Source organism: Streptomyces sp. NPDC052064, assembly GCF_055585925.1.
The window spans coordinates 223,519-336,438 of sequence record NZ_JBVJJE010000009.1 but is presented as its reverse complement, the minus strand read 5'-3'; the positions used below and the strand labels follow the sequence as shown (position 1 = coordinate 336,438).

At 70.9% G+C, this 112,920-nt stretch carries 98 protein-coding genes, 2 tRNA genes, 3 pseudogenes and 1 riboswitch (2 of these 104 cut by a window edge); of the genes and pseudogenes, 48 read left to right on the top strand and 55 right to left on the bottom strand.

From position 1 onward, the window contains the following. The 3 genes from ACZ6TU_RS25750 to ACZ6TU_RS25740 all read left to right on the top strand — a co-directional run. Positions 1–790, top strand: partial view of an SGNH/GDSL hydrolase family protein gene (locus ACZ6TU_RS25750; protein ID WP_467673378.1) — the 3' portion only. Its footprint begins 236 nt before the window's first position; the window shows 790 of its 1,026 coding nt (coding positions 237–1,026); its start codon lies off the left edge, out of view; it ends in the stop codon at positions 788–790. 143 nt (positions 791–933) lie between these two features. Continuing rightward, positions 934–2,151 carry an acetyl-CoA C-acetyltransferase gene (locus tag ACZ6TU_RS25745; RefSeq protein WP_469551303.1) on the top strand — a complete coding sequence of 406 codons (1,218 nt, stop codon included), beginning with the start codon at positions 934–936 and terminating at the stop codon, positions 2,149–2,151. Between the two features lie 273 nt (positions 2,152–2,424). Next, entirely contained in the window at positions 2,425–3,207 is a 783-nt protein-coding gene (locus ACZ6TU_RS25740) for a hypothetical protein (protein ID WP_467673374.1), read from the top strand. Positions 3,208–3,284: 77 nt separating this feature from the next. Here the strand turns inward: ACZ6TU_RS25740 and ACZ6TU_RS25735 are convergent, their stop codons facing one another. Continuing rightward, on the bottom strand, positions 3,285–3,596 hold the full coding sequence (locus tag ACZ6TU_RS25735) for a hypothetical protein (protein WP_467673372.1): 312 nt from the start codon (positions 3,594–3,596) through the stop codon (positions 3,285–3,287). A 101-nt stretch (positions 3,597–3,697) separates the two neighbouring features. On the opposite strand from ACZ6TU_RS25735, the gene ACZ6TU_RS25730 reads away from it, so the two are divergent. Beyond that, a complete protein-coding gene (locus ACZ6TU_RS25730) occupies positions 3,698–3,928 on the top strand; it encodes a DUF4287 domain-containing protein (RefSeq protein ID WP_333935510.1) in 231 nt (76 codons plus the stop codon). Positions 3,929–4,005: 77 nt separating this feature from the next. Here ACZ6TU_RS25730 and ACZ6TU_RS25725 read toward each other — a convergent pair whose 3' ends face one another. The 3 genes from ACZ6TU_RS25725 to ACZ6TU_RS25715 all read right to left on the bottom strand — a co-directional run bounded on the left by ACZ6TU_RS25725 (position 4,006) and on the right by ACZ6TU_RS25715 (position 6,550). Next, the gene (locus ACZ6TU_RS25725; protein ID WP_467673370.1) at positions 4,006–4,914 is read right to left on the bottom strand and encodes a Bax inhibitor-1/YccA family protein; all 909 of its coding nucleotides are present in this window, start codon (positions 4,912–4,914) and stop codon (positions 4,006–4,008) included. Positions 4,915–5,128: 214 nt separating this feature from the next. Then, positions 5,129–6,304 (bottom strand): 4-hydroxybenzoate 3-monooxygenase, encoded by a 1,176-nt coding sequence (locus ACZ6TU_RS25720; protein WP_467673368.1) that lies wholly within the window; start codon positions 6,302–6,304, stop codon positions 5,129–5,131. A gap of 162 nt (positions 6,305–6,466) precedes the next feature. Then, positions 6,467–6,550: transfer RNA gene (locus ACZ6TU_RS25715), tRNA-Leu, on the bottom strand. Between the two features lie 464 nt (positions 6,551–7,014). Here ACZ6TU_RS25715 and ACZ6TU_RS25710 point away from each other — a divergent pair. Both ACZ6TU_RS25710 and ACZ6TU_RS25705 read left to right on the top strand, forming a co-directional pair. Further along, on the top strand, positions 7,015–7,785 hold the full coding sequence (locus ACZ6TU_RS25710) for an ABC transporter ATP-binding protein (protein WP_467673366.1): 771 nt from the start codon (positions 7,015–7,017) through the stop codon (positions 7,783–7,785). A gap of 38 nt (positions 7,786–7,823) precedes the next feature. Further along, positions 7,824–10,352 carry an ABC transporter permease gene (locus ACZ6TU_RS25705; protein WP_469551296.1) on the top strand — a complete coding sequence of 843 codons (2,529 nt, stop codon included), beginning with the start codon at positions 7,824–7,826 and terminating at the stop codon, positions 10,350–10,352. Positions 10,353–10,411: 59 nt separating this feature from the next. Here ACZ6TU_RS25705 and ACZ6TU_RS25700 read toward each other — a convergent pair whose 3' ends face one another. Next, positions 10,412–11,704 carry a class I SAM-dependent methyltransferase gene (locus ACZ6TU_RS25700; protein ID WP_467673362.1) on the bottom strand — a complete coding sequence of 431 codons (1,293 nt, stop codon included), beginning with the start codon at positions 11,702–11,704 and terminating at the stop codon, positions 10,412–10,414. Between the two features lie 244 nt (positions 11,705–11,948). Continuing rightward, positions 11,949–13,337 (bottom strand): NAD(P)/FAD-dependent oxidoreductase, encoded by a 1,389-nt coding sequence (locus ACZ6TU_RS25695; protein WP_469551291.1) that lies wholly within the window; start codon positions 13,335–13,337, stop codon positions 11,949–11,951. Positions 13,338–13,867: 530 nt separating this feature from the next. Between ACZ6TU_RS25695 and ACZ6TU_RS25690 the strand changes: the two genes are divergently transcribed. Together ACZ6TU_RS25690 and ACZ6TU_RS25685 are read left to right on the top strand one after the other, a co-directional pair. Then, positions 13,868–14,140, top strand: a complete 273-nt coding sequence (locus tag ACZ6TU_RS25690; protein WP_055626882.1) for a type II toxin-antitoxin system Phd/YefM family antitoxin — start codon at positions 13,868–13,870, stop codon at positions 14,138–14,140. Next, a complete protein-coding gene (locus ACZ6TU_RS25685; RefSeq protein WP_467673358.1) occupies positions 14,137–14,406 on the top strand; it encodes a type II toxin-antitoxin system RelE family toxin in 270 nt (89 codons plus the stop codon). The genes ACZ6TU_RS25690 and ACZ6TU_RS25685 overlap by 4 nt, the downstream gene beginning before the upstream one ends. A gap of 118 nt (positions 14,407–14,524) precedes the next feature. Here ACZ6TU_RS25685 and ACZ6TU_RS25680 read toward each other — a convergent pair whose 3' ends face one another. From ACZ6TU_RS25680 to ACZ6TU_RS25650, 7 genes are all read right to left on the bottom strand, one after another. Further along, positions 14,525–15,475 carry a Ppx/GppA phosphatase family protein gene (locus tag ACZ6TU_RS25680; protein WP_467673356.1) on the bottom strand — a complete coding sequence of 317 codons (951 nt, stop codon included), beginning with the start codon at positions 15,473–15,475 and terminating at the stop codon, positions 14,525–14,527. Continuing rightward, entirely contained in the window at positions 15,472–16,002 is a 531-nt protein-coding gene (locus tag ACZ6TU_RS25675) for a DUF501 domain-containing protein (RefSeq protein ID WP_467673354.1), read from the bottom strand. The genes ACZ6TU_RS25680 and ACZ6TU_RS25675 overlap by 4 nt, the downstream gene beginning before the upstream one ends. Before the next feature lie 54 nt (positions 16,003–16,056). Then, on the bottom strand, positions 16,057–16,533 hold the full coding sequence (locus ACZ6TU_RS25670; RefSeq protein ID WP_356927656.1) for an FtsB family cell division protein: 477 nt from the start codon (positions 16,531–16,533) through the stop codon (positions 16,057–16,059). A gap of 100 nt (positions 16,534–16,633) precedes the next feature. Next, positions 16,634–17,914 (bottom strand): phosphopyruvate hydratase, encoded by a 1,281-nt coding sequence (eno, locus tag ACZ6TU_RS25665; protein WP_467673352.1) that lies wholly within the window; start codon positions 17,912–17,914, stop codon positions 16,634–16,636. Positions 17,915–18,170: 256 nt separating this feature from the next. Further along, entirely contained in the window at positions 18,171–18,851 is a 681-nt protein-coding gene (locus ACZ6TU_RS25660; protein ID WP_469551286.1) for a transglycosylase family protein, read from the bottom strand. Positions 18,852–18,855: 4 nt separating this feature from the next. Then, positions 18,856–19,035, bottom strand: a riboswitch (cyclic di-AMP (ydaO/yuaA leader). A 228-nt stretch (positions 19,036–19,263) separates the two neighbouring features. Next, the gene (locus tag ACZ6TU_RS25655; RefSeq protein WP_467673348.1) at positions 19,264–20,232 is read right to left on the bottom strand and encodes a transglycosylase family protein; all 969 of its coding nucleotides are present in this window, start codon (positions 20,230–20,232) and stop codon (positions 19,264–19,266) included. 187 nt (positions 20,233–20,419) lie between these two features. Next, positions 20,420–21,679 (bottom strand): cytochrome P450 family protein, encoded by a 1,260-nt coding sequence (locus tag ACZ6TU_RS25650; RefSeq protein ID WP_467673346.1) that lies wholly within the window; start codon positions 21,677–21,679, stop codon positions 20,420–20,422. A 91-nt stretch (positions 21,680–21,770) separates the two neighbouring features. Here ACZ6TU_RS25650 and ACZ6TU_RS25645 point away from each other — a divergent pair, with 91 nt between their 5' ends. Further along, positions 21,771–22,154, top strand: a complete 384-nt coding sequence (locus ACZ6TU_RS25645) for a hypothetical protein (RefSeq protein WP_467673344.1) — start codon at positions 21,771–21,773, stop codon at positions 22,152–22,154. Between the two features lie 16 nt (positions 22,155–22,170). On the opposite strand, the gene ACZ6TU_RS25640 is transcribed toward ACZ6TU_RS25645, so the two are convergent. The 5 genes and pseudogenes from ACZ6TU_RS25640 to ACZ6TU_RS25620 form a co-directional block, all read right to left on the bottom strand. Next, positions 22,171–23,211 carry a nucleoside triphosphate pyrophosphohydrolase gene (locus ACZ6TU_RS25640; protein WP_467673342.1) on the bottom strand — a complete coding sequence of 347 codons (1,041 nt, stop codon included), beginning with the start codon at positions 23,209–23,211 and terminating at the stop codon, positions 22,171–22,173. A gap of 67 nt (positions 23,212–23,278) precedes the next feature. Further along, complete coding sequence (locus ACZ6TU_RS25635) at positions 23,279–23,926, bottom strand: SurA N-terminal domain-containing protein (protein WP_467673340.1); 648 nt, start codon at positions 23,924–23,926, stop codon at positions 23,279–23,281. Positions 23,927–24,339: 413 nt separating this feature from the next. After that, positions 24,340–25,083, bottom strand: coding sequence for an N-acetyltransferase (locus ACZ6TU_RS25630; protein ID WP_467673338.1), 744 nt, complete (start codon positions 25,081–25,083; stop codon positions 24,340–24,342). Positions 25,084–25,123: 40 nt separating this feature from the next. Continuing rightward, positions 25,124–26,333: pseudogene (locus ACZ6TU_RS25625) on the bottom strand (MFS transporter). A gap of 29 nt (positions 26,334–26,362) precedes the next feature. Next, complete coding sequence (locus ACZ6TU_RS25620; protein ID WP_469551280.1) at positions 26,363–27,145, bottom strand: HNH endonuclease family protein; 783 nt, start codon at positions 27,143–27,145, stop codon at positions 26,363–26,365. Between the two features lie 164 nt (positions 27,146–27,309). On the opposite strand from ACZ6TU_RS25620, the gene ACZ6TU_RS25615 reads away from it, so the two are divergent. The 3 genes from ACZ6TU_RS25615 to ACZ6TU_RS25605 all read left to right on the top strand — a co-directional run bounded on the left by ACZ6TU_RS25615 (position 27,310) and on the right by ACZ6TU_RS25605 (position 28,767). Next, a complete protein-coding gene (locus ACZ6TU_RS25615) occupies positions 27,310–27,495 on the top strand; it encodes an antitoxin (RefSeq protein WP_467673334.1) in 186 nt (61 codons plus the stop codon). Between the two features lie 112 nt (positions 27,496–27,607). Further along, entirely contained in the window at positions 27,608–28,369 is a 762-nt protein-coding gene (locus ACZ6TU_RS25610) for an SDR family NAD(P)-dependent oxidoreductase (RefSeq protein ID WP_469551276.1), read from the top strand. A gap of 26 nt (positions 28,370–28,395) precedes the next feature. Then, positions 28,396–28,767, top strand: coding sequence for a MerR family transcriptional regulator (locus ACZ6TU_RS25605; RefSeq protein WP_467673539.1), 372 nt, complete (start codon positions 28,396–28,398; stop codon positions 28,765–28,767). A gap of 24 nt (positions 28,768–28,791) precedes the next feature. Here the strand turns inward: ACZ6TU_RS25605 and mfd are convergent, their stop codons facing one another. Further along, on the bottom strand, positions 28,792–32,349 hold the full coding sequence (mfd, locus tag ACZ6TU_RS25600; RefSeq protein WP_469551274.1) for a transcription-repair coupling factor: 3,558 nt from the start codon (positions 32,347–32,349) through the stop codon (positions 28,792–28,794). 273 nt (positions 32,350–32,622) lie between these two features. On the opposite strand from mfd, the gene ACZ6TU_RS25595 reads away from it, so the two are divergent. Further along, entirely contained in the window at positions 32,623–34,056 is a 1,434-nt protein-coding gene (locus ACZ6TU_RS25595) for a DUF2079 domain-containing protein (RefSeq protein ID WP_469551271.1), read from the top strand. A 110-nt stretch (positions 34,057–34,166) separates the two neighbouring features. Here ACZ6TU_RS25595 and ACZ6TU_RS25590 read toward each other — a convergent pair whose 3' ends face one another. Continuing rightward, entirely contained in the window at positions 34,167–36,746 is a 2,580-nt protein-coding gene (locus tag ACZ6TU_RS25590; RefSeq protein WP_467673326.1) for an ABC transporter permease, read from the bottom strand. Then, complete coding sequence (locus ACZ6TU_RS25585; RefSeq protein ID WP_356028569.1) at positions 36,743–37,531, bottom strand: ABC transporter ATP-binding protein; 789 nt, start codon at positions 37,529–37,531, stop codon at positions 36,743–36,745. The genes ACZ6TU_RS25590 and ACZ6TU_RS25585 overlap by 4 nt, the downstream gene beginning before the upstream one ends. 528 nt (positions 37,532–38,059) lie before the next feature. Here ACZ6TU_RS25585 and ACZ6TU_RS25580 point away from each other — a divergent pair. The 4 genes from ACZ6TU_RS25580 (at position 38,060) to ACZ6TU_RS25565 (ending at position 42,295) form a co-directional block, all read left to right on the top strand. Beyond that, a complete protein-coding gene (locus tag ACZ6TU_RS25580; RefSeq protein ID WP_467673324.1) occupies positions 38,060–39,553 on the top strand; it encodes an MFS transporter in 1,494 nt (497 codons plus the stop codon). A 20-nt stretch (positions 39,554–39,573) separates the two neighbouring features. Beyond that, positions 39,574–40,077 carry a GNAT family N-acetyltransferase gene (locus ACZ6TU_RS25575; RefSeq protein ID WP_467673322.1) on the top strand — a complete coding sequence of 168 codons (504 nt, stop codon included), beginning with the start codon at positions 39,574–39,576 and terminating at the stop codon, positions 40,075–40,077. Between the two features lie 161 nt (positions 40,078–40,238). After that, entirely contained in the window at positions 40,239–40,685 is a 447-nt protein-coding gene (locus tag ACZ6TU_RS25570) for a DUF485 domain-containing protein (protein ID WP_467673320.1), read from the top strand. 29 nt (positions 40,686–40,714) lie between these two features. Then, a complete protein-coding gene (locus ACZ6TU_RS25565; RefSeq protein WP_467673537.1) occupies positions 40,715–42,295 on the top strand; it encodes a sodium/solute symporter in 1,581 nt (526 codons plus the stop codon). A gap of 459 nt (positions 42,296–42,754) precedes the next feature. Here ACZ6TU_RS25565 and ACZ6TU_RS25560 read toward each other — a convergent pair whose 3' ends face one another. The 4 genes from ACZ6TU_RS25560 to ACZ6TU_RS25545 form a co-directional block, all read right to left on the bottom strand. Then, positions 42,755–43,642, bottom strand: a complete 888-nt coding sequence (locus tag ACZ6TU_RS25560; protein WP_467673318.1) for a DivIVA domain-containing protein — start codon at positions 43,640–43,642, stop codon at positions 42,755–42,757. Between the two features lie 144 nt (positions 43,643–43,786). Beyond that, positions 43,787–44,248, bottom strand: coding sequence for a carboxymuconolactone decarboxylase family protein (locus ACZ6TU_RS25555; RefSeq protein WP_467673316.1), 462 nt, complete (start codon positions 44,246–44,248; stop codon positions 43,787–43,789). Between the two features lie 150 nt (positions 44,249–44,398). Further along, complete coding sequence (locus ACZ6TU_RS25550) at positions 44,399–47,257, bottom strand: SUKH-4 family immunity protein (RefSeq protein WP_467673314.1); 2,859 nt, start codon at positions 47,255–47,257, stop codon at positions 44,399–44,401. A gap of 8 nt (positions 47,258–47,265) precedes the next feature. Then, positions 47,266–48,300 (bottom strand): SMI1/KNR4 family protein, encoded by a 1,035-nt coding sequence (locus ACZ6TU_RS25545; protein ID WP_467673312.1) that lies wholly within the window; start codon positions 48,298–48,300, stop codon positions 47,266–47,268. A 378-nt stretch (positions 48,301–48,678) separates the two neighbouring features. Between ACZ6TU_RS25545 and ACZ6TU_RS25540 the strand changes: the two genes are divergently transcribed. Beyond that, positions 48,679–49,254 (top strand): YwqJ-related putative deaminase, encoded by a 576-nt coding sequence (locus ACZ6TU_RS25540; RefSeq protein WP_467673310.1) that lies wholly within the window; start codon positions 48,679–48,681, stop codon positions 49,252–49,254. Between the two features lie 77 nt (positions 49,255–49,331). Further along, complete coding sequence (locus ACZ6TU_RS25535; RefSeq protein ID WP_359201317.1) at positions 49,332–49,826, top strand: SUKH-3 domain-containing protein; 495 nt, start codon at positions 49,332–49,334, stop codon at positions 49,824–49,826. Between the two features lie 39 nt (positions 49,827–49,865). Here the strand turns inward: ACZ6TU_RS25535 and ACZ6TU_RS25530 are convergent, their stop codons facing one another. Then, on the bottom strand, positions 49,866–51,164 hold the full coding sequence (locus ACZ6TU_RS25530; protein WP_467673307.1) for a sensor histidine kinase: 1,299 nt from the start codon (positions 51,162–51,164) through the stop codon (positions 49,866–49,868). A 167-nt stretch (positions 51,165–51,331) separates the two neighbouring features. Here ACZ6TU_RS25530 and ACZ6TU_RS25525 point away from each other — a divergent pair. From ACZ6TU_RS25525 to ACZ6TU_RS25490, 8 genes and pseudogenes are all read left to right on the top strand, one after another. After that, positions 51,332–52,188 (top strand): annotated as a pseudogene (locus ACZ6TU_RS25525) (hypothetical protein). Between the two features lie 14 nt (positions 52,189–52,202). After that, a tRNA-Gln gene (locus ACZ6TU_RS25520) sits at positions 52,203–52,278 on the top strand. Positions 52,279–52,410: 132 nt separating this feature from the next. Beyond that, on the top strand, positions 52,411–53,856 hold the full coding sequence (glmU, locus tag ACZ6TU_RS25515) for a bifunctional UDP-N-acetylglucosamine diphosphorylase/glucosamine-1-phosphate N-acetyltransferase GlmU (RefSeq protein WP_467673303.1): 1,446 nt from the start codon (positions 52,411–52,413) through the stop codon (positions 53,854–53,856). 134 nt (positions 53,857–53,990) lie between these two features. Then, a complete protein-coding gene (locus tag ACZ6TU_RS25510) occupies positions 53,991–54,971 on the top strand; it encodes a ribose-phosphate diphosphokinase (RefSeq protein ID WP_466102319.1) in 981 nt (326 codons plus the stop codon). A 209-nt stretch (positions 54,972–55,180) separates the two neighbouring features. After that, positions 55,181–55,774: a 50S ribosomal protein L25/general stress protein Ctc gene (locus tag ACZ6TU_RS25505; protein ID WP_467673301.1), complete on the top strand. Its 594-nt coding sequence runs from the start codon at positions 55,181–55,183 to the stop codon at positions 55,772–55,774. 69 nt (positions 55,775–55,843) lie between these two features. Then, positions 55,844–56,446, top strand: coding sequence for an aminoacyl-tRNA hydrolase (gene pth / locus ACZ6TU_RS25500; RefSeq protein ID WP_467673299.1), 603 nt, complete (start codon positions 55,844–55,846; stop codon positions 56,444–56,446). 42 nt (positions 56,447–56,488) lie between these two features. Further along, positions 56,489–56,992 carry a hypothetical protein gene (locus ACZ6TU_RS25495; RefSeq protein WP_467673535.1) on the top strand — a complete coding sequence of 168 codons (504 nt, stop codon included), beginning with the start codon at positions 56,489–56,491 and terminating at the stop codon, positions 56,990–56,992. A gap of 148 nt (positions 56,993–57,140) precedes the next feature. Beyond that, entirely contained in the window at positions 57,141–57,842 is a 702-nt protein-coding gene (locus ACZ6TU_RS25490; RefSeq protein ID WP_467673297.1) for an LPXTG cell wall anchor domain-containing protein, read from the top strand. A 64-nt stretch (positions 57,843–57,906) separates the two neighbouring features. On the opposite strand, the gene ppc is transcribed toward ACZ6TU_RS25490, so the two are convergent. Next, positions 57,907–60,639, bottom strand: coding sequence for a phosphoenolpyruvate carboxylase (gene ppc, locus ACZ6TU_RS25485; RefSeq protein WP_469551256.1), 2,733 nt, complete (start codon positions 60,637–60,639; stop codon positions 57,907–57,909). 293 nt (positions 60,640–60,932) lie between these two features. Here ppc and ACZ6TU_RS25480 point away from each other — a divergent pair, with 293 nt between their 5' ends. Beyond that, positions 60,933–61,949: an acyl-CoA desaturase gene (locus ACZ6TU_RS25480; protein ID WP_467673293.1), complete on the top strand. Its 1,017-nt coding sequence runs from the start codon at positions 60,933–60,935 to the stop codon at positions 61,947–61,949. After that, on the top strand, positions 61,946–62,623 hold the full coding sequence (locus ACZ6TU_RS25475) for a TetR/AcrR family transcriptional regulator (protein WP_184984587.1): 678 nt from the start codon (positions 61,946–61,948) through the stop codon (positions 62,621–62,623). The genes ACZ6TU_RS25480 and ACZ6TU_RS25475 overlap by 4 nt, the downstream gene beginning before the upstream one ends. A gap of 50 nt (positions 62,624–62,673) precedes the next feature. On the opposite strand, the gene ACZ6TU_RS25470 is transcribed toward ACZ6TU_RS25475, so the two are convergent. Further along, positions 62,674–63,492, bottom strand: a complete 819-nt coding sequence (locus tag ACZ6TU_RS25470) for a trans-aconitate 2-methyltransferase (RefSeq protein WP_467673291.1) — start codon at positions 63,490–63,492, stop codon at positions 62,674–62,676. A 149-nt stretch (positions 63,493–63,641) separates the two neighbouring features. Between ACZ6TU_RS25470 and tamR the strand changes: the two genes are divergently transcribed. Next, positions 63,642–64,139, top strand: coding sequence for a MarR family transcriptional regulator TamR (gene tamR, locus ACZ6TU_RS25465; protein ID WP_059416014.1), 498 nt, complete (start codon positions 63,642–63,644; stop codon positions 64,137–64,139). On the opposite strand, the gene ACZ6TU_RS25460 is transcribed toward tamR, so the two are convergent. Then, positions 64,098–64,865, bottom strand: a complete 768-nt coding sequence (locus ACZ6TU_RS25460) for a LuxR C-terminal-related transcriptional regulator (protein WP_467673289.1) — start codon at positions 64,863–64,865, stop codon at positions 64,098–64,100. The two genes, tamR and ACZ6TU_RS25460, sit on opposite strands and share 42 nt — an antisense overlap. Positions 64,866–65,170: 305 nt before the next feature. Between ACZ6TU_RS25460 and ACZ6TU_RS25455 the strand changes: the two genes are divergently transcribed. From ACZ6TU_RS25455 to ACZ6TU_RS25445, 3 genes are all read left to right on the top strand, one after another. Further along, entirely contained in the window at positions 65,171–65,629 is a 459-nt protein-coding gene (locus ACZ6TU_RS25455; RefSeq protein ID WP_467673287.1) for a GNAT family N-acetyltransferase, read from the top strand. An 82-nt stretch (positions 65,630–65,711) separates the two neighbouring features. Then, on the top strand, positions 65,712–66,368 hold the full coding sequence (locus ACZ6TU_RS25450) for a hypothetical protein (protein ID WP_467673285.1): 657 nt from the start codon (positions 65,712–65,714) through the stop codon (positions 66,366–66,368). Further along, entirely contained in the window at positions 66,356–67,378 is a 1,023-nt protein-coding gene (locus ACZ6TU_RS25445) for a hypothetical protein (RefSeq protein WP_467673283.1), read from the top strand. Before ACZ6TU_RS25450 ends, ACZ6TU_RS25445 begins: the two co-directional genes overlap by 13 nt. Positions 67,379–67,437: 59 nt before the next feature. Here the strand turns inward: ACZ6TU_RS25445 and galK are convergent, their stop codons facing one another. The 3 genes from galK to galT are packed head-to-tail and all read right to left on the bottom strand — an operon-like array spanning position 67,438 to position 70,662. Next, positions 67,438–68,613 (bottom strand): galactokinase, encoded by a 1,176-nt coding sequence (galK, locus tag ACZ6TU_RS25440; RefSeq protein ID WP_467673281.1) that lies wholly within the window; start codon positions 68,611–68,613, stop codon positions 67,438–67,440. Between the two features lie 28 nt (positions 68,614–68,641). Continuing rightward, entirely contained in the window at positions 68,642–69,604 is a 963-nt protein-coding gene (gene galE / locus ACZ6TU_RS25435) for a UDP-glucose 4-epimerase GalE (protein WP_467673279.1), read from the bottom strand. Then, positions 69,601–70,662, bottom strand: a complete 1,062-nt coding sequence (gene galT / locus ACZ6TU_RS25430; protein WP_469551244.1) for a galactose-1-phosphate uridylyltransferase — start codon at positions 70,660–70,662, stop codon at positions 69,601–69,603. Before galT ends, galE begins: the two co-directional genes overlap by 4 nt. A 164-nt stretch (positions 70,663–70,826) precedes the next feature. Between galT and ACZ6TU_RS25425 the strand changes: the two genes are divergently transcribed. Together ACZ6TU_RS25425 and ACZ6TU_RS25420 are read left to right on the top strand one after the other, a co-directional pair. Beyond that, positions 70,827–72,506, top strand: coding sequence for a sodium:solute symporter family protein (locus ACZ6TU_RS25425; protein ID WP_467673275.1), 1,680 nt, complete (start codon positions 70,827–70,829; stop codon positions 72,504–72,506). 18 nt (positions 72,507–72,524) lie between these two features. Continuing rightward, positions 72,525–72,842, top strand: coding sequence for a hypothetical protein (locus ACZ6TU_RS25420; protein WP_469551241.1), 318 nt, complete (start codon positions 72,525–72,527; stop codon positions 72,840–72,842). A 71-nt stretch (positions 72,843–72,913) separates the two neighbouring features. On the opposite strand, the gene ACZ6TU_RS25415 is transcribed toward ACZ6TU_RS25420, so the two are convergent. Both ACZ6TU_RS25415 and ACZ6TU_RS25410 read right to left on the bottom strand, forming a co-directional pair. After that, on the bottom strand, positions 72,914–73,312 hold the full coding sequence (locus ACZ6TU_RS25415) for a peptidase inhibitor family I36 protein (RefSeq protein WP_469551238.1): 399 nt from the start codon (positions 73,310–73,312) through the stop codon (positions 72,914–72,916). A 129-nt stretch (positions 73,313–73,441) separates the two neighbouring features. Then, positions 73,442–74,440, bottom strand: coding sequence for an ArsR/SmtB family transcription factor (locus tag ACZ6TU_RS25410; protein WP_469551236.1), 999 nt, complete (start codon positions 74,438–74,440; stop codon positions 73,442–73,444). A gap of 201 nt (positions 74,441–74,641) precedes the next feature. Between ACZ6TU_RS25410 and ACZ6TU_RS25405 the strand changes: the two genes are divergently transcribed. Continuing rightward, positions 74,642–76,279 carry a helix-turn-helix domain-containing protein gene (locus ACZ6TU_RS25405; RefSeq protein ID WP_469551232.1) on the top strand — a complete coding sequence of 546 codons (1,638 nt, stop codon included), beginning with the start codon at positions 74,642–74,644 and terminating at the stop codon, positions 76,277–76,279. 25 nt (positions 76,280–76,304) lie between these two features. On the opposite strand, the gene ACZ6TU_RS25400 is transcribed toward ACZ6TU_RS25405, so the two are convergent. The 11 genes from ACZ6TU_RS25400 to rsmI form a co-directional block, all read right to left on the bottom strand. Beyond that, entirely contained in the window at positions 76,305–77,021 is a 717-nt protein-coding gene (locus ACZ6TU_RS25400; protein WP_469551229.1) for a helix-turn-helix transcriptional regulator, read from the bottom strand. 239 nt (positions 77,022–77,260) lie between these two features. After that, the gene (locus ACZ6TU_RS25395) at positions 77,261–79,150 is read right to left on the bottom strand and encodes an outer membrane protein assembly factor BamB family protein (RefSeq protein WP_467673261.1); all 1,890 of its coding nucleotides are present in this window, start codon (positions 79,148–79,150) and stop codon (positions 77,261–77,263) included. Between the two features lie 64 nt (positions 79,151–79,214). Further along, positions 79,215–81,002 carry an outer membrane protein assembly factor BamB family protein gene (locus tag ACZ6TU_RS25390; RefSeq protein WP_467673259.1) on the bottom strand — a complete coding sequence of 596 codons (1,788 nt, stop codon included), beginning with the start codon at positions 81,000–81,002 and terminating at the stop codon, positions 79,215–79,217. A 192-nt stretch (positions 81,003–81,194) separates the two neighbouring features. Beyond that, positions 81,195–83,003, bottom strand: coding sequence for an ABC-F family ATP-binding cassette domain-containing protein (locus ACZ6TU_RS25385; RefSeq protein ID WP_467673257.1), 1,809 nt, complete (start codon positions 83,001–83,003; stop codon positions 81,195–81,197). A 70-nt stretch (positions 83,004–83,073) separates the two neighbouring features. Then, complete coding sequence (locus ACZ6TU_RS25380) at positions 83,074–84,315, bottom strand: hypothetical protein (RefSeq protein WP_467673255.1); 1,242 nt, start codon at positions 84,313–84,315, stop codon at positions 83,074–83,076. Positions 84,316–84,381: 66 nt separating this feature from the next. Continuing rightward, positions 84,382–85,281 (bottom strand): 4-(cytidine 5'-diphospho)-2-C-methyl-D-erythritol kinase, encoded by a 900-nt coding sequence (locus ACZ6TU_RS25375; RefSeq protein WP_467673253.1) that lies wholly within the window; start codon positions 85,279–85,281, stop codon positions 84,382–84,384. After that, complete coding sequence (gene rsmA / locus ACZ6TU_RS25370) at positions 85,278–86,165, bottom strand: 16S rRNA (adenine(1518)-N(6)/adenine(1519)-N(6))-dimethyltransferase RsmA (protein ID WP_467673251.1); 888 nt, start codon at positions 86,163–86,165, stop codon at positions 85,278–85,280. Before rsmA ends, ACZ6TU_RS25375 begins: the two co-directional genes overlap by 4 nt. 128 nt (positions 86,166–86,293) lie before the next feature. Next, positions 86,294–87,754, bottom strand: a complete 1,461-nt coding sequence (locus ACZ6TU_RS25365; protein ID WP_467673249.1) for a ubiquitin-like domain-containing protein — start codon at positions 87,752–87,754, stop codon at positions 86,294–86,296. Positions 87,755–87,884: 130 nt separating this feature from the next. Continuing rightward, complete coding sequence (locus ACZ6TU_RS25360) at positions 87,885–88,766, bottom strand: TatD family hydrolase (protein WP_469551222.1); 882 nt, start codon at positions 88,764–88,766, stop codon at positions 87,885–87,887. Between the two features lie 79 nt (positions 88,767–88,845). After that, on the bottom strand, positions 88,846–89,268 hold the full coding sequence (locus tag ACZ6TU_RS25355) for a hypothetical protein (RefSeq protein WP_467673245.1): 423 nt from the start codon (positions 89,266–89,268) through the stop codon (positions 88,846–88,848). A 324-nt stretch (positions 89,269–89,592) separates the two neighbouring features. Further along, on the bottom strand, positions 89,593–90,441 hold the full coding sequence (gene rsmI, locus ACZ6TU_RS25350) for a 16S rRNA (cytidine(1402)-2'-O)-methyltransferase (protein WP_467673243.1): 849 nt from the start codon (positions 90,439–90,441) through the stop codon (positions 89,593–89,595). 112 nt (positions 90,442–90,553) lie between these two features. Here rsmI and ACZ6TU_RS25345 point away from each other — a divergent pair, with 112 nt between their 5' ends. From ACZ6TU_RS25345 to ACZ6TU_RS25330, 4 genes are all read left to right on the top strand, one after another. After that, positions 90,554–92,299 carry a dolichyl-phosphate-mannose--protein mannosyltransferase gene (locus tag ACZ6TU_RS25345; RefSeq protein ID WP_467673241.1) on the top strand — a complete coding sequence of 582 codons (1,746 nt, stop codon included), beginning with the start codon at positions 90,554–90,556 and terminating at the stop codon, positions 92,297–92,299. Between the two features lie 46 nt (positions 92,300–92,345). Then, positions 92,346–93,191 carry an MBL fold metallo-hydrolase gene (locus ACZ6TU_RS25340; protein ID WP_467673239.1) on the top strand — a complete coding sequence of 282 codons (846 nt, stop codon included), beginning with the start codon at positions 92,346–92,348 and terminating at the stop codon, positions 93,189–93,191. A gap of 170 nt (positions 93,192–93,361) precedes the next feature. Beyond that, a complete protein-coding gene (locus ACZ6TU_RS25335; RefSeq protein WP_469551219.1) occupies positions 93,362–94,996 on the top strand; it encodes a penicillin-binding transpeptidase domain-containing protein in 1,635 nt (544 codons plus the stop codon). A gap of 96 nt (positions 94,997–95,092) precedes the next feature. After that, positions 95,093–96,766: a penicillin-binding transpeptidase domain-containing protein gene (locus tag ACZ6TU_RS25330; protein WP_467673235.1), complete on the top strand. Its 1,674-nt coding sequence runs from the start codon at positions 95,093–95,095 to the stop codon at positions 96,764–96,766. 8 nt (positions 96,767–96,774) lie between these two features. Here ACZ6TU_RS25330 and ACZ6TU_RS25325 read toward each other — a convergent pair whose 3' ends face one another. Next, positions 96,775–97,140, bottom strand: a complete 366-nt coding sequence (locus ACZ6TU_RS25325) for an SsgA family sporulation/cell division regulator (protein ID WP_467673233.1) — start codon at positions 97,138–97,140, stop codon at positions 96,775–96,777. A 169-nt stretch (positions 97,141–97,309) separates the two neighbouring features. On the opposite strand from ACZ6TU_RS25325, the gene ACZ6TU_RS25320 reads away from it, so the two are divergent. From ACZ6TU_RS25320 to ACZ6TU_RS25295, 6 genes are all read left to right on the top strand, one after another. After that, a complete protein-coding gene (locus tag ACZ6TU_RS25320) occupies positions 97,310–98,431 on the top strand; it encodes an energy-coupling factor ABC transporter permease (RefSeq protein WP_467673231.1) in 1,122 nt (373 codons plus the stop codon). Between the two features lies 1 nt (position 98,432). Then, a complete protein-coding gene (gene cbiQ / locus ACZ6TU_RS25315) occupies positions 98,433–99,194 on the top strand; it encodes a cobalt ECF transporter T component CbiQ (protein WP_467673229.1) in 762 nt (253 codons plus the stop codon). Further along, positions 99,182–99,958, top strand: coding sequence for an energy-coupling factor ABC transporter ATP-binding protein (locus ACZ6TU_RS25310; protein WP_467673227.1), 777 nt, complete (start codon positions 99,182–99,184; stop codon positions 99,956–99,958). Before cbiQ ends, ACZ6TU_RS25310 begins: the two co-directional genes overlap by 13 nt. Positions 99,959–99,969: 11 nt before the next feature. Then, positions 99,970–100,431, top strand: coding sequence for a MarR family winged helix-turn-helix transcriptional regulator (locus tag ACZ6TU_RS25305; protein WP_467673225.1), 462 nt, complete (start codon positions 99,970–99,972; stop codon positions 100,429–100,431). A gap of 112 nt (positions 100,432–100,543) precedes the next feature. Beyond that, a complete protein-coding gene (locus tag ACZ6TU_RS25300; protein ID WP_467673223.1) occupies positions 100,544–100,990 on the top strand; it encodes an organic hydroperoxide resistance protein in 447 nt (148 codons plus the stop codon). 43 nt (positions 100,991–101,033) lie between these two features. Next, complete coding sequence (locus ACZ6TU_RS25295; RefSeq protein WP_469551211.1) at positions 101,034–102,200, top strand: serine hydrolase domain-containing protein; 1,167 nt, start codon at positions 101,034–101,036, stop codon at positions 102,198–102,200. A gap of 22 nt (positions 102,201–102,222) precedes the next feature. On the opposite strand, the gene ACZ6TU_RS25290 is transcribed toward ACZ6TU_RS25295, so the two are convergent. From ACZ6TU_RS25290 to ACZ6TU_RS25280, 3 genes are all read right to left on the bottom strand, one after another. After that, the gene (locus ACZ6TU_RS25290; RefSeq protein ID WP_467673219.1) at positions 102,223–102,498 is read right to left on the bottom strand and encodes a DUF1876 domain-containing protein; all 276 of its coding nucleotides are present in this window, start codon (positions 102,496–102,498) and stop codon (positions 102,223–102,225) included. Positions 102,499–102,569: 71 nt separating this feature from the next. Further along, positions 102,570–103,415, bottom strand: coding sequence for an EamA family transporter (locus ACZ6TU_RS25285; RefSeq protein ID WP_469551208.1), 846 nt, complete (start codon positions 103,413–103,415; stop codon positions 102,570–102,572). Next, positions 103,412–103,966 carry a YbaK/EbsC family protein gene (locus tag ACZ6TU_RS25280; protein WP_467673215.1) on the bottom strand — a complete coding sequence of 185 codons (555 nt, stop codon included), beginning with the start codon at positions 103,964–103,966 and terminating at the stop codon, positions 103,412–103,414. The genes ACZ6TU_RS25285 and ACZ6TU_RS25280 overlap by 4 nt, the downstream gene beginning before the upstream one ends. A 50-nt stretch (positions 103,967–104,016) precedes the next feature. Between ACZ6TU_RS25280 and ACZ6TU_RS25275 the strand changes: the two are divergent. Continuing rightward, a pseudogene (locus tag ACZ6TU_RS25275) lies at positions 104,017–104,082 on the top strand (type II toxin-antitoxin system VapB family antitoxin); the annotation flags it as partial. A gap of 117 nt (positions 104,083–104,199) precedes the next feature. On the opposite strand, the gene ACZ6TU_RS25270 reads toward ACZ6TU_RS25275, so the two are convergent. Both ACZ6TU_RS25270 and ACZ6TU_RS25265 read right to left on the bottom strand, forming a co-directional pair. Then, positions 104,200–106,407, bottom strand: a complete 2,208-nt coding sequence (locus ACZ6TU_RS25270) for an MMPL family transporter (protein WP_469551205.1) — start codon at positions 106,405–106,407, stop codon at positions 104,200–104,202. Between the two features lie 96 nt (positions 106,408–106,503). After that, complete coding sequence (locus tag ACZ6TU_RS25265) at positions 106,504–107,103, bottom strand: TetR/AcrR family transcriptional regulator (protein ID WP_467673211.1); 600 nt, start codon at positions 107,101–107,103, stop codon at positions 106,504–106,506. 164 nt (positions 107,104–107,267) lie between these two features. Between ACZ6TU_RS25265 and ACZ6TU_RS25260 the strand changes: the two genes are divergently transcribed. After that, complete coding sequence (locus ACZ6TU_RS25260; protein WP_469551201.1) at positions 107,268–110,633, top strand: S41 family peptidase; 3,366 nt, start codon at positions 107,268–107,270, stop codon at positions 110,631–110,633. Between the two features lie 47 nt (positions 110,634–110,680). Here ACZ6TU_RS25260 and ACZ6TU_RS25255 read toward each other — a convergent pair whose 3' ends face one another. The 4 genes from ACZ6TU_RS25255 to ACZ6TU_RS25240 all read right to left on the bottom strand — a co-directional run. Then, on the bottom strand, positions 110,681–110,887 hold the full coding sequence (locus ACZ6TU_RS25255; RefSeq protein ID WP_467673207.1) for a hypothetical protein: 207 nt from the start codon (positions 110,885–110,887) through the stop codon (positions 110,681–110,683). Between the two features lie 76 nt (positions 110,888–110,963). Next, positions 110,964–111,848, bottom strand: a complete 885-nt coding sequence (locus tag ACZ6TU_RS25250; protein WP_469551198.1) for an SDR family oxidoreductase — start codon at positions 111,846–111,848, stop codon at positions 110,964–110,966. Next, positions 111,845–112,768, bottom strand: coding sequence for an alpha/beta fold hydrolase (locus tag ACZ6TU_RS25245; RefSeq protein WP_467673203.1), 924 nt, complete (start codon positions 112,766–112,768; stop codon positions 111,845–111,847). Before ACZ6TU_RS25245 ends, ACZ6TU_RS25250 begins: the two co-directional genes overlap by 4 nt. Next, a protein-coding gene (locus tag ACZ6TU_RS25240) for a flavin-containing monooxygenase (protein ID WP_469551193.1) crosses the window boundary here: on the bottom strand, positions 112,765–112,920 show its final stretch. 1,404 nt of this gene lie beyond the right edge of the window; 156 of the gene's 1,560 nt are visible here — the last part of the coding sequence; the start codon falls outside the window, past its right edge; its stop codon occupies positions 112,765–112,767. Before ACZ6TU_RS25240 ends, ACZ6TU_RS25245 begins: the two co-directional genes overlap by 4 nt.

Sequence of the window (112,920 nt, the reverse complement as noted above, 5' to 3'; positions counted from 1 at the left end):
CGACTCCACGGCCGCCGGCCAGGGTGTGCACCGGGCCGGGCAGACCCCGGGCGCGCTGCTGGCCTCGGGCCTCGCGGCACTGGCGGAACGCCCGGTGGAGCTGCGCACGGTGGCGACGCCCGGGGCCAGCTCGGACGACCTGGACCGCCAGGTGGCCCTGGTGCTGGCCGACCCCGATCCCGTGCCCGACATCTGCGTGATCATGATCGGCGCGAACGACGTCACCCACCGCATGCCCCCGACCCGCTCGGTCCGCCACCTGTCCTCGGCGGTCCGGCGGCTGCGCACGGCCGGTGCCGAGGTCGTGGTCGGCACCTGCCCCGACCTGGGCACCATCGAGCCGGTCCAGCAACCCTTGCGCTGGCTGGCCCGACGGGCCTCCCGCCAGCTGGCGGCCGCCCAGACGATCGGAGCCGTCGAACAGGGCGGCCGCACCGTGTCCCTGGGCGACCTGCTCGGCCCCGAGTTCGCCGCGAACCCTCGCGAGCTGTTCGGCCCGGACAACTACCACCCCTCCGCCGAGGGCTACGCGACGGCGGCGATGGCGGTCCTGCCGACCGTCTGCGCCTCCCTCGGCCTGTGGCCGGCCGAGGAGGAGCGCCCGGACGCCTCCCGCCGCGAGGGCTTCCTGCCGGTGGCCCGGGCGGCGGCGGAGGCCGCCTCGGAGGCGGGTACGGAGGTCACGGCCGCCATGCCCAGCGGCCCGAGGGGGCCGTGGGCGCTGCTGAAGCGCCGGAGGCGCCGGCGGGTACCCGAGCAGGAACCGGCTCCCGCCACACCGTCGAGCTGAGGAAAGTCCCCGGGAGTCCGGAAAAGCAAGCGCTTAGAAAACTGCGGCCAGGGTCACACCGCCACACCCGTGACCCAGGCCATACGTACGGGTAACTTCCCAGACAGCCCAGCCAGACCACCCGGTACGTCAATGGAGCCGTGATGCCCGAAGCCGTGATCGTCTCAGCCGCCCGCTCCCCCATCGGCCGCGCCGTCAAGGGCTCCCTCAAGGACCTCCGCCCGGACGACCTCACCGCCACGATCGTCCAGGCCGCCCTGGCCAAGGTCCCCGAGCTGGACCCGAAGGACATCGACGACCTGATGCTCGGCTGCGGCCTGCCCGGCGGCGAGCAGGGCCACAACCTCGGCCGCATCGTCGCCGTACAGATGGGAATGGACCACCTGCCGGGCTGCACCATCACCCGGTACTGCTCCTCCTCCCTCCAGACCTCCCGCATGGCCCTGCACGCCATCAAGGCGGGCGAGGGCGACGTCTTCATCTCGGCCGGCGTCGAGATGGTCTCGCGCTACGCCAACGGCAGCTCGGACATGCCCGGCACCCACAACCCGCTCTTCGCCGAGGCCGAGGCCCGCACCGTCGAGACCGCCCAGTCCGAGGGCTCCACCTGGCACGACCCGCGCGAGGACGGCCTGCTGCCCGACCCGTACATCGCGATGGGCCAGACCGCCGAGAACCTGGCCCGCGCCAAGGGTGTCACCCGCCAGGACATGGACGAGTTCGGCGTCCGCTCGCAGAACCTCGCCGAAGAGGCCATCAAGAACGGCTTCTGGGAGCGGGAGATCACCCCGGTCACCCTCCCCGACGGCACGGTCGTCTCCAAGGACGACGGTCCCCGCGCCGGCGTCACCCTGGAGGGCGTGCAGGGCCTGAAGCCGGTCTTCCGCCCCGACGGCATGGTCACGGCCGCCAACTGCTGCCCGCTGAACGACGGTGCCGCGGCCCTCGTGATCATGTCCGACACCAAGGCCCGCGAGCTCGGCCTCACCCCGCTCGCCCGCATCGTGTCGACCGGCGTCTCCGGCCTCTCGCCCGAGATCATGGGCCTCGGCCCGGTCGAGGCGAGCAACCAGGCCCTGAAGCGGGCCGGGCTGAACATCGACGACATCGACCTGGTCGAGATCAACGAGGCGTTCGCCGCCCAGGTGATCCCCTCCTACCGCGACCTGGGCATCCCGCTGGAGAAGCTGAACGTCAACGGCGGCGCCATCGCCGTCGGCCACCCCTTCGGCATGACCGGCGCCCGCATCACCACCACGCTCATCAACTCCCTCCAGTTCCACGACAAGCAGTTCGGCCTGGAGACGATGTGCGTCGGCGGCGGCCAGGGCATGGCCATGGTCATCGAGCGCCTCAGCTGAGCACCGCACCGTAGCCGCCATAGCACGCCCTGTGAGACCTCGGCCCAGAACCCCGGAAACCCCGGGGTTCTGGGCTGTTTTGTGATCCAATCTCCCCCAGGATGTGACCTATCTCCCTCTACGCGGAGAGAAGCCCAGGTCACAGCAGCCCCACCCCCTCCCCCGGCACCGAAGCCCTGTCCGTTTCGTGACACTACGCACTGACAGCTGGTTAGTCCGCCCTTCAAGCTGATGTAGGAAGTCGGGGGTCGACTTTGAACCGGGAGTACGTCAGTGAGCGCCATGCCGATCGCGTTGCTGGTCACCACGGCCGCCACGGGCGCCGTGGGCGTCGCCGTCCTGCGCACCGTCCTGCAGCTGCGCCGACAGGTCGCGGCCCTGCACACCGCGCTGGCCGAGAACCGCGCCGCCACCACCCGTGCACTGCTGCCCTCCGCCCGCACGCATGCCGACACCGACGAGATACGTGCCGCCGTGGCGGCGGCGCTCGCGGAGGAACGCGAGCGGGAGCTCGCCGAGGCGCGGGCGTTCTGGGCCGCCCAGGAGGCCCGTGACGTCTCCGACGCGCCGCCCCTGCTGGGTCTGCCCGACACCGACCTGTTCCTGCCCCGGCAGGCCGATTTCGCGGGTCTGGAGCCGGTGTCCGAATCCGGCGCGGACACCGAGGAGCCGGCCGCCGAGTCCCCGGAGCTGGCCGCGGCCCGCCGCCGTCACCCGTCCCACCCGGACTTCGTGCCGACGCAGTCGCCTGCGGTGAACGACCACGAGCGCACGGTCGCCACACTGGAGGAGCTGGCCGCCTCGCGCGTGGAACTGACGGACGTCCGCCCGGGCCCGCTGGGCACACTCGACGTCTACGTCTTCGCCGACGGCACGACCCTGTGCATGACCCCGGGCCACCGGGAGACGGCGGAGCACCTGGCCGCAGCTCTGCGCGCAGGCAAGACCCCGATCCTCCTGGGCGGCTCCGGCATCTCGGGCGCATACACCCTCACGTTCGAGTGCGGCGAGGAGAGCGTGTACATCTTGGCCGACAGGGTCATCGCGTCCCTCTGAGGGACGGGGCTGTATCAATATGCGGCTCCGCCGCGCGGGCGCGACCAGCCACGAACCACCTGCACCCGCGAACGGTGCTAAACCCCCGCCCGCTTCTGCGCCTCCTCGACCAACCGCACCGCTTCGTCGACGTCGGCATCACCGGGAAGCACAACCGCCAGATCATGCACGGCAACAGTGATCTGATCTGCGGCCGCAAACATCCCCGCATCCGGCATCACCCGGGGCTCCACACCAGGAGCCTCCAGCACCTGCGCCCTCCGGGCCAACTCCCGGGCCAGCCCGAGAGCCTCAGCGGCAGCGCCCCGCTGCAACCGGCTCTGGGGCGCAGCCCTCAAACGATCGGCGAAGTGATCCACCGCACGGGTCAGAGGCGTCGTATCAACCACGCCGCGAGCGTACGCGTCGCACCGGGACTGTTGCCAACGGGCGAACACTCAGGCACGGTGACCTGAAGGACCGGCTTACATCCCAGCGTCCGGAGGCGCCGATGTCCCAAGTCTTCTCCGAAGAGACCCACCGCAACATGCTCGCCCGCATCCCCCACTGCACCGGTCGTGAGATCTCCGACTGGTTGCGCACCGTCGACGAAGGCCCGGCACTCTTCCGTTTCGAGGAAAAGGTCAGCTGGCTCCGGCACGAACACAACCTCGCGTACGGCCACGCCAAGGCGATCATCCATGAGTACGACCTGAGGAGGGCCGCGCGCAAACTGCTCTGAGCGCGCAACACGACGAAGGGCCCCGGCCGGAGCCGGGGCCCTTCGCGCACGACTGATCAGTACTGGTCGTTGCAGTACTAGTCGTTGCTGTTGAGGATCGAGATGAGCCTCAGGAACTCCATGTAGATCCACACCAGCGTCAGCGTCAGGCCGAAGGCCGCGAGCCACGCCTCCTCGCGCGGGGCACCGTAGGCGACGCCGTCCTCGACCTGCTTGAAGTCCAGGGCGAGGAAGCAGGCGCCGAGGATGATGCCGATGACGCCGAAGACGACACCGAGGGCACCGCTGCGGAAGCCGAGGCCGTCACCGCCGCCGAACACCGCGAACAGCAGGTTCACCATCATCAGCATGATGAAGCCGAGCGCGGCCGCCATCACGAAGCCGTAGAAGCGGCGGTTGACGCGGATCCAGCCGGCCTTGTAGGCGATCAGCACACCGGCGAAGACCGCCATCGTGCCGATCACGGCCTGCATGGCCGCGCCGTCGGCGATGCGGTTGTCGACGATGTTGGACACGACGCCGAGGAAGACACCCTCGAACGCGGCGTACGTCAGGATCAGCGCGGGCGAGGCCTTGCGCTTGAAGGACTGGACGAACGCCAGGACCATGCCGATCAGCGCGGCGCCGATACCGATGCCGTAGCTACGGCTGATGTTGGCGTCGTCGACCGGCAGCAGGGCCCAGGAGAGCGCCGCGGTGAGGATGAGCACACCGAGCGTGCTCGCCGTGCGCAGGACGACGTCGTCGATGGTCATCCGGCCGGTGGTGGCCGGGGCCTGCGGCGGCGCGCCGTACTGCAGGTCCTGCTGGGCGTAAGGGTTCTGCGCGTACGGGTTCTGCGCGTAGGGGTTGCCCGTCGGCTGTGCGTACGGGTTGCCCTGGGTGGCGACAGCGGGACCCCCGGCCTGCGGCGCGGTGTTGAAGCCCGCGTAGCCGTTGTCGCGGCTGAACCCCCGTCGCGAGAAGACCGGGTTTCTGCTCCTCATTTCACTCCTCCATGGCCAACACTGCGTGGCCTTGGCTCAAGAGTAATAGGTAGGCAAAGGAATGACCCTAGTGCTTGGGAAGGATCTTTCCCTCGTCGTGCTGCGCAACACGCTACGCGGCTTCGTGATTCCCCTCATCGGAGGGGGTCATTCATGACCAAGCTGCGACACGTCCGGAACCGGTCGGAGATCACACGTTGACGCCGTCCTCACATCACCCGAACGGGTAGCCCGTGTACCCCTCGGCCAGATCGGTCTCGGCGGCGCGGGAGGAGGCGACGCGTTCCAGCCGGGCGAGCTGGAGCCGGTCCTCGAAGCCGGTCGCGCCGGGGGCGCGGTGCAGGAGGGTCGTCATGTCGTAGGAGAACCGCTCGGCCTGCCAGATCCGGCGCAGGCAGGTATCCGAGTAGGCGTCGAGCAGCTCCGGTGAGCCGGTCTCCTGCCGGTGGACCAGGGCCCGAGCGAACGTCACGACGTCGCCGACGGCGAGGTTCAACCCCTTCGCGCCGGTGGGCGGCACGATGTGGGCCGCGTCGCCGGCGAGGAAGAGGCGGCCGTGGCGCATGGGCTCGTGGACGTAGGAGCGCATGGGCGTGACCGACTTCTGGGTGATGGGGCCACGCTCGAGGCGCCAGTCGTCGGCGGTCTCGAAGCGGCGCTCCAGCTCGTCCCAGATCTCCTCGTCGCTCCACGCCTCGGTATCGGTGCCGTCGGGCACCTGGAGGTAGAGGCGGGAGACGGACGGGGAACGCATCGACAAGAGCGCGAAGCCGCGGTCGTGGCGGGCGTAGACGAGCTCGTCGTGCGAGGGCGGCACGTCGGCGAGGATGCCGAGCCAGCCGAAGGGGTACGTCCGTTCGAAGACCTGGGTGAGCCGGGCGGGGATCGCCTTGCGGGCGACGCCCCAGAAGCCGTCGCAGCCGACGACGTACTCGCACTCCAGGACGTCCTCGCGGCCCTCGTGCCGGAAGCGGACGCGCGGGGCGTCGGTGCCGGCGTCCTCCACGGCCAGCGCCTCCGCCTCGAACAGCAGCGGGCCGCCCTCGGCGAGTTGGAGGGCGATGAGGTCCTTGCAGACCTCGGTCTGGGCGTAGACCATCACCGACCGGCCGCCGGTGAGGGCGGGGAAGTCGACACGGTGGCGCCTGCGGTCGAAGCGCAGTTCGATGCCGTCGTGGCGCAGCCCCTCACGGTCCATGCGCTCCCCGGCCCCGGCCGCGCGCAGCACGTCCGCGGTGCCCTGCTCCAGGATCCCGGCGCGCTGCCGCCGCTCGACGTAGGCGCGGTCGCGGCTCTCCAGGACGACCGAGTCGATGCCGGCCTTGTGGAGCAGCCGGGCGAGGAGGAGGCCGGCGGGGCCGGCTCCGATGATGCCGACGGTGGTGCGCATCGGGCGACCCCTTCTCAAGGCGAGTTCTCGGAAGCTGCCGAAGCAGTTGTTCGCGTAGTGAAAAATGTTTCACTGCTTCGGGACGTGAGTTTCCGACGGCACGCGGCTGCTGTCAACGGGCATGCCGTGAACTCTTCAATGAACCATGCAGGAGTCGGAAGGTGCCCGGAGCCGGACTCGAACCGGCACGCCCGCGAAGGGGCAGCGAGGTTTAAGCTCGCCGTGTCTGCATTCCACCATCCGGGCAGGCCATGGGCTCCGCATCGAGGTTCCGAGACTATCGGGACGGGTCCCCCGAACAGCGGGAGGGCGGACCGATGTTGTCTTATTTTATTGACGTCTGAGGGTGCATCAGCACATGGAACGCGCCATCCGCACTTGCCAATAGCCTTGCGTGCGGCCGTCGGCGGTGCATGCGGAATGACGGAATTTCACCGTCTGAACAAGGGCACTCCACCTGTTCTCGACACCTGGCCCGCCCGGTCTCCCGACACGTGAACCACTCGGTCGCCCGACACAAGGACCACTCGGTCCCCGACACCCGGCCCCCTCAGGGGCGTTCGTCATCCCCAGGTATGACACCGCCCCTCGCGGTCAGACCGCAGTCGGCCCTCGGAACCGGAACAACGGGTGACTCCACGGCGGCGTGGGACCCGGACGATGGAACGAGTCCTTCCCAGAACACCGCCGTCCGACAGGAGTGCCATCCCGTGACCACCGCACCGCTCACCGACCGGGCCACCACCGTGGCCGCGCGCGCCACGGATCTGTCGAAGGTCTACGGACAGGGTGAGACCCAGGTGGTCGCCCTGGACCGGGTCTCCGTGGACTTCCGGCAGGCCGAGTTCACCGCGATCATGGGCCCCTCCGGCTCCGGCAAGTCGACCCTGATGCACTGCGTGGCCGGTCTCGACACCTTCTCCTCCGGGTCGGTGCGCATCGGCGACACCGAGCTCGGTTCCCTGAAGGACAAGCAGCTGACCAAGCTGCGCCGGGACAAGATCGGCTTCATATTCCAGGCGTTCAACCTGCTGCCGACCCTGACGGCCCTGGAGAACATCACCCTCCCGATGGACATCGCGGGCCGCAAACCGGACAAGCAGTGGCTTGACTCCGTCATCCGGATGGTGGGCCTGGCGGACCGGCTCGGCCACCGGCCCGCGCAGCTGTCGGGCGGTCAGCAGCAGCGCGTCGCCGTGGCGCGGGCGCTGGCCTCCAGGCCCGAGATCATCTTCGGTGACGAGCCCACCGGAAACCTCGACTCGCGCTCCGGCGCCGAGGTGCTGGGCTTCCTGCGCAACTCCGTGCGGGAGCTGGGCCAGACGGTGGTGATGGTGACGCACGACCCGGTGGCCGCGGCCTACGCGGACCGGGTGATCTTCCTCGCGGACGGCCGGATCGTCGACGAGATGTACCGGCCGACGGCCGAGACGGTCCTGGACCGCATGAAGGCGTTCGACGCCAAGGGCCGCACCAGCTGATCCCCCGTCAGGACCGACAGGACTGAGAAGAAGAACCCATGTTCCGTACCGCCTTGCGCAATGTGCTCGCGCACAAGGCCCGGCTCCTGATGACCGTCCTCGCCGTGATGCTCGGCGTGGCCTTCGTGTCGGGGACCCTGGTCTTCACCAACACCATCTCCGACGCCTTCCAGAAGAGTTCCGCCAAGGGCTTCGACCAGGTCGACGTCGCCATGACAGCGGACTACCAGGACGCCGAGGGCGACCAGGTCGGCAAGCTCCACGACCTGACCCAGACCACCCTCGACAAGAGCGAGCGGGTCCCCGGAGCCGCGTCCGCCATCGGGGTCGTGCAGGGATTCACCGCCATCGCCGACAAGGACGGCAAACTGATCGGCGAGGGTTTCCAGTCGCAGGGCGGCAACTACTGGGGCGCCAAGGACCCCCGCTACCCCCTGGTCAGCGGTCACGCCCCCAAGGGCCGGGGCGAGATCCTCATCGACTCCGAGACGGCCAAGCGCGCCGGCTACCAGGTCGGCGACACCGTCCGCATGTCGGTCGACGGGCCGGTCCTGACCCCGAAGATCACCGGCATCTTCACCACCGACGACGGCAACGTCGCGGCCGGCGGCAGCCTCACGCTGTTCGACACGGCGACCGCCCAGAAGCTGTTCGGCAAGGCGGGCGTGTACGACCAGATCGACGTCAAGGCGAAGCCGGGCGTCACGCAGGCCGCGCTGAAGGCGGAGCTGGACAAGGCGCTGCCCAAGGGCACCGTCGCGACCACCACGGGCAAGCAGCTCGCCGACGACCAGGCGGAGACGATCGCCCGGTCGATGAGCGGCATGCAGACGGCCCTGCTGGTCTTCGCCGGCATCGCCCTGTTCGTCGGCACGTTCATCATCGCCAACACCTTCACCATGCTGGTCGCCCAGCGCACCAAGGAGCTGGCGCTGATGCGGGCGGTCGGCGCCTCACGCCGGCAGGTGACGCGGTCGGTGCTCATCGAGGCGTTCGTGGTCGGCGCGGTCGCCGCCGTGACCGGGCTGGTCGCGGGCATCGGCATCGGGGCCGGACTGCGCTCCCTGATGGGGACGTTCGGCGGGTCCGTGCCCGACGGGCCGCTGGTCATCAAGCCCGCCACGATCGCCGCCGCGCTCGCGGTCGGCATCCTGGTGACCATGCTGGCGGCGTGGCTGCCGGGCCGCCGGGCCGCGAAGATCCCGCCGGTGGCGGCCATGAACAGCGTGCACGCCAAGGCCACGACCAAGTCGCTGGTGCTGCGCAACACGCTGGGCGCCCTGGTCTCGGCCGCGGGCATCGCGGTCGTCCTGGTGGCCTCGACGATGGACGGCTCGGACGGCCAGGTGCCCATGGGCTTCGGCGCGGTGCTGCTGATCATCGGCGTGTTCATCCTGACCCCGCTGCTGTCCCGCCCGCTGATCGCCGCCGCGGCGCCGGTGCTGCGCGTCTTCGGCATCTCCGGCAAGCTGGCCCGGCAGAACTCGGTGCGCAACCCGCGCCGTACGGCCGCCACCGCCTCCGCGCTGATGATCGGCCTGACCCTCATCACCGGCATGACCGTGACGGCGGGCAGCCTCCAGCAGGCCATCGAGAAGATGGCGTCGTCGTCGATCAAGGCGGACTACGTGGTGTCCATGGCGAACGGCAACGCGCTGTCGCCGGACGTCGAGAAGAAGCTGGAGCGGACCGACGGCGTCACCGCCACCAGCCCGATGCTCAACGCCGCCTCCCGGATCGACGGCCAGACCGAGTACCTGACCGGCGTCAACGGCGCCGCGATCGGCGAGCTGGCCGGCCCGAAGGTCGACACCGGTTCCTTCAAGGTCGGCGGCGCCCAGGTCGTCGTGGACAGCGAGACCGCCAAGTCGCACGGATGGAAGGCCGGTTCCGCCTTCACCGCCTCCTTCGAGGACGGCAAGAAGGAGCGGCTGACGGTCGCCGGGACCTACGAGAGCAACGACTTCCTGAGCGGCGTCCTGCTCGACCGGGCGACCCTCGCCCCGCACGAGTCGGACCCGTACAACATGAAGGTCATGGTGAAGACCGCCGCCGGCACGTCCGGCCCGACGCAGGACAAGCTGGAGAAGGCCCTCGGCACCAACCCGGCCGTCAAGGTCCAGGACAAGAAGGACATCTCCAACGAGATCGCGCGGATGTTCACGCTGATGCTGAACATGGTCTACGGCCTGCTCGCCATGGCGGTGATCGTGGCGGTCCTCGGTGTCGTCAACACCCTGGCCATGTCGGTCTTCGAGCGCTCCCAGGAGATCGGCATGCTGCGGGCGATCGGCCTGGACCGCAAGGGCATCAAGCGGATGGTCCGCCTGGAGTCCCTGGTGATCTCGCTGTTCGGCGCGGTGCTGGGCATCGGGCTGGGCGTGTTCTTCGGCTGGGCGGCCGGTGAGCTGCTGGCCACGAAGCTGGCGACCTACGAACTGGTCCTGCCCTGGGCGCGGATGGGCGTCTTCCTGCTGCTGGCCGCGACGGTGGGCGTCCTCGCCGCGCTGTGGCCGGCCCGGCGGGCGGCCCGGCTGAACATGCTGGAGGCCATCAAGGCGGAGTGACGCCGGACGGACGCACAAGGGCCCCCTTTTTCTGCCGGAAAGGGGGCCCTCCGTCGTTCTCAGTTCCAGGTACGGGAGCGCAGCGGCATGCCCGACTCCCCCGATTCGGGGGTGCGCACGGCCAGGACCTGGTTGACGCCGATGCGGTTGCGTTCGAAGGCGAGCGCGGAGGCGGCCATGTACAGGCGCCAGACGCGGGCCCGGCCGGGGCTGGTGAGCTGGACGGCACGCTGCCAGTCGGCCTCCAGGCGGGCGACCCACCGGCGCAGGGTGAGGGCGTAGTGCTCGCGGATCGACTCGACGTCGCGCACCTCGAACCCGGCGCGCTCCAGCATGGCGACGGTGGCGCCGACGGGCTGGAGCTCGCCGTCGGGGAAGACGTAGGAGTCGATGAACGCGTCGACGTTGTACGCCGTCTCGTCCCGCTGCGGGCGGCGGGCGATCTGGTGGTTGAGGAGCCGCCCGCCGGGCTTGAGCAGCCCGTGCAGGTCGGTGGCGTACTCCAGGTACCGCTCGGCGCCGACGTGTTCGGCCATGCCGATGGAGGAGATCGCGTCGTAGGGCCCGTCGCGGACGTCACGGTAGTCCTGCACCCGGATCTCCACCTTGTCGGTGAGGCCCTCGTCGGCGACGCGCTTGCGGGCATACGCGGCCTGCTCCTGGGAGAGCGTGACTCCGACGACGCTCACGCCGTGCTCCCGGGCGGCGTGGACGGCCATGGAGCCCCAGCCGCAGCCGACGTCGAGCAGCCGCTGACCGGGGGTCAGAGCGAGCTTGCGGCAGACCAGTTCGAGCTTGTCGCGCTGGGCCTGTTCGAGGGTGCTGCCGGGGCCGGGCCAGTAGGCGCAGGAGTACACCATGGACGGGCCGAGGACGATCTCGTAGAAGTCGTTGCCGACGTCGTAGTGGTGGCTGATGGCGCGTCTGTCGCTGCGCTTGGTGTGCAGGTGGCGGCGGGGGCTGCGGGTCTCCTCGCGGGGCGGGGCGGGCGGCAGCGGAGTCCCGGCGAGCTTGACGAGCCCGCGTACGGCGGTGCGGACCTCGGGGTCGCGCAGGGCCTGGGCGAGGGTGCGGGCGTCCTCGCCGCGCTCCCAGATATGACCGGCCAACAGGTCGAGGGTGGTGTAGAGGTCGCCGTCGATGTCGAGATCGCCCGCCACCCAGGCCCGGGCCAGACCGAGTTCGCCCGGCTTCCACAGCAGGCGGCGCAGGGCGCGGCGGTTGCGTACGACCAGGGTCGGCGCGCCCGGCGGGCCCGCCTGCGAACCGTCCCAGGCGCGGATGCGCACGGGTAGCGGTACTCCCAGCAACTGTGCGAAGAGGCCCTGGAGCCGCGGCGCGGCGTCTGCCATGGTGTACACCTCCGTGACGGGGAATCCCGGAATGTCCCGACACCACGTAAGCACCTGCGGGGCCTCGGCGCAGTCCCCGGCACGCGTCATGTCTGGGCAAAACCACCACTCCGAGGGAACCGCGGGAACGCCACAGGAACACCGCAGGAACGCCGAAGGACCTCCCGCACCACGGATGGCGGGAGGTCCTTCGGTGAAGGTCCTTCGTGCAGGTCCTTCGATCAGGACAAGGAGCAGCCGGAGGTCAGGAGGCCTTGGCCTTCTCCTCGGTCTTCTCCTTCGGCGCGGAGGCGACCGGGGCCGGCTTGGCGGCCTCGTAGAACTCCTCGCGCGGCGTCTCGATCGCGCCGAGGGAGACGACCTCGCGCTTGAGGAACATACCGAGCGTCCAGTCGGCGAAGACGCGGATCTTGCGGTTCCAGGTCGGCATCGCCAGGCCGTGGTAGCCACGGTGCATGTACCAGGCGAGACGGCCCTTGAGCTTGATCTTCATCTTGCCCATGACGATCATCGCGACGCCCTTGTGGAGGCCGAGACCGGCCACCGCGCCCTTGTTGGCGTGGGAGTAGTCCTTCTGCGGGAAGCCCCGCATGCCGGACAGGACGTTGTCGCCGAGAACCCGGGCCTGACGCAGCGCGTGCTGGGCGTTCGGCGGGCACCAGGCGTTCTCGTTGCCCGCCTTGCGGCCGACGAGGTCCGGGACCTGGGCGTTGTCGCCCGCGGCCCAGATGTAGTCGGTGCCCTTGGCCTGGAGCGTGGTCTCACAGTCGACGTGGCCGCGGGGCCCGAGGGGCAGGCCGTAACGGGAGAGGACCGGGTTCGGCTTGACGCCGGCGGTCCAGACGATCGTGCTGGAGTCGACCTCGAGGCCGTTCTTCAGCACCACGTGGCCGTCGACGCAGGAGTCCATGGAGGTGGACAGGTAGACCTCGACACCGCGGCCCTCGAGGTGCTCCTTGCCGTACTTGCCGAGCTTGGGACCGACCTCGGGGAGGATCTTGTCGGCGGCGTCGACCAGGATGAAGCGCATGTCCTCACGGGACACGTTCTTGTAGTACTTCGCCGCGTCGCGGGCCATGTCCTCGACCTCGCCGATGGTCTCCGCACCGGCGAAACCGCCACCCACGAAGACGAAGGTGAGCGCCTTGCGGCGGATCTCCTCGTCGGTGGTGGAGTCGGCCTTGTCGAGCTGCTCGAGGACGTGGTTGCGCAGGCCGATGGCCTCCTCGACGCCCTTCATGCCGATGCCCTGCTCGGCGAGGCCGGGGATCGGGAAGGTGCGGGAGACCGCGCCGAGCGCGACGACCAGGTAGTCGAAGGGCAGCTCGTACGCCTCGCCGACCAGCGGGGCGATGGTGGCGACCTTGCGGTCCTGGTCGATGGTGGTGACCCGACCGGTGAGGACCTCCGCCTTCGGCAGCACGCGTCGCAGCGGGACGACGACGTGGCGCGGGGAGATGTTGCCGGCGGCGGCTTCGGGGAGGAAGGGCTGGTAGGTCATGTACGACCGGGGGTCGACGACCGTGACGGTCGCCTCTCCGTAACGCATCTTCTTCAGAATGCGTCGAGCTGCGTACAGGCCTACGTACCCACCGCCTACTACGAGGATCCTGGGACGCTCCGTGGTGCTCATGCCATCGAGTATCCACCCGTCTCAGGGGGGTAGCTCGTGCGCCCCTTCACAAGCTCCGTCGGGGGGTGTGTTATCCTCCGCCGCTCCCGTGATCCATGTCATGGTGACAAGCGGGCTCCTTTGTGCACGGCGGGCCGTTGTCAATGCCGCGTGAGCTGCCTCTCTGGCCCGCGGACCCCCCTGTGAGACCCCCGTCGGACCCTCCTCCGGCCATCCGCCCGGGCACACCCATACCATGCTTCTGAACACGTTCAAAGGGTCATCAGGCCCTCAGAAGGGTCAACGTGCCCCTTCTCTTCGCCCTGGAGTGCCGAATTCCTTGTGAAGAACTTCACGAACTTTTCCGGGGGACTGCTTCCGGGGGGCTCGCACGAGTCCCCCGGACCCGCTCAAACGTGATCCATGCCTGCTCAGAAGCGGCCTAGGCGACCGACCATGCGATGCCGTCGAGGATTTCCCATGAGCGCGATTCCCGCACGCGGCGCCCTCCGCACCTGGCTCGTGTACACGGAAATGCGTACACTACTTTCATGACCGATAACACCGTGACTGTCAGGGAAGCACGCGCACACCTCGCGGAACACATCAACCGTGCCGAGGAAGGCACTCCGACCGTTATCACGCGCAACGGCGCCCCAGTCGCCGCGGTCGTGCCGATCACCGACTTCGAAGCACTGGAGGAGGCGGCCGACGTGATGCTGGCCCGGGAGGCGGAAGCAGTTCTGGCCGACGGCGGGCCCACCGTTTCAATGGCCGAGCTGCTGGCGGACCTGTTCAGCGAGCGCGGTGAAGGCGCCGCGTGAAGTACGCGTTCCGGTTCACCACAGCGGCACAGCGGCAGCTTCGGGCCATCAGCCGACTCGACGCCATGCGCATCCTGACCGCGTTGACCGCGCTCGGCGACGATCCGTACCGCGAGGATGCCGATGTCAAGAAGCTCACCGGCCCCTCGGGGCTCTACCGGCTCCGGGTCGGCAGCTACCGGGTCGCCTACCAGATCAACGACGGTGAACTTGTCATCCTCGTCGTCAAGGTGGGCGAGCGACGGGACGTCTACCGCAACTTGTAGCGCCCCGCCCCTCATCTCGCGTCGACACCGAAGACCAGCCGATGCGGTCGACGGCCGCCTCCTATCGCGGCTCCGCCGCCGTGTGGAAAGCGATGCCGTCGAGGATCGCGCACAAAGGTCACTCGGTGGAGGCGCAACTCCAAGCGATCCCGTCGAGGATGTCGTGCTCGCTGACCACGACCTCCTCCGCGCCGATCCGCTCCATGATCGACAGCAGCACGAGGGCCCCCGCCCCGATCACGTCGACCCGGCCCGGATGCATGGAGGGCACGGCCGCGCGCTCGGCGTGCGTGGAGCGCAGCAGCCAGTCGGTGATCTCGCGGACCCGGTCGTGGGAGACGCGGGAGTGGTGGATGGCGGCCGAGTCGTACTCGGGGAGCTCCAGGGCGATCGCCGACACGGTCGTCACGGAGCCGGCCAGGCCGACCAGCGTGCGGGCCTCGCGCAGCGGGACCGTCTCCTCGGCGAGGTCGAGGGCGGCCTCGATGTCCGCCCGCATCGCCGCGATCTGCTCCTCGGCCGGCGGGTCGGTCACGGCCCCGTCCCGGACCAGGTGCCGCTCGGTCATGCGGACACAGCCGATGTCCACCGAGCGTGCCGCGCGGACACGGTCGTCGCCGACGACGAACTCGGTCGAACCGCCGCCGATGTCCACCACGAGGTAGGGCCTCGGGAGGTGGTCGCGCCCGGCGAGCTCCTTGGTGGCGCCGGTGAAGGAGAACTCGGCCTCCTGGTCCCCGGAGATCACCTCGGGCTCGACGCCCAGGATGTCCAGCACGCCGCGCACGAACTCGTCCCGGTTCTCGGCGTCCCGTGAGGCGGAGGTCGCCACGAACCGCAGCCGCTCCGCCCCGTGCTCCTTGATGATCCCGGCGTACTCGCGGCAGGCCGCGAAGGTCCGCTGGAGTGCCTCGGGGGCGAGCCGACCGGTGCGGTCGACGCCCTGCCCGAGCCGCACGATCGTCATACGGCGGTCCAGGTCGACCAGTTCGCCGGTAGCGGGGTCGGCGTCGGCGACCAGCAGCCGGATGGAGTTCGTACCGCAGTCCACGGCGGCGACGCGGGTCACTGGGCATCCTCCTCGGCGGTCGTCACGCACGGGCCCTTGCGCCACCACTCCGGCAGCATCTCGATGGCCTCGTCCCCGAGCGGGTTCACCCCGGGCCCCGCGGCCAGCGAGTGCCCCACGAGCACGTGCAGGCACTTCACACGGTCCGGCATGCCACCCGCGCTCGGGAAGTTCTTCAGCTCCTCGATCTCGTCACGGCGCCTGATGTAGTCCTCGTGCGCCGCCCGGTACGCCGTCGCCAGCTCCGGGTCCGAGGCCAGCCGCTCGGTCATCTCCTTCATCACGCCGTTGGCCTCCAGCGTGCCGATCGCCGAGGCGGCGCGCGGGCACGTCAGGTAGTACAGCGTGGGGAACGGCGTCCCGTCCGGCAGCCGCGGGGCCGTCTCGACGACGTCGGGCTGCCCGCACGGGCACCGGTGCGCGATCGCGCGCAGGCCGCGCGGGGGCCGGCCGAGCTGCTGCTTGAAGGCCTCGACGTCCGCGTCGGTGGGCTCGGTGCGCGGGGTGGTCGGCGGGGGCGTTTCCATGACTGTGTTCAGGCTGTCTTTCTCTGGGTTCAGGTCACTGGCTGGGGTCCGGGTTCACTGGTCGGAGGCGTCGGCCTTGTCGACCCCGTCCCAGACGTTCGAGTACCAGGGGCGGTCGGCCGCCCCGAGGTCGGCGTGCGACTGCCGCGCCGCGTGCGGGTCGACGACGATGAACCCCGTCTCCCCCGGCATGACGTAGTGCAATCGCTTCCGGATCTGCTGCTCCGCGTACGCGTCGTCCTGCCAGCGCGCCTTCTGGTCGCGCAGCCGTTCGACGCGCTGCCGGGCCTGCTGCTGTTCGCGCTGGAGGTCGTCGATCTCTGCGCGCTGCGAGACGTACTCCCGCATCGGGTAGGCCAGGGCCACGATCAGCGAGCACATCACCAGGGCGAGCAGCGCGGCCCGGCCGGTCAGCCGGGAGCGGCGGGCCTGGCGCTTGGTCTGCGAGCGGTAGACCCGGGCCGCGGTCTGCTCGCCGAGCAGCCGGATCCTGGTCGCGGTGGAGAACCGGTCCCGGTCCTTCACGGCCATGTCTGTCCGCCTCCCGCTCCACCGTCATACGCGCGTACGTCCCCGGACACGGTACGGGACCGGGTACGGGGACGTACGTACGACGCTGCTTCTTACGGGGTCAGCCCTTGAAGCGCGGGAACGCGCTGCGGCCGGCGTACACCGCCGCATCGTCGAGGATCTCCTCGATGCGCAGCAGCTGGTTGTACTTGGCGACGCGCTCGGAGCGGGCCGGGGCGCCGGTCTTGATCTGGCCGCAGTTGGTGGCGACGGCCAGGTCGGCGATGGTGACGTCCTCGGTCTCGCCGGAGCGATGGGACATCATGCACTTGAAGCCGTTGCGCTGGGCCAGCTCGACGGCGTCCAGGGTCTCGGTGAGCGAACCGATCTGGTTGACCTTGACCAGCAGGGCGTTGGCCGCGCTCTCCTCGATGCCGCGGGCCAGACGCTCGGGGTTGGTGACGAACAGGTCGTCGCCGACGAGCTGGACCTTGTCACCGAGCTTGGCGGTGATGGTCTTCCAGCCCTCCCAGTCGTCCTCGAACAGCGGGTCCTCGAGGGAGACGAGCGGGTACGCGTCGACGAGCTCCGCGTAGTACTCGGTCATCTCGGCGGCCGAGCGCTCCTTGCCCTCGAAGGTGTAGACGCCGTCCTTGTAGAACTCGGACGCGGCGACGTCGAGCGCCAGGGCGATCTGCTCGCCGGGGGTGTAGCCGGCTTCCTTGACGGCCTCGAGGATGAGGTCGAGGGCCTCGCGGTTGGAGCCGAGGTTCGGGGCGAAGCCGCCCTCGTCGCCGAGGCCGGTGGCCAGGCCCTTGCTCTTCAGGACCTTCTTCAGCGTGTGGTAGACCTCGGCGCCCCAGCGCAGGGCCTCGGAGAAGGACTCCGCGCCGATCGGGGCGATCATGAACTCCTGGATGTCCACGTTGGAGTCGGCGTGCGAGCCGCCGTTCAGGATGTTCATCATCGGCACCGGCAGCAGGTGCGCGTTCGGGCCGCCCAGGTAGCGGAACAGCGGCAGGTCACTGGCCTCGGAGGCGGCGTGGGCGACGGCGAGGGAGACGCCGAGGATGGCGTTGGCGCCGAGGGAGCCCTTGTTGTCGGTGGCGTCCAGGTCGAACATCGCCTGGTCGATCAGGCGCTGCTCGGTGGCGTCGTAGCCGACCAGCTCCGGGCCGATCTGCTCGATGACCGCGAGGACGGCCTTCTCCACACCCTTGCCGAGGTAGCGGTTCGAGTCGCCGTCGCGCAGCTCGACGGCCTCGAAGGCGCCCGTGGAGGCGCCGGACGGGACGGCGGCACGACCGGTGCTGCCGTCGTCGAGGCCGACCTCGACCTCGACCGTGGGGTTGCCTCGGGAGTCCAGGATTTCCCGGGCTACGACGACGTCGATGGACGGCACGAGCATCTCCTTCTTGATGTGACGCGGATACGCGGGCCGCTCGGGCCCTGCGCGGTGCGGGCCGCGGTGGCTCGCGACATGAGCCTAACCGGCTCCGGCCGATCGGCCACCGGGTCGCCCACCCCATGGACAGAACCGAGAGTAAATTGTTTCCGAACGAAACAAAGACGGTTGTGGAAATGACCCCGCCCCGGTGCGTACGGGGGGGAACGCGCACCGGGGCGGGGAGCCCGTGGGGACGGGGGTGGGCCGCTGCTTACTTCAGGTGCAGCTGCTGGCCCGGGTAGATGAGGTTGGCGTCGGTGACGATGTCCTTGTTCAGCTCGAAGAGCTTCTCCCAGCCGCCCTCGACCTTGCGCTCGGTCGCGATCGAGCTGAGGGTGTCGCCCTTGACGACCTTGTACTCGCCGTCGCCCTTCTTGACCTTCTTGCCGGTCGGGGTGGTGACGGTCTTCTGGCTCTTCTGGGTCTGGGCCGGGCGCTCGTCGGAGCGGGAGGCCGGCTGCTGCTCGGTCTCGCGGGCCTCGGTGGAGCCGCCGCTCTGCGCGGAGCCGCCGCTGTAGCCGGCGCTCGACAGGCCCTTGCCGCAGACCGGCCAGGCACCCTTGCCCTGGCTCGCGAGGACCTTCTCGGCGATCTCGATCTGCTGCTCCTTGGTCGCCTGGTCGGCGGTGGAGGCGTACTTGGTGCCGCCGTAGCCGGACCAGGTGGAGGCGGAGAACTGCAGACCGCCGTAGTAGCCGTTACCGGTGTTGATGGACCAGTTGCCGCCGGACTCGCACTGGGCGACGGTGTCCCACTCGGAGGCGGTGGCGGCGGAGGCGTTGCCGGCCGCCATCAGCGGGGCGGCGACGGCGGCACCGGTGACACCGGCGATGGCGATGACCCGAGAGGCCTTGGACGGACGACGGTGCGTGCCCTTGCCGGAAAACAGCATGGATGGATCCCCTCACCGACGCCTGCGAGGTGAGCTGTCGGGTTCGGGCCGGTTGAGTTGCCCGGCCGCGTCCCTCACGGGACACGGCTTCACCCCAAGCCGGGACCTGCCGTCGAGTTGCCTCGACCGCTGGGCCCGGCGCTTACCTTGGGTCCCCCGCTCCTGCCTACGGCGCTTGACGCGACGACTGTTCCCGTGCGGCCGCTGGCAGGATTCGGCGTTGCGGCACCCGGGGCTCGCGGTGGCGAGCGGTCATGACCGTAGACACGCGATCGGCGGAATTTCAAAGACGATCAGGGCTTCTGAGATCTATCTCTCACCGGGCTTATACGGGACATTCGACGCGAACAGTGACGCGAATTCGCGCGGTTTCAGGGTGACTTCCGCCGCCGTTTCCGGACTGCCCCACCGGCTACCGCTCGTCCGCTTCGACCCTTACCGTGAGCTTCTGACCGGGGCGGATGAGGTTCGGGTCGGCGCCGACGGCCGCCTCGTTACCCACATAGAGCGCGCGCCATCCGCCGCTGAGGTCGAGGGAGTCGGCGATGGACCAGAGGCTGTCGCCGGAGCGGACGGTGTAGGAGCCGTCCGTCGCCTCACGTGAGGCTTCGTCGCCGCGCGAGGCGTGCCGCCCCGCGGACCCGGACGTACGGCCGTCCCCGGCCGCGGTGCCCTCGTCGGCGCCGGGACCGCGGTGGCGGCCGGAGCCGGTGTCGGTCAGAGCCGAAGAGTCGCCGCTCTGCTGCGAGTTGTCGGACTTGTCACTCTCGGGAGCGTCCGAGGGGGAGCTGTCGGGCTCCTGGTCCTGCGACCGGTCCCGCGTCGAGGAATCGGCAGAATCGGATGACTTGTCGGACTTGGTGTTTTCGTCCTCCGAGGTCGACGGCGCGTCAGGGGACGGCGACGTGGACGGAGAAGACGAAGAAGACGACTCGGGGGAGTCGAGCAGTCCGGGCGAGTCCGTGGGAGTGGACGAGTCGGACGAGTCGGATGTGCCCGAGTCCTTGTCCTGCTGGAGACCGGAGAGCAGCCCGCAGGTCCGCCACGCGCCGACCCCCTGGTCGGCGAGGATTCTCTCGGCCACGGCTATCTGCTGGGAACGGCTGGCCAGGTCGGCACTCGGGGCGTAGTCGAGGCCGCCGTGGTTCTCCCAGTCCTCCTGGGACAACTGGAGGCCGCCGAAGTATCCGTTGCCGCTGTTCTGGCTCCAGGCGCCGCCGGTCTCGCAGTCCGCGACCCGGTCCCAGGTCGTACCGTCGGCTGCGCTGGCGCCGGAGGCTCCGAGGAGCGGGATCGCGATGGCGGAGCCGGTCACTCCGGCAGCGACGAGGAGAGCCGGAGCCTGGCGGGGGCGACGGTGCCGACCGTTCCCGGAGAGCATACGGAGACCTTTCGCGAGACAGCAGAGACCGGCGCGGCGCAGGGTCCCCCCGGGCCGCGCTGATGATGGGTGAACGTATCGGCAGACGATCACTTGTCACAAGTTCATGCCGCGCAGATCACGTGAAGATCACAGCTCTGACGGCATGTCATGTTTGAGCGGGGTGCCCGGTTGGTAACGGCCGCTGTCATGCCGGCGTGAACTCCACCGGCAGGGTGCGCAGCCCGCGCATGATGAGGCCGCCGCGCCACCTCAGCTCGGCCGGATCCATCGCGAGCCGCAGGTCCGGGAGGCGGGTGAGGAGCGTGGCGAGCGCGGTCTGGCCCTCCAGGCGGGCGAGCGGGGCGCCGAGGCAGTAGTGGATGCCGTGGCCGTAACCGAGGTGCTGGTTGTCGCGGCGGCCGAGGTCGAGCACGTCCGGATCGGCGAACCGCTCCGGATCCCGGTCCGCGGCGGCCAGCACGACGAGGACCGGGTCGCCGGGCGCGATCCGCTGTCCGCCGATGGTGAGCGGTTGCGTGGCGAACCGCCAGGTGGCGAGTTCGACAGGGCCGTCGTAGCGCAGGAGCTCCTCGACGCCGGTCTCCAGGAGACCGGTCTCCCCGGCGGCGAGGGACGCCTGGAGTCGCGCGCGCTGCTCGGGGTGGGTGAGCAGGGCGTAGGTGCCGTTGCCGATGAGGTTCACGGTCGTTTCGAAGCCGGCGAACAGAAGGATGAAGGCCATGGCCGCGGCCTCGTTCTCGGTGAGGTGCTCACCGTGGTCGGAGGCGCGGATGAGACCGGAGATGAGGTCCTCGCCGGGGGCGGGCTCGGTGGGGAGCGCCTCCCGCTTGCGGTGGATGAGGTCGGCGAGGTAGCCGCGCATCTTCTTCACGGACCGCGCCACGCCGCCCCTGGGCCCGCCCTGGTGACGGATCATCATCCCCGCCCAGTCGCGGAAGTCGTCCTGGTCCTCGCGGGGGACGCCGAGCAGGTCGCAGATGGCGTAGATGGGGAGCGGGAAGGCGAACTCGTGGATGAGGTCGGCGGACCCCTGCTCCGCGAACCCGTCGATGAGCCCGTCCGTGAGCTCCTGCACCCGCGGCGCGAACTCGGCGACCCGGCGGGGCGTGAACGCCTTGGACACCAGCCGCCGCAGCCGGGTGTGGTCCGGCGGGTCGATGTTGAGCAGATGCGTCATCAGCTCGGCCTTGCGCTCACCGGGGATCCCGGTCTTGCCCTTGGCGTGCGCGGGTTCGTGGTGATGCGCCGGGTTCTTGGAGAGCCGGTGGTCGGCGAGCGTCTGCTTGGCGTCGGCGTACCGCGTGACCAGCCAGGCCTCCACACCGCTGGGCAGTTTCGTGCGGTGCACGGGGGCGTGCTCGCGGAGCCAGGCGTAGGCGGGGTAGGGGTCAGAGGCGAACTCCCACGAAAACAGTTCGGGCACCCCGGGCACTTCACGTTGCATGCCACGACCCTACGCAGCTCCCGGGGCAGCGCCGGCCGGCACTGTCAGAGGTCATCGCTACTCTCACCGCGTCGAGATCGAGGAGGACCGGGTGCTCGAAGGCGTGTTGATCGCGGAGAGCCTGCGGGTCGGGGCCGAGTTGGCCGGCGTCCCGCTGCGCGTCACGAAGATCGCCAGGGTGGAAGTGGAGGGTGCGGCGGCCGGGCAGCCGCAGTGGTGGACGCTCCTGGACTTCACCGGGGAGGAGGCCGATGCGGAGCGTCTGGCCGAGCGGCTGGCCGCGTGCCTGGCTCCGACCGGGGGCTGGTACGTCAACTACAACACCGCCGCTGAGGCGTTCGTGGTCTTCCCCGGCGAGGTCTTCCGCTATCCGCGCGGCCAGGATCCAGACGGGCGGGCGGAGGGCCGTCGGCGGGCACAGGAACACGCCCGTTCCATCGGGATCCCCGAAACGCAGCTGGACTGGCGGGACTGACCCGCCGGGCACCGCGTCACGGCCGTTGATCTCGGCCCTCGGCCTCCCTGATCGCGTCCCGGTACGCGCGGGCCGCCGCTCTCAGGGCCGCCTCCGGGTCGACGCCCTCCGACTCCGCGCGGACCGCCAGGGCCAGCAGGTCGTAGCCGACGCCCTCGACGGGCGGGAGCGGTGTGTCCAGGTTCGCCGTGCGGGCCCGGGACGCCAGCTTGGCGGCGAGGGCCAGGCCGGGCTGGCCGAGGGGGATGCCCTCGGTGATCGAGGTGCGCTGCTTCTCGACCGCCTTGGTGCGCAGCCAGTGCGCCTTGACCTCCTCGGGCGTGGTGGCCGTCTCGTCGCCGAAGACATGCGGGTGGCGGTGGATCAGCTTGGCGACGATGCCGGCGGCGACGTCGTCGATGGAGAAGGGAGCGTCCCCCTCTTCCGGGCCGCCTTCCTCGGCGATCCGGGCGTGGAAGACGACCTGGAGGAGGACGTCACCGAGCTCCTCGCGCAGTTCGTCGCGGTCGCCCTCCTCGATCGCCTCGACGAGTTCGTACGCCTCCTCGATGCCGTACTTGGCCAGGCCCTTGTGGGTCTGCTGGGACGACCACGGGCACTCGGCGCGGATGCGGTCCATGACCTGGACGAGATCGAGCAGGCGGGCGCCCGGCAGGTCGTAGGAGGCGGGGAGCAGCTCCAGCTCGGGCATGGCGAGGCGGCCGGTGCCGGCGAGGCGGGCCAGGCCGTCCGTCAGGGCCGGCTCGCCCTCGCCCGTCGCCACGACGACCACCGTGCGGCCGCCGGAGCAGGCGTCGACCAGCTCCTGGGCCGTCGGGGACGCCTCGTCGACGGCTATCCCCGCCTCACGCAGATACGGCAGCTGCGGGTGCGCGCCGTCCGCGCACAGCACCTGGTCGGCCGCGTGCAGTGCCTGCCAGGCGGGCCAGGACAGCAGGCCGGGGGCGACGCGGTGGCTGGTGGTGAGCAGGACGATGCGGCCGGGGGCGGCGGTGTCGGCCGTGCCGGGAGCGGCCTGCTCGGGTCGCGGGGTGGCTTCGGGACTGTTGGCGTTCACGATTCGAAGCTATCCCACGCCGCCGACAGCCCCCGAAGTTATCCACAGGCCTGTGGACGGGGTTCCCCTACATACTCTGCTGCGTCTGGACCGTCGACACGTCCCGCACCCACGGCGTCTTCGCGTCGGCGCGGCTGCTCTTCTGGACGTCCCAGGTGCCGTAGCGCGGGTTGAGGTCGACGTTCAGGTCCTTGGAGGCCTCGGACAGGGCCTTCCAGAACTCGGGACGGTTGGTGTCGGTGCCGAGCTTCTTGGCGAGCTTCTGGGCCTCCAGCTGGAGGCGGAGGTTCTCTTCGAGGCGCTGCGGCGGGATGCCGTACTGCTGGAGCCAGGTCGTCTCCAGCGCCTTGGCGCCGCCGGCCTGCTCCTCCAGGCCGGACCGCATCTCCTGGATCTCCCTGCGGGTGACGGTCACACCGGCGTCCTCGGCGGCGCGGTGCAGCACCCGGTCGAGGATCATGGTCTGCAGGGTGTCGCGGGTGAGCGTGCCGGTCCCGGCGATGGCCTGCTGGTACTGGGCGTCGTTCCGCACGGCCGCCCGCTGCGCCGCGCGTACCTCGCCGACCCGCTCCTCCAGCTGGGAGACGGTGATCCGCTGGCCACCCACCACGGCCGCCGCGCCGGGATGCGCTTCGTTGCCGCAGGCGGTGAGGAGGGGTGCCGCGGCGGCGATCGCGGCGGTGAGGACGAGCGCGGTGCGACGGCGGCGGTGCAAGGAGACCTCCCGAGGAGATTGTGCGACGGTGCACAAGGTCTTGCGGTGATCGATGGTAGGCAGTGGCCGGGCTCTGGCCAACCCATTCGACCAACGATTCACCGGGACTTCCTGCACCGCCGCGCGGACGGGCCGGAGCGGAGCCGCGTTCGGGGGGCGGTGTGGTTCCCCTGCCGGGGGTCACAAAATCCCGGGATCCCAAGATCCCAAGATCCCGGGGGCCGGGGGCCCAAGGTCCCGGGGTCCCTAGGTCCTAAGGTCCCGGGGTCCCGGGGTCCCGGGGTCCCGGGGCCAGAGAGCTGGGCGTCGAGCCTGCTCCCGAACTCGCCGCGTGGCAGGCCGGCCGCCCACGGGTCCTGAGGGAGCACACCGTGGGAGGCCCACCTGGCTCACAGGTGTGCCGCGGCAAGAGGTCACACGGCGTGCCGCATCCACACGTTGGGTTCGACGTACACCGCGTATCCGCGCTCGGGCTCGCAGCGCACCGGCACCAGGGCGCCGGGCACCTCGATGTCGCCCTGGGTGTCGAAGGGCAGCCCCGTCCACCGGCGCCAGTCCGCCAGTGAGGCGGCCACCGTCATGGACGCCGGTGCCACGGAGTCGATGGTGGCACCGGCCCGGGCGTGGACCCGCAGCCAGGGGTCCTGGGGCAGGCCGTCGGGGCGGACGCGGTGGGCGTACTCCTCGATGGGCGTGTGCGGTTCCAGGTGCTTGGCGTTGGGGCGGACCGGGGCGACGACCTCCCGGAAGCCGCGCGCCCGGGCGTTGTCGCGCATGGCCGAGAGCATCAACGCGGACAGGCCATGGCCCTGGGCGTGCGGGGCGACGGAGATCGAGATCGCGCTGACGGTGTCGGGGCGGACCCCGCGACGCAGGTCGGAGAACGCCCACACGAGGACCGTGTCCCAGCCGTTCGCGGGCAGTTGGCCACGGCCCCCGGCCTGGAGGGCGAAGGGCACACTGAAGCCGTTCGCGACGACCTCGCCCTGCTCGTCCTCGGCGAACAGGACGTACTCCGGGAGTTCGGCGGCGATCCGCGGGAAGTGCGCGGCACCGACGAGGTCCTGGATCGCGAACTCAGGCCAGCTGTCCGCCATCCCGACGACCCGCTCCAGCATGTCCGGGCGGTCGGCGAGGCTCGATATCTTCGGCTGCATACGGTCACGGTAGGCGTGAGGCCGCACGCCCGGAACCCAATTACGGCGTGGGGACCAGGCCCGCCGCTCGGGGCGACCTGGCTTGCCGTGCTGCGATGACCATGACGACGGTGGACAACAGGGCGATGCCGGCGCCGACGTAGAGCGGTGAGGTGTAGCCCAGGCCCGCGGTGATGGCCAGGCCTCCGAGCCAGGCGCCGAGGGCGTTGCCGACGTTGGACGCGGACACGTTGGCGCTGGCGGCCAGTGCCGCTCCGTGCGCGAAGTCGGTGACACGCGTGATCATCCCGGGCACGCCGGCGAACCCGGTGACCCCCATCACGAACACCAGGACGACCGAAGCGGTCGCGCTGCCGGCCAGCAGCCCGAACAGGGCCAGGGTGAGGGTGAGTCCGAGCAGGGCGAGGATCAGGGCACGGTCACGGTCGCGGTCGGCCGCGCGCCCGCCGGCCAGGTTCCCGACGACCAGTCCGACGCCATACACCATCAGCAGCCAGGCGACGTCCGCCGAGGCGAAACCGCTGACCTCGGTGAATGTGTAGGCGATGTAGCTGAACGCGCCGAACATCCCGCCGTAGCTGAGCGCGGTGGCCACCAGCGTCAGCCAGACCTGCCAGGACCGGAACGCCCGCAACTGCGCCCGCAGGCCACTGGGCGGCACCGGGTCCGGCTCGCCTGTACCTGTGGCCGGCGGTACCCGGCCCGCCCGCGCCGGCACCAGCGTGGCGATTCCCGCCAGTGCCAGTACGCCGATCGCGGTGACCGCCCAGAACGCCGCCCGCCAGCCCCAGCGCTCGCCGACCAGCGCGCCGAACGGCACGCCCAGTACGTTCGCGACCGTCAGCCCGGCGAACATGATCGCCACGGACTGGGACTTCTTCTCCGGCGCGACCAGACTGCGCGCGACCAGTGAGCCGATACCGAAGAACGAACCGTGGCACAGCGCCGCGACGATCCGCCCGAGCAGCATCACCGGGTAGTTCGGCGCGACGGCGGAGAGCAGGTTGCCGAGGACGAACAGCGCCACCAGGCCGACCAGGACCTGCTTGCGTGGCAGCCGTGCCGTCGCCGCGGTCAGCGCGATCGCTCCCACCGCGACACTCAGCGCGTACCCGGAGATCAGCCAGCCGGCGGCCGCCTCGGACACCGTGAAGCTCGACGCCACCTGGGGGCAGCAGCCCGGCGATGAGGAACTCGGTCAGACCGATGCCGAAGCCACCGAGCGCCAGCGCGACGAGCCCACCCGGCATCCCGCGCTCCCCGATCGGGCTCACGTCACTCAGCTTCGGCCTCCGCACTGCTCCAGCATCATCCGCTTGTCCGCCGCCGTGACGGGAAGCTCGTACTTCAGCGACACCTGGGCGAAGCGCACCGCATAGGCGCAGCGGATCCGCTTGTTCGGGGGCAGCCAGGACGCCGGACCGGAGTCACCCTTCGAGCCGTTGGTCGGCCCGTCCACCGGGACGAGGTTGAGCGGGTCGTTCGCGATGGCCTCCCGCTTGTCCTTCGTCCAGCGCGAGGCGCCCATCTGCCAGTCGTAGGACAGCGGCATGACGTGGTCTATCTGGACCTTCGTCGCACGGGACTTGGTCCACTCGATGACCTTCCCGGTGTACGGGTCGTGCAGCGTCAACGCCATGACGACGCAGTCCGAGCCCGACCGGAAGCGAAGGTCCTCCCCGTCGCGCTTGAGGAGGTCGTTGCGCGAGTCGCACCCGTTGCGGGCGAAGGGGACGTCGGCCGGCGCCGAGTCCATCCAGGCGTAGCCGAACTCGTCCCGTTCGTAGCCCGTCCTGGGGCCGCGCCCCTTCGTCTCCACCTTCCCGATCAGGGCACGGGCCCTCGCCTTGTCCTCGGTGGACGTGATCGCCGCCAGGCCCGGCTTCGTGCCGTCCGGGTTGGCCAGCGGGTTCACGGCCCGTCCGTCGCCGGCCGCCGGGACACCGGAAACCGAGGGGCCACCACCGTCCGCGGGCGGGGTCAGGCCTTCACAGCCGGCCACTGCCGAACCGGCGAACATCATCGCGACAGCCACTGCCGCCCCGCCCCTCAGACGCCTCACCGTGCGCCCCTCCCCTGCTCGCCTGTTCCGCCTCCGCACGGGCGGTGTGTGCCTGGTCCCACGGTAGCGAGGGAGAGGTCCAGACCACATCGGACCTAAACGGGCATTCCTCGCACGCCGCGCGTATCGTCGGTTCTGAGTCACCTCCGGAGGGAGTTTTCTGAATGGGCATCTTCGACAAGTTCAAGAGCCAGGCGCGGAACAAGGGCAAGCAAGGCTCCGACTCCGCGGAACAGAAGACCAACGAGAGGACCGGCGGCAAGTACGAGGACCAGATCGACGCCGGGCAGCAGCGGGTCGAGGGATCGCTCGGCATGGACCGCGACCGCGAACGGCCCGACCAGCAGTAGGCCTCCGCCCTCAGAGGCCGTCCGCGGAGAGACAGCTCCTGCGGACGGCTTCGCTCGGCCTTGACGCGTTCGCTTGACCTTGACACTGACGTCAGGGTCCGACGATCCCCGCATGGCATCCCCGTATTCGAAGGCCCCGCGAACCGTGCTCGTCACCGGCGCCGGTACCGGCATCGGCCGGGCCACCGCCCACGCGTTCGCCGACGCGGGCGCACGGGTCGTGGCGGTGGGCCGCCGCGAGGCGCCCCTCGCCGAGACCGCCGCTCACGACCCGGAGCGCATCAGCCCGCTGGTCGCCGACATCACGGCCACCGACGGCCCCGAGACCATCGTCCGTACGGCACTCGACCGGCACGGCCGCATCGACGTGCTCGTGAACAACGCGGGCATCGTCAACACCCAGTCCCTGCGCACGTACACACGTGCCGCCGTCGAGCCCCAGCTCGCGACGAACCTCCTCGCTCCCGTCCTGCTCGTGCAGGCCGCGCTCCCGGCTCTCGAGGAGAGCCGGGGCGTGATCGTGAACGTGACGACGTCCGTCGGTCAGCGCGGCTGGCCCGGCAACTCCCTGTACGCGGCCGGGAAGGCGGCCCTGGAGGTGCTCACGCGGAGCTGGGCGGTCGAGCTCGCCCCGCTGGGGATCCGGGTCGCCGCCGTGGCGCCGGGCGCGATCGACACACCGATCGGCGCACACTCGGGCCACACTCCCGAGCAGCAGGCCGCGATCCGCGCGTGGCAGCTCGAGCACACGCCGCTCGGCCGGGTCGGACGCCCCGAGGAGGTGGCGTGGGCGATCACGCAACTGGCCTCGCCGCAGGCCTCGTTCGTCACCGGCGTGGTCCTTCCGGTGGACGGCGGCGCGGTCGTCACATGAGACTGACGCGCATGGCGGAACCTCCCATGCGGATCGGCGAACTGGCCGAGGCGACCGGCACGACGCCGCGCGCCCTGCGCCACTACGAGCAGGCGGGGCTCATCACCTCCGAACGCGCCGCGAACGGCTATCGCCTGTACGGCGCCGGTACGGCCGTCCGCGTCCGCAACATCCGCCGTCTGCTGGACGTGGGCCTGACGCTCGACGACGTACGGGTGTTCCTGCCGTGCCTGGACGGCGACGTCACGGCCGGGCCCGCCTCCGAGGAAGCGCTCCGGGTCGCCGCCGGCCGTCTCGCGGTGCTGGACGCGCGCATCGCCGCGCAGGTCGCGGTCCGCGACCGGCTGGCGGCGGCACTGCGTCAGGCCACCGGGGCGCACGTACGACCGGTGGCCTGACTGGGAGTCGGCGAGCCCGGGCCGTCAGGAGCCCAGGACCGACGTCAGGAACTCCCCGACCCACGCCAGCAGATCCCGCCCGACCAGTGGCTTCCCGCCGACCTTCGCGGTCTTCGGGCGCGGCACCAGCACCTGGTGCACCGCCGGCTTGATGACCACACCGGGGTACAGCCGCTTGACCCGCAGCTCCTGCGACTCGCGCAACTCCACGGGGGCGAACCGGATGTTGGTGCCCTGGAGCACGATCTCGCCGACGCCGCACGCCCGCGCGAGCATCCGCAGACCGGACACGAGCAGCAGGTTCTCCACAGGTTCGGGCAGCTTGCCGTAGCGGTCGACGAGTTCCTCGCGTACGGCCTTGATGTCCTCCTCCGTGTTGGCGGAGGCGATGGCGCGGTACGCCTGGAGCCTGAGCCGCTCGCCCGGCGCGTAGTCGTGCGGGACGTGCGCGTCGACGGGCAGCTCGATCTTGACCTCGAGCGGCGGCTCCTCCTCGATCTCGCCGGTCTCCAGCTGCCGGCGGTAGTCGGCGACGGCCTCGCCGACCATCCGTACGTACAGGTCGAAGCCGACGCCCGCGATGTGGCCGGACTGCTCGCCGCCGAGCAGGTTGCCCGCGCCGCGGATCTCCAGGTCCTTCATCGCCACGTACATGCCGGCGCCCATCTCCGTGTGCTGGGCGATGGTCGCGAGCCGCTCGTGCGCCGTCTCGGTCAGCGGCTTCTCCGGCGGGTAGAGGAAATACGCGTACCCGCGCTCGCGGCCACGGCCCACCCGGCCGCGCAACTGGTGCAGCTGGGACAGGCCGAAGGTGTCGCCGCGCTCCACGATGAGGGTGTTCGCGTTGGAGATGTCGATGCCGGATTCGACGATGGTCGTGGACACCAGCACGTCGAACTTCTTCTCCCAGAAGTCGACGACGACCTGCTCCAGCGCCTGCTCGGACATCTGGCCGTGGGCGGTGGCGATGCGCGCCTCGGGGACGATCTCGCGCAGCCGGGCAGCGGCCCGGTCGATCGACTCGACGCGGTTGTGGATGTAGAAGACCTGGCCCTCGCGCAGCAGCTCGCGGCGGATGGCTGCGCCGATCTGCTTCTCCTCGTAGGGGCCGACGAAGGTCAGCACCGGGTGCCGTTCCTCCGGAGGCGTCGTGATCGTGGACATCTCGCGGATGCCGGTCACCGCCATCTCCAGCGTCCTGGGAATCGGGGTCGCGGACATGGTCAGCACGTCGACGTTGGCCCGGAGCTTCTTCAGCTGCTCCTTGTGCTCGACGCCGAAGCGCTGTTCCTCGTCGACGATGACCAGGCCCAGGTCCTTGAACTTGGTCTCCGACGAGAACAGGCGGTGGGTGCCGATGACGATGTCCACCGAGCCCTCGCGCAGGCCTTCCAGGACCGCCTTGGCCTCGGTGTCGGTCTGGAAGCGGGACAGCGCCTTCACGCTCACGGGGAACTGCGCGTACCGCTCGCTGAACGTCCCGAAGTGCTGCTGCACCAGCAGCGTCGTGGGCACCAGGACGGCCACCTGCTTGCCGTCCTGGACGGCCTTGAAGGCGGCCCGGACCGCGATCTCGGTCTTGCCGTAGCCGACGTCGCCGCAGATCAGCCGGTCCATCGGGACCGTCTTCTCCATGTCGTCCTTGACCTCGGCGATGGTGGTGAGCTGGTCGGGCGTCTCCGCGTAGGGGAAGGCGTCCTCCAGTTCGCGCTGCCAGGGGGTGTCCGTGCCGAAGGCGTGGCCGGGGGCCGCCATGCGGGCGCTGTAGAGCTTGATCAGGTCGGCCGCGATCTCCTTGACGGCCTTCTTCGCGCGGGCCTTCGTCTTCGTCCAGTCGGCGCCGCCGAGGCGGTGCAGGGTGGGGGCCTCGCCGCCGACGTACTTGGTGATCTGCTCCAGCTGGTCGGTGGGGATGTAGAGGCGGTCGCCGGGCTGGCCGCGCTTGGCGGGCGCGTACTCGACGACCAGGTACTCGCGGGTGGCGCCCTGCACGGTGCGCTGCACCATCTCGATGTAGCGGCCGACGCCGTGCTGCTCGTGGACGATGTAGTCGCCCGGCTCCAGGGTGAGCGGGTCGATGGTCTTGCGGCGGCGGGCCGGCATCCGGGCGCCGTCGCGGCCCGCTGCCCTCTGGCCCGTCAGGTCCGTCTCGGTCAGTACGGCGAGTCTGAGGACCGGATCGACGAAGCCGTGCTCGATCGAGCCGCACGCCACGTGCACGACCGACGGGGAGATCTCCGCGAGGTCGGCGTCGAGGCGGGCCGCGATGCCCTCGCCGCCCAGCACCTCGACCGTACGGGCCGCCGGGCCGTGCCCCTCGGTGACGAACACCGCGCGCCAGCCGTCGGCGAGCCAGCCCTTGGTGTCGGCGAGGGCCTTGGCGGTGTCCCCGCGGTAGGTCTCCGGGGCGTGCATGCCGAGCTTGAGCGTGTCCCCCGCCGCGTCAGCGGCATATGTCCCCGTGAGCTCCTCGTCGGCGGCGAACGGCGACACCGACCACCACATCATGTCCAGCTCGCGGGCCCGGTCCCGGACGTCCGCGATGGACCACAGGGAGGCCGCGCCGACGTCGATGGGTGCTTCTCCGCCGCCCGCGGTGGCCGCCCAGGAGGCCTGGAGGAACTCCTGCGACGTGGCCACCAGGTCCGACGCGCGCGTGCGGACCCGCTCCGGATCGCACACGACGGCCATGGCGCCCTTGGGCAGCACGTCGAGCAGCAGCTCCATGTCGTCGACCAGGACCGGCGCGAGGGACTCCATGCCCTCCACCGCGATGCCCTCGGCGATCTTGCCGAGCAGTTCGCCGAGCTCGGGGTGCTCCTCTGCCAGGGCACGCGCACGCGCGCGGACGTCCTCGGTGAGCAGCAGCTCGCGGCACGGCGGCGCCCACAGGCCGTGCTCGGCGACTTCGAGGGAGCGCTGGTCGGCGACCTTGAAGTAGCGGATCTCCTCGACGTCGTCGCCCCAGAACTCGATGCGCAGGGGGTGTTCCTCGGTGGGCGGGAACACGTCGAGGATGCCGCCGCGTACGGCGAACTCGCCGCGCTTCTCCACGAGCTCCACGCGCGCGTAGGCGGCGGCCGCGAGGGCGTCGACGATCTCGTTCAGGTCGGCGGTCTGTCCCGGCCTCAGGGCGACCGGCTCCAGGTCGCCGAGGCCCTTGACCTGCGGCTGGAGCACCGACCGCACGGGCGCGACGACGACGGAGACCGGGCCGGTCTCGGGGTCGTCGGAGCGGGGGTGGGCCAGACGGCGCAGCACGGCCAGGCGGCGGCCGACGGTGTCGCTGCGGGGGCTGAGCCGCTCGTGCGGGAGCGTCTCCCAGGACGGGTACTCCACGACCCTCTCCGGCGGGAGGAGGGAGCGCAGGGCCGCCGCCAGGTCCTCCGCCTCGCGGCCGGTCGCCGTCACCGCCAGCACCGGGCGGCCCGTGTCACGGGCCAGGGCGGCGACCGCGAAAGGGCGGGCCGCAGGGGGGCCGACCAGGTCGACGTGCATGCGGTTGCCGTCTGCGGCCGCGTTGATCGCTTCCGCGAGGGCGGCGTCCTTGCTTACGACGTCGAGCAGACCGTGCAGGCTCATTCGGGGCTTTTCCGTCCAGGGGTGGGCAACACGACGGGCCCGACGCGCGCCGCGGGCCGGGGGTCTCCAGCGTACGACGATGCGCGCCCGCGCGGCGGGGCTGTGGACAACGCCCGTTCTCCGCGAGACCGCCCGGCTGCCTGTCCCCGTCCGCAGCTGGACGAGAACGGAACCAGCCGCCCAATCTTCACAACTTCACCTCCACCCGTTGATTTCGCCACGGCATGATCGGTCCGGTCCCCCGAGCGGTACCCCCCACCCGTAAGGCCCGGCATGGCTGCCCCCACCCTCCAGGTCTCAGAGCCCCCCATACCGACGCCGGTCGCCCTGCCCCCCGGCGACCGGCACCCGGACCGCGGGCGGTGGGACCCCTGGGTCCTCGCCGCCGTCCTCTGCGCCGCCTACGCGGCCGTCTCCGTCGGCCGTTACCGGCACATGACGACCCTCTCCTGGGACCTGGGCATCTTCGAGCAGGTCGTGCGGGCGTACGCGCATCTGCGGGCGCCGGTGTCCGACCTCAAGGGGCCGGGGTTCGACATCCTGGGTGACCACTTCAGCCCGGTGACGGCCCTGCTCGCGCCGGTGTACCGGCTGTTCCCCTCACCGGTCACGCTCCTGGTCGCGCAGGCCGCGCTCTTCGCCCTGTCCGCCGTACCGGTCACCCGTGCCGCCGCCCGGCTCCTCGGCCGTCGCCGCGGTCTCGCGCTCGGCCTCGCCTACGGACTGTCCTGGGGCGTCCAGCGCGCCGTCGACTTCGACTTCCACGAGATCTGCTTCGCCGTCCCGCTGATCGCCTTCTCCCTGGAGGCCCTGCTCGCGGACCGGCGGCGCGCGGCCCTGTGCTGGGCGCTTCCCCTGGTGCTGGTGAAGGAGGACCTGGGGCTGACGCTGGCCGCGATCGCGCTCGTCGTCGCCTGGCGGGCGCGCGGCTCGTCGCCCCGGACGGTTCCGTACGCGCTCGGTGCCGCGGTGTTCGGCATAGCGGCGACGCTGCTCGTCCTCACGGTGGTCATCCCGTCGTTCAACACCTCCGGGACCTACGACTACTGGAACAAGGTCAGCGAGTCGGGCAGCCCCGTCGACGGCCTCGACGCCAAGCTGCGCACCCTCGCCTGGCTGCTGATCCCCACCACCGGACTGCTCGCCCTGCGCTCCCCGCTGCTGCTGGTGGTCCTGCCGACGCTCGGCTGGCGCTTCCTGTCCGGAGACGAGCACTACTGGGGCACCGACTGGCACTACAGCGCGGTCCTGATGCCGGTCGTCCTCCTCGCCCTCGCCGACGCCCTCACGACCGCGCGCAACAGCCCGCGCCCGTGGCTGAGTTCGTACGCCGCCCAGTTGCCGGCCGCCGTCGCCGCTGCGGCCCTGGCCCTGACCACCTCGCTGCCGCTGGCGCAGCTCACGGAGGCCGGGATCTACCGCAAGCCCGCCGCGGTGTCCGGCGTCGAACGGCTCCTGGCGCGGATCCCCGACGGCGCCACCGTCGAGGCCAACATCGGCCCGACCAGCCGCCTGACCTCGCGCTGCCGGGTTTTCTGGCTCGGCAACACCCAGGGCGTCACTCCGCAGTACATCGCCCTGGAGAACATCGACGGCAAGTACCGCGACCCCGTGGGCTACGCCCGGCAGCTGCACTCCGACGCCGAGTACGCCGTCGCGGGCAAGGCCAACGGGTACGTGGTCCTGGAGCGGGTGACGGCGGGCTGACACCGGCTGCCCGCACCGCGTCGAGCACGGCGCCCGGCCCGCCCCGGAGGCGGAAACCTCCGGGGCGGGCCCCTCCCCCGCAACCCCCGTGTGCGGTGGTCCTCGGCCGGCTACTCGGTCGCGATCGCGTTCAGGACGTTCATCCGGCCCGCCCGGAACGCCGGGATGAGTGCCGCGAACAGACCCACGAACGCCGAGCAGATGAAGACGCCGGTGATCGTCGGCCAGGGGATCTCCAGGACTCCCATGCCTTCCAGGGCGAGGAGCTGCTGTGCGGTGGCGCCCCAGCCCATGCCCAGTCCGAGGCCCAGGAGGGCGCCGAAGAGGGCGATGACGACGGACTCCATGCGGATCATGCGGCGCAGCTGACGGCGGGAGAGGCCGATCGCCCGCATCAGACCGATCTCCCTGGTGCGCTCCACCACCGACAGGGCCAGGGTGTTCACCACGCCCAGGATGGCGACGATGATCGCCAGGGCCAGCAGGCCGTAGATCATGTTGAGCAGCTGGCCTATCTGGTCCTTCAGAGCGTCCTTGTAGTCGGTCTGGTCGCGCACGGTGTACTGCGGGTAGTCGTGCAGCGCCGACTTCAGGGACTTGTAGGCGGCGTCCTGCTGCCCGTCCTTCGCGCTGGCGAAGAGCTGCGAGTCCAGCGGCATCTTGTCGGCCGGGACGTACTTGGCCATCGTGGCGATGGACGTGTACATCGCGCCCGCCTCGATCACGACGTCACTGCTGGTGATCGCCCGGACCGTCAGGTCGGCCGTGGAGCCGTCCTGGAAGGCGACCTTGATCTTGGAGCCGAGGCTGATGCCGTGGTCCTTGGCGAACTTCTCGTGCACGGACATCGAGTCGGGCTTGTAGGCGTCGGGGAGCTTGCCGGCCACCGTCTCGGTGCGCAGGTCGGTCGCGTACGACGGGTCGGCCGCCGTGATCGCCGTGTCCTTGAGCGTCTTGCCGTCAGGGGTGGTGAAGTCGGCCTTGGTCCGCTTGTACTCGGTGACCCGCTCCAGGGCCTGCGCCGACTTCGCGGCCTTGACCGCCTGCGGGGTGATCAGCTGGCCGCTGTCGGACTGGACGGTGAAGTCCGCACCGACGGTCTTGTCGAGCTGGTCGGTGGCGGACGCCACCATGGAGGAGCCGACCACGGACAGGCACGCCACCAGGGCGAGGCCGATCATCAGCGCGCCGCCGGTCGCGCCGGTGCGGCGCGGGTTGCGCAGGGCGTTGCGCTCGGCCATGCGGCCGACGGGGCCGAACATGCGGAGCAGCACGGCGCCCAGGACACGGACCACGGCACCGGCGAGCAGCGGGCCGATGACGACGAAGCCGATCAGCGACAGCACGACACCGAGGCCGAGCCACAGGGAGCCGTCCTTGGCCTTGTCGGCCGCCGCGGCGAGGTAGAGGGCGAAGCCGCCGGTCCCGGTGAGGACCGTGCCGATCGCGGCGCGGATCCAGCCGGCCTTGGCGTCCGCGGGGGCTCCCGCGTCGCGCAGGGCGGCCATCGGGGAGATCTTGCCGGCGCGCCGGGCGGGCAGGTAGGCGGCCAGCACGGTGACGACCACGCCGAGGACGAGGCCGACCACCGGGGTCGTCCAGGCCACCGTGAGGTCGTCGGTGGACAGTTCCATGCCCATCTGGCCCATGAGCTTCATCAGGCCGACGGCGAGGCCGACGCCCGCGCCGACGCCGAGCACCGAGCCGACGACACCGAGCAGCAGCGCCTCGGCCAGCACGGAGCGGTTGACCTGCTTGCGGGACGAACCGATGGCCCGCATCAGGCCGATCTCCCGGGTGCGCTGGGCGACCAGCATGGAGAAGGTGTTGATGATCAGGAAGATGCCGACGAGGAAGGCGATCCCGGCGAAGCCGAGCATCGCGTACTTCATGACGTTCATGAAGCCCGCGACGTCCTTCTGGCCGGCGTCGGCGGTCTCCTTGGCCGTCTTCACCTGGAAGCCGCCGCCGAGTTCGGCCGTGACGTTCTTCTTCAGCTGTGCGTCGCTGGCGCCGGCGGCCGCGGTCACGTTGACGTTGGTGTAGACGTCGCTCTCGCCGACCAGCGACTGCTGGGCGGTCCTGGTGTCGAGGTAGAAGATCGCGGCGCCGGGGTTGGTCACGGTGAAGTCGGCGATGCCGGAGATCTTCGCGGTGTGGGTGCCGATGGCGCTGATGACGCCGATCTCGTCGCCGAGCTTCAGGTCGTGCTTGTCGGCGGTGTCGGCGTCGACCATGATCTGGTCGGCGCTCTTGGGAGCCGCACCGGTGGTGATCTTCATGGTGCGGGCCTCGTTGGCGTTCCAGCTGCCGACGATGGTCGGGGCGCCGCTGGAGGGCGACAGGTTGTCCTTGTCGGCGTCGACGACGGTGACCGAGGTGGAGAACACCGAGCCCTCGGCGGACTTCACGCCCTGCACCTTGCGGACCTCGTCCAGCACGGAGGCCGGCATGACCGGCGGCTTGCCGTTGTCCGCGGTCGTCTCACCGCCGTCGGAGGCACCCTTGGCGCTCACCGTCACGTCCGAGGACGTGGCTGCGAAGAGCTTGTCGAACGTGGTCGACATGGTGTCCGTGAAGACGAGCGTGCCGCAGACGAAGGCGACCGACAGCAGGACGGCGATCGCGGAGAGCGCCATCCGCCCCTTGTGCGCGAGGAAGTTGCGCATCGAGGTCTTCATGACGGTCATGACGTGCGCCCCCGGGCGTCGAAGTCCTTCATGCGGTCGAGGACGGCCTCCGCGGTCGGCTTGAACATCTCGTCGACGATGCGGCCGTCGGCGAGGTACAGCACCCGGTCCGCGTAACTGGCGGCGACCGGGTCGTGGGTGACCATCACGATGGTCTGGCCCAGCTCGTCGACCGACCGGCGCAGGAAGCCGAGGACCTCGGCGCCGGCGCGCGAGTCGAGGTTTCCGGTCGGCTCGTCCCCGAAGATGATCTCGGGCCGGGCCGCCAGCGCCCGTGCCACGGCGACGCGCTGCTGCTGGCCGCCGGACAGCTGAGTGGGCCGGTGCTTGAGGCGGTCGGCGAGCCCGACGGTCTCCACGACCCGCGCCAGCCACTGCTTGTCCGGCTTGCGGCCCGCGATGTCCATGGGCAGCGTGATGTTCTCTATGGCGTTGAGCGTCGGCAGCAGGTTGAACGCCTGGAAGATGAACCCGATCCGGTCCCGGCGCAGCTGTGTGAGCTTCTTGTCCTTCAGGCCGGTGATCTCGGTCTCGTCGAGGTAGATCTGCCCGCCGGTGACGGTGTCGAGCCCGGCGAGGCAGTGCATGAGCGTGGACTTGCCGGACCCCGAGGGGCCCATGATCGCGGTGAACTGGCCGCGTGCGATGTCCACGTCGACGTGGTCGAGGGCGACGACGCGGGTCTCACCGGTCCCGTACGCCTTCACGACCTGCCGCGCCCGCGCGGCAACGGCCGTACGCCCTCCAGTACCCCCGTGCCTGGGAATGGTCACAGCCGAAGTCACGGTATGTCTCCTATATCGGTCAGCAGATGGTGAAGGCGGTCGCCTGGTCGACAGCCGCTGTACGCGAGGCCGGACGACGAACTCGTCCGACGTGTTTCAATCTCGCGGCGGGGAGGGGTCCCGCGCCCTGGTGTTCAGCGCAGTCTTTTCCTGTGGAAAACCCCACCCCCGCCGGTGTGCAAAAGCGCCCCCCGGCGGCATAAAGCCAGGTTAAGGACCGACCCCTGCGTGTCTCGTCCTCCGCCGGTACGAACCCTCCCCAGGTCGTAGTACGGAGGTACCCCTAGGGGCAGTCCACCGAAGGGTGGAGCCCGTCTCAGGGTTCGCTCCACCCGTCGGCGCATTCAGGCTGCACCCTCCCGCGACTTGAATCAGACAGGGCCGCGCGAAGCGCGTCGTTGAGGGGTGGTGGTCGGATGACGGGCGGGCCAAGTGGGAAGCTGTCGGGCGGCAGGTAGGTGCAAGGGGCAGACACAGCGGCGACGCCGGGGGGACGGCGTGGCCAGGGCGAGGGGGAGGAAACCCGGGGTGGGCAGCACCAGTTCCGCGGCACGTGAGACCGCACGTCCCGCCACGACCGGCCGGCGGGGTGCCGTCGTCGCGGCGCTGATGCTCTCGATGGCGCTGGCGGCGCTCGACGCCACCATCGTCTCGACCGCCGTCCCGCAGATCGTCGGGGACCTCGGCGGTTTCTCCGTCTTCTCCTGGCTGTTCTCCGGCTACCTGCTGGCCGTGACCGTCACCCTGCCCGTCTACGGCAAGCTCTCCGACACCTTCGGCCGCAAACCGGTCCTCGTCGCGGGCTCGGTGGTCTTCCTAGTCGGCTCCCTGCTGTGCGCGCTGGCCTGGGACATGGGAGCCCTCATCGCGTTCCGCATCGTGCAGGGCCTGGGCGGCGGCGCCCTCCAGGGCACCGTGCAGACGCTCGCCGCCGACCTCTACCCGCTGAAGGACCGCCCCAAGATCCAGTCGAAGCTGTCCACGGTGTGGGCGGTCTCGGCGGTCGCCGGACCGGGTCTCGGCGGTGTGCTCGCCGCCTATGCGGACTGGCGCTGGATCTTCCTGGTCAACCTGCCCATCGGCGCGGTCGCGCTGTGGCTGATCGTCCGTCACCTCCACGAGCCGGAGCGGGAGACCGGCCCGCACGCGCGCGTGGACTGGGCCGGCGCGCTCGCGGTGTTCGCCTGCGGCGGTGTACTGCTCACGGCCCTGGTGCAGGGCGGGGTGGCGTGGCCGTGGCTGTCGGCGCCCTCACTGGCCCTGTTCGTTACGGGACTTGCTCTGGTCGCGGTCGTGGTGCTGGTGGAGCGCCGGGCGGCGGAACCGATCATCCCGGGCTGGGTGTGGCGGCGCCCTACGATCGCCGCGGTCAACCTGGCCCTGGGCGCGCTGGGCCTGCTGATGGTGGCGCCGACGGTGTTCCTGCCCACCTACGCCCAGTCGGTGCTGGGTCTCGCGCCCGTAGCCGCCGGATTCGTGCTCTCCGTATGGACGTTGAGCTGGCCCGTATCGGCGGCGCTGAGCCAGCACGTGTACCGCAGGATCGGCTTCCGCAACACGGCGATGCTGGGCATCGGAGCGGCCGCGCTGATCCTGTTCGCGTTCCCGTTCCTCCCGTACCCCGGGCAGGCCTGGCAGCCGACCCTGCTGATGCTACTGCTCGGCGCCGCGCTGGGCCTGTTCCAGTTGCCGCTGATCGTCGGTGTGCAGTCGACGGTGGGATGGGCGGAGCGCGGTACGACGACCGCGTCCGTACTGTTCTGCCGCCAGACCGGCCAGACGGTCGGTGCGGCGGTATTCGGCGCGGTCGCCAACGGGGTGCTGGCCGCCCGGCTCGGCGGTGCGGGCGACCTCGACTCGGTGACCCGGGCCCTCGGTTCGGGCACCGCGCCGGAGGCGACCCGGCGGGCGATCGCCGACGCGGTGCACGCCGTCTACCTGGGCGCGTCCTGCGCGGCGGCACTGGCGTTCCTGGTGCTGCTGTTCCTCGCGCCCCGGAAATTCCCGGTGCTCGAGGACTGACGGTACGTATCCTCCCGCACATGCTGACCTTGGAACGGCTCCGGGCCGATCACGCGGACGCGATACTGGTCTTCGAGCGGGAGAACCGGGCGTACTTCGCCCGCACGGTGCCGGACCGCGGCGACACCTACTTCACGGCGGCGGGGTTCGCCGAACGCCACCGGGCGCTCCTCGCGGAGCAGCACGCGGGCGTGTGCCGCTTCCATGTCGTCCTGGACGAGGAAGGGAACCTGGTCGGCCGGGTCAACCTGCTCGACTTGGCGGACGGCTGCGCCGAACTCGGCTACCGGGTGGGCGAACGGGCCGCGGGCCGGGGCGTGGCGACGGCGGCCGTCGCCCAGGTGTGCCGCCTGGCCGCCACCGACTACGGGCTGACCTCCCTCACCGCGGTCACGACTCTGGACAACCCGGCCTCCATGACCGTGCTGGCCCGCAGCGGCTTCACACGCGTCGAGGACACCACCGTGGCCGGCCGTCCCGGAGTCCGTTACGCACGCCGGCACCTCGGCGGAAACCGCGGTTAATACGGGTAACACCCGAGGTCAGCGTAGTAAGCGCGTACCGACCGATCAGTTTGGCCAAATGCTCGCGTACACCCGGTACTGCGAAGTAACGTGCGTGGCTCCCGCCCCCCACCTCCCTGCGGTCTGCCGCACCGGATCCAACCCACGCAAGGAGCAACGGGATGTCCTACGACCCGCCGCCACCGTCCTATCCGTACCGGCCGCCGGATTCCTCACCCTCGTACGACACCTATCCCTGGCTGCCGCAGCAGCCGCCCGAGCCACCCGAACCGGCCGGGCGGCGCCCCCAGCGCCACGCCGCGCTCGGGCACCACAGCGACCTGCGGGTGCTGCGCGGCGCCTACCGCCGGCAGCGGCGCGTGGCCACGCTCACGGCGCTCGGCTACTTCGTGGTGTTCCTGATCCTTTCGGCGTTCGCACCGTCGTTCATGACGAGCACCGTCACCGACGGCCTGCCCACCGGCCTGCTGCTCGCGCTCGTCCAGGTCCCCGTGACCTGGCTGGCGATCACCCTGTACGAGCAGACGGCCCGCCGCCGCGTCGACCCCGTCGCGGACCGGATACGCAAGCAGGCCGAACTGGACGCCAAGCGGGAGGGAACGCGGTGATCAGCGAGTTCAGCGGCAACGCCCAGGCGATGTCGCTCGTGGGCTTCACGGCGGTGGCCACGATCACCCTGCTGCTGTGTGTGATGACGGGCCCGGACCGGGACGACCTCGACGAGTTCTACACCGGCTACAGCTCCCTGTCCCCCATGCGCAACGGCCTCGCGATCGCCGGCGACTACATCTCCGCCGCGACCGTCCTCGGCACCGGCGGCGTGATCGCCCTGTTCGGCTACGACGGGACCGTACTGGCCCTCAGCACGGCGCTGTCCCTGATGCTGCTGATGTTCCTGCTGGCCGAACCGCTGCGCAACGCGGGCCGGTTCACCATGGGCGACGCGCTGACCCGCCGTATGCCGGGACGCGGTGTCCGTATCGCGGCCTGTGCGGTGACCCTGGCGGCACTGCTGCCGCTGATGGTCGTGCAGTTGGCGGGGACCGGGCAGCTGATGGGGTTCATCCTCGGCTTCTCCGGCGAGTCGTTGCAGACGGGCTGCATCATCGGCGTGGGCGCGCTGATGATCAGCTACGCGGCGATCGGCGGAATGAAGGGCACCGCCCTGATCCAGATCCTGAAGATCGTGATGCTGCTCGGTTCGGGCATGGTGGTCGCGGTGCTCATCCTGCACCGGTTCGACTGGGATCCGGGGGCCTTGTTCAGCGCGGCCGCCGAGAACAGCGGCGCGGGCCCGGCGTTCCTCTCGTCGGGACTCCAGTTCGCGGGCGGCCCCAGCCCCGACCTGGACATGATCACCGCGCAGCTGACGGTGGTCCTCGGGGGTGGCGTACTGCCGCACGTCACCATGCGCATGTACACCGCCTCCAGTGCCCGGCAGGTGCGGCGTTCGATGTCCTGGGCGGTGTCGAGCGTGGCGCTGTTCGTGCTCGTCATCACGGTCGTCGGGTTCGGTGCGACGGCCCTGGTCGGGCGGGCGGTGATCGCCCAGGTGGACCCGCAGGGCAACACGGCCTACCTGCTGGGATCCCAGGCGGCGTTCGGCCCGGACGTGTCGACGGCGGAGACGTTCCTGTTCACGACCGTCACCACGGCGGTCTTCCTCACGCTGCTCGCCTCGGTCGCCGGGATGATCCTCGCCTGCGCCAACTCCCTCGCGCACGACGTGTTCGCGGCCCGGGTGCGGGAGATGTCACCGCGCCGCGAGATGACGGTGGCCCGGATCTCGGCGCTGGCGGTGGGGGTTCCGGCGATCCTCCTGGCCACGCTCGTCCAGCATCGCAGCCTGCAACCCCTGGTGACCCTGTCCTTCTGTCTGGGCGCCTCGGCCATCGCGCCCGCGCTGGTCTACAGCCTCTTCTGGCGCCGCTACACCCGGACGGGCCTGCTCAGCACCCTCATCGGCGGCTCGCTGGCGGTCCTGCTGCTGATGCCGGGCACCAACCTGGTCTCCGGCTCGCCCGTCTCCGCCTTCCCCGACGCCGACTTCAACTGGTTCCCGTTCACCACCACGGGCCTGCTCTCCATACCCCTGGGCTTCGCCTGCGGCTGGCTGGGCACGATGGCCTCCGGCCGCCGCAAGTCGGAGGAACAACGCCGCGAGTACGAGGCGGTGGAGGGCTGGATCCTGGCGGGCGCGGTGCGCAGGGATCGCTGACACGGTGGGCACGGCGGCGGGCTGCCGTGCCCACCGTGCCGTGCCGCCGGCGGCGGCTGGGGGCGCGTGAGGTCGGGCGGCAGCGACACGGAGGCCCGGTACGGCCGCCGACCGTGGGCACGGCGTAGTCCTCGCCCTCGCCCTCGTCCTGACCGGACACACGACGGCAGACCGGTGTCGCCGTGAGGCCACGACCTCGCGCGGCGCGTACCGCCACAGCGCGAGCAGGACAGCGGGCGCGAAGCCCCGTCAGCGGCGCGCAGAAGCGGAGGACGACAGGCGACCGACGGCGGCGTACGACGGACAGCGGCGGCGGACGGTGGGCAGCGGCGTCGCCAACGCGCGGTGGTCGGCCGGGGCTCGGCCGCAGCGTCCCGCAGCCGTTGTCACTCCGCCGCCAACCGACCCGCCCTAGCCGTACACCCCATCACTCCGCCGCCAACCGACCCGCCCTAGCCGTCAGTCCGCCGTCACTCTCCCCGCCCACGCCGTCAGGCTGGTATGCACGCGGTCGATGTGTGCCCGTGCGTCGTCCCCGCGCTCGGCGTGCTCGCGCAGCACTCGTTCCGTCTCCTGTTCGACGGACTCCGCGTGGCCACGGGCCTCGGCGAGCAACTCCGCGGCGCGCGCGGCTGCCTCTTCCTGCCGGTGCCGGGTCGAGTCCTCGGCGTCGGCGAAGGCCTGCTCGGCCTCGGACAGCGTCCCCTCGGCGCGCGCCTCCGCTTCCGCGTGGTGGGCGTCCAGCGCCGCCGCCCGGGCGGCATCCTCCCGGTCCGTCTCGGCCAACCGCTCGGCGTAGTCCTTGGCCTGGTCGGCCAGCATTCCGGAGGTGCGCTGCCGCATCTCCCGCACCGCGGCCAGCGCCTCGCCCCGCTGCTCCTCCGCCTCACGGGCGGCCGCGGCCCGGATCTCGTCGGCCTCGACGCGCGCCGTGAGCAGCCGCTGCCGGGCGCGTTCGTCGGCGTCGGCGCGTACGGCATCGGCGTGCGCCTGCGCGGACTCGCGCAGGCCGGCCGCGGACGCGCACGCCCCGTCCACGAGTTCACGCGCCTCCCGCCGCGCCCCGTCCCGCAGGGCCGTGGCCTCCTCCTGGCCGAGTTCGAACAGCCGCCGCGCCCGCTCCCCGAGCGACTCGTAGGTCTGCGGGACCAGCCGCGCGACGACCTCCCGCAGCTCCTCCAGTTCCGCGTCCATGTGCCGGGCGAGCACCGTCAGCCGGGCGGCCCTCTCCCAGGCCGCGTCACGGTCCTCGGAGAGGGTCTCGGCGTATGCGTCGACCTGCTCGGGACGGTAACCGCGCCCCCGCACGACCAGGAAGCCGTGCGGGGACACCGATGCGCTGCTCATGCTGGGGCCCCTCTCCACCACGCCGACGCGCGATCGAGCACGAAATGGGATGATTTCGCGCACATCTTGGTGGATCAGACGGAAGTGTTCATAACGCGACACTCCGCACAGTGGTCACTGGCCCCCGGCCCGGCCGTACCGCCGTCAGCCCCACGTGGTGCCCGCGGGCTCCTTGATGGTCGTGTTGATGCGGTTGAACATGTTCGTGACCGAGACGGTGAGGATCAGCGCGGAGATCTCCCTCTCGTCGAAGTGGTCGGACACCTCGTCCCACAGCGCGTCCGGCACCGGCTCCTCCGACAGATCCGAGAGCCGCGTCATCGCCTCCGCCAGCTTCAGCGCGGCGCGCTCGGCGTCCGAGAAGAACGGCGAGTGCCGCCAGGCCGCGACGGCCGCGATGCGCTCCTCGCTCACTCCGGCCTTGCGGAGATTGGCGGTGTGCCCGTGCACACAGGCACCGCAGCCGTTGATCTGGCTGGCCCGCAGCCCGACGATCTCCGCCATGTCCTGCCGAAGGCCCCCCTCCCCGATCGCCTGGAAGAGGGCGCCGATGCCCTTCATCGCGCCGGGAAGGACGTACGCCGGGTTGGTCATCCGTGCCTGCATGATCTGTGCCTCCTGCGTCGGCGGTGAATCGCTGTCACTGCACTGACGGAGCGGCGAAGGAAGATGTGACAGCCCGGCACGAAAAAGCCGGGCCCGGTGGCCTCACGACCGACCGGACCCGGCTCCTCGGGACACGTCAACGGCGGCGCGTCACAGCAGTCCGTCCCACATCTGCTCCAGCAGCACCGACCACCAGCTCTCCGGCGACCCGAGCGCCGCCGGGTCGAGCGCGGCCAACTGCGCCTGGAAGTCGACGGTCCAACGGCCCGCCTGCTCCTGGTTCAGCCCGAACCGCAGCCGCCACATCCGCCCGAGCAGCGCCAGGCAGCGCGCGAACTCCGGCAGCCCCGTGTTCACGAACTGCGGCGGTACGGGCGCCCCGCCCGGCCCCGCCTCCACCGGCACGGCGACGATGTTCGCCGTCCCGTACTGCACGCAGATCGCCTTGCCGAAGTCGCTGCCCATCACCAGGTAGGAACCCGCGTCCGGGGCCGGCTGCACCCCGCGCTCGGCCGCCAGCTCCGCCAGCGTCGGCACGGGCCGGCCCGGTTGCGCCTGCGCCCAGAAGAAGGGCCCCATGTCCATCGGCAGGCCCGCCGCCACCAGCGTGTGTGCCACGACCGGCGGCACGCCCTGCCGGGACACGGCGGCCTGCTCGAACCGGAACACCCCCGGCCCGAACGCGGCACCGAGCTCCTGCGCGATGCCCTCCGGCGGGATCGGCGGCACGGCCTGCACCGGCGGCAACGGCGCCCGCATCGGAGCCGGACGCGCCGGGCCGTCCGCCACCTGGTGCAACTCACCCTGGTGAGCCAGCAGTTGCTGCATGCCCTGCTGTCGGCTCGCGTGGTCCGTACCGTACGGCGCGATGCTCGTGATCCGCGCCTGCGGCCACTGCTCCCGGATCATCCGCGCGCAGTACGCACCCGGCAGCTCACACGACTCCAGCTCGGTGTGGAGCTCCAGCACCTGGTCCGGGGGCACGTTCATGGCCCGCAGCTCGTGGAAGATCTGCCACTCCGGGTGCGGCGTACCCGGCGCCGAACGCCGGATCAGCTGCTGCTCGGATCCGTCCTGCGCGCGGTAGCGCAGCACGGCCTGGTAGCCGGGGCCGACCGTCGGCTGCCCGGTGGGCTGCTGTGGATAGCCGTACGCCGGAGGCTGCCCGGGGACGGGCTGACCGGGCGGCGGCATCGCGCCGGGCGGCATCGCACCAGGCATCGCACCAGGCATCGCACCGGGCGGCATCGGCGGCGCACCGGGCACGCCAGGAGCGCCCGGGGCAGCGGGCGGTGCGCCCGGGGCCTGCGGCGGCGGAGGCACGCCGGGGCCGCCCGCCGGAGGCGGGGTCAGCACCGTCTCCGCGTGGTGCACGGGGCCCGGGCCGCCGGGAACACCCGGGGCGCCAGGGGCACCCGGCGGGTTCGGCGCACCCGGAGGCCGCGGGGCACCAGGCGCGCCCGGAGGCTGCGGTGCGCCCGGGCTCGTCCGACCGGGATCGGCAAGCATCGTGGCGGCATGGTGGACACCGCCGGGAGGCGTACCACCGGGGGCACCGGGCGGGTTCGGAGCGCCCGGAGGCTGCGGCGCGCCAGGCGGGTTCGGCGCACCGGGAGGACCCGGCGGCTGCTGGGGAGGCAGCGGCGCCCCCGGGCCGTCGGTGCCCGGACCTCCAGGACCCCCAGGCCCCTCGGACCCAAGCGCCGACACGAGCTGCGTAGGCACATAACCACCCGCCGGAGCACCCGGCGCACCGGGCCCCGACGGCGGAGGCGGCGTACTGCCCGGCCGGACACCCGGCGTCCCCGGGGCGCCCGGCGGAGGCGGCGTCGTCGAACCCGCGCCCCGGCCACGACTCGGCGGCGGGGCCGCCTTGCTGGTCGCGGCGTCGGCGATGTCCCCCGCGTTCGGCGCGAGCGGCCGCTCAGGCGCACCCGGCCCGCTCGGCGGCTGCGGCACACCGGCGGGACCAGCAGGCCCAGAAACAGCCGCACCTCCCGCAGATCCCACAGACCCACCGTCGGCGCTCTGCGGATACCCGTACGGCTGCCCGCCCGGCGCAGGCGGAGGCGGAGGCGTGCCGCCCTGCGGCACACCACCGGGCGGCGTACCCGGCACGCCGGGAGCCGGAGCCGCACCCGGCGCCCCCGGCGGATAGCCGTAACCCGGCCCACCAGGCGCAGCCGCACCCAGACCCGCACCCGCACCCGCACCGCTCTGCGCGTTCGGATCATCGATCGCCGGTGAGACCGCCGTCGGCGGAAGCCGGCTGCCGCCCGACATCAGCGCCGTCTTGGCCTCCGGCGTCGCCGACGGCGGCGTGTCACCGTCGGTCTCGCTCAGCGGCGGCGCGAAGACCGTCGCGGGCAGCGGTACGGAACGGTCGTCACCGGCATCGCCGTTGGTGTCCGTGCCGGCCCAGGGCGTGGCCCCGGCAGGCGCACCCGGCGCCCCCGCTCCCGCCCCGGAGTCGCTCCCCGAGTCACTCCCCACGGCAGCAGGCCAGGACGCACCGGAAGCGGAATCACCACCCACGACACCGGCAGAGGCAGAGCCCGAAGCACCAGCCGGGTCCGCAGCGGAAGCCGACGCGGCACCCGCACCCGAACCCGCACCAGCCCCCCGCCGATCCGGAATCCCCAGCTTGTCGGCCGCGTCCTGCAACCACTCCGGCGGAGTCAGCAGGAAGGACGTCTGGTTCAGATCCACCCGGGCCGCCGGAGCCGGCGCCGGCTCCTCCGCCGCGTCCGGACGGCCGTACTCCTCCTCGTACCGGCGGATCACCTCACCCACCGGCAGCCCGGGCCACAGCGTCGCCTCACCGCTGTCCCGCGCGATCACCAGCCGCTGCGCGCCACCGTCGGAACGCGGCCCGTCCGCCCGGTCCTCGGCCCACACCACGAACCCGAGGTCGAACTCCCGCACCCGCACCTCACGATGCTGGTACGACGGCACGTCCCCGTTGATCCACTCTTCCGCGCGCTCCTGCGCCTGTGCGAAGGTCACCATCGCCGAAATCACTCCCCCACGGCCGAGGACGACACCGCACCCACCGGCACCACACGCGCGAACCCGCCGTCCACCATCAGATTCGCCACCGTCTCCAACTCCGGCGGATTACCGGCCAGCCGCGACAGGAAGACGTCGAAGTCGTCCCCGCACGGCAGCAGCAACCGCTCCACCCGCTCCGCCGGCGGCAGCGAGGGATCCACGTCCCGCGCGTCGTCGTACGCGCAGAACCACACCGAACCGATCCGGTCGCCCTTCACCTTCACGGCCAGCAGCCCGCCCTGGACGAAGGCGACCCCGAGGTAGTCCTTGGTCAGATGGTCACGCAGACACTTGTTGACGTACACCAGGTCGTTGACGGCCGCCTCGTCCCGCACGGTGAAGAACGGCTGGTCGATCAGCAGCCCCAGCTCCGCGTCCAGCGCGGCACCCACCGGCGCACAGCCCCCCGCCGCCTTCAGGAACGACCGGTACGGACCCGGCAGCCGGTAGCCGAGATCCTCCTCGACCCCCTGCACCTGCGACTCCGTCACCGCCACACCCGACTTCGGCAGCCCGAAGTGCGCCGGACGCGTCTCCTGCAACGGCCGCGTGCCCCGCTTGGCATGGTCGACAACCGACGTGGCCACGCCGCCGTGGTGCCGCAGCAACGCCTTCACCTCGACCGGGACCAGCTCCAGCCGCCGCGAGCCCACCGCGTGGTGCCACGTCCAGCCGTGCGGCGTCGCCACCGCCGGCACCGTGTCCCACAGCTCGTGCCCGGACGCCGCCAGCGCCATGTTCGCCGACACGTAGTCCGTCAGCCGCAACTCGTCGACACCGAAACCCTCCGGCGGCTCCGCGATCTCCGCGGCCGCACGCGCGTAGGGCGAGAAGTCCGGATAACCACGTTCGTCGACCCGTACCCCTCTCGGGTGACGGGCCGCCCGGACCGGATCCGGGAAATGCACGACCTGCCCGGCGTAGGCCGCGTTCGGCGGCGCGGCTTGTCCCCCGGCCTGGCGGCCGGGAGGTGCCCCCAGCCCGAGCCGACCTGTCGTCATGGCGGTTGCCCCCTGCGGCACTCTGTACGACCCGTATTGGCCACCCTTGGCGCACTACGGCCCGCATCGACTGTCACGTCTGTCTGTCTCGACTTCTCTGCATTTCCCTGCACCCACCGACCCCGCGGATCACCCTCCGGTTCACTGCATCGGTCTCCGAACGGATCACCGCATGGCCCGCGGTGCCGACAGCCTATGCGGTACGACGACACCGGTCACCGGCACCGGTCTGCCGCCCCTCCGCCTCCGTGACCAGCCGTCACCCCACCGTGACAGCCCGCCCCGGTACGGGCGTGTCGCCGCGCCCCAGCTTCCGCACCAGCCACGGCATTTGGCAGTCTGTGACCCCCGGGGGGATGCACGGAGGGGAATACGATCATGAACGCGACACAGACGGGACCACACACCGGCAGGTCCGCCGACCCACGAAACGGCGGCCCCCGGGGCGGTGACCCGCGCACCGGCGCCCCTCGAGGCGGCGACCCCCGCATCGGCTGGAGCGCCACCGAAGCGCCCCACGCGCCCGTCCTCCACCACCGCCGCGACGGCATCCTCCCCACCGTCGCCGCCGCCCTCTCCGTCCGCGGCGCCACCCTCACCGGCACCGCCGCCCGCGGCGACACACCCCCCGCCCTGCACCCCCTCGTCCAGGACTTCCTGGACACCCTCACCAGCACCCAGCGCGACCGCTACACCGGCCGCTGCGCCGAGACCATCCTCATCTCCCGGCACATCGCCGCCGCCGACGCCGCCCGCAGCAAACGCGCCGCGCGCAAACCCATGACCAACGGCGAGGCCCGCAAAGCCCTCAAGCAGGCCAAACTCACCGCCCGCCGCATCCGCGAGGACGGCGACCCCCTCCACGGCAGCTTCGCCACCCCCTGCCGCGCCTGCACGGCGCTCAGCGCCCACTTCGGCGTCCGCGTGGTCGACCCGGCGGCCACGACCGGCTGACGCCCCCACCCACCCCGAAGCACCGCACCACGGCACGCCCCGCACGCCACCCATGACCTCGACGAGACGAAGGGCAGATGCACACCGACCGCACCTCCACCACCCGCTTCGCCGTACAAGTCGACGCCGCCCTGCGCGCCGCCGGCTGGCAACCCGGACGCTGGGACATCAAACAGGCCGAGATCTGGGCGGACGCCCTCCGCGACCACGTCTCACCCGCCGGCCACCGCCACACCGTCTTCCCCGCGGCCGTCGAGGCCTGGGCCGAGTTCGGCGGACTCCACATCACCCCCACCGGCCCCGGCCGACAGGTCGCTCCCGCCACCCTCCACCTGGACCCGCTGCACGGCCTCCACATGGCCCGCACCCTCGGCGACCTCGGCCGCGCCCTCGGCACCGAGGTCTGCCCCCTCGGCGCCGAAACCGACAGCCAGGCCCTCCTCGCCATCGACACCGAAGGCCGCGTCTACACCCTCGACCACACCGGCGACTGGTACCTCGGCGCCGACATCGACCAGGCCCTGTCCACCCTCATCGCCGGCACCGAACCGACACGCCTGACAACGGGCTGACCAGAACAACCGCCGGCAGACGGCGCCGGCCCCCGGCAGCTACGACGCCGGAATCACCGCCGACACCCGAAAACCCCCCGCATCCGTCGGCCCGGACACGAACACCCCGCCCAGCGCGGCAACCCGCTCCTTCATCCCCACCAGCCCGTTCCCCCCGGACGGCAGCCGCGCCGACGACGCCGCCGCCTCGGGCGGCTCGTTCTCCACCTGCATCGCGATCTCCGACACCCGATGCGCCAGCCGCACATACGTCTTCGCCCCGGCCGCGTGCTTGTGGACGTTCGTCAACGCCTCCTGCACCACCCGATACGCCGTCTGCTCCACCTCCGGCGCATACGACCGGGCATCCCCCTCCACCGACAGATCGACCACCATCCCCGCGGCAGCCGACTGCCCCACCAGCTCCTCGATCTCCGCCAGACACGGCCCCTCGTCATCGGCGGCCCGCGAAGCCGCCGCCGCTGCAGCCACCCCCACCGCCGCCAACGGCACCGACGCCGCGCGCTCACGCCGTTCGCCCCCGCCACTGCGCAGCACCCCGAGCATCTCCCGCAGCTCGGTCAGCGCCTGCCGCCCCATGTCCCCCACGAGCGCGGCGTTCCTGACGGCCTTCTCGGGATCCTTCCGCGCCACGGCCTGAAGCGCGGCGGCATGCACGACCATCAGACTCACCCGATGCGCGACGACGTCGTGCATCTCCCGGGCGATCCGCGTCCGCTCCTCGTTCCGGGCCCACTCGGCCCGCTCCTCCGCCCGCTCGGCGAGCAGCTGAAGCTCCCGCTCCAGACTGTCCGCACGCTCCCGCAGGCTCTCCATCAGCCGCCGCCGGGCCCCCACGTACAGACCGAGCAGCACCGGGGGCGCCGTGAAGCCGAGCGACATCGTGATGGCCGCGAAGGGCACGAACCAGTCCCCCAGGTCCAGATCGCCCCGCACCATGTCCTGCCGCGTCTTCACGAACGTCACGACGAGCGTCGCCACCAGCGACATCCCCGCCAGCGAGCCGATGATCCGCCGGGGCAGCTCGGACGCGGCCAGGGTGTAGAGGCCGACGATGCCCATCAGGAAACCCATCTGGGCGGGCGTGACGGCGATCGAGACCAGCACGACGGCGATCGGCCAACGCCGCCGCACGAGCAGCACGGACCCGGCCAACAGGCCGAAAACAACCCCCGCGGCCGCCGGGACCCCCGCGTCCCCGGCGAACGGCACGCCCTCCGCCCCGCACTCCAGCGCGGACACCACGGCCAGACTCACATCCAACACGGCACTGCGCCGTCTGGCCCACCACCACGGCCCTCCCCGGGCCGTCACATGCTCTTCCCCCGTCGCGGTCATGCCTCCAGCCTACGGGCGCCCCCCGCCGGTTTTCCGGCGAGTTTCCCGGGCTGGCCCACACCACACTCCGTGACCGTTCGGCTGCGATACCGCCCGATATCCCTCGAACTGCTGAATCGCTCACCGTTCGACCTCGGAACCCTCCATTCCGCCCGGACGGTATGCGTATGACACATGCCACTGGCAAATGCGCCGACTTCGAGGGACTACAGGAGAGGGCGGTGGCGCTGCGGCGATCGGGCTACAGCCTTCGACAGATCCGCGACGAGCTGAAGATCTTCAACAACGACATCCTCAACCAACCGGTGAAGGGGGAGCCGCCGCCGGCCTGGACGAAGCGCCCGAACGCGAAGGACGCCCGCAGAAGGCGAGGGAGCTTCGACTCCAGGGCTGGACGTACGACCAGATCGAGGCGGAGCTGGGGTGCTCGAGGAGCTCGGTATCGCTGTGGGTGAGGGACCTCCCGAAGCCGGAGCCCCGGTACACGCCGGAGGAACAGCGGGCACTCATGCAGGCGGGTCTCGCCCGGCTCCGCGCCACGCAGGACGAAGAGCGCAAGCGCACCAAGGAAAGCGCAACACAGGAGGTGGGTGACCTCACGGACAGGGAGCTGTTCCTGACGGGCGTCGCGCTGTACTGGGCCGAGGGCGCCAAGAGCAAACCGTACGACCGGCGAGAGAGGGCCATCTTCGTCAACAGTGACCCCGGAGTGATCCAGGTCTACCTCGCCTGGCTCGACCTGCTCGGGGTGAGCCGGGAACGCCTGCGCTTCCGGGTGCTCATCCACGAATCGGCGGATGTGGACGCGGCTCACCGCTATTGGGCAGACCTGGCTGACGTCGACGCGTCGGTCTTCGCCCGGCCGACGCTGAAGAAGCACAACCCGAAAACCGTCCGTAAGAACACCGGCGACGACTACCACGGCTGCCTCGTCGTGACGGTTGCCCGAAGTGCCGAGCTGTACAACCGCATCGAGGGCTGGTGGAGCGGCATCGTTGCCCACGCTCAGGCACGTCTCCGGTAAGGTCTGAGGCGCTGTCCCCCGTGGTGTAACTGGCAGCACACTGGTTTTTGGTACCAGCAGGACAAGGTTCGAATCCTTGCGGGGGAGCCAGCGGCCCCCGGAGCCTCAGTTCGGGGCCTGACCCCGTGAACCCCCGGTCAGGCCCCACACCCACACCCCCCACAAAACCCCCCGGTATCCTGCGGATGTCACCCCACCCCATCCACAGCCGAAGGGCATCCCGTGAGCGCCAACCGCCCGGCAGCCGTCGTCGTTCTCGCAGCGGGTGAGGGCACCCGTATGAAGTCGGCCACACCCAAGGTCCTGCACGAGCTCTGTGGCCGCAGTCTCGTGGGACACGTGCTCGCCGCCGCGGGCGAGCTGCACCCCGAGAACCTGGTCGTCGTGGTCGGCCACGCCCGTGAGAAGGTCACCGCCCACCTCGGCGAGATCGCCCCGGACGTCCGCACCGCCGTGCAGGCCGAGCAGAACGGCACCGGGCACGCCGTACGGATGGGGCTGGAAGCGCTCGGCGGGTCCGTCGACGGGACCGTTGTCGTCGTGTGCGGGGACACTCCCCTGCTGACCGGCGCGACCCTCCAGGCCCTGTCCGCCACGCACTCCGCCGACGGCAACGCGGTCACCGTGCTGACCGCCGAGGTACCGGACGCGACGGGCTACGGCCGGATCGTGCGGGACGACTCGGGTGCCGTGACGGCGATCGTGGAGCACAAGGACGCCACCGACGCCCAGCGGTCGATCCGTGAGATCAACTCGGGGGTGTTCGCGTTCGACGGGCAGCTGCTGGCCGACGCGCTGAAGAAGGTGCGGACCGACAACAGTCAGGGCGAGGAGTACCTGACCGACGTGCTCGGGATCCTGCGCGAGGCCGGTCACCGCGTGGGCGCCTCCGTGGCCGCCGATCACCGCGAGATCGCCGGCATCAACAACCGGGTGCAGCTCTCCGAGGCCCGTCGCATTCTCAACGACCGGCTGCTCACCGAGGCCATGCTGTCGGGCGTCACGGTCATCGACCCGGCGACCACCTGGGTCGATGTCACGGTCACGTTCGAGCAGGACGCCGTCGTCCACCCGGGCACGCAGCTGCAGGGGTCGACGCACCTCGGCGAGGGCGCCGAGGTGGGGCCCAACTGCCGGCTGACCGACACCCGGGTCGGTGCCGGCGCGCGCGTGGACAACACGGTGGCGGTGAGCGCGGAGGTGGGCGCGGAGGCGAGCGTCGGGCCGTACGCGTACCTGCGTCCGGGGACCCGGCTGGGCGCCAAGGGGAAGATCGGGACGTACGTCGAGACGAAGAACTCCTCCATCGGGGAGGGGACGAAGGTGCCTCACCTCTCCTATGTCGGTGACGCGACGATCGGTGAGCACACGAACATCGGTGCCGCGAGCGTGTTCGTGAACTACGACGGTCAGGAGAAGCACCACACGACCATCGGTTCGCATTGCCGGACGGGCTCGGACAACATGTTTGTGGCGCCTGTCACGGTCGGGGACGGCGCGTACACCGCTGCCGGGTCCGTGATCACCAAGGATGTGCCGCCCGGTTCGCTGGCCGTGGCCCGTGGTCAGCAGCGGAATATCGAGGGTTGGGTGGCTCGGAAGCGTCCGGGGAGCGCGGCCGCGAAGGCGGCTGAGGCGGCTTCCCGGGGGTCGGCCGACGAGGGCTGACCGAAACCGGCGTCTCAAACACGGCGTACGGTGATAAGTGCATACCCGCACCCCCACCAGCTGAGACGGCCTCTCGCAAGCCGGCTGAGAGGTCTCTCGACACCCAGCTGCGACACCTCTGAGGAGACAGTGCTGTGACCGGGATCAAGACGACCGGCGAGAAGAAGTTGATGTTCTTCTCCGGCCGCGCCCACCCCGAGCTTGCCGAGGAGGTCGCCCAGCAGTTGGGTGTCGGGGTTGTCCCGACGAAGGCCTTCGACTTCGCGAACGGCGAGATCTATGTGCGTTATCAGGAGTCGGCACGTGGTGCCGACTGCTTCCTGATCCAGAGCCACACGGCTCCGATCAACAAGTGGATCATGGAGCAGTTGATCATGATCGACGCGCTGAAGCGTGCGTCGGCCCGCTCCATCACCGTCATCGTGCCGTTCTACGGTTACGCGCGGCAGGACAAGAAGCACCGGGGACGTGAACCGATTTCGGCGCGTCTGATCGCGGACATGATGAAGACCGCGGGTGCCGACCGCCTGCTGACCGTGGATCTGCACACGGACCAGATCCAGGGCTTCTTCGACGGTCCGGTGGACCATCTGTTCGCGCTGCCGCTGCTGGCGGACTACGTGGGCCGGAAGGTGGACCGGGAGAAGCTGACGGTCGTGTCTCCGGACGCGGGCCGGGTGCGGGTCGCCGACCGCTGGTGCGACCGGCTGGGTGCGCCGCTGGCGATCGTGCACAAGCGCCGGGACAAGGACGTCGCGAACCAGGTCACCGTCCACGAGGTCGTGGGTGAGGTGAAGGGGCGCGTGTGTGTCCTGGTGGACGACATGATCGACACGGGCGGGACGATCTGTGCCGCGGCGGACGCGCTGTTCGCGCACGGTGCGGAGGACGTCATCGTGACGGCGACGCACGGTGTGCTGTCGGGTCCGGCGGCGGACCGGCTGAAGAACTCGCGGGTGAGTGAGTTCGTGTTCACGAACACGCTGCCGACGCCGGGTGAGCTGAGCGGGGACCTGGACAAGATCTCGGTGCTGTCGATCGCGCCGACGATCGCGAGTGCGGTGCGTGAGGTGTTCGAGGACGGTTCGGTGACGAGCCTGTTCGACGAGCAGTAAGGGTTCCGCGGGGTTCTCGCTGATCGTCCTGTAGATCGTTTTGGGTGCGGCCTCCCTCGCCGAGTAGACTGCTGAAGTTGCTCGGCGAGGGAGGCCGTACCGCTTCTTCAGGAAGCCTGTACGGCGGTCCGTTATCGACGCGCTCTTCGTAGCAGGCCGTTCGTGGCCGGGTGACCACGTCCGTTTCTGACTTCGAGGAGTGAGTGATTATGTCCGAGGTGAAGATCTCCGCCGCGACGCGCACCGAGTTCGGCAAGGGTGCCGCGCGCCGTATCCGTCGTGAAGACAAGGTTCCGGGTGTCCTGTACGGGCACGGTTCGGACCCGCTGCACCTGACCCTGCCGGGGCACGACCTGCAGATGGCGCTGCGTACGGCGAACGTGCTGATCGCGCTGGACATCGACGGCAAGACCAACGAGCTGGCGATTCCGAAGGCCGTGCAGCGTGACCCGCTGAAGGGCTTCCTGGAGCACGTGGACCTGCAGCTGGTCACGCGTGGCGAGCAGGTCAACGTCGAGATCTACGTGCACACCGAGGGTGAGCTGGCTCCGGGCGGCAACCTGCTGGAGCACGTGCTGAACGCGCTGCCGGTGGTGGCCGAGGCGACCCACATCCCGGAGTCCGTGACGGTCTCCGTCGAGGGTCTGACGGCGGGTGACTCCATCCTCGCCAAGGACATCCCGCTGCCGAAGGGCACGACGCTGGACGTCGAGGAGGACACCGTCGTCCTGCAGGTCCTGGCCGCGCAGGCCGAGGAGGCCACGGAGGGCGAGGAAGAGGGCGGAGAGGCCGCCGAGGCCTGATCCTCTTCGTCGTCGTTTCGTCGGCCGCTGTTCCCGTGCGGAGCAGCGGCCGACGCGTATGAAGGAGACATGGACGTGACGACCGATGCCGCCGCTCCCTGGCTGATCGTGGGGCTGGGCAATCCGGGGCCGGAGTACGCGGGGAACCGACACAACGTGGGCTTCATGGTGGCCGATCTGCTGGCGGGCCGGGTCGGGGGGAGGTTCAAGCGGGCCGGGAAGGCGCAGGCGCAGGTCGTCGAGGGCCGGATCGGGCCGCCGGGTCCGATGAGCCGGCGGGTGATTCTGGCGAAGCCGATGTCGTACATGAACCTGTCGGGCGGGCCGGTGAACGCGCTGCGGGAGTTCTACAAGGTGCCGGTGGCTCATGTGGTGGCGATTCATGACGAGTTGGACATCGATTACGGGGCGCTGCGGTTGAAGCTGGGTGGCGGGGACAACGGGCACAACGGGTTGAAGTCGATGACGAAGGCGTTCGGGGCGGACTATCACCGGGTGCGGTTCGGGATCGGGCGGCCGCCGGGGCGGATGCCGGTGGCGGACTTCGTGCTGAGGGATTTCTCGTCGGCGGAGCGCAAGGAGCTGGACTACTTCGTGGACCGGGCGGCGGACGCGGTGGAGTGTCTGGTGATCGAGGGGCTGGAGCGGGCGCAGAGTACGTACAACTCCTGACTTGTCACCCTCGGGAGTTGACCGGCCGTGGGGGCATGGCCAATGATCCCGGCCATGCCTGCCTCTGCTGTCGCCACTCGTCAGAGCGCCCATGCGATGCTGCGGTTCGGTCGGTTCGCGGCGATGGGTGCGGTCGCGGTGCTGATTCTGATCGCGGGCGTGTGGGCGTCGTGGGGTACGGCGCAGCACGTGATGCTGACGAAGGGCCGGGAGCGGGGCACGGTCGATGTGACGCGGTGCGGGCAGGACACGTGCACGGGTCGGTACTCGCCGTTGTCCGAGGGTTGGCAGCCCCGGTCGAAGGTGGTCCTGGAGAAGTCGGTCGCGGTGCAGAAGGGCCGGACCTACACGGTGGTCGTGAAGCCCGGCAGCGATGACGCGGTGCGCTCGGGTCCTGCCGGCGTCCTGTATGCGTGGATCCCGCTGGGTGGTGCGCTGTTGCTGGCGTCGGTCGTGGTGGCGGGTGGTCTGCTGCGTACGCGGGCGGCGTGGGTGATGGCGTTGTCGGGTGTGGCGTTGCTGACGGCGGCTTTTGTGACCGTCTGAGTGACTGTCTGAGGGGTTCCGGCGTTCTCCTTTTCTGTGGGGGCCGAGCGTTGTCGGTTCGTGATTGACGGGCGGTCGGGCGGGGCTGGAAGCTGAGCCGCCCCCTCCACATCTTCCCGGTCACTTCTCGAAGATGGATGACTTCTCGATGCGAACTCTCTCGCGCGCCGGCGCTGTCGCCGCCGCCGCTTCCGCGGTCCTCCTGCTCGCTCCGGCCGCCCACGCGACCCCTCCCGGTGACAACGGCACGGTCAAGATCCACGACGCTTCGACGGGCGAGGAACTGCGCCGCAACGAGCCGCACGTGTGCACGTTCTACCTGGACGCTTTCGGTTTTGACGGCGGTCAGGAGGTGGACTGGCGCATCGACGCGATCCCGCCGAGCGAGAACAAGGGGGAGACGGTGAAGTCCGGCGCGCTCGCTCTGGACGCGGAGGGCCACGGCCGTACGGAGGATCTGTCGCTGCCCGACGGGCACTACAAGCTGTTCTGGAACTTCGACGGTGAGAAGGGTGCCGCCAAGCACAAGGTGTTCTGGACGGACTGCGAGGACGAGCAGGAGCCCGGCGGTTCGACGCCGTCCGGGTCGGCGTCGCCGTCGCCTTCGTCCGGGGCGTCCGGGGCGCCGTCGGCGGGGCCGGGATCGTCGGAGTCCCCGGCGTCTCCGGGTTCGCCGGCCGGCGGGGGTGTGGTGGCGTCTTCGTCGCCGTCGCCGCAGGGCGGTGCCGAGGGTGATCTCGCCGAGACGGGCAACGGAGCGCCGGTGGGTGTGCTGTCCGGTGTGGCCGCGGCGCTGGTCGCGGGCGGCGGGTTCCTGGTGTTCCGTCGCCGGAGGCTCGGCCGCGGCTGACGCGGAACGGGCCGTGCCCCCGAGCCCGTACGGGTTCGGGGGCACGGTTGTGTCCGGGGGCGGTTCAGCCGGTGTTGCGCAGGCCCGCTGCCACGCCGTTGACGGTGAGGAGCAGGGCGCGGGCGAGGAGCGGGTCGGGCTGTTCGCCGGCGGCGGCCGCGTCGCGCTGCCGCTTGAGCAGGGCGACCTGGAGGTAGGAGATGGGGTCGAGGTAGGCGTCGCGGATGGTGAAGGTCTGCTTCAGGACGGGTTCGGCGTCGAGGAGTTCCTGTTCGCCGGTGACCCGCAGCACCTCGGCGACGGTCAGTTCGTGTTCGGCCTTGATGGTGTCGAAGACGTGCTTGAGCTCGTCGGGGACGAGGGTGTCGACGTAGTGCTGGGCGATCCGCAGGTCGGTCTTGGCCAGGGTCATCTCGACGTTGGAGATGAAGTTGCGGAAGAAGTGCCACTGGCCGTACATCTCGTCGAGCACGGTGTCCAGGCCCGCCTCGCGCAGGGCCTTGAGGCCGGAGCCGACGCCGAACCAGCCGGGGACGATCTGCCGGGACTGGGTCCAGCCGAACACCCACGGGATGGCGCGCAGGCCGTCGAGCGAGACGCCGGAGCCGGGGCGGCGGGAGGGCCGGGAGCCCAGGTGCAGGTCGGCGAGCTGGTCCACTGGCGTCGACGCGAGGAAGTACGTCGGCAGGTCGGGGTCCTCGACGAGGCGGCGGTAGGCGGCGTGGGCGGCGTCGGAGACGACGTCCATGGCGGCGTCCCAGCGGGCGAGGGCCTCGACGGACTGGCGGGGTGCGGTGTGCAGGGCGGAGGCCTGGAGGGTGGCCGCGACGGTGAGTTCGAGGTTCTCCCGGGCGAGGGACGGGATGAGGTACTTGTCGGAGATGACCTCGCCCTGCTCGGTCACCTTGATCTCGCCCTCCAGGGTGCCCCAGGGCTGGGCGAGGATGGCGTCGTGGGTGGGGCCGCCGCCGCGGCCGACGGTGCCGCCGCGGCCGTGGAAGAGGCGCAGGCGGACGCCGTAACGGTGGGCGACGTCGCGCAGGCGGCGCTGGGCGCGGTGGATCTCCCACTGGCTGGTGGTGATGCCGCCGAACTTGGAGGAGTCGGAGTAGCCGAGCATGACCTCCTGGACGTCGCCCCTGAGCGCGACGAGGCGCCGGTAGGACGGGTCGGAGAGCATGTCTTCGAGGATGGTGTCGGCGGCCTTGAGCTCGTCGGTGGTCTCCAGCAGGGGCACGATGCCGATCTTGGCCCAGCCGGCGTGCAGGTCGATGAGGCCGGCTTCGCGGGCGAGGACGGCGGCGGCGAAGACGTCGTCGGCGCCCTGGCACATGGAGATGATGTACGACTCGATGACCTCGGGCCCGAAGACCTCCAGGGCCCGCTTGACGGTCTGGAAGACGCCGAGGGTCTTCTCGCCGGGCGCGTCCACGGGTGCCGGGGTGGGTGCGAGGGGGCGGCGGGAGCGCAGTTCCTTGGCGAGCAGCTTGGTGCGGTAGTCGCGGGGCATGTCCGCGTACCGCCAGGACTCCTCGCCGAGCCGGTCGAAGAGCTGGCCGAGGGCGTGGTGGTGGGCGTCCGCGTGTTCGCGTACGTCCATGGTGGCGAGCTGGAGGCCGAAGGCGGCCAGGGTGCGGATGGTGCGGGCGAGGCGGCCGTCGGCGAAGAGGCCGCCGCGGTGCTCGCGCAGGGAGGTCTGGATGATCCGCAGGTCGCTGATCAGCTCGCTGGTGCCGAGGTAGTCGCGGCCCGGCACGTGTGCGGTGCCCTTGGCGAGGCGCTTCTTGGTGTTCTCCAGCTTCTGCCGGATGCAGGTGGCCTTGAGCCGGTAGGGCTCCTCGGCGTTGAGGCGCTTGTAGCGGGGGCTGATCTCGGGGAGGTTCTCCAGGTCGGCCTGGAGGGAGCTCAGCAGTTCCTCGGTGGCTCCGGCGTAGCGGATGGAGTTGGACAGGAAGCCGCGCAGCTCGTCGATCGTGTCCAGCGCGTCGTTGATGCCGTGCTCGTGCTGGAGGATGAGGACGTCCCAGGTCACCTGGGGGGTGACGTTGGGGTTGCCGTCGCGGTCGCCGCCGATCCAGGTGCCGAAGGTGAGGGGGCGGGTGTCGTCGGGGAGCTTGACGCCGGCGCGCTCCAGCTCGGCGGTGAGGTCCTCCAGGACGTCGCCGACGGCGCCCGCGTGCAGTTCGTCGAGGTAGTAGATGGCGTTGCGGGCCTCGTCGGCGGGCTCGGGGCGGACGACGCGCAGTTCGTCGGTCTGCCAGACGAGGTCGATGTTCTCGGCCAGACGGGTGTCGAGGCGGCGGCGGTCCGACTCGATGACCGGGGTCTCCAGGAGCGCGGCGACGCGCCGGAGCTTGTTCAGGACCGACCGGCGTGCGGCCTCGGTCGGGTGGGCCGTGAACACGGGGCGGACGTTGAGGTTGCGGACGGTCTCGCGCAGGTGCTCGGGGTCGGCGTCCTTGAGCCGGTCGGCCGTACGGGCGAGCAGTCCGCCCTCGGCGGCGCGCCGGGCGCGCAGCTCGCGGCCGCGGTGGACCTGCTCGGTGACGTTGGCCAGGTGGAAGTAGGTGGAGAAGGCGCGGACCAGCTTGGCCGCGGTGTCGAGTTCGGTGCCGCGCAGCAGCTCGGCGGCGGCCTCGCCGTCCTCACGGGTGAGGCGGCGGACCTTCTCGACCAGCTCCAGGAGCTCAGGACCCTCCTGCCGGACGAGGGTCTCTCCGAGGAGGTCACCCAGTCGGCGGATGTCGGCACGCAGCTCACTGCTCGTCGTCGTGGTCTGGTCGTCGGCACTGCTCACAGGTGCGGCTCCTTGCAGTGTTGAAGCTCGTCTGGGAGGGGAACCCGGACGGCGTCTCGCGCGGCGGGCGCCGCATACGGGCCGGACATCCGGGAAGAAATCAGAGCGGACCGCGCTGTCCGACCGACTCCAGGATAGGTGTCGGCCGGGACGCGCAGGCTCTTGGGCTCTTGCCGCCGGGCGACGCGCTGCCATACTTACGATGCCGTAGGTTACGGAACCGTAGGAAGCACTGCGGGGTTCCCGTGCTCCGGCACCCTCCTCTCCATCCACATACCCCCCAGGGGACGCGTATGACCAGTAGTTCCGACGTGATCGAAAACGCCCCGAAGGCGTCCGGTCAGGAAACCGACCAAGAAGCCACCGCCACACTGGGCGGCGAGCAGAAGCGGTCCATCGAGCAGATCGCCCTCCTCCTCTTCATCACCGTCCCGTTCCTCGCGCTGCTGGCGGCCGTGCCGCTGGCCTGGGGCTGGGGCGTGAGCTGGCTGGACCTCGGCCTGCTGGTCTTCTTCTACTTCCTGGGGTGCCACGGCATCACGATCGGTTTCCACCGTCACTTCACCCACGGTTCCTTCAAGGCCAAGCGGCCGTTGAAGATCGCGCTGGCAGTGGCCGGGTCCATGGCGGTCGAGGGTCCGCTGGTCCGCTGGGTGGCCGATCACCGCAAGCACCACAAGTTCTCCGACGCGGAGGGCGACCCGCACTCGCCGTGGCGGTTCGGCGAGACGCTCCCGGCCCTGATGAAGGGCCTGTGGTGGGCGCACATCGGATGGATGTTCGACGAGGAGCAGACTCCGCAGGAAAAGTACGCCCCGGACCTGGTCAAGGACAGGACGCTCCGCACGATCTCCCGCCAGTTCGTCCTGTGGACGGTCGTGTCCCTGGCTCTCCCCGCGCTGATCGGCGGCCTGGTCACGATGTCCTGGTGGGGCGCTTTCACGGCGTTCTTCTGGGGTTCGCTCGTCCGGGTGGCCGTGCTGCACCACGTGACGTGGTCGATCAACTCGATCTGCCACGCGGTGGGCAAGCGCCCCTTCAAGTCGCGGGACCGCTCGGGCAACGTGTGGTGGCTGGCGATCCTGTCCTGCGGTGAGTCCTGGCACAACCTGCACCACGCCGACCCCACCTCCGCGCGGCACGGCGTGATGCGCGGCCAGCTGGACTCCTCCGCCCGGCTGATCCGCTGGTTCGAGATGCTCGGCTGGGCGTACGACGTGCGCTGGCCGTCACGCTCGCGTATCGATTCGCGCCGTAACACCGGGGAAGGCGGCTCCCCACGCGGGAAGGAGCCCGTCAAGGCGGCATGATGGTCGCTGTGGCGACCGACTCGAGCAGCACCCCCAGCAACGACAAGCCGCGGCGAGTGCGTCGCACCCGGATGACCGGTGCCGAGCGCCGCCAGCAGCTGCTGGAGATCGGTCGCACCCTCTTCGCCACGAAGGGTTTCGAGGGCACGTCGGTGGAGGAGATCGCGGCGAAGGCCGGGGTCTCCAAGCCGGTGGTGTACGAGCACTTCGGCGGCAAGGAGGGGCTGTACGCGGTCGTCGTGGACCGCGAGATGCGCCGCCTGCTGGACATGGTGACCAGCTCCCTCACGGCCGGTCACCCCCGCGAACTGTGCGAACAGGCGGCCTTCGCCCTGCTGGACTACATCGAGGAGTACACGGACGGTTTCCGCATCCTGGTGCGTGACTCCCCCATCCCCCAGTCGACGGGTTCCTTCGCCTCGCTCATCTCGGACATCGCCACCCAGGTGGAGGACATCCTCGGCCGAGAGTTCAAGAGCCGCGGCTTTGACCCCAAGCTGGCGCCGCTGTACGCCCAGGCCCTGGTCGGCATGGTCGCCCTGACCGGCCAGTGGTGGCTGGACGTACGCAAGCCGAAGAAGGCCGAGGTGGCCGCGCACCTGGTGAACCTGGCGTGGCACGGGCTGGACGGGCTGGAGGCGAAGCCGCACCTGATAGGGCGCCGCAAGGCCTGAGCAATCGAGGAACTGCGGTGACCGTCCCCCGCCTCACGGTGCGGTCATCGTCACCCCTCTTTCCGGGCCACGGCGAACAGGCGCCGGAAGGGGAACGGCGTGCCGTGCGGCCCCGCCGGATAGGCCTCGCGCAGGGCGGCCCGGTATTCGGCGAGGAACCCGTCCCGCGCCTCGGGTTCATCAACGAGGGCGGTCAGCACGGGCCGCAGGCCGGTCCCCTTCACCCAGTCGAGCACGGGGTCCTCGCCCTGGAGCAGATGGACGTACGTCGTCTCCCACACGTCGGCGGTGCAGCCGAGCGAGCTGAGCCGCTCCAGGTACGCCTCGGGAGTGAGGACGGCGTCGGCGTGGCGCAGGGTACCGGCGAGCCGGTCGCGCCAGCGCGGTGCGTGCGCGAGTTCGCGCATGAGCCGGTGGCTGGGGGCGTCGAAGTTCCCGGGGACCTGGAAGGCGAAGGTCCCGGCGGGTTTCAGTGCGGCCACCCAGTCGGCGAACCGGTCGAGGTGCCCCGGCACCCACTGGAGCGTGGCGTTGCTGACGATCAGGTCGCAGGGCTCGCTCGGCGTCCACGTGCGGACGTCGGCGTGAGCGAAGTCGAGACGGCCGCCGCCCTGGGTGGGCCCCTCGTGATCGACATGGGCCTTGTCGAGCATCTCGGGCGAGTTGTCGTAGCCGGTGATCCGGGCGGTGGGCCAGCGGGCGGCGAGCAGCGCGGTGACATTGCCGGGGCCGCAGCCGAGGTCGGCGATGCGGGGAGGGGCGCCGGGGAGGTCGGGGACGCGGGCGAGGAGGTCGGCGAAGGGGCGGGCGCGGTGCCCGGCGTGGCGGAGGTACTGGGCGGGGTCCCAGGTGGGGGCGTCCGCGGGCATGGGTCCTCCTGGTGTCCTGGTGGTGTTCCGGCCGTGTTCCGGCGGCGACTGCAAGGAGCGCACACACAGCGTGACACCACGTTTATCTCGACGTCAAGAAAGTGGACATCAAGAGACTCTACGTCGACACAACCACTACACTGATCGCCATGGAGGACGAGGTCGACCGGCTGGTCGCAGCATGGCGCCGGGAGCGCCCGGACCTCGACGTCGAACCGCTCGAGGTGCTCAGCCGCGTGAGCAGACTGGCCCGGCATCTGGACCGGGCACGTCGGCTGGCCTTCTCGGAGCACGGCCTGGAGCCGTGGGAGTTCGACGTCCTGACGGCGCTGCGCCGCGCGGGCACGCCGTACCAGCTCTCGCCGGGACAGCTCCTCACCCAGACCCTGGTCACGTCGGGCACGATGACGAACCGCATCGACCGCCTGGCGAAGAAGGGCCTGGTGGAACGCCTCCCCGACCCCAGCGACCGCCGAGGCGTCCTGGTCCGGCTGACGGACGAGGGCAGGGACCGCGCGGACCAGGCCCTGGCGGGCCTGCTGGACCAGGAGCGCGCGATCCTCGCGGAGCTCACCCGGGCCCAGCGCGGCGAGCTGGCGGGGCTGCTACGCCAGCTGACCGCCCCGTTCGACAACATCCCCGGCTAGGTCGGCGGGTCCGACTCCGGCCCGCCGGGCGAGGGCGACGGCGGCGAGCGTGGAGTGCACTCCCAGCTTGCCCAGCACGTTCTGCATGTGCGTACGCACGGTGTGCGGCGACAGATAGAGGCGCTCGGCGACGGCCTTGCGCCCCAGGCCCGCCACCATGCACCGCAGCACTTCCCGCTCACGCGGAGTGAGGGACTCGACGAGCCGCTCGCTCTCGGTGCGGTGCTTGCGGGCGGCGGTCAGCTCGCGCAGGACGCCGGTCAGCAGAGCCGGCGGCAGATGCGTCTCGTCCCGCAGCACGCCCCGGATGACGGTGAGCAGCCGGGACAGCGAGCAGTCCTTGGCGACCCACCCGGAGGCCCCGGCCTGGAGGGCCAGGGCGGCCCGGCGCGGATCGTCCTTCTCGGCGAGCACGACGATCCGTACGTTCGGCTGCGCGGACCGCACCCCCGTGACGAGGGAGATCCCGTCGACGAGCCCGTCCTCGTTGGCCTCCTGCACGGGTACGGCCGGGCGGGCCCCCGGCACCTTGCCGCCCAGATCGGCGTCGACGAGCAGCACGTCGAACCGCCGCCCCTCGGCGACCGCCCGCTCCAGACTGCGCAGCGCGGCGGGGCCGCTGCCGGCCGCGGAGACGTCGACATCGGGCTCGGCGGCAAGGGCCGCCGCGAGTGACTCGGCGAAGATGCGATGGTCGTCGACGACCAGGACTCGGATGTGAACCACGTAACCCCCTTCCCCAGGCTCCTGAAGAGCAGGGGATACCCCATCGTCGGAAGATGACACCGCGCGGGTACGACACCGGGGTGCCCGGGTCTGCTGCAACTGTCCGTCCGTCCTCGCAGCAGCCTGGCCGGGTCGCAGCAGCCGCACGGCCGCCGCCGTGCAGAAACCGCTACCCCCACCCCGGGCGTCGTACCCGGCTGTCTCGCCCCCTGATCGGCACCGGCCCCCACCGGTGCTGTTCATCAGCGTACGGCCGGGGGCCCGGAGGGGAAGGTTATTTGCAGAACTGACTGTCCTGCGCGTTTATGGTGTGCCGCATGTTCCGTCTTGAGACAGAAGTCGACAAGGCCCGACGTGATCTGCTCCGCACACGCCTGCGGGAAACGAACACAGCCGCCTCTCCGGTACTGCGCGCCCTGCGCGGAACGCCGGGCGAAAGGGACGTCCCGTTGCACGTGTGGGCTGTGAACGACACGGCCGGCGACCTGGCGGGCGGCCTCGTCGGCTACACCTGGGCGACCTGGCTCCACGTCACATACCTGTGGGTCGACGAACGCCACCGCGGCGCGGGCCTCGGGGCCGGGCTGCTTCGGGAGGCGGAACGCATCGCCTCCGAGGAGCGGGGGTGCCGCGCGGCCCGCCTGGAGACGTGGGAATTCCAGGCGCCGCGGTTCTACGAGAAGCAGGGGTACGAGGTGGTGTGCGTGGTGCCGGACTATCCGCCGGGGATCACGGAGTACACGCTGACGAAGCGGCTGAGCTGAGGACCTCGTCGTCGGCGCGGTTCGGCCCGCAGATAGCGTTTGGTTCGCTTGACTTGTCCCCCCACCTCAACGGGAGCACACAGTGAACCGCCCTGCTCGGCTCGTGACAGCCGCGCTCACCGCATCCGCAGCCCTGCTGCTGACCGCCTGCGGCTCGGGGGGAGGTGACGGGGCGTCGTCCGACAAGATCGCCGGTGCGGATTCGGCCGATTCGCCATCGGCCTCGCCGTCGGTGTCCGCGACGGCGGACGGGATCGATCGGCCGGAGATCAAGCTGCCTTCGGATATGAAGCTGGTCTTCGAGGGACAGCAGACGGGCGACGCCACGAAGGACACGATCCTGGCGGACAACGAAAGAACCGTCAGCACGGTGTGGCAGGCCATGGCGTACGGGGACATGAAGAAGTCGGGCATGGCCTTCTACTACACGGACAACGCCCTGACCGGCGTCTACCAGTACGCCAAGGACAACATCGCCAGGAAGACCAGCTGGGCCGGCACCCTGCGCTACTTCGACCGCCAGGTGACGCTGTTCGACAAGAAGTCGGCGGCTCTGACGTACTGCGTCGACGAGAGCAAGGCAGACCTCAAGAACCGCGAGACGAACAAGCTGCAAGGCACCAAGACCACGCCCAACAGCTACGTCTTCTACAACCTCGGCCTGAAGAAGAACGAGGACGGAGTGTGGCAGACCTGGGATCTCACCGAGGACCGGGGGTCGCAGAAGTGCCAGCCCTGACGCGGTGTGTGGGAGTGGTGGCGCTCGCCACCACGCTGGTCGGCCTCGGGACGCTCCCGGCTGCGGCCGGGGGATTCGACAACAGCGGCTCCCAGCAGAAGAAGACATCCGGCGGCTCATCCGGCCCGGCCCTGGAATCCCGAGTCAGCATCAAGGTCAAGGGCACCAAGGCGAAGGACAGCGGTCCGATCACCTCCACCGCCGTGGACTGGAAGCCGCCGGCCTGCTGGTACGAGCCGTACTGGAAGGCCGAGGACTTCAAGAACTTCAACGAGGCCAAGTGGTCCATGTACGAGTCCGCCGGCGGCGAACCCGAGGGCATCGCCGACCTCAAGGCGCGTTACAAGGAAGGTCACCCCTACAAGGACTTCAACGTCGACAAGAACGACGAGGGCATGTGGTGGGTGGCCGCCAGGAACCCGGAGATGAAGGACGACCCGGCGGCCAAGGCCTGCACGCGTGATCCCTTCTGGGTGGACAACGGCGAAAACCCCGACGTCCCGCAGGCCATCGACACCGAGACCCTCGCCGGTCTCGCTCACCAGCGGACCGTCGTACCCCCGACCAAGATCTCCCTGGCGCCGAACGGCAAGTCGACGGTGAACGCTCCCACCTGGATCTGGCTGGGCAAGGGCACCTTCAAGCCGGTTTCCGTCACGGCGAGTCTGCCCGGTACCGGGCTGTGGGCGACCACGACCGCCAAGCCCGTGAGCCTGCACATCGATCCGGGGACGGAGGACGCGGAGAGCCTTCCGGCGTCCGGCGAGTGCGTGATCAACGACGACGGGTCGATCGGAGAGCCGTACACCAGGGGCAAGGCGGAGCTGACGCCTCCGTGCGGGGTGCGGTACCTGCGGTCGTCGGGCGACGACTCCTACGCCCTCGAGGCGACTCTCACCTGGGAGATCAGCTGGGAAGGCTCTGGCGGTACCGGCGGCGACCTGCCCGACGGCACGTTCGCCACCACCACCGAGGTGCCGGTCCAGGAGTACCAGGCTGTCAACCGCTGACGTCGCGGAGAATGACCGGGCGCCCTTCCTCTCCGAGGTGAGGGCGCCCTCTCGGTCCGTCAGCGCAGACGCCGGGCCCCCGCCGACGGCACCGCCTCGAACACGCGTGGTGCTGTGAAGCCCGCCGCGGCGAAGGCTTCCTGGACCGCCTTGGTGATCGCGTCCACGTCGGCCTCCTCCGCGAGGACGATCGCCGAGCCGCCGAAGCCGCCGCCGGTCATGCGGGCGCCCAGGGCGCCGGAGGACAGGGCCGTGTCGACGACCAGGTCCAGTTCGGGGCAGGAGATGCGGAAGTCGTCGCGCAGGGACGCGTGGCCCTCGACCAGGACCGGGCCGATCGCGCGCGTGTCACCCGACTCCAGCAAGGACACCACCCGTTCGACGCGCTCGTTCTCCGTGACGATGTGGCGGACCAGGCGGCGGACCTCCTCCTCGTCGCCGAGGCGGGCCAGGGCCGCGTCCAGTTCCGCGTACGGCACGTCCCGCAGGGCGTCTACGGCGAGCAGCGCCGCGCCCTTCTCACAGCCCGCGCGGCGCTTGCCGTACTCGCCCTCGCTGTGGGAGTGCTTGACCTGGGTGTCGACCACGAGGAGGCGCATGCCCTCGGCCGCCAGGTCGAAGGGGATCTGCCGCTGGGAAAGGTCGCGGGTGTCGAGGAACAGGGCGTGGCCCTCCTCGCAGCACGCCGACGCCGTCTGGTCCATGATGCCGACCGGGGCGCCGACGTAGACGTTCTCCGCTCGCTGGCACAGGCGGGCCAGTTGCCAGCCCCGGAGGTTCAGGGAGAACAGGTCGTTCAGGGCCAGCGCCACGACCACTTCCAGCGCTGCCGACGACGACAGGCCCGCGCCCGACGGGACCGTGGAGGACAGGTGGATGTCCGCACCCGTCACCGCGTGGCCGGCCTCGCGCAGCGCCCACACCACACCCGCCGGGTACGCCGTCCAGTTCTTGTCCGACTCGGGGGACAGGTCGTCCAGGCGGAGTTCGGTCACCCCGCCTTCGACGTCCGCCGAGTGGAGGCGGAGCACGCCGTCCTCGCGGCGTGAGACCGCTGCCACCGCCTTGTGCGGCAGGGCGAACGGCATGACGAAGCCGTCGTTGTAGTCGGTGTGCTCGCCGATGAGGTTGACGCGGCCCGGCGCCGCCCACACGCCGTGCGGCTCGGCGTCGTAAAGCTCCGTGAACCGTTCGGCGACCGCTCCGGCGACCGTGTCGGCAACAGCCTCGCTCATGCCCTGACCCCTGACCCTTCGTTCTGTTCTAGTTGCCGCGCCGCTGCGCGAAGTCCCACGCGTCCGCGACGATGCCGTCGAGGTCCGCGCGGGACGGGTTCCAGCCCAGCTTCTCGCGGGCCGTGGCGGCCGATGCCACCAGGACCGCCGGATCGCCGCCCCGGCGGGGGGCCACGACCTCGGGGATCGGGTGGCCCGTCACGCGGCGGACCGTCTCGATGACCTCGCGGACGGAGAAGCCGTTGCCGTTGCCGAGGTTGCAGATCAGGTGCTCGCCGCTGGTGGCGGCGTCCAGTGCCAGCAGGTGGGCCTCGGCCAGGTCCGCCACGTGGATGTAGTCGCGCACGCAGGTGCCGTCCGGCGTCGGGTAGTCGTCGCCGAAGACGGAGATCGCATCGCGCTTGCCCTGCGCGACCTGGAGCACGAGCGGGATCAGGTGGGACTCGGGGTCGTGGCGCTCGCCGTGCTCGCCGTACGCGCCCGCGACGTTGAAGTAGCGCAGCGAGACCGCGCCCAGCCCGTGGGCCGCCGCCTCGCCGGTGATCATGTGGTCGACGGCGAGCTTCGAGGCGCCGTACGGGTTGGTCGGGGAGGTGGGCGCCGACTCGACGATCGGGACCTGCTCCGGCTCGCCGTAGGTCGCCGCCGTGGAGGAGAAGACGAGCTTGCGGACGCCCGCCTCGCGCATCGCCGCCAGCAGGGCCATGGTGCCGCCGACGTTGTTGTCCCAGTACTTCTCCGGCTTTACGACCGACTCGCCGACCTGCGAGAACGCGGCGAAGTGCAGGACACCGTCGAACGAGGAGTCCAGCCACTTGGCGGCGTCGCGGATGTCGCCCTCCACGAACGTCGCCCCGGCGGGGACGCCCTCGCGGAATCCGGTCGAGAGGTTGTCGAGGACGACGACCTCGTGACCGGCCTCCAGCAGGTGCTGGGCGACCACGCTGCCCACGTAACCCGCGCCGCCCGTCACCAGGTACTTCCCGCTCATGAACTCGCTACCTCTCGCAGTCGCTCGGCCGCGCGCTCCGGCGGCACGTCGTTGATGAACACGTTCATGCCGGACTCGGAACCCGCGAGAAACTTCAGCTTGCCGGAAGTGCGGCGGATGGTGAAAAGCTCGAGGTGAAGCGCGAAGTCCTCACGCACGACCCCGTCGAACTCCTCCAGCGCGCCGAACGGGGCCTGGTGCCAGCCCGCGATGTACGGGGTCGGAGGCTCGCCCTCACCGAAGATCCGGTCGAAGCGCCTCAACAGTTCCAGATAAACCTTGGGGAACTCTGTGCGCGCGGCCTCGTCCAGCCCGAGCAGGTCGGGCACGCGGCGCTTGGGGTAGAGGTGGATCTCGTACGGCCAGTGCGCCGCGTACGGCACGAAGGCCACCCAGTGTTCACCCTCCAGGACGACCCGCTCGTCGGCGAGTTCACGCTCCAGGACGGCGTCGAAGAGGTTCTCCCCGCCCGTCATCTCCTTGTGGGCCGCGACCGAGCGGAGCATCGTCGCGGTGCGCGGGGTGGTGAAGGGGTAGGCGTAGATCTGCCCGTGCGGGTGCTGGAGGGTCACGCCGATCTCGGCACCCCGGTTCTCGAAGCAGAACACCTGCTCGACGGAGGGGAGATGGGACAGCTCCGACGTACGGTCCGTCCATGCCTCCAGCACCAGGCCGGCCTGTTCCTCACCGAGGTCGGCGAAGGCGGCGTTGTGGTCGGAGGTGAAGCAGACGACCTCACAGCGGCCCGAGTCGCCGGCCAGCGAGGGGAAGCGGTTCTCGAACACGACGACGTCGTACGACGAGTCCGGGATCTCGCTCAGCCGGTCGCCCTCGGAGGGGCACAGGGGGCACTCGTCGGCCGGCGGATGGTAGGTGCGGCCCTGGCGGTGCGAGGCGACGGCGACGGAGTCGCCGAGCAGGGGGTCGCGGCGGATCTCGGACGTGGTGACGGTGCGGTCCAGCGGGCGGCGGTCGGCCGCGTCCCGCACGCTGTCGTCACGCAGGTCGTAGTAGATGAGCTCGCGACCGTCGGCCAGCCGGGTCGAGGTCTTCTTCACGCCGCACTCCTCATCCTTCAAACATAACCCAACACACCAAAACACGGCTCCCCCCAATTGTCAACATCACAATCAAACAAAGGACATCAACAGACGTGTTCAATCGCTGAAGACGGAGGCGTAGATTCCGCGAGGTATCGGTTCACGCAACGAAGCGAGGGCTCATGCATCCCCCCACGAACCTGGCAGCCGAGCTGCGACTCCCCACGAACTGGCTCGACTACACGATCCTCGGCATCTACTTCGTCGTCGTCCTCGGCATCGGCTTCGCCGCCCGCCGCTCGGTGAAGACCAGCCTCGACTTCTTCCTCTCCGGCCGTTCCCTGCCCGCCTGGGTCACCGGCCTCGCGTTCATCGCGGCCAACCTGGGCGCCACCGAGATCCTCGGCATGGCCGCCAACAGCGCGCAGTACGGCGTGTACACCACGCACTGGTACTGGATCGGCGCCATCCCGGCCATGGTCTTCCTCGGCCTGGTGATGATGCCCTTCTACTACGGCTCCAAGGTCCGCTCGGTCCCGGAGTTCCTGCTGCTGCGCTTCGACAAGGCGGCGCACCTGCTCAGCTCGGGCCTCTTCGCCTGCGCCGCCATCCTCATCGCCGGCGTCAACCTCTACGCCCTGGCCATCGTCGTCGAGGCGCTGCTGGGCTGGCCGCAGTGGGTGGCGATCGTGGTCGCCGGCTTCTTCGTGCTCGCCTACATCACCCTCGGCGGCCTGTCCTCGGCGATCTACAACGAGGTCCTCCAGTTCTTCGTCATCCTCGCCGCGCTCATCCCCATCTCGGTCCTCGGCCTGAAGAAGGTGGGCGGCTGGGACGGCCTGTCCGACTCCCTCACCGAGTCCCGCGGCGCCGACTTCATGACCTCGTGGGGCGGAACCGGCATCGGCAGCGACAACCCGCTGGGCGCCAACTGGCTGACGATCGTCCTCGGCCTCGGGTTCGTGCTCTCCTTCGGCTACTGGACGACGAACTTCGCCGAGGTGCAGCGGGCCCTGTCCGCGAAGAACCTCTCGGCGGCCCAGCGGACCCCGCTGATCGCCGCGTTCCCGAAGATCTTCATCGTGTTCCTGGTGATGATCCCGGGTCTGGTCGCCGCCGTGCTGGTCCCGAAGATCGGTACCGCCGGCTCCGACCTCCAGTACAACGACGCGATTCCCTACCTGATGGAGCAACTCCTGCCGAACGGCGTGCTGGGCATCGCCGTGACGGGGCTGCTCGCGGCCTTCATGGCGGGCATGGCGGCGAACGTGTCGTCGTTCAACACGGTGTTCACGACCGACATCTGGGCGAAGTACGTCGTGAAGGGGCGGGAGGACACGTACTACGTACGCTTCGGCCGCCTGATCACCGCGATCGGCGTCCTGGCCTCCATCGGCACGGCGTTCCTGGCGTCGTCCTTCTCCAACATCATGAGCTACCTCCAGACGCTGTTCTCCTTCTTCAACGTGCCGATGTTCGTGGTCTTCATCATCGGCATGTTCTGGAAGCGGGCGTCCATGAAGTCGGGCTTCTGGGGGCTGGTCGCGGGCACGACGGCGGCGATGGTGAACTACTTCTGGATCTACAAGCAGGGCATCATCGACATCCCCTCCGACCAGGGCGCGAACTTCGTCTCGGCGATCGCGGGCTTCGTCGCGGGCGCGGTCGTCATGGTGGCGGTGTCGCTCTTCACCGCGCCGAAGCCGGCCGAGGAACTCCAGGGGCTGGTCTACGGCACGACCTCGCCCGGCATGGCGGAGCCGCCGGCCCCCGGGGACGAGGCCTGGTACCGCAAGCCGGCACTGCTGGGCTGGGGCGCGGTGATCCTGGCCGCCGCCTGCTACATCCCGTTCTCGTTCTGACCGAGGGAGGATTGACAGATGTCCGAGTTCTACTCCGAGAAGGACGTGCAGCGGGAAGTCACCGAGCTGCAGGGCAAGTCGGCGACGGCTGCGCGGTTGTTCGACATCCGGCGGATCATCGGCGGGCTGTTCGTGGTCTACGGGGTCATCGTCACGATCGCGGGGTTCACGGCGTCCGACGCCGACATCGACAAGGCGGAGGGCGTCAACATCAACCTGTGGACCGGGCTGGGGATGCTCGCGCTCGGGGTGTTCTTCCTGGTGTGGCTGAAGCTGAGGCCGGTGGCTCCGCCGCCGCAGGATGTTGTGCCCGGGGAGGAGAAGCCGCCCGAATAACGCGCGTTCGCGCACGCGAGGCGCCCGCCGGGTTTCTGACCGGCGGGCGCCTGCTGGATGGGGCGGGGTGTCTAGGCCTTCACCCACTTGTGGGACCTCAGCTTGACGCTCGACCCGTCGCTCTGGGTGTTCCCGCACCAGCCCCTCTTGGCCGACGCATAGTAGGACGCGTAATTCTTCTGGTAATAGAAGCGCACCATTTCAAGGTTGCCGGGGTCTTCGGTGCCGTTGTTGCAGATGGACCTCACCCTGCCGTGGAACTGAATGCTCCCGGTGTGCCAGTCGGGGTCGTCGCCCAGCCACTTCTGCATGGGGCCTTCGCCGTTGCGGCCCTCATAGACGCAGACGTACCCGCGCGGGCAGTCGTCGTAGGGAGCCGCGGGGCCGACATCGGCTCCCGCGCCGCTCGCCGCGCCCAGGGTGAGGGCGACGGACGCGCCGAGCGCGGTGAGAACGGAACGTGTGCGCATGGGTCCTCCTTGTTTCGCGATCCGGCCCGCTGAGTGGCAGGCCTGTCGTGGTCACGGCACCCACGCTGCCTGTCCGCCTCCCCACGCCCCATGGCCTTGCGTCACAACGCACAGGCTTGACGTCGCAGGTCAGGGCATGGGACCGGCGCCGTGGACGAGGGCGGTGCCGAGTGTGGTGCGGGTGTGCAGGACGCTGGTGCCGGTGCGTTCGGTGGTGACCAGGGCGGCGCGGCGCAGGACGGCGGCGTGGCGGCTCGCGGTGGAGGGCGAGGTGTTCAGGCAGGCGGCGAGAGAGGTCGTGGTGTGCGGGGTGTCCAGACAGCGCAGGGCGACGGCGCGGGTGGGGCCCAGCAGCTCGTCCAGGGCCGTCGGCGACAGGTGGGCGGAGTTGTCGGGGAGCCAGAGCTCGCCTCGTGCCACGGGGTAGACCAGAACGGGCTGGAGAGCGGGGTCGGCGAGCGTGATGGGCAGGTGGTGGGCGTAGAGGCTGGGGATGACGGTCAGGCCGCGGCCGTCGAGACGCAGATCGCGGTCGACGGGGTAGTCGGCCTCCAGGACCGGCGGCCTCCAGCGCAGGGTGGGGCCGAGGCGGGCGAGGAGCGCTTCGCTGCCGTCGTCGAGCAGACGCCGGGCCCGGCCCTGCAGGTCCGTCCCGACCAGGGCGGCCCGCACCTCCGCGTGCGGGGCGAGAACGACCTGGTGGTAGCGGCGTAACGCCGCGCCCAGGCGCCGCAGGGCGGGCGGGCGGCCGTGGGCGAGGTCGTCCAGCCAGGCCGCGGGCCGGGCCTGTCCTGCGGCCAGGCGGGAGATGTCGCCGTGCAGTCTGCGTGTGCCCGTCGACAGCACCGCGTCGATCCCCGTCTCGAGATCCGCCGCCGGCCCGGTGGTGGCCGGGGTCAGAAAGTCCGGGAAGTACCCGGTGGGCGGCACCAGTGAGGTCAGCAACCCCACCTCCGCCCCCATCCTCTGCGCGGCCAGCTGCATGCGGGTGCGCCGCGCCCATGCGGTGAAAAAGAAGAAGGGCCGGGCCAGTTGGTGCAGGCTCACCACCGTCTCCCACAGCGGATCCGCCCGCCGCGCCAGCCGTATCCGTCCCAGATCCGCGGAAGTGAAGTGAATGCGAAGCACGCGTCCCCCGGTGTGATGCCGTGCGATGTCGCCGATGCCCCCGACTGTGCCGCTCCGCCTCGCCGCGCGGCCAGGAAGTCCGCGTCCCGACTCGGCGCGGGACGGGTGTCACCGCGTTGACCTGTTGTGACGCAGACGCGTGGGGACGGACCTGGAATGCTGGGGCGGGAGTCGGATGGAGCCGTCACGGGGGTGGAGGGCTTGCGGGAGGCTGAAGGGGTCCGGGAGCTGGCCGCGGTACTGGCGGGGCTCAAGGGGCGCAGCGGGCTCAGCTATCAGGAACTGGGGCAGCGGGTCTTCACGAGCCGTTCCACCCTGCACCGGTACTGCACCGGGAAGGCGGTCCCGGGCGACTACGGCCTTGTCGTCCGGATCGCCACGGAGTGCGGGGCCGACGCGGCGGAGCTGAACGAACTGCTGCGCTGCTGGAAGGCGGCAACGGGCCAGGGGTCGGACCAGGAGTCGGGCCAGAGGCAGGACGCCGGCCCATCGGCCCGCGCCGCCCCACCTCCCGCCGACCCGTCGGCGAAGCGGCGACGGCATCCCCTGGGCCTGCGCCTGGTCCTGGCCGTCGTCGTGGCTCTCGTCGTTCTCGCCACGGCCGTCGCGAGCGCTCCCCGGGAGACGGGGACGGCGGCCGCCCCGCCTCCGCCCGAGGTGACGGGTTGGGCGCAGACGCCGTCGCCGGTCGATCCGCGGCTGTTCGGCGTGACGATGAACAGCTTCAGCGGGGCTATGCCGTCCTTCCGGGTGGGCGCGTTACGGCTGTGGGACAGCGAGACCCGCTGGGCCCAAGTGGAGCCCCTGCGCGGGAAGTTCGACTGGTCCACCCTCGACCGGCTGCTCGACGCTGCCGAACGGCAGGGCCTGCCCACGCTGTTCGTCTTCGGCGCCACGCCCGCCTGGGCCGCCCCCGACGCCCGCAAGGCCGCCTACCCGGAGGGCGCCCGGGCGGCACCACCGGACGACCTGGACGACTGGGATGCCTTCGTACGGGCCCTCGTACGGCACGCGGGCGACCGGATCGACGCATACGAGCTGTGGGTGATGGCCAACCACCCCCACCACTACAACGGCAGTGTGAAGACGCTCGTCGAGATGACGCGCCGCGCGAGCCGCATCATCCGGGAGCGCGACAGGGACGCGGTCGTGGTCTGCCCGTCCATGACCGAGCTGTGGAAGGAGGAGTCGCACGAGTACCTGCTGGGGTTCGCCGCACTGGGCGGCTACCAGCACTGCGACGCGGCGGGGATCAAGCTCTACCAGCAGCGGGTCACGGACCCGCCGGAGACCATGCTGGAGGCGGTGCGGAAGGTCGACCGCACCTTCCAGCGGGCGGGCTACCACCTGCCGCTGTGGAACACGGGCACGACACAGACGCTGCAGCTGAACGACCCGCTGGACGAGGACCTGGCGGCCGACTACGCCGTCCGCTTCTATCTGACGGGTCTGTACGCGCGCAAGGTCCAGCGGATGTACTTCTACGCCTGGGGCCACGGCAGCATCCCCCTCGTCCTCCAGGCCGAGGGGGAGCCGCCCACCAAGGCAGGCCTGTACGTCGGCCGCCTGCAGCAGTGGCTGGCCCACGCCTCGGTCCGCTCCTGCGGGCACGGCCTGGAGATCGCCCTGCCCGAGAACGTCTGGCAGTGCGAGTTCCGCATCCCCGACGCATACGGCGTCCCCCGCACCGCCCGCATCCGCTGGACCTACACCGGCACGGCCGACGTCCCCGTGGGCGCCGGAGCACGACGCGTCCAGCATCTCGACGGCACCACCCGCACGGTCGACGCCCGGGACACCGTGCGGCTCACGGGACGACCGGTGCTGATCCGGTACTGATCCGTACTGGCCCTGTACGGCTGCTCTACGCCTCCGGCCCCGTCCCCGTCTCCGGCCTCTCCGACACCGTCCGGCCCAGCGGCCCCGCCCGGTCCAGCAACCCCGTCCGAGCCGCCAGCGCCGCCGCCTCCAACCGGGAACCCACCCCCAGTTTCATCAGCACCCGCTGGACGTGCGTCCGGGCCGTCGACGGCGCGATGCCCATGCCCGCCGCGATGAGGCGGGTGTCCTCGCCGTCGGCGACGCGGAGCAGGACCTCGACCTCCCTCGGGGTCAGCATCTGGAGCAACCGCTGGCCCTCGTCGTCCGGTTGGGCCGCCGGGTTGAGCAACTCGCTGAACGCGCCTTGCAGCAGCTGCGGTGCCACGGCCGCCTCCCCGGCCCGGGCCTTCATGATCGCCCGCTCGACACCCTCTATGCGCTCGTCGTGACGTACGTACCCCGACGCCCCCGCGGCGAAGGCGGCCGCGATGCCCCGCGGGCTCGGTACCGGTCCCAGGACCAGGACCGCGACCTGCGGCCGCTCGCGCTTGATCCGCACCACGGGGTCGAAGATCCCCGGTTCCGCCGGCGTGGCCGTCCCCAGCAGGCACACCTCCGGCGCCCGCGTGATCACCAGCTCCGCCGCCCCCGCGGCCGGCGCCGTCGCGGCCAGCACCCGGTGGCCCCGCAGCTTCAACGCCGAGGCCAGCGCCTCCGCCAGCAGTCGGTGGTCGTCGACCACCATCAGCCGCACTCCCATCGAGCAACCCCCCAGTCACCCCGGTCCCCCAGATGGAAGCCCCCCGGCTCCCCCGCCTTCATGCCCCCGGAAGCTACACGCTTGTTCGACGTTGCGCTCCCCCTACCCGCGAGAATCGCCCCGGATCGCCGAAATTCCTCTCATTCGAGGTTGACTGAGCCAAACGCGAACGGTCCCGCCCCTGAGCAGGGACGGGACCGTACCGGCACCGAGTCGATCACCAAGCGGCCATCGATCGATCAGCTCGTACCGAAGCCGACCGCCAGGTACTCCTTCTCGCGCGTGCTGCCGCTCCGCTTGCTGGCGTACACCTTGGACATGAACAGGTGCCCGTCGCCGTACAGCAACTCGGAGTACTCCGGCGACATGCCGGCCTCCACGTCGCGCACCGAGTCCGTCGCCGGGTTCTCCAGCAGCTTCGTCTGCTTGAAGCTGCCCCCGTCGATGCTCACGATCTGCCCGCCCTTGTCGTACGGCGGCCGCTTGTAGGCGATCAGGTTGCCGCCGTCCATGCGCAGCGGTGAGATCGTGTAGCCGTCGCCCGCGTCGGCCCGCTGCCCGGTCTGCTTGCCGGTGGCGAGGTCGAAGGCGACGATCTCGTTGGTCTGGCTGTACTCGCCGCTGCCGTCGTGCTCCTCGGTCGGCAGGTACAGCCGGTCGTTGCCGACGGCCAGCAGGTTGCAGTACTCGATGCGGGTGACGCCCTCGCAACGGGCCGCGAACTGCTCGCCCGGCGCGGAGATGCGCGTGCGCAGTTCGCCGGTCTTGTTGTCGATGGAGAAGAAGTCGGAGATGCCGCTGCCGTCGCCCGCGGAGTCGCCGACGTCGGCGGCCACGACGAGCGGGTTGGTCGACACGATGCTCGCGTACTCGATGCCCTGGGACATCTTGTACTCCGAGATCACCTTCCCGGACTTCGGGTCGATGGTCTGGATGTGCAGCTGACGCTGTCCGTACGTACCGCACTTGCGCACCGCGACCAGCTTCTCGCCGCCGCCGTACCCGGCGTCGTAGCAGGAGTCGGTCGGCTTCGGGCTCCACAGGAGCTTGCCGGAGACGTCGAAGGCGCCGCCGCCGCTGGTGCTGCCGACGGCGACGGTGTTGCCGCTGATCGTGACGTTGTCGAAGCTGATCAGCTGGTCACCGGTCTTGATGGTCTTGGTCCACAGCCTCTTGCCGGCGTCGAGATCGATCACGGCGACCTGGCTGCACCCGTGCGACGGGTCGGCCTTGGTCGGCATCGCGGGCTGGTAGAGGATCGCCGTCTTGTTGTCGTCGGTGACGTGGCGGCTTGCCTGGCAGACCGGTCCGTCCAGCGGGATCGTCCACTGCTTGCCGCCCTTGTCGCGGTCGTAACCGACGATCTCGGCGACGCCGCTCTTGGCGTACGTCTTGTCGGTGAGCCACGAGCCGGAGACGACGACCGTGCTGTCGTTCTTCACCTCGGGCATCGGGACCTGGAAGAGGACCTTGGCGCTGGGGTCGGCCGGGGCCTTCTCCTTGCCGCCGGAGCTGGTGCCGCCGTTGTTGTCGTCCGTGCCGCCGGTGCCGCCGGTGCCGCCGGTGGAGCCGGCGGTGTCGTCCTTCTTGCCGTCGTCCTTGGACGTGGAATACCAGACGCCGCCGGCGACGATCAGGGCGATCGCCGCGACCGCGGCCACGATGATGGCCAGCTGCGCGTTGAACTTCCCGCCCCCGCCCGGCTGTCCGGGCTGCGGCTGGAGCGGCATGGTCGGCTGCGGATACCCGTAACCGGGCTGCCCGTACCCCGGCTGTCCCGGCTGCCCGTAAGGCGCCTGCGGCGGCTGCCCGTACGGCCCCGGCTGCTGGCCGGGATAGCCGTAGCCGGGCGGAGGCTGCTGCGGCTGGGGCGCCTGCGGAGCGCCCTGCGGATAGCCGTACCCGGGCTGCGGCTGCTGCGCGGGCGGCGGGGGCGGCGTCTGCGGGGCCGCAGGCGGTGGCGACTGCGGAGGCGTCTGCGGAGCCTGCGGATAGCCGTATCCCGGCTGCGGGGCCTTGCCGAGGTTCGGCCCACCCGCGGGCGGGCCCTGCGGGGGCTGGTCCTGGGGCGGCCCGAAGCCTCCCCCGGGCGGGGGCTGCTGGGGCGGCGGCGGAGGCGGCTGGGTCATGGCGTGAGTACCTCGGGTAAGGGGACGGACGACGAAGAAGAAGGCGATCCGAAGGGGGGAAGAGTCACTTGCCGTAGGCGAGCATCAACTTCTCCTTCGTGTCGTCGTTTCCGCTCAGCCGCGTGCTCGAGATGTAGAAGCGCCCGTCGACCCAGTCGGTGTCCTTGGAGAAGAAACCGTTCTCGATGTCCGCGGCGCCCTGCGGGTTCTGGAGCAGCTTGACCGGCTTGTGGCCGCTGCCGCCGGTCGGGATGGACACGACCTGGCCGCCCGCGTCGTACGACGGCTGCACATAGGCGATGAGCTTGCCGCCCTCGACCTTCATGGGCAGCATCGACTCGTCGGCCGGGGATTTCACCCGCCACTTCTCCTTGCCGTCGGCGAGGTTGACCGCGACGATCTCGTTGGCGCCGGTGGTCGCCTCCGTCGGGAGGTAGAGCGTGGTGTCGTCGACGGCGACTCCCTGGCAGCCCTGGAGGTCGCGCTCGAGGATGGCCCAGCCGCACTCGGGAGCGAAGTCCTCGTCGAAGCCGACCTGCGAGCGGAACTTGCCGCCCGAGGTGAAGGTGGAGATGTTCCAGGCCTTCTTGTCCTCGTGGGTGCTGTAGACGACCAGCGGGCTGACCGAGTAGGTACGCGCGACCCGCCAGCCCTTGTCGAACGGCTGGGTCCACTTGGCGTCGCCGGTGCGCGGGTCGAGCTCCTGGACCTCGTCGTGCTCCTTCGACGTGCCGGCACCGCAGGAGGAGACGGCGATCAGCTTCTCGCCGCCGGCGAACGCGGAGGGGAAGCAGGCGGCGCCGTACTTCTTCTTGTCGAAGAGCTTGTCGCCGCTGGTGACGTCGTAGGCCGTGCCGGACTGGGAGCGGCCCACCATCAGCGTCTTGCCGGTGATGGACAGTTCGACGGAGAGCGTGGAGTCGAACAGGGCGCCGTCGGCGATCTCCTGCTTCCAGCCCTTGTCGCCGGTGTTGAGGTCGATCTCCTGGAGCTGGTTGCACTTGGCGCGGTCGCTGCTGCCGCTCATGTACGCGACGAAGATCTTGTCGTCGGACGTCTTCTGCGGGGTCGTCGCGCAGATCTTCTGCGGGAAGGTGATCGCGTCCCAGGTGGGCTTGCCGTCACCGACGTTGTAGGCGAAGAGCTGCTTGTACGCCGCCTTCACCGCGGTCTTGTCGGTGATCCACATGCCGGGGGCGTCGGCGCCGGAACCGGGCGCGTCGGGCGCCTCCTTGTACCAGAGGACCTTCGCCTCACCGGCCTGGCGGCCCTCGTTGAGGTTCTCCGGATCCTCGCCGCCGTCGCCGCTGCCGTCACCGGGGTTGACCGGGGCGGAGGAGACGGGCTTGCCGTCGTCGGTCGGCTGGGCGACCGGCTTCTTCTCGCCTTTGCCGTCGTCGCCGGTGACCGCCCAGACGGTGGCGCCGGCCACGAGCAGCACGGCCACGGCGGCGCCGATGATCAGGGCGGGCTTGCCCTTGAAGGGGTTGCCCGAGCCGCCCCCGGGCGGAGTGCCGGGCGCGCCGGGGTACTGCGGCTGCTGCGGGTAGCCGTAGCCGGGCTGGCCGTACGGCCCCGGCTGCTGCGGCTGGCCGTAGGGGCCCGGCTGCTGCGGCTGGCCGTAGGGTCCGGAGTTGTACGGTCCCGGCTGCCCGTACGGCCCGGGCTGCTGCGGGGGCTGCTGGGGATAGCCGTATCCAGGCTGCGGCGGCCCCTGCGGGGGCGGTGGCGTCTGGGGCGGTCCCTGGGGCGGCGGCGGGGTCTGCGGTGCCCCGAAGCCACCGCCCTGCGGCGGCTGGTTCTGCGGTGCTCCGAAGCCACCGTGCGGTGGCTGATTGGGCGGCTGAGTCATCAGCGGCTCCCCCGTTCGATCACTGATTTTTAGCCACGCCCTGAGGTACTCGATGGGCTCAGAGTCGCTTCATGAAGTTCTAAGACGGCTCTTTCTATCACCCGGTGCCGACAGCACACCGGGCCGTGTCATCCCCTGTTCCCAAGGGAGGACCGGCCCGTGATGCCGTCGTTATGCGCCTTCACGCACCCTTCACGCGTCCTCGGCGAGTTCCAGCCACCGCAGTTCCAGCTCCTCGCGCTGGCCGGCCAACTCGCGCAGTTCGGCGTCCAGTCCGGCCACCTTCGAGAAGTCCGTAGCGTTTTCGGCGATCTGGGCGTGCAGCTTGGTCTCCTTCTCGGAGACCTTGTCGAGCTGCCGCTCGATCTTCTGGAGTTCCTTCTTGGCGGCTCGCTGGTCGGCGGCGCTCTTCTCGGGGGCGGTGGTCCGCGGCGCCGCGGCGGGTGCCGAGGCGGCCGCGGCCTCCTCCATGCGCTGCCGCCGCTCCAGGTACTCGTCGATGCCGCGCGGCAGCATCCGCAGAGTGCCGTCGCCGAGCAGGGCGAACACCCGGTCGGTGGTGCGCTCGATGAAGAACCGGTCGTGGGAGATGACGATCATCGAGCCGGGCCAGCCGTCGAGGACGTCCTCCAGCTGCGTCAGCGTCTCGATGTCGAGGTCGTTGGTGGGCTCGTCGAGGAAGAGGACGTTGGGCTCGTCCATGAGGAGCCGCAGCAGCTGGAGCCGGCGCCGCTCACCGCCGGACAGGTCCCCGACCGGCGTCCACTGCTTCTCCTTGGTGAAGCCGAACGTCTCGCACAGCTGCCCGGCGGTCATCTCGCGCCCCTTGCCCAGGTCGACGCGCTCGCGCACCTGCTGCACGGCCTCCAGCACCCGTGTGGCCGGGTCGAGTTCGGCGACCTCCTGGGAGAGGTAGGCCAGCTTGACGGTCTTGCCGACGCGGATGCGCCCGCCCACGGGCTGGGCCTCGCCGTCGGTCCGGGCCGCCTCGGCCATGGCCCGCAGCAGGGACGTCTTCCCGGCGCCGTTGACGCCGACGAGACCGATCCGGTCCCCCGGCCCGAGCTGCCAGGTGACGTGCTTGAGGAGGACCTTGGGACCGGCCTGGACGGTGATGTCCTCCAGGTCGAACACGGTCTTGCCGAGCCGCGTGGACGCGAACCGCATCAGTTCGCTGCTGTCCCGGGGCGGCGGTACGTCCTTGATGAGCTCGTTGGCGGCCTCGACGCGGAAGCGCGGCTTGGACGTACGGGCGGGTGCGCCGCGCCGCAGCCAGGCCAGCTCCTTGCGGACGAGGTTCTGCCGCTTGACCTCCTCGGTGGCGGCGATGCGCTCGCGCTCGGCACGGGCGAAGACGTAGTCGGAGTAGCCGCCCTCGTACTCGTAGACGTCTCCGCGCTGGACGTCCCACATGCGCGTGCACACCTGGTCCAGGAACCAGCGGTCGTGGGTCACGCAGACGAGCGCGGACCGGCGGTTCTGGAGGTGCCGGGCGAGCCAGGCGATGCCCTCGACGTCGAGGTGGTTGGTGGGCTCGTCGAGGACGAGCAGGTCCTGCTCCTCGATGAGCAGCTTGGCGAGCGCGATGCGGCGCCGCTCACCGCCGGACAGCGGCCCGATCACGGTGTCGAGCCCCTTGGGGAACCCCGGCAGGTCGAGCCCTCCGAACAGGCCGGTCAGGACGTCCCTGACCTTGGCGACGCCCGCCCACTCGTGGTCGGCCATGTCGCCGATGACCTCGTGGCGGACGGTGGCCTCCGGGTCGAGGGAGTCGTGCTGCGTGAGCACCCCGATGCGCAGCCCGCCGGAGTGCGTGACGCGCCCGGTGTCGGCCTCCTCCAGTCTGGCGAGCATCCGGATCAGCGTGGTCTTGCCGTCGCCGTTGCGGCCGACGACGCCGATGCGTTCCCCTTCGGAGACGCCGAGGGAGACGCCGTCGAGCAGGGCGCGGGTGCCGTACACCTTGCTGACGTTCTCGACATTGACCAGGTTGACGGCCATTTCTCTCCTGACAGGGGGGACGATCGACCCTCCAGGGTAGTCGGGCGGGGCGGTGCTCCGTCCGAGGTCGTCAGGAGCCCCCGCCGGTCTCCTGGCGGCGCTGGTACCGCCACACGTCCAGCAGCCTCTCGTCGAACGGCAGCTCCGCGTCGACGGGGCCGATCCGGTGTTTGGCCTCCACACAGCGCGGGTCGTCGCGGTAGGCCAGCCCGGACACGGCACAGATGCGGATCGGCTGCCGCTCGTCATGGGTGAGCACGACCAGCGCGTCCCCGACCTCGGGCTCGCGCCCCCGGTAGTGGGCGAGCCAGCGGCACGCCGCCTCTCGTACGCCAGAGTCCTCGTCGCGGGCCAGGGTGAGTACGGCGGTGAGGCTCTCGGGGCTGACCGGGGACCGGTCGTCCTCGGAGTGCCCCAGGGCGTCCGTCACCAGGGCGCGCACCCTGGGGTCCGGGTGGGCGAGGTGCGACAGGCCGACGGCCTCGATCTCCGGGGCGCTGTCGTGGGTCATCGCCTGGAGGATGACCGCCAGCACTTCCGGGTCCTCCTCCTGTTCGGCCCAGGGCACGAGCTCCCTCCCCCGCTCCCAGAACGGTGCGCGTCCCTTGACCATGTCTCCGATGATCAGCGACAGCAGCAGGTCGGCGGCGAGGAGGCGGTGCAGCCGGTCGGGGTGGTTGAGCAGGTCCCTGCTCCACTGCCAGGTCTCCTCGTCGACCCGGCGGCCGAGCGTGAACACCACGTCCGACCAGACGACGTGGTCCCGGTCGGGGTGGGCGAGGGCACGCGCGACGAGTTCGTCGAACGGGGTACGGACGCCGTAGCGGGCCTCCATGCTGGTGAGGACCGCCCGGTGCTCGTCGCGTACGGTCAGCCCGCCGAGCGTGAGCTGCTCACACCACCAGCCGACCTCGTCGTCCTCGACCCGGACCCGCTCGACGGGCCCGGTGAGACCGGTGAGCCGGCGCATCTCCGCCTCCACGCCCGCCTCGGTCCAGCGCCGGGCGCGGGCCAGCATCTCGTAGCGTTCCGGCGCCGGCAGCGGCACCCGGTGGCAGGCGAGCAGGTAGGTCAGATGGTGTGACCCGCCGTCCACCGCCCGCAGCAGCGGGGTGCTCCCGTCGGGCAGCCGGCGCAAGGGGGTGGCGCCGGCCTCCAGAAGCGCTTCCGTGACGGGTTCGTCATAGGCCGCCACGGCCCGGCACAGGACCGGGACGCCGTCGTCGAGGGTCTCGGGGTCGGCCCCGGACTCCAGCAGTGCCCGGACCTCGTCCGCGTCTCCGTGTCGTACGGCAGCGACCAGTTCTTCCACGCCTGCGCCCCCATGGTCGACAACAACCGGGGAGCCTACGTGCCGGGAACCGGCCGCCGCGCGGGATTAACGCCCGGCGACCGTCGCCCCGGGTGTGGGACCCGACGCGGTGCGCACGGTCCGGCACGTGCCGGACGCCACCAGCGCCTGCGCCACCGCGGCCGCCGACTCCGGGTCGCGGACGAGGAACGCCGTGGTCGGGCCGGAGCCCGAGACCAGGGCGGCGAGGGCACCGGCGGCGCGGCCGGTGGCCATGGTGCCGGCGAGTTCCGGGAAGAGGGAGAGGGCGGCCGGCTGGAGGTCGTTGGAGACGGCGGCGGCGAGCGCGTCCGGGTCGCCCTTCGCCAGGGCGGCGAGGAGTTCCTGGGAGGCGACGGGCTCGGGGATGTCCGTGCCCTCGCCGAGCCGGTCGAACTCCCGGAACACGGCCGGGGTGGACAGGCCGCGGCCGGCCATCGCGAACACCCAGTGGAAGGTGCCGCCGACCTCCAGGCGCGTCAGCTGCTCGCCCCGCCCGATGCCCAGCGCCGCCCCGCCGACCAGGCTGAACGGCACGTCGCTGCCCAACTCGGCGCAGATGTCGAGCAGTTCGTCCCGGGAGGCACCGGTCTCCCACAGCACGTCGCAGGCGACGAGCGCGCCGGCGCCGTCCGCGCTGCCGCCCGCCATGCCGCCGGCGACGGGGATGTCCTTGGCGATGTGGATGTGGACGCCGGGCGTCCGGCCGTACCGCTCGGCGAGCGCTTCGGCCGCCCGCGCGGCCAGGTTCGTACGGTCCAGAGGAACCTGGTCGGCGTCCGGGCCCTCGCAGGTGACGCGGAGCTCGTCGGCCGGGGTGACGGTGACCTCGTCATAGAGGCCGACCGCGAGGAAGACGTTGGCCAGGGGATGGAAACCGTCGGGGCGGGCGGGGCCGACCGCCAGCTGGACGTTGACCTTGGCGGGGACCCGGACCGTCACGCTCACGCGGACTCCTCCTGCTGGTGCTGGTTCTGCTTGTGCTCGGCGATCCGCGCGAACTCCTCCACGGTCAGCGACTCGCCCCGCGCCTGCGGTGAGACCCCGGCGGCGACGAGGGCCGCCTCCGCGGCGGCGGCGGATCCGGCCCAGCCGGCGAGCGCGGCCCGCAGCGTCTTGCGGCGCTGGGCGAAGGCGGCGTCGACGACGGCGAACACCTCGTGCCGGGAGGCCGTCGTCTTCAGCGGCTCGGTCCGGCGGACGAGGGAGACCAGGCCGCTGTCGACGTTGGGCGCGGGCCAGAAGACGTTCCGTCCGATGGCGCCGGCCCGCTTGACCTCGGCGTACCAGTTGGCCTTGACCGACGGGACGCCGTACACCTTCGAGCCGGGCGGGGCGGCGAGGCGGTCGGCGACCTCCGACTGGACCATGACCAGGGTGCGTTCGATGCTCGGGAATGCTTCGAGCATGTGCAGCAGGACCGGGACGGCCACGTTGTACGGGAGGTTGGCGACCAGCGCGGTCGGGGCGGGGCCGGGCAGCTCCGTGACGTGCATCGCGTCGGAGTGGACGAGGGCGAACCGGTCGGCGCGGTCGGGCATGCGGGCCGTGATGGTCGCGGGCAGCGCGGCGGCGAGCACGTCGTCGATCTCGACGGCCGTGACGTGGTCGGCGACCTCCAGCAGGGCGAGCGTCAGTGACCCGAGGCCCGGGCCTACCTCGACGACCACGTCGTCGGGGTGGACCTGTGCGGTGCGGACGATGCGGCGGACGGTGTTCGCGTCGATCACGAAGTTCTGGCCGCGTTGTTTGGTGGGGCGTACGCCGAGGGCTGTCGCGAGTTCGCGGATGTCGGCGGGGCCGAGGAGGGCGTCGGGGGCGGGGCTGGTCACGGGGACAAGGGTACGGGGGGTTTCGGGGCCGGGGTTTTCGGTGCTCGGCGTGGGGGCTGGGGCGGGTGGGTCCGCAGCCCGGCGGAGCGGGGTGCCGCCGCGCCCACCCGTGTCGCGCGGCTACGGCGTCACCCGTGCAACCGGCCTCCGCAGTGCGGCCAAGGGCTTGCTCCCCTTCGTACGTAGAGCTTCTTCGCGCGGTACGTCTGTTCCGCTGCCGGGGCGTCCTGGGGGCGGCCCCTGCCACCGAGGGACTGCCAGGTCTGGGTGTCGAACTGGTAGAGGCCTCCGTAGGTGCCCGACGAGTCGACCGCGTCGGGGCGGCCGCCGGACTCGCAGGCCGCGAGGCCCTGCCAGTCGAGGTGGTCGGCGCCCTGGACGGACGTCGGTCGCGGCCTCGTGCCGACCTTCACCAGCTGCGGGCGCGGTTCGCGCACCACCTCGGCTCTGATCCGGCGCGGCTTCTGCTTGACGCCGTTGACGGTGCGCAGGGAGTAGGTGACCCGGCGCAGGCCGGGCCGGCCCGCCTCTTCGACGACCTCCGTGCCGCGGAACAGGGTCGGGTCGTCGGTCCGCCGCACCTGGAACGGGATCGACTCCTCGCGGACCTCCTTGCCGCCGGTGATCCGCAGCACCGTGACGGTCTGCCCGTCGCGTGGGAAGCTCCCCTGCGGGACCGACGTGGTGTCCTGGCCGCGCAGGGTGATCCCGGCCTCCTCGACGGCCTCCCGCACGGTCGCCGCGTTGGTGCGGACGGTGCGGGCCCGGCCGTCCGCCATGATCGTGACCGTGCGCTCGGTCCGCACGTCCAGCGCGAGCCCTTCCCGCCCGATACGCCGGGAGCGCGACGTGGACACGTACGCGCCCTCCTGACGCACCCCCCACTGCCGGAGTGCTCCGGCCACGGTGTGTGCCGTCGTCCACACCTCGCTCCGCTGTCCGTCGAGGGTGAGCCGCACGGGGCGGCCGTAGTGCACGGCGACCTCGTCGCCGCTGGAGATCTCCGTGCCGGGTCCCGGCGCCACCACGTCGTGGGCGCCGACCTCGACGCTCTCCTCCGCCAGCAGCTCGGTGACGTCGTCGGCGAAGGTGTGCAGCGTGCGCGCCTTGCCGTCGACGCTCAGCTCGATCGCCTTGTCCTTGGCGACGAACGCCGTGGTGCCGCCCGCCAGGAAGGCGACGACCAGGGCCTGCGGGAGCAGCCGCCGCATGGAGCCGTCACCCGGTCGCTCGACGTACCGCGCCTTGCGCCGACGCGCGGACCGCCGGTGCGAGCCGGCGCGCGCCGCGGCGCGGGCTTCGACGCGCGCCTCCGCACGCGTTGTGCGCGCGCCGGCCGCGGGTGGTGCCGCATCGTCTCCCGGGGCGCCCTGCCGGGGCAGCCCGGGCAGGGGCGGCACCTCGTAGGCGGGCCGGTAGGTGTCCTCGTAGGCGACGGGCACCCCGGGCGTCCCGTATCCCAGGGTCCCGACGCTGTGCGGATCGGCGGGCGGCGCGGCGAAACCGCCGTACACCGGGTCCGCGTAGGCCGGGTCATACGACTCGTACGCGTCGTACATCTCGTACGTCTCGTACCGCGAGTTGCTCACGCCGACACGCTCCAGGGGCCGGAGGGGGTCCAGAAGGGTCCGGATCGGGCCCCCAGAACCTAGCGGAGCGATCGTCACTCTCCAAAGCGACGCGACTACGCACAGTAGTACGGTGAGGCGGGCGGGAAGGTCAGTAACCGAAGGCGCGCGCCGTGTTCTCCCCGAGAGCCGTCGCCAGCGTGTCCTCGTCGGTGCCGCGCACCTCGGCCATGGCCCGCACGGTGATCGGCACCAGGTACGGGGCGTTGGGCCGGCCGCGGTACGGCACCGGCGTGAGGAAGGGCGCGTCCGTCTCCACCAGCAGCAGCTCCGGCGGGGCCACCGCCACCGCGTCCCGCAGGTTCTGGGCGTTCTTGAAGGTGACGTTGCCGGCGAAGGACATGAAGTAGCCCGCGCTCGCGCAGATCTCCGCCATCTCGGCGTCGCCGGAGTAGCAGTGGAAGACGGTCCGCTCGGGGGCGCCCTCCTCCTTCAGGACGCGCAGGACGTCGGCGTGGGCGTCGCGGTCGTGGATGACCAGGGCCTTGCCGTGCCGCTTGGCGATCTCGATGTGGGCGCGGAAGGACCGCTCCTGCGCCTCCTTGCCCTCGGGCCCGGTGCGGAAGTAGTCGAGGCCCGTCTCACCGACGCCCTTGACCTGGGGCAACGCGGCCAGCCGGTCGATCTCGGCGAGTGCGTCGTCCAGGGCCGCCTGCCCGCCCGGTTCGCGGGCGCCCTGCCTGGACCAGCCGTCGGGGTCGCCGTGGACGATCCGGGGCGCCTCGTTCGGATGCAGGGCGACCGCCGCGTGGACGGCGTCGTACGCCGCCGCCGTCTCGGCCGCCCAGCGGGAGCCCTTGAGGTCGCAGCCGACCTGCACGACCGTGGTCACTCCGACCGACGCCGCCTTCGCCAGCGCCTCCTCGACCGTGCCGGACTGCATGTCCAGGTGGGTGTGGGAGTCGGCGACCGGCACCCGGAGGGGTTCCGGGAGCGGGGGCGCGGCGTGCTTGCCGGAGTCGTTCGAAGGCATGCCCCGATCCTACGAAAGGGGTACGCCCTCCCCGACGGGGGAGGACCGGGGAGGGCGTCGACAAGGGGAGCCGGACGGGTCAGCTCGCCTTGCGCTGGAAGGGGTGCAGCAGGTCGGACAGATGCCAGTGGTGGTTCTCGCGCCTTTCCTGCTCGCCCGTGCCCTCGGCGTCCGCCGTCGGGGCCTCCACGGGGCCGGCGGGCGGCGGGACGCGGTGGGGCCGGTGCGCCGCGTTGCGCGCCGACTCGACCCGCCCGGCCCGCATGATCCGCACGACGTGTCCGTCGCAGTTCTGGCACGTGGGCTTGCTCAACGGGGAGGGCACGATCGTGCCGTCCGCCACGTAGAGGACGAACTCGTGCCCCGCGGCGTCCGTGTGGTGCTCTATCTCGTACGACTGCTCCCAGCCGTACCCGCAGCGCATGCAGGCGAAGGAGTACGACTCGTTGACGACGGCACTCGCACCGGCGCGGAGCCCGGTCTGCCCTGCGATCTCACTCATGCCAGCTCCTGTTCCGCTGTGGCGTGAGGACGATTCCGCCCCCGCAACCCAGTGGACTCCTCAGCCGGACCGATGGCAGCAGACCTGTCGACTATTGGCGCCGATTTGGGCGTTCCTTGCCCCGGACCCCCGTCGCCTTTGCCCACCCATGGGGCGCGCGCTCATCCGAAATGCGCCCTGCTCAGAGGCTATTGAGCGCCCCCCTTATGGGACGCGCCCCAAAGGGGCGCGGGGCTGTGTCTGTGTGCGGCTCCGCCGCGTGGGCGCGCCCAGCCACGGACAACCGCCGCCCGCAGCAAACCCCAGCCCCACCCCCGAACCCGGTTACCCCGCCGCGTTCTTCGCGGCAACCACCGCGTCGAAAACCTGCCGCTTCGGCACCCCGGCCTCCACCGCGACCGCGGCGATCGCCTCCTTGCGCCGCTCCCCGGCCTCCTCCCGCACCCGGACCCGCCGCACCAGCTCCTCCGCCCCGACTTCCTCGGGCCCCCGCTCCGGCGCCCCCTCCACCACCACGGTGATCTCCCCGCGCACACCCTCCGCGGCCCAGGCCGCCAGCTCCCCCAGCCCGCCGCGCCGTACCTCCTCGTACGTCTTGGTCAGTTCCCGGCACACCGCGGCCCGCCGCTCCGCCCCGAACACCTCGGCCATCGCCGCGAGCGTGTCGTCGAGCCGGTGCGGAGCCTCGAAGTAGACGAGCGTGCGCCGCTCCCCGGCCACCTCCCGCAGCCGCCCCAGCCGCTCCCCCGCCTTGCGCGGCAGGAACCCCTCGAAGCAGAACCGGTCGACGGGCAGCCCGGACAGCGCCAGCGCGGTGAGCACGGCGGACGGCCCGGGCACTGCGGTGACCCGGACGTCCCGCTCCACGGCGGCGGCGACCAGCCGGTACCCGGGGTCGGACACCGACGGCATCCCGGCGTCCGTGACGAGCAGCACACGTGCCCCGCCCACCAGTTCCTCGACCAGCTCCGGCGTCCGCGCGGACTCGTTGCCCTCGAAGTAGGACACCACCCGCCCCTTGGGCGTGACGCCGAGCGCCTGGGTCAGCCGCCGCAGCCGCCGCGTGTCCTCGGCGGCGACGACATCTGCTCCGGCCAGTTCCTCGGCGAGCCGGGGCGGGGCGTCCGCGATGTCGCCGATGGGGGTGCCTGCGAGTACGAGTGTTCCGGTCACGCCCTCCATCCTCCCAGGGGCCGGGGACGCACACTCCTCCCAGGGGCGCAGGATGGGGACGCATACCGGCCATGCACGGGACTCACACAGCACGGTTCCCTACGATGGCGCGGTGACCAGTACCGCGTCCTCCACGGACACCCGGCAGGGCCAGGCGCCGCACGAGCAGCGGCCGCCCTGGCAGCAGCGGCTGCGCCGCTTCGGCTACCAGCAGCCAAGAAGCGATGCCCGCGACGTCCGTGACCTGCTGGTGCCGCCGTACACCGAGCCCGGCCCGCGCCTGTGGGCCGCGCTGGGCATCCCGCACACGCTCGCGGGGCGGCTGGTGCGCTGGTCGGGCTGGATCGGCCCGCTGCTCGTCACCCTGCTGGCGGGCGTGCTGCGGTTCTGGAACCTGGGCAACCCCAAGGCGGTGATATTCGACGAGACGTACTACGCCAAGGACGCGTGGGCGCTCGTCCACCGCGGTTTCGAAGTCAACTGGGACAAGAACGCCAACGACCTGGTCCTCTCGTCCGGCGGGCACGTCACCATCCCGACGGACGCGGCGTACGTCGTGCACCCGCCGGTGGGCAAGTACGTCATCGGGCTCGGCGAGCTGCTGTTCGGTTTCGACCCGTTCGGCTGGCGGTTCATGACGGCGCTGCTCGGCACGCTGTCGGTGCTGCTGCTGTGCCGGATCGGCCGCCGGCTGTTCCGCTCCACGTTCCTGGGGTGCCTGGCGGGCGCGCTGATGGCGGTGGACGGCCTGCACTTCGTGATGAGCCGCACCGCGCTGCTCGACGGCGTGCTGATGTTCTTCGTGCTGGCCGCGTTCGGCTGTCTGCTCATCGACCGGGACAAGGCGCGCGGGAAACTCGCCGCGGCGCTCCCGGTGGACGCCGACGGCCGGGTCCGCCCCGACCGGGACGTCGCCGAGACGGCCCGCCTGGGTTGGCGCCCCTGGCGCTGGGCGGCGGGCCTGATGCTGGGCCTGGCCTTCGCCACGAAGTGGAACGGCCTCTACATCCTGGCCGCGTTCTGCCTGATGACGGTCCTGTGGGACGTCGGTTCGCGCAGGGTCGCCGGCGCCCGGCACCCGTACTCGGCGGTGTTCAGGCGCGACACGGGCCTGGCGTTCCTCGCCACGGTCCCGGTCGCCATCGTCACCTACGTGCTGTCCTGGACCGGCTGGATCCTCTCCGCAACCGACGGCTCCGGCGGCTACTTCCGCAACTGGGCCGCGACCGACGGCAAGGGCGGCAGCTGGGCCTTCCTGCCCGACTGGCTGCGCAGCCTGTGGCACTACGAGCACCAGGTGTACGAGTTCCACGTCGGCCTGTCCTCGCCGCACACCTACCAGTCCAACCCGTGGAGCTGGCTCGTCCTGGGCCGCCCGGTGTCGTACTTCTACGAGTCCCCCGCGCCCGGCCGGGACGGCTGCCCCGCGGACGCCGGCGAGAAGTGCGCCCGCGAGGTCCTGGCCCTCGGCACGCCGCTGCTGTGGTGGGTCGCCTGTTTCGCGGTCCTCTACGTCCTGTGGCGCTGGCTGTTCCGCCGCGACTGGCGCGCGGGCGCCATCGCCTGCGGCATCGCGGCCGGCTACCTGCCCTGGTTCATGTACCAGGAGCGCACGATCTTCTTCTTCTACGCCATCGTCTTCCTGCCGTTCCTGTGCCTGGCCGTGGCCATGCTCCTCGGCGCGATCATCGGCCCGCCCCGCTCCACCGACACCCGCCGCGTCGTCGGCGCCACGGGCGCGGGCGTACTCGTCCTGCTGATCGTCTGGAACTTCATCTACTTCTGGCCCCTGTACACGGGCACGGCCATCCCCATCGACGACTGGCGGGCGCGGATGTGGCTGGACACCTGGGTCTAGCCGCCCATGTCTCCACGGATACGGGTTCACGAAGGGACAGGTACTGGTGTCGTCTTCGAAGCGGGTCACGTCGGTCACGGGAACGCGGCTTCCGATCTGCCGTACCTGCGGTGTGCAGTACGGAGCACCGCGCGCTGATTGCCCGATCTGCCTGGACGAGCGGCAGTACGTCGGCTGGGAGGGTCAGCAGTGGACCACACTGGCCGAGTTGCGCGCCGGTGGCCGTCGCGGGCAGCTCGATGAGGAGGGGCCCGGTGTGCTGGGGGTCGGTGCGGCTCCGTCGGTGGGCGTGGGCCAGCGTGCGCTGCTGATCCGCTCACCGTCCGGCAACGTGCTGTGGGACTGCGTGGGCTACCTCGACGACGATCTCGCCGCCGAGATCGAGGAGTTGGGCGGGATCAGCGCGATCGCCGTCAGCCATCCGCACTTCTACGGCGTGATGGCCGAGTGGGGCCGGGTCTTCGACGCTCCGGTGTATGTCCATGCCGCGGACCGTGACTGGGTCGGGCGGCCCGATCCGGTCATCGAGTACTGGACGGGCGACACGCACACGATCGCGCCCGGCATGACACTGATCAATGCGGGCACGCACTTCGCCGGGGGCACGGTGCTGCACTGGGCCGACGACCCGGAGGGGCGGGGCGCGCTGTTCAGCGGGGACATCTTCATGGTGGTGATGGACCGGCGGTGGGTCAGCTTCATGTACAGCATCCCCAACTTCATTCCGGAGCGACCGAGCACCATCCGCCGCGCGCTTGCGCTGGTCGAGCCTTTCGCCTTCGAGCGCATCTACGGGGCGTTCTGGAAACGCGTGGTCAGCGCCGACGGCGCGGGAGCGGTCCGGCGTTCCGCGGAACGGTACCTGCGCTTCGTGCTGGAGAACGACTCGTGACGGTGCCGGGGCGAAGCCGGGCAACGCCGGATCCGGGCCCCGTCTGTGTTCGGTCAAAAATTGAAACGCCCGTGCCTGTAGTAACCGCTTCCCCATAGAGTGCTCCCAGATCGAGCTTTCTGAACACGTTCAATGGAACGAGTGAAGCTCCACGGGGAGGGGACCGCCCAATGGGCAAGGGGGTCAAGGCCGCCGTCATAGGCGGCGTGTTCGCGGTGATGGTGGGCGGGGCCGGGTACGGGGCCTACAACATCATGAGCGCGCTGAACGGCGACGGGGGCGGCACGAGCGGGGTCGCCACGGAGAAGAAGTCGGGGCCGCCGGGCAAGGACGAGGTCAAGGAGACCACGGCCGGGTTCTTCACGGCCTGGGAGAAGGGCGAGGCCGCGACCGCGGCGTCGTACACGAACAACGACGCGGCCGCCGAGCAGCTGCTGACCGCCTTCGGCGACGACGCGCACATCACCGACGTGAAGATCACGCCCGGGGCGGCGGCCGGCACCACCGTGCCGTACACGGTGAAGGCGAAGGTGGCCTACGACGGGAAGTCGAAGCCGCTGAGCTACCGCAGCAAGCTGAAGGTCGTGCGCGGGCTCACCAGCGGGCGGGCGCTGGTCGACTGGCAGCCGTCCGTCGTGCACCCCGAGCTGAAGCGGGACGAGACCCTTGTCACGGAGAAGTCCGCCAGCCCGCCTATCAAGGCCGTGGGCCGCGACGGCTCCGAGCTGACGAAGGAGAAGTACCCCTCCCTCGGCCCGGTCCTGGACGCCCTGCGCGCCAAGTACGGCGAGGAGGCCGGCGGCACGCCCGGTGTCGAGCTGGTCGTCCGGCACGCCGGCGAGGGCGTCCCCGACACCCCGCTGCTCACCCTCGCCGAGGGCAAGCCGGGCAAGCTCACCACCACGATCAGCGCGAGCGCGCAGGCGGCGGCGGAGAAGGCGGTCAAGCGGTTCGCCCAGTCGTCGGTGGTGGCGGTCAAGCCGAGCACCGGTGAGGTGCTGGCCGTGGCGAACAACCGTACGGACGGCTTCAACGCGGCCTTCGAGGGCCAGGCGGCACCCGGCTCCACAATGAAGATCATCACCGCCGCGATGCTCATCGACAACGGCGTGACCTCGATGAACGGCCCGGCGCCCTGCCCGGCCGACGCCGTGTGGCAGGGCCAGAAGTTCGAGAACCTCACCGGCATGGATCCCAACGAGAGCGCCACCCTCGCCAACAGCTTCATGCGGTCCTGCAACACCGCCTTCATCAAGCTCATCGACGAGAAGCCGCTCACGGACGCCTCGCTGACCCAGGAGGCCGAGCAGCGCTTCGGGCTGGGCCAGGACAACTGGAAGACCGGCATCGTCTCCTTCGACGGCAGCGTCCCCGCGGTCAGCGGCCCGGACCGGGCGGCCGGTGCCATCGGGCAGGGCCAGGTGCAGATGAGTCCGCTGAACATGGCCTCGGTGACCGCGACCGCGATCACCGGCACCTTCCGCCAGCCCTACCTGGTCTCGCCGGGGCTGGACGACCGGCAGCTGGCCCAGGCCCAGGGTCTGAAGGCGAGCACCGCCGCCCAGCTGAAGCAGATGATGCGGCTCACCGCCACGCAGGGCACCGCCCAGGAGGCCATGGCCGGGCTCGGCGGCGACATCGGCGCCAAGACCGGTTCCGCCGAGGTCGACGGGAACGCCAAGTCCAACAGCTGGTTCACCGGGTTCCGTAACGACGTCGCGGCGGCGGCCATGACCGAGGAGGGCGGTCACGGCGGCGACGCGGCCGGGCCGATTGTCGCAGCCGTGCTACGAACGGGTGGCTGATCCCACCTCCGCGGGACGGGACTCTAGGGTGGTGGCCGTCGTTGGGACAGCCGAGGGCGACGGGGACCCTGGGGATTCGTGGAGGAACGAACAGCAGTGGGCAACAGAAGGCGCGTCGCCGAGCGACGGAAGACGAGGCCCGCCGTGATCGGCGGGGTGATCGCCGTGGTCGTCGGCGGTGCCGGGTTCGGCGCCTACGCGCTGTACGGCGGCGGCGCGGCGGCCGACGACGGCGCCCGGGCGGCCTCCGCCGACCAGAAGCCCAAGGTGAAGACCGGGCCCCTGTCGGCGACCGAGGTCACCACCACCGCCCAGGCCTTCCTCACCGCCTGGCAGTCGGGGAAGGTCACGCAGGCGGCCGCGGCCACCGACGACTCGGCCGCGGCCAGGTCCCTGCTCACCGGCTACGCCAAGGACGCCCGCATCAAGGACGTCACCCTCACCCCGGGCACGCGCACGGGTGACAAGGTGCCGTTCTCCGTCAAGGCCACGGTGTCGTACAAGGACACCGAGAAGCCGCTGGCGTACGACAGCGCGCTGACCGTCGTCCGCCGCACGAGCGACGGAAAGCCGCTGGTCGACTGGCACTCGGCGGTCGTCCACCCCGATCTGAAGGACGGCGACAAGCTGGTCACCGGCGAGGCGGGCACGCCCCCGGTCAAGGCGCTCGACCGGGACGGCGGCGAGCTGACCAAGAAGAAGTACGCCTCGCTCGGACCGATCCTGGACGGGCTGCGCGAGAAGTACGGCAAGGAGGCCGGCGGCAAGGCCGGCATCGAGCTCCGGGTCGTGCGCGGGAAGTCCGCCAAGTCGGACGACCTGTCCGACAAGACCCTGCTGGAGCTGAGCAAGGGCACGCCCGGCACGGTGAAGACCACGCTGGACCCGGCCCTCCAGGCGGCGGCCGAGAAGCAGGTCGCGAAGAAGGCCCGGTCGTCGGTGGCCGTGATGCGGCCCTCGACCGGCGAAATCCTGGCCGCGGCCAACGCCTCGCCCGGCTTCAACACGGCCTTCCAGGGCTCCCTCGCCCCCGGCTCCACGATGAAGGTCATCACCTCGTCGCTGCTGATCGAGAAGGGCCTGGCCTCGGCGGACAAGAAGCACCCGTGCCCGAAGTACTTCACCTACGGGCACTGGAAGTTCCAGAACGACAAGAAGTTCGAGATCAAGAACGGCACGTTCAAGGCGAGCTTCGCCCGCTCCTGCAACACGGCCTTCATCAGCCAGGCGCCGAAGCTGAAGGACGACGACCTGGCCAAGCAGGCCCAGCAGGTCTTCGGCCTGGGGATGAACAACTGGGCGATCGGCGTGCCGTCCTTCGACGGCGCGGTGCCGGTGCAGTCGGCGGCCCAGATGGCCGCCTCGCTGATCGGGCAGGGCGGGGTCCGGATGAACCCGCTGAACATGGCCTCGGTGTCGGCGACGGTCAAGTCCGGCACCTTCCACCAGCCGTACCTGGTCTCCCCGGACGTGGACGGCCGCAAGCTCGCGACGGCGTCGCGCACGATGTCGGCGGGCACGCTGTCCCAGCTGCGTGAGCTGATGTCGTACACGGCCGACTACGGCACGGCCGCGGAAGCGATGGCCGGGGTCGGCGGCGACGCCGGCGCGAAGACCGGTTCCGCCGAGGTCGACGGCCAGAAGAAGCCGAACGGCTGGTTCACCGCCTACCGGGGCGACCTGGCGGCCGCGGGCGTCGTCCAGCAGGGCGGCCACGGCGGCGAGACGGCCGGGCCGATCGTGGCGGCCCTGCTGAAGATGGGCGGCTGAGCCCGGGCTCAGTGCGTCACCGGTTCCACGGCGGCCATGTACGTCCGCCGCAGGAACCGCAGCAGCGCCTGCCGCTCGAACTGCACCACCGACACGCCCTGTGCCGAGTGGAACTCCACGACGGCCTGCACCCGGCCGCACGGCCACACCCGCACTTCACCGCTGCCCGTGGGGGCCCGCAGCCCTTCCTCCAGCAGCCGACGGTCGAAGGTCCACTCCCGCCCCCCGCTCCCGGGCAGGCGGATCCGCACACAGCGGGGATCGTGCTCGGGGTCGTAGCGCAGCGTGACCGGAACCGCTTCCAGCTCGTCGGTCAGTGGGACGGCCGCGTCCGTCACGATGTGGGCTCGCGCGTACTGCTCGACTACGGACATCGGACGGCCCCTTCACCGTGCGCCATCTGTATGGAGACTGTGCGTCCACCCCTTCTCCAATGTCGCATATTTTCCGGATTGCGCTCCCTGAGGCCGGACATATCGCAGGTGAGGTAAAACGAGCATCCCGCTCTTGCAAATCATTCGCATCAAGCCACATCATCGAACGGTGCATGTACCTGACGGATTCATCAACGCGCCCACCTCCGCCGCCACCGGTGTGATCGCCGCGGGCGCCATCGCCGTGAGCCTGCGCGGCGCGCGCCGCGAGCTCGGGGGAGAGCGGACGGCGCCGCTGGCCGGGCTGGTCGCGGCGTTCATCTTCGCGGTGCAGATGCTGAACTTCCCCGTCGCGGCGGGGACCAGCGGCCATCTGCTCGGCGGGGCGCTCGCCGCGATACTCGTCGGCCCCTACACCGGGGTCCTGTGCGTATCCGTCGTCCTGCTCATGCAGGGCATCCTCTTCGCGGACGGCGGCCTGACCGCGCTCGGCGTGAACATCACCACCATGGCGATCGTCACCACGGTCGTCGCCTACGCCCTCTTCCGCGGCCTGGTGAAGGTGCTGCCCCGCACCCGCCGGTCGGTCACCGTGGCCTCCTTCATCGCCGCCCTGGTCTCCGTCCCGGCCGCCGCCCTGGCCTTCACGCTGATGTACGCGATCGGCGGCACCACCGACGTGTCGATCGGCAAGGTCGCCACCGCCATGGTCGGGGTGCACGTCCTGATCGGCATCGGCGAGGCCGTGATCACCGCACTGACCGTCGGCTCGGTCATCGCCGTACGCCCGGACCTGGTGTACGGGGCGCGCGGCCTCACACAGAAGCTCAAGCTGCGGGTGAACGGCGAACTGGTCGACGCACCGCAGGCCGAGCCAGGGCTCGCCCCCGTGGCCGCCCGGACCTCGCACCGCAAGGTGTGGGTGGCGGGCCTGGTCGCCTCCCTGGTCCTGGCGGGATTCGTCAGCTTCTACGCCTCCGCCGACCCCGACGGCCTGGAGAAGGTCGCCGCCGACCACGGCATCGACAAGAAGACCGAGGAGCACGCGGGGGCCGGCTCCCCGCTCGCCGACTACGGCGTCAAGGACGTCGACGACGCCCGCCTGTCCGGGGGGCTGGCGGGCGTCATCGGCGTGGGCGTCACGGTCGTCGCGGGCAGCGCGGTCTTCTGGGCGGTACGCCGTCGCCGTTCGGACGACACGTCCCCGTCGAACACCGTGGACACGGCGGACACGACCGGCACGACCGGCACATCGGATACGTCGAACCCGACGAACACCACGAGCGTCTGACATGGGAGCAGGGCACGCGCACAAGCTCTACCGGCACGGGCACTCGCCCGTGCACGGCCTGCCGCCGCACACCAAACTCGCCGCCGTGTTCGTCTTCGTGGTGGCCGTGGTGTCGACGCCGCGGGAGGCGATGTGGGCCTTCGGGCTGTACGCCGTGCTGCTCGGGGTCATGGCGTACGTCGCGCGGGTGCCCGCCGGGTTCCTGCTGAGGCGGCTGCTGATCGAGGTGCCGTTCGTCGCGTTCGCGGTGCTGATGCCGTTCGTGGCGGAGGGTGAGCGGGTCGACGTCCTCGGCCTGTCCCTGAGCGTCAACGGCCTGTGGGGCGCCTGGAACGTGCTCGCCAAGGGCACGCTCGGCGTCGCCGCCTCCGTGCTCCTCGCCGCCACCACCGAACTGCGCGAACTCCTCCTCGGCCTTCAGCGGCTCAGACTCCCGCCGCTCCTCGTGCAGATCGCGTCCTTCATGATCCGCTACGGCGACGTCATCACGGACGAGATGCGGCGCATGCGGATCGCCCGGCAGTCCCGCGGCTTCGAGGCGAAGGGCGTCCGGCACTGGGGCGTCCTGGCCAAGTCCGCGGGCGCCCTGTTCATCCGCTCCTACGAGCGCGGCGAGCGCGTGCACCTGGCCATGGTCAGCCGCGGGTACGCCGGCTCCATGCCGGTCATCGACGAGGTGACCGCGTCCCGGGCGCAGTGGACGTACGCCCTCACCCTGCCCTGTGCCGCCCTCGTCGTCTGTCTGCTGGGATGGGCCCTGTGACTGATGTGACCCCTTCACTGGACGTGGCCGGTCTGGCCTTCGCCTACCCCGACGGGCACCAGGCCCTCTTCGGCGTCGACTTCTCCGTCGGGCGCGGCGAGCGGGTCGCGCTGCTCGGCCCGAACGGCGCCGGCAAGACGACCCTCGTGCTCCACCTCAACGGCATCCTGACCGGCGGCACCGGCACGGTGAAGGTGGCCGGGCTGCCCGTCGGCAGGCAGCACATGGCGGAGATCCGGCGCCGGGTCGGCATCGTCTTCCAGGACCCGGACGACCAGCTCTTCATGCCGACCGTCCGGGAGGACGTGGCGTTCGGGCCCGCGGCGGCCGGGCTCAAGGGGCCGGAGCTGGAGCAGCGCGTGGACCGGGCGCTGGAGCGGGTCGGCATGGCGGAGTTCAAGGACCGCCCGCCGCATCACCTGTCCTTCGGCCAGCGTCGCCGGGTGGCCGTCGCGACCGTCCTCGCCATGGAACCGGAGATCCTCGTCCTCGACGAGCCCTCCTCCAACCTCGACCCCGCCTCCCGCCGCGAACTGGCCGACATCCTCCGCTCCCTCGACGTGACCGTGCTGATGGTCACGCACGACCTGCCGTACGCCCTGGAGCTGTGCCCCCGCTCCCTGATCCTCAGCGAGGGCGTGATCGCGGCGGACGGCCCGACCGGCGGACTGCTCTCCGACGAGGAACTGATGCGCGCCCACCGGCTGGAGCTGCCGTTCGGTTTCGATCCGCGTTCCGTGCCGGCCGCTCCGGCACGTCCGTGAACAATGGGCGCGTGACGAACGAGGAGACCGAGAGCTCACTGCTGCTGGACCGGCAGTTGTGTTTCGCGCTGTACGCCGCCCAGCGCGCGGTGACGGCGGCGTACCGCCCTCTCCTCGACGAGCTCGGCCTCACCTACCCGCAGTACCTCGTCCTGCTGGTCCTCTGGGAGCGCGGGGAGACCACGGTCAAGGAGCTGGCGGCCGCGTTGAGACTCGACTACGGCACGGTGTCGCCGCTGCTGAAGCGGCTGGAGGCGGCGGGTCTCGTACGGCGTGAGCGGTCGGCGCGGGACGAGCGGTCGGTACTCGTGGCGGTGACCGGGCGTGGGGAGGAACTCCGGGAGCGGGCGGCGGGCGTGCCCGGCGCGCTGCTGTCGGCGACGGGGCTCGACGGCACCGAGGCCTCGCGACTCCGCGAGGAGCTGCGGCGGGTGGCGGAGGGGGCCGAGTCGGCGGCGGAGCGCGCTCGCTGATCCGCGAAGGGGTTACCCGCGGTTGCCACCCCCTGGTAGCGGCAGGCAGGTTACTGGCCAGTACCTTGTGCACGATGTGTTTGCGCGCACTTGTTTCCCGGGGGAGGACAGGATGACTGACGGCCTCGCCGTCGACACCCGCCCGACGAAGATCATGTACGTGGCCGAGGCCACCGCCCACGGCGGCCGCGAGGGCTATGTCACCAGCCAGGACGGCCAACTCGACCTCAAGGTCGCGATGCCCCCGCAGCTCGGCGGCGACGGCAACGGCACCAACCCGGAACAGCTCCTCGCGGCCGGCTACAGCTCCTGCTTCCACAACGCGCTGATCCTGGTCGGCAACCGCGAGGGCTACGACCTGACCGGCTCGACGGTCTCCGCGAAGGTCGGCATCGGCCCCAACAAGCAGCGCGGCTACGGCCTCGCGGTCGCTCTGAGCGTCTCGCTCCCCGTCCTCGACCCGGGCCTCGCGACCAAGCTGGTGGACGCGGCCCACGAGGTCTGCCCGTACTCGAACGCGACCCGCGGGAACATCGACGTGACGATCCTGCTTGGCTAGAGGGGAGCAAGGGGAGCACCGCGGCGAATCGAGGAGTACGGACGTGGACGTGTACGGCACAGTGGCCGAGGGCTTCGAGCCGGTCAGGGACGCGTTCGTACGGAACTTCGCCACCCTCGGGGAGCGGGGCGCGGCCGTCGCCGTCTACCGGGACGGGCGGCAGGTCGTCGACCTGTGGGCCGGCACGAAGGACGTCGACGGCACGGACCCCTGGGAGCGCGGCACCGCCCAGGTCGTGCGCTCGGCGACGAAGGGCGTCGCCGCCGCCGTACTCCTGCTGCTGCACCAGCGCGGGCAGCTGGACCTGGACGCGCCGGTGGGCCACTACTGGCCGGAGTTCAAGGCACAGGGCAAGGAACGGGTGCTGGTCCGGCACGTCCTGAACCACCGGGCCGGCCTCCCCGCCCTCGACCACCCCCTCACGCCTGAGCAGGCCCTCGACCCGCTCCTTGGCCCGGAGGCGGTCGCCGCCCAGGTTCCCGCCTGGGAACCAGGCACCGACCACGGCTACCACGCGCTCACGTACGGCTGGCTGCTCGACGAACTGGTGCGACGCGTGACCGGGCAGGGCACCGGAGAATGGCTCGCCTCGCAGATCGCCGGCCCGCTGGGCCTGGACCTCTGGCTGGGCCTGCCGGACGCGGAGGCCGGCCGGGTCGGACGCGTGGGCCGCGTCGAGGGACCCGAGCCGACCGGCGGCCTGCGCGCCCGCCCGAAACGCTCGGTCACCGAGGCCTACGAGGACCCGGCCTCCCTGACCCGCCGGGCCTTCGCGGCGATCACCCCGTTCCCGGACCAGAACGACCCGGCCTACCGCGCGGCAGCCCTCCCCGCGACCAACGCCATCGCGACGGCGGACGGACTGGCCCGCTTCTACGCGACCCTGATCGGCGACACCGCCGGCACCTCACGCCTGTTCACGCCGGAGACGGTCGCACTGGCCCGGGCCGAGGAGTCGGCGGGCCCCGACCGCGTCCTGGTGGTCGGCACCCGCTTCGGCCTCGGCTACATGCTGCACGGCAGCGCCTCCCCCTTCCTCACGCCGGGCTCCTTCGGCCACCCGGGCCGCGGCGGCGCCCTCGGCTTCGCCGACCCGGACACCGGGATCGCGTTCGGCTACGTCACCAACGGATTCCGTAAGACGGTGACGGCGGATCCGCGGGCGCAGGGGCTGGTACGGGCCGTGCGGGGAGCGCTCGGGCTTCAGTAGGGGGTGTCGTCCGGATCGGGCCCTAGACGTGAATCGGGTGGGAGGTCCGCCCGGACGCCTGGTCGATCTCGTCGTGAGCCTTGGTCAGGAGTCGCATGGCGAGCTCGTTGAGTGCCCGGGCTCCGGCGATCTCCTCTCCGACTCTGGGCTGATTGGTGTCGGAGCGGTGTCGGCTCGCTTGCCCGTGTGCCCGTACTTCGCTGCCGTCGGGCAGGCGGACCAGCGCGACCGCCCGCGTGTGCTGGTCGTCCTCCGTGAACTCCAGCTCGACGTGCCATCCCACTGTGGTGTGCATCATGACGATCACCTCCGGAACACTTAGTTCCAGGGTGCTCCTCCCACCGGCTGGACGCACCCGCCTGACCCTGCCTATCCGGCGTGCAGCATCAGCCCGATCCCGACGACGAGCAGCCCGGCCGCCGCGATCCTCGTCGCCCCGAACCGCTCCTTGAAGAACACGGCCCCGATCGCCGCGCCCACGATGATCGACGACTCGCGCAGGGCGGCGATGGGCGCGAGCTCGGCCTTGGTCTGGGCCCACAGCACGAGGGCGTAGGCGGCGACGGAGAGGGCGGCCCCGATGAGCCCGGTCCAGGCGAACGGCCGTAGCACGGCGCCGGTCTCCCGCCTCCAGCGGCTCACGGCGTAGGCGGGGATCACGACCCCTTGGACCGCCATCAGCCAGGCGATGTACCCGAGGGAGGAACCGGAGGCGCGCACGCCGAGCCCGTCGACGACGGTGTACGCGGCGATCGTCAGCCCCGTCGCCAGGGCCGCCCCGATCGCCGCCCAGTCGGGCCGGCGCCCGCGCAGTCCCCACACGGCGACGCCGGTCAGCCCCGCGCACGACAGGGCGATACCGGCGGCGGCCCACCCGTCGGGCACCTCGTGCGCGAAGACGGCGGCGAGCACGGTCACGACGAGAGGCGCGGTGCCGCGCGCGATGGGATAGGCCTGCCCGAAGTCGCCCAGCCGGAAGGACGTCATCAGCAGCGCGTAGTAGGCGATGTGTATGACGGCGGAGCCGAGCAGATAGGGCCATGCCCGGGCCGCCGGAAACGCCACGAAGGGCGCCAGGCCCAGCCCGATGACCACCCCACCGCCCGAGATCAGCGCGAATCCGGCCAGCTTGTCGGTGATCTTGTGGGCGATGGCGTTCCAGCTGGCGTGCGTGACGGCTGCGAGCAGGACGGCGGCGGTGACCAGGGGTGTCACGCGGCGAGCTCGCGCACGTCCACGAGGGTGCCGCCGGCGTGGGTGACCAGGTCGTGGGGAGGCATGGGGAACACGGTGTACGGCGTCCCGGCGGCGGCCCAGACGATGTCGTGCCCGAGCAGGGACCGATCGGCGAGCACGCGCGTTTTCGTCGTGTGCCCGAAGGGCGGCACCCCGCCGATGGCGTACCCGGTGGTCTCCCGCACGACATCGGCCTTGGCCCGCGTGACCCTGTCCGCCCCGAGCTCCTTCCGCACGAGTTCGACATCGACCCGCGACGCCCCGTCCATGAGCACCAGCACCGGCACCCCTCCCCCGAGCTCTCGGCCGCGTTCGAGCAGGGGGGACCCCCATGCCTCGAAGATCAGCGACTTGCAGATCTGACTCAGCTCACACCCGAGCGCGGCGGCGGCCTCGGCGGCCGTACGGGTGGCTTCGGGGAACCGACGGATGAGCGGAGGGACCTCGTCCAACCCGAGCTCCCGCAGGGCTTCGATGAACCGGGGGTGCGCTCCGGAGTTCTCGGCGTCAGTGGCGGCTGTCGTCGTCATGGGGGCACGGTAGCGGTGGGTGTATCGGGCATGCGAGTGGGTTCTTTCCCGTGCCCGCCACGCAGATCGACATCGACGACGAGGCTCTCGCCGAAGCGATGAGACTCTCCGGCGCCAAACCAAGAAGGACACGAACCTCGCAGGTCGGACACCAGCTACGACGCCTGAGAGCCGGTGAGGGCACCCGTCCTCACGGAGCCCTCACCGGCCGGTTTCTCGGATATGTCAGAGCATCAGCCGCGTACCAGCGCCGGGTCCTTGTCCTCCCGGCCGGACTCCGCACGCAGCCCCTCGCCCTCCACGTCCACGTTGGGCAGCGCCCGGTCCAGCCACTTGGGCAGCCACCAGGCCTTGCGGCCGAGGAGGGCCAGGACGGCCGGGACGATGGCCATGCGGACGATGAACGCGTCGAAGAAGACCGCGATCGCGAGGCCGAAGCCGATCATCTTGACCATGGACTCGGACGATCCGATGAAGCCGGCGAAGACCGCCATCATGATGACCGCCGCGGCCGTCACCACCCGGGCGCCGTGCCGGAAGCCCGTCACGACCGCCTGGCCGGCCTTCTCACCGTGGACGTAGGCCTCCCGCATCCGGGTCACCAGGAACACCTCGTAGTCCATCGCCAGGCCGAAGACCACGCCCACCATGAAGATCGGCATCATCGACATGACCGGGCCGGTCTGCTCGACGCCCATCAGATCCGCCAGCCAGCCCCACTGGAAGACCGCGACGACCGCACCGAGGGCCGCCATGACGGAGAGGAGGAAGCCTAGGGCCGCCTTCAGGGGGACCAGGATCGAGCGGAACACCACGATCAGCAGGAGGAAGGCCAGGCCGACCACCAGGACCAGGTAGGGGATCAGGGCGTCGTTGAGCTTCTCGCTGACGTCGATGTTCATCGCCGTCTGGCCCGTGACCAGCACGTTCGCGTCCGAGTCGGCCTTGATCCCGGCGCCCTTGTCGCGGATGGAGTGGACCAGGTCCTCGGTCGTGACCGACGACGGCTTGGAGTCCGGGATGACGGTGATCGTCGCCGTGTCGCCGGCCTTGTTGGGTGCCGGCGGCGTCACCGTGACGACGTCCTTGAGGCCCTTGATCTCGTCGCCGACCTCCGTGAAGGCCGCCTTCGGGTCGTCGCTGTCCTTCGCGTCGACCACGACCATCAGCGGGCCGTTGAAGCCCGGCCCGAAGCCCTCGGAGAGGAGGTCGTAGGCGCGGCGCTGCGTGGTGGACGTGGGCTGGGAGCCGTCGTCCGGCAGGCCCAGTTCCAGGCTCGACGCCGGGACGGCCGCCGCGCCGAGGCCGATGACGCCGAGCAACAGGACCGCGATCGGGCGGCGGACGACGAAGCTCGCCCAGCGCGTGCCCAGGTTCGGCTTCGCCGGCTGCTCCTGCGCCTTGGCCCGGCCCAGCAGCTTGCTCTTCTCCCCCGCCGGCTTCACCCTCCGGCCCGCGTACCCGAGCAGCGCCGGGATCATGGTCAGTGCGATCAGCACCGCGATGGCCACCGTGCCCGCCGCCGCGACGCCCATCTTCGTCAGCATCGGGATGTTGACGACGGACAGGCCCACCAGAGCGATCACGACCGTGAGGCCCGCGAAGACCACCGCCGAGCCCGCCGTGCCGACGGCCCGGCCCGCCGCCTCCTCGCGGTCACGGCCCTCGGCCAGTTCCGCGCGGTAGCGGGAGACGATGAACAGCGCGTAGTCGATGCCGACCGCGAGGCCGATCATCATCGCGAGGGTGGAGGTCGTCGAGCCCAGGTCCAGCGCGCTGGCCAGCGCCGTGATCGTGGAGACACCGATGCCCACGCCGATGAGCGCCGTCAGCAGCGGCAGACCGGCCGCTACCAGCGAGCCGAAGGTGATGACGAGGACCACCGCGGCGACCGCGATGCCGATGATCTCGCTGGTGCCGGTGTGCGGGACCGTCTGGAGCGCGTCACCGCCGACCTCGACGGTCAGCCCGGCCTTCCGCGCGTCCTGCGCGGAGTCCTCCAGGGCGTCGCGGGAGGAGTCCTCCAGCTCCATGCCGGAGACCTTGTACGAGACCTGCGCGTACGCGATCGTGCCGTCCTTGCTGACGGCCTTCGCCTGGTACGGGTCGGTGACGCGGACGACCTCGGAGCCGTCGGCGAGTTCCTTGACGGTCTCCTGGACGGTCGCCTTGTTGCCGGGGTCGGTCATCTTCTCGCCGCTCGGCGCCTTGAAGACGACCCGTGCGGTGGCTCCGTCGGCGCTCGTGCCGGGGAAGCGCTGTTCCAGCAGGTCGAAGGCCTTCTGGGCTTCGGTGCCGGGGATGGAGAACGAACTGTTGCCCGCGGCGGGGGCGCCGGCCGCGCCGACACCGGCGAGGGTCAGCAGGGCCACCCATATCAGGGCGACGAAGTGCCGCCGCCGGAACGAGATCCGGCCGAGTTTGTAGAGGAAAGTGGCCACGAGGGCGTACTCCCGGTCAGGTCGTGGGGTCTTCAGGGCAGGGGTGATCAGCCCGACGACGTGAGCGGTGACGTCAGGTGCTGCGGTGGGGATTGCTCAGGTGGTGGGAACGCCGAGGGCGGGGAGGACCACGGCGTCGATGTACGAGGTGAGGAACGCCTGCGTCGGCGGCTGATCGTCGATCAGCGTGCGCGTGGCGAACGCGCCGACGAGCATGTGCACGATGTAGTCCAGGGCCGGGCGATCGGCCTGGACCTCGCCACGGTCGACGGCCCTTTGCACCACCCGGTGGAACTCCTCCATCTCCGGCTCGATGAGCAGTTCCTTGAACGCCTGGAGGAGGTCCGGGTTGCCGTGCACTGCCATGAACAGACCCCGCATCAGCGCGGCGTTCTGCTGCATGGTGCAGTCGTCCTCACGGGAGGTGAGGGCGTGGAGGTCGCCCCGGAGGGACCCGGTGTCGATGTCGGAGATGCTGCCCGGCTTGTTGTGCCGGATGGCCTTCGCCACCAGCTCCGGCTTGCCGCCCCACTGGCGGTAGAGCGTCGCCTTGCTGGATCGCGTGCGGGCGGCCACGGCGTCCATGGTGAGGGCGTCGTAGCCGACCTCGCGAAGCAGGTCGAGCACGGCCGCGTACAGCTCGGCCTCACGCTCGGGGGTGATCCGACTGCGACGCGCGGTGGCGACCTCAGCCATCTCTCTCACCTTCCTGCTCCGAACGACACGGTTTCGTACGTCACGAAGGTAGCGCATCCCTCATGAAAACGAAACCGTTTCGTACGTGTCCTGGCTCACGACCGGTCGCGGTAGCCGGTTTGGCATAACTTGCTCCGTTCCGTCCCCGGGCAAAGCATGGGGACGTGAGCTATCTGCGTCTGCCGCACCTCCATGACGACCTGCTGTGCTTCGTGGCCGAGGACGACCTCTGGCTCGCCCCGATCGACGGCCCCGGCCGCGCCTGGCGGCTCACCGTCGACCGCACCAAGGTGGGCCACCCCCGCTTCTCACCGGACGGCCGCCATCTCGCGTACACGAGCTGGCGCAGCCTGGTGCCCGAGGTCCATCTGACCCCGGTGGACGGCGGCCCGGGCCGGCAGGTGAGCCACTGGGGCAGCGCCGACACCCGGGTCTGCGGCTGGACCCCGGACGGCGAGATCCTGGCCGTGGCCTCGCACGGCGAGCCCTTCTCGTACTTCACCTGGGCCTACAAGGTCTCCCTAGACGGCGACCCGGGCCGCAAGCTGCCCTGGGGGCCGGTCGCCGACATCCAGGTCGCCGACCTGGACGGGGAGCGGAAGTCCCTCCTCCTCACCGGCACCCCGCCGCACGAACCGGCCTCCTGGAAGCGCTACCGGGGCGGGGCCACGGGCAGGCTGTGGCTGCACGGCGAACGGATCCTGGCCGGTCTCGGCGGCCATCTGCACTCCCCCATGTTCGTCGGCCGCCGGATCGCCTTCCTCTCCGACCACGAGGGCGTCGGCAACCTCTACTCGTGCGCCTACGACGGCTCCGACCTGCGCCGGCACACCGACCACGACGCCTTCTACGCCCGGCACGCCTCCAGTGACGGCACCCGGGTGGTGTACCAGTGCGCGGGCGACCTGTGGCTGGTCGACGACCTGTCACCGGACTCCGAGCCCCGCCGGCTGGACGTACGGCTGAGCGGGCCGCGCGCGGGGCGGCGTCCCTACCCGGTGGCCGCGGCCCAGCACGTCGACGGGATCTCGGTCGACGAGACCGGGCGGGCCGGCGCGGTCGTCGTACGCGGCAGCCTGTACTGGCTCACGCACCGGGACGGACCGGCCCGCACCCTCACCGACACCCCGGGCGTCCGGGTGCGGATGCCTGAGATGCTCGGCGCGAGCGGGCGGGTGGCGTATGTGACGGACGCGGAGGGCGAGGACGCGATCGAGATCGCCTCCCTGCCCCGGGCGAGCGGCGACCGCGAGCCGCGCCGGCTGGCCTCGGGCGAGCTGGGCCGGGTGCGCGAGCTGGTGTCGGACCCGGAGGGCGAACGGCTGGCGGTCGCCTCGCACGACGGGCGACTGCTGCTCGTCGACGTCGCGGAGGACACCGGTGTGGGGGGCGACGTCGCGGAGGACACCGGAACGGAGGGCGGCGCCACGGCGAGCGGCGGCACGGCGAACAGCCACCCGGCAGGCGGCGACACGGCAGGCGGCGGCACGACGGGTCCCGGCGGATTGGTCACCGAGCTGATCCGGTCGGTCAACGGGCCCGTGCGTGACCTCGCGTTCTCCCCGGACGGGGCATGGCTGACCTGGTCGCATCCGGGCATCGGGCGGACCCTGCGCCAGATCAAGATGGCCCGGCTCGCCGGAACGGCAGAAGGGGACCGTTTCGTCGTCGACGTCACCAACGGCCGTTTCGAGGACGAGAACCCGGTCTTCACGCGCGACGGCCGCTACCTCGCCTTCCTCTCCTGGCGCGGCTTCGACCCCGTCTACGACGTGCACACCGGCGACCTGTCCTTCCCGCTGGGCTGCCGCCCGTATCTCGTCCCGCTGTCCTCCGCGACGCCCTCCCCGTTCGCGCTGAGCCCGGAGGGCCGCCCGGCCGCCGGGGGCCTGGACCCGGCGGAGGACGACGAGAACGGGGACAACGGTGCCGTGACCGTCGAGGTCGAGGGGCTGGAGAGCCGGGTCACGCCCTTCCCGGTGGCCGCCTCCAAGTACTCGGCGCTGCACCCGGTGGCGGGCGGCGGGCTGGTGTGGCTGCGCTGGCCGATCTCGGGCGCGCTGGGCGAGACGTTCGCGAACCCGGACGACACCAGCGGCCGGCCGACCCTGGAGCACTTCGGCATCACCAGGGCCAAGAAGTCCGAACTCGCCGTGCACCTGGACTTCTTCGCGGTCAGCGGCGACGGCACGCGGCTGGTGATCGTCGACGAGGGCGAGCTGCGCGCGGTGCCCGCGACCGAGCCCGGCGACTCCGACACGACGGTGTGGATCGACGCACGCCGCATCCTGCACGTGGTCGACCCGGCGGCGGAGTGGCGGCAGGCGTACGAGGAGGCCGGGCGGCTGATCCGGGCGTACTTCTGGGAACCGGGCATGTGCGGCATCGACTGGGACGGGGTGCTGGACCAGTACCGTCCGCTGGTCGAACGGGTCGCCTCCCCGGACGAGTTCGCCGACCTGCTCCGCGAAGTGCTGGGCGAGCTGGGCACCTCCCACGCCTACGTCTCCGCCGCCCGGCGCAACGAGGGCCCGCCGCACTACCAGCGCCGGCAGGGCCTGCTGGGCACCAACTTCGTACGCCGGGACGGCGGCTGGATGGTCAAGCGGATCCTGCCCGGCGATTCCTCCGACTCCAAGGCCCGCTCGCCGCTGGCCGGGACGGGCATTCGCGAGGGGGCGTTCCTGACCCATGTCGACGGCCGCCCGGTGGATCCGGACTCGGGCCCGTATCCGCTGCTGGCGGGCGCGGGTGGTACGACGGTGGAGCTGACCTTCTCCCCTGCGGAGGGCGCGGGTCCGCCCCGGCGGGTCGCCGTCGTCCCGCTCGTCGACGAGCGGCCGTTGCGCTACCAGGACTGGGTGGCCAAACGCCGGGCGGTGGTGCGGGAGTTGAGCGGCGGGCGGTGCGGCTATCTGCACATCCCGGACATGGGCGGTTCGGGCTGGGCGCAGTTCAACCGCGATCTGCGCATGGAGGTGTCGCGGCCCGCGCTGATCGTGGACGTGCGCGGCAACGCCGGCGGTCACATCAGCGAGCTGGTCATCGAGACGCTGAGCCGCACGATCCTGGGCTGGGACCTGACCCGCGACGCCCAGCCCGTGTCGTACACCTCGAACGCGCCGCGGGGCCCGGTGGTGGCCCTGGCGGACGAGGCGACCTCCTCCGACGGCGACATGATCACGGCCGCGTTCAAGCTGCTGAAGCTGGGCCCGGTGGTGGGGCAGCGCACCTGGGGCGGTGTGGTCGGCATGACCGGCCGGCACGAGCTCGGGGACGGCACGGTCATCACGGTGCCGATGAACGCGGCCTGGTTCGATGCCTACGGCTGGTCGGTGGAGAACAAGGGCGTCGCGCCCGACATCGACGTCCTGCGCACCCCGCTGGACTGGGCGGAGGGCCGCCATGCCCAGCTGACCGACGCGGTGGAGCTGGCGCTCGGGCTGCTGGAGACCGATCCGCCGGCGACGCCGCCGACCTACAGCGACGTACCGGACCGCTCCCGTCCGAAGCTGCCGCCCAGGGCGTGAGAAAGGGGTGCCCCGCGCGAGGCACCCCTTCCGTTCAGCACGCAACGTCAGGCGTCGTAGTCCTGGTCGAAGCGGTCCTCCTGCTCGCGCTCCCGCTCACGCTCCCGCTCACGCTGCGAGGGGTGCGAGGGGTCCATGTCCTCGTCACGCCGGCGACCGCGGCCCTGCATCTGCTCACGGGCCTGGTCGGCCTTCTGCTTGGCCTGGTTCTGCCACTGCTCGGACTTCTCCTGGAACTGGTCCTTCATACCCATGTGGGTTCACTCCCGTTGGGGGTGAGGGGATCTGGCTCGACCAGATTCACACGAGCCGTGACGCTGCGCATGTCGATCACTTACGGACCGTAGTCCGCTGCTGTTCATCGGCCGCTCCACCCGCTCCGACGAGGCCTGTGCGCATGCCGTTCAGCCGGTCCGCGAACCGCCGCATCTCGCGCTGGCCCACGGTCCCGATGACCCCGGGCAGATATCCGCGCACACCCTGCATCCCGCGCAGCCACCACTGCCCGTAGACGTGGCCGGCGCGTCGCTCGATCCCGGCCACGAGCCGGTCCACCGCCGGGCCCAGCGGGTACGTCTTGTTGGACGGCCAGGGGAGCCGCTCCCTCAACTCCCGCATGACGTCGTCCTGGTCGGCCCCGCGCACCATGTCGGTGTCGGTCCACGACAGGTACCCGACGCCCACCTTCACGCCCCGGTACCCGACCTCGGCGCGCAGGCTGTGCGCGTACGCCTCCACACCGGACTTGGACGCGCAGTACGCGGTCATCATCGGCGCCGGGGTGATCGCGGCGAGGGACGCTATCTGGAGCAGATAGCCCCGGCTCTCCAGCAGCAGCGACAGGAAGGCACGGGCCGTCACCGCCGAGCCGACCAGGTTGACCTCGATCACCCGCCGCCAGGACTCCGGTTCGGAGTCCGCGAACGGACCGCCCGTGGCGACACCGGCGTTGGCGACGACGATGTCGACCCTGCCGAAGCGCTCCTTGACCTCCTGCGCGACCCGGGCCATCGCCTCGTGGTCGGTGACATCGGCGTGCCAGTGGTCGCTGTCGCTGTGCAGCCGCCCGGAGACCTCCTTGAGCGCGTCCGGTTCGAGCCCGACCAGCGCCAGCTTCACACCGCGTGCGGAGAGCTTGCGGGCCAGCAACTCCCCGACGCCGCGCGCGGCCCCGGTCACCACGGCGACCCTTCCCTCGAGGCTGACCCTGCTCATGCGCTCTCCTCGGATACGACCCGGATGTGTGCGTGGACGAGCTCACGTATCTTCCCGGTGACCAGCTCGGGCGCCTCGACGGGCGTCATGTGGCCGATGCCGGGCAGTTCGGTGAGCCCGGTGCAGTGCGGCAGCGCTTCGGCAAGGGTCCGGGCCTGCACCGGCGGCGTCAGCCGGTCCGCCGTACCGACGACCACGGCCGTGGGCGCGTCCAGTTCCCGTACGCCGTGGTCGAGATCGAGCAGGTCCAGCACGTGCGACCAGGCGTGACGGACCTTGCGGGGGCAGGCGTGCACGATGCGGGCGCAGGCTTCGACCATGTGCGGGGCCGAACCGGGGCCCATGGTCCCGTACTTGAGGATCCGGCGGGCCAGGGGCGTGACCGGTCCGAGCGGCGCCCGGGAGCCGAGGATCCGCCGGGTCAGCCAGATCCGCAGCCGCCCGGGCCGCATGGGGACGACGGTGGCGGCCGCGACCAGGTGCGAACTGCCCGTGCTGCACAGCAGGACAGCGGCGGTGTGCTCGCGGAAGGCTGCTCTCCCGGAGGCCGCCATCACGGTCATGCCGCCCATGGAGTGCCCGGCGATCACGGCCTGTTCGCCGGGCGCGAGGGTGGCTTCGAGTACGGCTTCCAGGTCGTCGGCGAGGGCGTCGGTACTGCACGCCGGGCTCGCGGGGCTGCGTCCGTGACCGCGCTGGTCGTAGGCGATGACCCGGTGATCGGCGGCCAGGCCACGGATCTGGGCCGCCCAGAAGGCGGTGGAACAGGCCCAGCCGTGGGCGAGGACGACGGTGGGGGCGCCCTCGGGCCCGTGGACCTCGACGTGCAGCCGGGCGCCGTCGGCGGAGACGGCGGTCAGTTCGCGCGCGGGGGCGGGCGGGGAGTAGGGGCCCGAATCGACGTGCAGAAGGCGGCTCACGCGTCCACCCCGGCCTTCTTCTCGGTCTTCTGCTCGGCCTTCTGCTCAGCCGTCTTCTCGGCCGCCTTGGTCGCGGAGACCCGCAGGACGTCGTACTCCGCGAGGTCCACCCGTCGCGTCGCCCGCCGGAACTCGGCTGTCGTACCGGGCCA

Excerpts from the sequence above, each read along its gene's own strand:
- ACZ6TU_RS25310 (WP_467673227.1), top strand. The coding sequence starts at position 99,182 with ATGGGCCCTGTGACTGATGTGACCCCTTCACTGGACGTGGCCGGTCTG.
- ACZ6TU_RS25675 (WP_467673354.1), bottom strand. The coding sequence starts at position 16,002 with ATGGAAACGCCCCCGCCGACCACCCCGCGCACCGAGCCCACCGACGCG.
- tamR (WP_059416014.1), top strand. The coding sequence starts at position 63,642 with ATGGAGGACGAGGTCGACCGGCTGGTCGCAGCATGGCGCCGGGAGCGC.
- galK (WP_467673281.1), bottom strand. The coding sequence starts at position 68,613 with ATGAGCGAGGCTGTTGCCGACACGGTCGCCGGAGCGGTCGCCGAACGG.
- ACZ6TU_RS25265 (WP_467673211.1), bottom strand. The coding sequence starts at position 107,103 with ATGGCTGAGGTCGCCACCGCGCGTCGCAGTCGGATCACCCCCGAGCGT.
- ACZ6TU_RS25615 (WP_467673334.1), top strand. The coding sequence starts at position 27,310 with ATGGGCATCTTCGACAAGTTCAAGAGCCAGGCGCGGAACAAGGGCAAG.
- ACZ6TU_RS25695 (WP_469551291.1), bottom strand. The coding sequence starts at position 13,337 with ATGAGCACCACGGAGCGTCCCAGGATCCTCGTAGTAGGCGGTGGGTAC.
- ACZ6TU_RS25280 (WP_467673215.1), bottom strand. The coding sequence starts at position 103,966 with ATGACGACGACAGCCGCCACTGACGCCGAGAACTCCGGAGCGCACCCC.
- ACZ6TU_RS25255 (WP_467673207.1), bottom strand. The coding sequence starts at position 110,887 with ATGGGTATGAAGGACCAGTTCCAGGAGAAGTCCGAGCAGTGGCAGAAC.
- pth (WP_467673299.1), top strand. The coding sequence starts at position 55,844 with ATGGACGTGACGACCGATGCCGCCGCTCCCTGGCTGATCGTGGGGCTG.
- ACZ6TU_RS25495 (WP_467673535.1), top strand. The coding sequence starts at position 56,489 with ATGATCCCGGCCATGCCTGCCTCTGCTGTCGCCACTCGTCAGAGCGCC.
- ACZ6TU_RS25415 (WP_469551238.1), bottom strand. The coding sequence starts at position 73,312 with ATGCGCACACGTTCCGTTCTCACCGCGCTCGGCGCGTCCGTCGCCCTC.
- ACZ6TU_RS25705 (WP_469551296.1), top strand. The coding sequence starts at position 7,824 with ATGTTCCGTACCGCCTTGCGCAATGTGCTCGCGCACAAGGCCCGGCTC.
- ACZ6TU_RS25490 (WP_467673297.1), top strand. The coding sequence starts at position 57,141 with ATGCGAACTCTCTCGCGCGCCGGCGCTGTCGCCGCCGCCGCTTCCGCG.
- ACZ6TU_RS25610 (WP_469551276.1), top strand. The coding sequence starts at position 27,608 with ATGGCATCCCCGTATTCGAAGGCCCCGCGAACCGTGCTCGTCACCGGC.
- ACZ6TU_RS25390 (WP_467673259.1), bottom strand. The coding sequence starts at position 81,002 with ATGACTCAGCCGCCCAATCAGCCACCGCACGGTGGCTTCGGAGCACCG.
- ACZ6TU_RS25355 (WP_467673245.1), bottom strand. The coding sequence starts at position 89,268 with ATGAGTGAGATCGCAGGGCAGACCGGGCTCCGCGCCGGTGCGAGTGCC.
- ACZ6TU_RS25385 (WP_467673257.1), bottom strand. The coding sequence starts at position 83,003 with ATGGCCGTCAACCTGGTCAATGTCGAGAACGTCAGCAAGGTGTACGGC.
- cbiQ (WP_467673229.1), top strand. The coding sequence starts at position 98,433 with ATGGGAGCAGGGCACGCGCACAAGCTCTACCGGCACGGGCACTCGCCC.
- ACZ6TU_RS25745 (WP_469551303.1), top strand. The coding sequence starts at position 934 with ATGCCCGAAGCCGTGATCGTCTCAGCCGCCCGCTCCCCCATCGGCCGC.
- ACZ6TU_RS25395 (WP_467673261.1), bottom strand. The coding sequence starts at position 79,150 with ATGACCCAGCCGCCTCCGCCGCCGCCCCAGCAGCCCCCGCCCGGGGGA.
- ACZ6TU_RS25360 (WP_469551222.1), bottom strand. The coding sequence starts at position 88,766 with ATGCCTTCGAACGACTCCGGCAAGCACGCCGCGCCCCCGCTCCCGGAA.
- ACZ6TU_RS25555 (WP_467673316.1), bottom strand. The coding sequence starts at position 44,248 with ATGCAGGCACGGATGACCAACCCGGCGTACGTCCTTCCCGGCGCGATG.
- mfd (WP_469551274.1), bottom strand. The coding sequence starts at position 32,349 with ATGAGCCTGCACGGTCTGCTCGACGTCGTAAGCAAGGACGCCGCCCTC.
- ACZ6TU_RS25660 (WP_469551286.1), bottom strand. The coding sequence starts at position 18,851 with ATGCTGTTTTCCGGCAAGGGCACGCACCGTCGTCCGTCCAAGGCCTCT.
- ACZ6TU_RS25720 (WP_467673368.1), bottom strand. The coding sequence starts at position 6,304 with ATGCGCACCACCGTCGGCATCATCGGAGCCGGCCCCGCCGGCCTCCTC.
- ACZ6TU_RS25535 (WP_359201317.1), top strand. The coding sequence starts at position 49,332 with ATGCACACCGACCGCACCTCCACCACCCGCTTCGCCGTACAAGTCGAC.
- ACZ6TU_RS25545 (WP_467673312.1), bottom strand. The coding sequence starts at position 48,300 with ATGACGACAGGTCGGCTCGGGCTGGGGGCACCTCCCGGCCGCCAGGCC.
- ACZ6TU_RS25650 (WP_467673346.1), bottom strand. The coding sequence starts at position 21,679 with ATGCAACGTGAAGTGCCCGGGGTGCCCGAACTGTTTTCGTGGGAGTTC.
- ACZ6TU_RS25400 (WP_469551229.1), bottom strand. The coding sequence starts at position 77,021 with ATGGGAGTGCGGCTGATGGTGGTCGACGACCACCGACTGCTGGCGGAG.
- ACZ6TU_RS25590 (WP_467673326.1), bottom strand. The coding sequence starts at position 36,746 with ATGACCGTCATGAAGACCTCGATGCGCAACTTCCTCGCGCACAAGGGG.
- galE (WP_467673279.1), bottom strand. The coding sequence starts at position 69,604 with ATGAGCGGGAAGTACCTGGTGACGGGCGGCGCGGGTTACGTGGGCAGC.
- ACZ6TU_RS25565 (WP_467673537.1), top strand. The coding sequence starts at position 40,715 with ATGTCGCTCGTGGGCTTCACGGCGGTGGCCACGATCACCCTGCTGCTG.
- ACZ6TU_RS25560 (WP_467673318.1), bottom strand. The coding sequence starts at position 43,642 with ATGAGCAGCGCATCGGTGTCCCCGCACGGCTTCCTGGTCGTGCGGGGG.
- ACZ6TU_RS25480 (WP_467673293.1), top strand. The coding sequence starts at position 60,933 with ATGACCAGTAGTTCCGACGTGATCGAAAACGCCCCGAAGGCGTCCGGT.
- ACZ6TU_RS25700 (WP_467673362.1), bottom strand. The coding sequence starts at position 11,704 with ATGGCAGACGCCGCGCCGCGGCTCCAGGGCCTCTTCGCACAGTTGCTG.
- ACZ6TU_RS25570 (WP_467673320.1), top strand. The coding sequence starts at position 40,239 with ATGTCCTACGACCCGCCGCCACCGTCCTATCCGTACCGGCCGCCGGAT.
- ACZ6TU_RS25670 (WP_356927656.1), bottom strand. The coding sequence starts at position 16,533 with ATGGCCGTGAAGGACCGGGACCGGTTCTCCACCGCGACCAGGATCCGG.
- ACZ6TU_RS25630 (WP_467673338.1), bottom strand. The coding sequence starts at position 25,083 with ATGCAGCCGAAGATATCGAGCCTCGCCGACCGCCCGGACATGCTGGAG.
- ACZ6TU_RS25575 (WP_467673322.1), top strand. The coding sequence starts at position 39,574 with ATGCTGACCTTGGAACGGCTCCGGGCCGATCACGCGGACGCGATACTG.
- ACZ6TU_RS25250 (WP_469551198.1), bottom strand. The coding sequence starts at position 111,848 with ATGAGCAGGGTCAGCCTCGAGGGAAGGGTCGCCGTGGTGACCGGGGCC.
- ACZ6TU_RS25605 (WP_467673539.1), top strand. The coding sequence starts at position 28,396 with ATGCGGATCGGCGAACTGGCCGAGGCGACCGGCACGACGCCGCGCGCC.
- ACZ6TU_RS25540 (WP_467673310.1), top strand. The coding sequence starts at position 48,679 with ATGAACGCGACACAGACGGGACCACACACCGGCAGGTCCGCCGACCCA.
- ACZ6TU_RS25290 (WP_467673219.1), bottom strand. The coding sequence starts at position 102,498 with ATGATGCACACCACAGTGGGATGGCACGTCGAGCTGGAGTTCACGGAG.
- ACZ6TU_RS25455 (WP_467673287.1), top strand. The coding sequence starts at position 65,171 with ATGGTGTGCCGCATGTTCCGTCTTGAGACAGAAGTCGACAAGGCCCGA.
- ACZ6TU_RS25300 (WP_467673223.1), top strand. The coding sequence starts at position 100,544 with ATGACTGACGGCCTCGCCGTCGACACCCGCCCGACGAAGATCATGTAC.
- ACZ6TU_RS25595 (WP_469551271.1), top strand. The coding sequence starts at position 32,623 with ATGGCTGCCCCCACCCTCCAGGTCTCAGAGCCCCCCATACCGACGCCG.
- ACZ6TU_RS25690 (WP_055626882.1), top strand. The coding sequence starts at position 13,868 with ATGACCGATAACACCGTGACTGTCAGGGAAGCACGCGCACACCTCGCG.
- ACZ6TU_RS25325 (WP_467673233.1), bottom strand. The coding sequence starts at position 97,140 with ATGTCCGTAGTCGAGCAGTACGCGCGAGCCCACATCGTGACGGACGCG.
- ACZ6TU_RS25505 (WP_467673301.1), top strand. The coding sequence starts at position 55,181 with ATGTCCGAGGTGAAGATCTCCGCCGCGACGCGCACCGAGTTCGGCAAG.
- ACZ6TU_RS25420 (WP_469551241.1), top strand. The coding sequence starts at position 72,525 with ATGTCCGAGTTCTACTCCGAGAAGGACGTGCAGCGGGAAGTCACCGAG.
- ACZ6TU_RS25725 (WP_467673370.1), bottom strand. The coding sequence starts at position 4,914 with ATGAGGAGCAGAAACCCGGTCTTCTCGCGACGGGGGTTCAGCCGCGAC.
- ACZ6TU_RS25530 (WP_467673307.1), bottom strand. The coding sequence starts at position 51,164 with ATGACCGCGACGGGGGAAGAGCATGTGACGGCCCGGGGAGGGCCGTGG.
- ACZ6TU_RS25475 (WP_184984587.1), top strand. The coding sequence starts at position 61,946 with ATGATGGTCGCTGTGGCGACCGACTCGAGCAGCACCCCCAGCAACGAC.
- ACZ6TU_RS25550 (WP_467673314.1), bottom strand. The coding sequence starts at position 47,257 with ATGGTGACCTTCGCACAGGCGCAGGAGCGCGCGGAAGAGTGGATCAAC.
- ACZ6TU_RS25335 (WP_469551219.1), top strand. The coding sequence starts at position 93,362 with ATGGGCAAGGGGGTCAAGGCCGCCGTCATAGGCGGCGTGTTCGCGGTG.
- ACZ6TU_RS25470 (WP_467673291.1), bottom strand. The coding sequence starts at position 63,492 with ATGCCCGCGGACGCCCCCACCTGGGACCCCGCCCAGTACCTCCGCCAC.
- ACZ6TU_RS25655 (WP_467673348.1), bottom strand. The coding sequence starts at position 20,232 with ATGCTCTCCGGGAACGGTCGGCACCGTCGCCCCCGCCAGGCTCCGGCT.
- ACZ6TU_RS25425 (WP_467673275.1), top strand. The coding sequence starts at position 70,827 with ATGCATCCCCCCACGAACCTGGCAGCCGAGCTGCGACTCCCCACGAAC.
- ACZ6TU_RS25730 (WP_333935510.1), top strand. The coding sequence starts at position 3,698 with ATGTCCCAAGTCTTCTCCGAAGAGACCCACCGCAACATGCTCGCCCGC.